Genomic DNA, 115,343 nt, shown 5'->3' with positions numbered 1-115,343 from the left:
AGCGAGAGCGGGTGTTGTGAATACGATCAAGTGTGGGAGCTGGCTTGCCTGCGATGCGGGCACCTCGGTGTATCCGTCATACCGAGGCGACGCAATCGCAGGCAAGCCAGCTCCCACAGGGGTTCTGCAGCATTCGTGAACTCGCGATCAGCCCTTGAGGCAGGTGCTCATGAATGTCTTGCGCGCATCACCGGTCAACGCCTTGGTTTTCGCCGACGCATTGCAGTCTTTCATCTTCTGCTGCTGCGGGGTCAGGGTCTTGGCGTCGTTGGCGGCAGGTGCCGACAGGCAGGTCTTCATGAAGGCCTTACGGTCATCGCCCTTGAGCGTCTTGGTGGTGGCCTCGGCATTGCAGGTGGTCATTTTGTTTTGCTGGGCAGTGGCGGCAAAACCCTGGGCACACATCAGCAGGCCCATCATCAACAACGGAATACGCAGCATCTTCATGGAGTTTTCTCCCTGTTACCGTGCCGACGGGCACGGCCTACAGCGCAGTGTAGTCAAAACCTGTTACAACTTCACCGGCCACGAATGTTCGCCCGCCGATATTGCTCCGGCGTGCAGCCGGCGTGGCGTTGGAACATGGCGATAAACGCCGAGGCGGTGCTGTAGCCCAGATCAAACGCCACGTGTTGCACGCTGCGGTCGCTGTCCAGCGCTTCGATGGCCGCCAGGTAGCGCAAGCGCTGGCGCCATTCGCCGAAGCTCATGCCCAGCTCGCGCACAAACTGGCGCGCCAGGGTGCGCTCGCTCACATGCACCTGCTCGGCCCATTGCGCCAGAGGGCGGTTGTCTCCCGGTTCTGCCTGCATGCCCTCCAAGACCCCAAGCAATCCCGGGTGGCGGGCGTAGGGCAGGAAGCAGTCGTGGACCGGCGCCTGCCTGAGCTGGTCCACCAGCACCTGGGCCAGGCGGATGTCGGCATCGGTGCGCGGTGCATTGACATCGCGCAGGGCGAAATCCTTGAGGATCGCCTTGAGAATGTCGCTGATCGCCAGGGTGCAAGGCTGCTGCGGCAACTGCTCGCACAGCTGCGGCGCCAGCCCTACGGAGTGGTAGACAATCGCCTCGGCATTGTAGGAGCTGTGCTCGGTAAGCGGCGGCACCCACACGGCGTATTGCGGTGGCGACATGAAGCGATTGCCCGCCACTTCCATGCGCATCACGCCGCTGGCCGAGTAATCCAGCGAGCCCCATGTGTGCTGGTGGGGGGTGCATTCGGTGTCCGGGGCAAAATCGGAATACCGAAAGTACACCGGGCTGGGCAGGCGGGCGAAATCGGGCAGGCGTACGGTGTGTCGGGACATATTGTCTGGATTCAACGCTCAGTTGTCTGGATCGCAGTATAGGCTTCGATCCAGACAGAGGATAATCCTGCCTCGTCAACACACTGGGTTTCTTTTCAATGCAATACGCGTATCCGCTGCTGGCTATCTTTATCTGGGCCGGCAACACCGTGGTCAACAAATTGGCCGTGGGCTCGATCTTCCCGGCTGAAATCGGCTTTTACCGCTGGCTGTTCGCTGCGTTGCTGTTCACGCCGTTCATGCTCAAACCGGTGGTCGCCCACTGGCCGCAGATCCGTCCCAACCTGGGCAAGATCTTTATCCTCGGCGTGCTCGGCATGGCGGTGTATCAAAGCCTGGCCTATTACGCCGCGACGCTGACCAGCGCCACCAATATGGGCATCATCCTGTCTCTGATGCCGTTGATGGCGCTGACCGCCGCGATCATCAGCCTTGGCCAACGCCTGACCTTCGGTGCGCTGACCGGCGCGGTGCTGTCGTTCGCAGGCGTGATCGTGGTGGTGTCGGCCGGCAGCCTGGGCGCGTTGCTGCAACATGGGGTCAACCTGGGCGACGGCATGATGCTGGTGGCAACATTGGCTTATGCGGTCTACAGCACCCTGCTGAAAAAATGGCAGCTGCGCCTGCCGCCGTTGGTGCTGCTGTATTTGCAGGTGCTGGTCGCGGTGATGGTGCTGCTGCCGCTGTATCTGTTCTCGGCCAAGGCCGGTTTGGGCTGGGCGAATATTCCGCTGGTGCTATATGCCTGCCTGCTGGCTTCGATGCTGGCACCGCTGGCGTGGATGCACTCGGTCAAGACCCTGGGGCCCAGCCGTACCACGTTGTTCTTCAACCTGCTGCCGCTGATTACCGCGCTGATTGCGGCGGTGGTGCTGAAGGAAGAGTTGGCGCGGTATCACCTAGTGGGTGGCTTGCTGACCCTGGGTGGAGTGATCCTGTCGGAGCGCTGGACCACACCGGTCAGACGCCCTCAGGACACATCCTGTTAAATCCGATAAAACTTTTCGCCTGGCCCGGGACTCACAACCAATAGCGATCACGCCGGCAGAGCGTGGCGTACAACCGGATTAGCCCCAGGAGATTGAAATGACTCAAGCACAACTGACTGACGTTGCGACCCTGCGCAGCCGCGCCCGCCAGAACGTCGAAAACGGTGCCGTGACCGAAGGCTACGACGCCGACCGTCAGGAAATCATCCGACTGCTCAACGAGTCGCTGGCCACTGAACTGGTCTGCGTGTTGCGCTACAAGCGTCACTACTTCATGGCCAACGGCCTCAAGGCCAGCGTGGCTGCCGATGAGTTCCTGGAACATGCGACCCAGGAAGCCGAGCACGCTGACAAACTGGCCGAGCGTATCGTGCAACTGGGCGGCGAGCCGGAGTTCAACCCCGACCTGCTGTCGAAAAATTCCCATGCGCAATACGTGGCGGGTAACACCTTGAAGGAAATGGTCTACGAAGACCTGGTGGCCGAGCGGATTGCAGTAGACAGCTACCGAGAGATCATCCAGTACATCGGTGACAAAGACCCGACTACCCGCCGCATCTTCGAAGACATCCTGGCTCAGGAAGAAGAACACGCGGACGATATGGCGGATATTCTGCAGGATCTGTAATAACTAACACCGCAACATCCCCCTGTGGGAGCGGGCTTGCTCGCGATAGCGTTGGATCAGTTGATAAATCATTGACTGATACCCCGCTATCGCGGGCAAGCCCGCTCCCACAATTACTTCACGGTCTTGGGCGCCTTGCCTTCCTTCATCTGTTGCAGCAACGGTGCGCACTCATTGGGCTCGCCACCGCTTGGGGCAACCAAGGCGAGCAAGCCGGCGGCCGGCCCGGCGATCACGCCCAGGGCGACCATGCCTGCACCACGTAGCGCCAACGGAATGGCTTTCACGCCAGCATTGGGCTTGATGAAAGGTCCATTGACGTAAAGCGGTGAACGCAGGGAGAACAGGCGAAAACCCTTGGATTCCGGCGTGATGGTCAGGTCCAGTTGCTCGGTGGCCATATTCGCGGTGCCGTCGATGTAGATGATCGCGTTCTCGGTATCGAACACAAACAACCGTGTGGTCGCCAGGCCCGTCTTGATGCCGAAGTCCGCCGCCGCGCAGTTGATCTTTACCTCTTCGTCGCCGAACAGGCGGCCGACCACGTAGTTGCCCACGTTGAGCCCGGCGATTTCCATCAGGCTTCGGCTGATGGCACCATCGTTGATGAGCATCTTCAGGTCACCGTTGGATGTGCCCAACAGTGCCGCCACCGAGTTACCGCGCCCGGTAATATCAGCATCGCCGTTGAGTTCACCGAAGCTGGTTTTCATCGGTTCGAAAGTCGGGAACAACTGCTTGAGCTTGAAGTTGCGCGCCGTCAGCTTGGCGCGGCCCTCCATCGGCGTAGTGCGGCCGTTCAAGCGAATCTGCGCATCGAGCTTCCCACCGGCCACGCCAAAGCGCAGGGGTTCGAGGCTCAGTTGGCCGTCGTTGAGCACCAGGTGCGTATAAAGATCGGTAAAGGGCAAATCGGCGCTGTGCACGATGCGCTTGCCGGTGAACTCGACGTCGGCATCCATATCGCGCCAACGCTCGGTGCGGAACTCCTCAACCGGCAGCACTTTGGTGGCCGGCTGTTTGCTTTCACCGCCACGGGCTTTTTGTTTGGCGTTGGAGTCCGCGCCAATCAAAGGCGCCAGGTCATCCATCAGCAGTTGGTTGGACACCAGCGCGCCACTGAGCTTGGGGCGTGGCTGGCTGGCGACATAGGCCAGGTCGCCGTGGATGTCGCTGTTGCCGATCTTGCCGTTGAAGTTCTCGTAGCGGAAGGAGGCGCCGCTGGGCTCATGCAGTTTGGCGATCAGGTGGCCGTCGGTGGAATAGGCCGGCGAATCCGGCAGGGTCACGCCGGTCAGCGGATACAGGTTGCCCAGACTGCTGCCTGAAAGCTTCAGGCGCAGGTCCAGGGCGCCGAGGTTCAGCGGGTCGGTCAGGGTGCCGGCCAGGGCGATGCTGGTGTCCGCGATCTTGACCTGGGCTTGCAGCGGGAACGGCTTGGCCGCGTCCTGCAAGGCCAGCAAGCCACCGATCTTGCCCGTGCCCGCGAGCTTCTGACCATGATATTGACCTTTGACCTTGAGGCCGAACGCGTAGTCCTGGGGCGCCGAGCCTTTTTCCAGGGCCTTCTTGGCATCGGCGTCGCCGACGATTTCACCGAAGGGGATCGGCTTGCCCAGCGGGTCGATGATCACATCCAGCTGGGTCTTGAGGCTTTGATCGTCAAGGGTCACATGGCCTTTGTCGAAGCCGATGGCGCCAATATCCACCACCCAGTTGGACGGTTCGGCGTTGGGGTCCTTGGGGTCGAACTTGAACGTCCAGTTGGCGCGGCCATCCGCCAGGCGCTGCAACTGGGCACTGGGTTCGGTGAGGTCGATGCGGGGGATCACCACACGCTGCACCAGCAAGGCCAGGGGCGAAATGCGCAGCTCAACCTTCTTGAGCGTGACCATCTGCGGTTGTTTCGACCAATCGGGGTTACCCAGGGTCAGGTCTTCGGCAATCACATGGGGCCACGGCACCCAGGCGCGCCAGCCGCCTTCATCGGGCTCACGCTGCCACACCACCGCGAGGTTGCCGTTAATGGCGAATGGACGATGCAGTTCTTCGGAGACTTTGGCATTGAGGGGCGGCTTGATGCGGTTCCAGTCGAAGAACACCAACACCAGTACCACGATGGCAATCAACAGAACGAAGCTGGCGCAGCTCCAAGCGAGAATTTTACGAGTGCGCGTCATTGCACAGGACTCCTGAATACGACTGGCTGGGCAACAGCCTTTTAAACAGCTTATAGGACTACGACTGGCAAAGTGCCTGGGGGTTTAACGCAACGGCGGATTTAGCCGAAAAAAGCGATTTTCCTGATCAACCAGACAATTTTCCCCATCGACGACGCACCATTGTTACCCAGGTTCGTGTCGAAAATACCCACATCGGTGCAAAGCCGCGGGCTTGAGAGGCTCGATCTAGAGCCTCCCGCGAGAACAATCAATTCTGTTGATTATTACCATTGTGTTTATGAACTTTTATATCGACTTATCAAGGGTAACATTAGCCCTGTACCCACTTTATCGCCCTCCCTAGGAGCAACCATCATGAAACGCCAATTACTCGCTACCGTTCTGTTATCTGTCCTGGCTTCCAGCGCCTTTGCCCTGCCAGCTGCCGAACAGGCCACCCCACAGAACAAAGCCCAAGCAGTGCAAACCAGCCAAACCGTGGCTCGCAGCGGTTCGCAAGAAGACGAAAACCGTGATTACGCCAAAGGCGCCGTAGCTGAAAATGGCTACAACCGTCTGCAAGAGAAAGGTTTGGTCGAAGGCGGTGCTGAACAAGCCAACAAACGTGCCTACACCGAAGGCGTTGCTGAAGGCGGTGCCGACCGTCTGCAAGAACTGCATCAAGCACAGAGCTAAGCCTGTGGTGGCCCAGAAAAAAGCCCGATCTGCCGATCGGGCTTTTGCTTTTATATAGACCGCGTCACGCCCCGCCCCTGCCAAGTTCGACGCCGGCAAAGCGCTTTTGCTAGAGTGCGTCGCTGTACTTGCCGACAAAGCTCATCCGCTCATGCTGCCCCGCGCCGAACAGAAGCAACAGACCCGCCTCGCCCTGATGGACGCAGCCCGCCATCTGATGGAGTGTGGCCGTGGGTTTGGCAGCCTGAGCCTGCGTGAAGTGGCCAAGACGGCGGGTATCGTGCCCACCGGTTTCTATCGCCATTTCGCCGATATGGACCAGTTGGGGCTGGTACTGGTCAGCGAGGTCGGCCAGACCTTTCGCGCCACGATCCGCCTGGTGCGCCACAACGAATTCGTGATGGGCGGCATCATTGATGCCTCGGTGCGCATCTTTCTCGATGTGGTTTCGGCTAACCGCTCTCAGTTCCTGTTCCTGGCTCGCGAACAGTACGGCGGCTGCCTGGCCGTGCGCCAAGCCATCGCCGCCCTGCGCGAAGACATCACCCGCGACCTGGCCGCCGACCTGACGCTGATGCCCAAACTCCAGCACTTGGATGCCGAAGGTTTGCATGTGATGGCCGACCTGATCGTCAAGAGCGTGTTCGCCACCCTGCCCGATATCATCGACCCACCGGCCCACGCCCTGCCGGCCCACCTTACGCCCCAAGCGAAAATCACCCAGCAACTGCGCTTTATCTTTATCGGCCTCAAGCATTGGCAAGGGCTGGGCAGCACCGAATAAAGCAATCAACCCGCCGTGTGGAACCGTTTGGCGGTGGTGTAGTGCTTGTTCCAGTAGCTATTGCTCAATGAATCGATACGAATGGTTTTGCCGGTGCGCGGCGAATGAATGAATTTGCCGTGGCCAATGTAAAGCCCGACATGGCTGACCTGGCCGCGCCCGTTGCCTTTGAAAAACACCGCATCCCCAGGCTTCAACGCATTGCGCTTGATGGTCGCCGCCGATGAACGGTGCATGGCCGTGGTGGTGCGCGGTATCTGGATATTGGCCTGGGTCTTGAACAGGTACACCAGGAAGCTGCTGCAATCGAAGCCCTGCTCCGCCGAGGTGCCGCCCCACTTGTAGGGCGTACCGAGCAACTCATGGGCGCGGTCGATCACGTCGTCGATGGAAGCCGGCTTGAGGCTTTGCAGCGACGAGCCGAAGCTGGCGCGGGGCTGAAAATTGGCCGATGCCGATGAAATAAAGAAGGTCAGGCTGACCAGGCATATACAGAAAATTGATCGAAGCATGATGAACGTCGCGGTGGTATTAAACAGGGCGCATAGCCTAAAGAACCCTCAGGTAATCTCATGAACTCCAAATCCTCATGATTCGTAGGACAAATCCTAAAAACTGCCTACAGAGAAAAAGATGAAAGAAATTTCATCAAGACAAGCGCCTCCATCAACGCAAAACGCCCTTCGCCGGTGCTATAAACCTCGCCACGCACCAAATTGATTCACGCACTGAATTATCTGACGCCCTATTGAGCAGCATGCCTGCCTGACTACAGGGAATTCCGACTCAATTCCGTGATTGGCAAGCCCCTTGCTCTAGGTCTTTCATCGCTCACAGCTGGAAGCTCTCTGATGCTGGTGATACATCGCCGAATCGCCCCCCAAGCCCTCTGGGCCGCCGAGTTGCTGCTCAATTACGAAGCCCGCAGCAAAAGCCGCCTGCGCTGTTTCAGTGCCGACGGTGAAGACGTCGGCCTGTTTTTGGAGCGGGGCCAGCCGCCCTTGCACGATGGCGAATTCCTACAGGCAGAAGACGGACGCGTCGTACGGGTGTACGCCCGCCCTGAACAACTGCTGCATGTCACCTGCCGCAACGCGTTCGAGTTGACTCGCGCCGCCTATCACCTAGGCAACCGCCATGTAGCCCTGCAAGTCGGTGACGGTTGGCTGCGCCTGCTCGATGACTACGTGCTCAAGGCCATGCTTGAACAGCTGGGTGCCGATGCACAGACCATCGAAGCGCCGTTTCAACCCGAGCACGGCGCCTATGGCGGCGGCCATCATCATTCGCGCCATGGGGATGAAGACTTCAACTACGCCCCCAAGCTGCATCAGTTCGGCGTACGTCTATGAACCCAGCCTGGGCGCTTCTACGCCTGGCCAGTCCGCAATTGCCGATTGGCGGCTACAGCTATTCCCAGGGCCTGGAAATGGCGGTGGACAACGGCCGCGTACAGGATGCCGCGAGCGCCCGACGCTGGATCAGTGACCAGTTGCTGCTCAACCTGGCGCGTTTCGAAGCACCGCTGTTGCTCGCCCATTGCCGCGCAGCCATCGAGCAGGACTGGGCACAACTGGCGCAGTGGTGCGACGAGCATCGCGCCAGCCGTGAGAGCTGGGAGCTGTATCAGGAAAGCCGCCAGATGGGCTACTCCCTGCAACAGTTGCTCAACGGCTTGCCGGAACTGGACGACAGCGCCCGTGACTTTCTCGCTCAACGCGACGAACCGCACCTGGCCCTTGGCTGGGCCTTGGCCGCGCGCGCCTGGCACATCAACGCCGACGACGCCCTCGCCGCCTGGCTGTGGAGCTGGCTGGAAAACCAATTGGCCGTGCTGATGAAAACCCTTCCACTGGGCCAGCAAGCCGCCCAGCGTCTAACCAGTGAACTGCTGCCGCTGCTGCAACAAGCCCAGCAGGATGCCGAGCGCATTAACCCTAACCATTTGGGCAGCGCTGCTTTTGGCCTGTCCCTGGCGTGCATGGCCCACGAGCGCCAGTACAGCCGCCTGTTCCGTTCCTGATTCTGGAGAAGCACATGAACACACAACCCCTGCGCGTCGGTATCGGCGGCCCGGTAGGCTCGGGCAAGACCGCCCTGACCCTGGCCCTGTGCCTGGCGCTGCGCGATCGCTACAACCTGGCGGTGGTGACCAACGACATCTATACCCGTGAAGATGCCGACTTCCTGGTGCGCAACCAGGCCCTGGCGCCGGAGCGCATCATCGGCGTGGAAACCGGCGGCTGCCCACACACGGCGATTCGCGAAGATGCCTCGATCAACCTGGAGGCCGTGGACCAACTCAACCGTCGTTTTCCGGGCCTGGACCTGATTCTGGTGGAGTCCGGCGGCGACAACCTGTCGGCCACCTTCAGCCCGGAACTGTCGGACCTGACCATCTATGTGATCGATGTGTCTGCGGGCGACAAGCTGCCGCGCAAGGGCGGGCCTGGCATTTGCAAATCCGACCTGCTGGTGATCAACAAAATCGACCTGGCCCCGCTGGTCGGCGCGTCGCTGGACCTGATGAACAGCGACACTCAACGCATGCGCAACGGCAAACCCTTTGTGTTCAGCAACCAGAAAACCGGGGTCGGCCTGGATGACATCGTCGCCTTCATCGAACGCCAGGGCCTGCTGACCGCCGCCTGATCAACCCATAAGGAACCTGTCCATGAGACTCAACAGACTTTTCGCCGCCGCCGCGCTGCTGCTCGCGCCTGCCCTGGCCTTCGCCCATCCGGGCCATGGCGACAATGGCCTGATGGCCGGTATCAGCCATCCCCTGGGCGGCCTCGATCACTTGCTGGCCATGCTTGCGGTAGGCCTCTGGGCGGCCCAACAAAAAGGCGCCGCGCGCTGGGCGCTGCCATGCACCTTTGTCGGCACCATGCTGATCGGCGGCGTGCTGGGTTTTGAAGGGCTGCAACTGCCGGCGCTGGAAAGCGGGATTGCTGCTTCGGTGCTGGCCTTGGGCCTGGCGGTAGCATTGGCGGTGCGGCCGCCGCTGTTCGTGGCCGTGGGCGCCACGGCGTTGTTTGCGCTGTTTCATGGCGTGGCCCATGGCCTGGAACTGCCGGATATGACCAGCCCTTGGGCGTATGCCGCTGGGTTTGTGGGGGCGACCGCGGCGTTGCATGCAGCCGGTTATGCAGTCGTGCGCTTTTTGCCAGCTGCTGCTGCACCCTTGGTGCGAGTGGCCGGGGCGGCTTCGGCGGCGACTGGGGTGTGGTTGCTGGCGGGCTGATTTGCGGCACTGCTGAGGGCCTCTCGTTCCCACGCTCCGCGTGGGAACGCAGCCGAGGACGCTCTGCGTCCCAAAGCATGACGCAGAGCGTCATAAAATGCATTCCCACGCAGAGCGTGGGAACGATCAGCCTGCTACCATGCGCGCCTACACCCCTGCCGTGACGACGCCAGCCAATGCCCATCGCTTCCCCCTCTTCCCTGACGCCTGTGCTCACGCACTTCCATGACCTGATCGTGCCTCTCTGGCAAGGCCCGGGCTGGAATGCCGACCTGGCACTGCCCTTTGAGGCCCTGGACGCCGACCACCAGCCACTGCCCCCCCAGCGCTATCGCGCCATGGCCTGCGCCCGGCAGCTGTACCTGTTCGCCAGCCTGATCGGCGAACCCGGCGCGGCTTTCGCCGAAGAACGTGCGGCAGCGCTGTTTCGCTCCCTGCAACGGCACTTTCATGATGCCGAACACGGTGGCTGGTTCTACAGCATCGACCCTGCCGGCCAACCGCTGGACAAGCGCAAAGACCTCTACACCCACGCCTTCATTATTTTTGCCTGCGCCCATTACTGGGCCAAGATGCGTGAGCCGTTGGTGGAATCGGTGCTCAACGCTGCCCTGGAAGTCGTCGCCCAACGTTTTGCCACCGGTGACGGCTTGTACGAGGCCGTACTGGAACGCAATTGGGCCTCCCTCAACTCAGGCCCGTTGCAAAACCCGCTGATGCACCTGGCCGAAGGTTTCCTGGCCACCCTCGCAGTGCGTGAGGACGCCGAGGTACAAGCGGCCCTGCTGGCACTGGCGACGGCCATGCAGCAACGTTTCATCGACCGCGAGCACGGCGTGATGATGGAAAAACCTGTGGGCGCTGTGGATAACTGGTTTGAGCCGGGGCATCAGTTCGAATGGTTCTTTTTGCTCGAGTCTTCAGCTGCGCTACGCGGCACCGCGCTGCATGGCTCGCTGACACGGGCATTTGCCTATGCCGAGCAAAAGGGTGTGGATAAGTTAAGCGGGGCGGTCAGCGGCATGCTCGCGCTGGATGGCACGGTGCGCGACGGTACCCAACGGATCTGGGCACAGGCGGAGTACCTGCGGGCGCTGACATTGCGACCAGGTAGCGAAGCGGTGCTGCAGCGTCAGTTGCAGGCGTTGCAACAGCGCTTTTTGCATGCCAAGGGTTGGCATGAATGCCTGGATGCCGAGGGTAAGGTGAGCCGACGGGATATGCCTTCGACTACGCCCTATCATTTGGCGACTTGCTATCAGGGCTTGGTCCAGCATCTGGGCTGACCTGCAGGGCCCATCGCAGGCAAGCCAGCTCCCACAGTTGATAGTGTTCGCACATTTAAATGTGGGAGCTGGCTTGCCTGCGATAGCCTCACCTCGCTCTAACAGACTTTAGGCAATCCACTTGCGATCCCCGGTAAAACTGATCGTCAACCACCGCGCCGCATCCGCCGCCCCCAGCCCTGTGGATATCTCTTCCCGCAGCCCATCGAGAGTCGCGACGTTATCCACCGGGTAATTCGCTGGCAGCACCACATGAATTTCGATAAACCGCGCACGCCCGTGCTTCTGCACATAGGACACATAGTCGTCGAAACCATGCTTGGCCTGCGCCGCGTCCATCACTTCGCGGACCTTGTCGTCCAAGTGATCCGGCGCGATGCCCAACACTTCGCGCAGCGCCGGGCGCAGGATCTTGAATGCTGGCGCCAGCATGCTCAGGGCCAGCAGGATCAGAATCAACGGGTCCACGTAGACCGCCCACTCGCCATAGCCCTGGGACTTGAGCAACAGTGCGGCCAGGAAGCTGATCAGCAAGCCCACCGACAGCATCGCGTCCACCAGCCAACTGATGTTGTCGAACTGGATCAATGACGATTTGAGTGTGCGATTGCGGTAGCGCACATAGAAGAAGTAGGCGAACTCCACGACGGTAAACACCGCCGCATAAATGATCACCAGCCCTAACTCGATTTCGCGCCCGCCATTGATAATGCCAAACACGCCATTGAGGAACGCGTAGATGGCGATCAGCAGCAGGAAACTGCCTTCGATCAACAGCACCATTGGCTCCAGGTGCCAATAGCCGAACTGGAAACGCTCGTTGCTTTTCTTGGCGATCAGCTTGGCCGTGATCAGCATCAGCACCTTGATGGCGGTGGCGATCAGCGAGAAAAAGCCGTCGAACAGAATGGATTGGGCGCCGGATATCACACCCGTGACAATCCCGGCGATCGCGACTGCGAACATCAGGATAGTCGATTGTTTGAGCAGTGCCTGCTCACCTCGGTTACTCACATTGCCTCCTGTCAAAACCTTTAAACCGCTGGGTGCGGTGGGGTTTTCAGGCGGGCAGTGTACCTTATGCCGCATTTTGGCCGATTTGCCGCCATCGCAGGCAAGCCCCCTCCCACATTTGGATGTGTGAATACCGTCAAATGTGGGAGCTGGCTTGCCTGCGATGGCAGCGACGCGGTCTTAGCCTTTGGCCCCACGCTCAATCGCAAACCCAGCCCAGGTCTGGCTCACCGGCATCAACTCCAGGCGGTTGATGTTCACGTGCGCCGGGGTGTTCATCACCCAGAAAATCGTATCGGCAATGTCCTGCGGCTGGATCGGCTCGGCACCTGCGTAGGTGGCGTCATAACGCGCCTGGTCACCGCCGAAGCGCACCAGGGAGAACTCGCTTTCACACAAGCCCGGCTCGATATTGGTCACGCGCACGCCGGTGCCTTGCAGGTCGCAGCGCAGGTTCAACGAAAACTGCTTCACGAACGCCTTGGAACCGCCATACACATGGCTGCCCGGGTACGGGTAGTTACCGGCGATGGAGCCCAGGTTGATGATCCCGGCCCCGCGGCCATGGGCAATCAGGCGCGGCAACAGCAGGTTGGTGGTGGTCAGCAGGCCCTTGATGTTGGTATCGACCATGGTTTCCCAATCGTCGAGGTCGCACTTGGGCGCAGGGTCGGTGCCCACGGCCAGGCCGGCGTTGTTGATCAGGCCGCGCAGCGTGGCGAACGACGGCGGCAGGTTGGCGATGGCCTCCTCCATGCCTTTGCGGTCGCGCACATCCACCACCAGGCCATGCACTTCGGTCTGCTTGGAAAGCTCTTGGACCAAGGCATTCAAGCGCTCGGCACGACGACCGGTGAGCACCAGTTTCCAGCCGGCCTCGGCAAAACGACGGGCACAGGCTTCGCCGAAACCTGAAGTAGCGCCAGTGATAAACAGCGTGTCGGACATGGTGTTCTCCTTGCGGGCATCGGGAAAAAAACAGCCAGCAGAATGCCCTTACGCCGCGTTTGCGGCAACCGCTGTGCATACACGCGCATGCTTGACTGATCACTTTTTAATCAAGCGACGCAAAGCCTTATAAACCGTAGCTTGCAGCCATATGCGCGCAGGTTATCCACAACTGCGCCCACAGTCTTTGGGGGCAAGTGCAAACGGCTCAAAGCCACTGTGTACAAGGGTTGCAGGCGGTTTTATAAAGTTTTTTGCTTGACCTGGGCGCGCGCCTATGTAGCCGCTGACAAATGCAGAAAAACACAACGATGGCTCCAGGCCAGTCATTGCGGCCCCTGCGCGCGTCTTTCCAGAGTTTAATCACAGACTTATCCACAGGCCGGAACGTCTTATTTCGTTCATATACCTGTGTCTTTAAACAGGTTGACAAACCCTTGATACGGTCGCGAAAAACACGCTGATCGAAAAACAACCAACACGCTACAAGCCACGTGGTTAAAGGCTTTCAGCCAGCTACTCCCACGTTACCCACAGCCGGTTCCACAGTGGATGGGGACAAGTCAAAACTGTGACAAAACAGGGATTTGCGGCGGCTATATGTCGCGCTTTTGAGGTGGGCTGGATTTGTTTTCCACAATTTGGTGGAGCGCTTGTGGACATCGCAAAAACAAATGTGGGAACCGGCTTTGGGTGGGAGCTGGCTTGCCTGCGATGCGGCCACCTCGGTATGTCAGCTAAACCGAGGTGATGCTGTCGCGGGCAAGCCCGGCTCCCACATAAGGCCCGGTTCCCACAGGGTTGATGCGCCTGGATCTTAGGTCAGTGGCCGCCCAGGTAGGCGTTGCGCACGTCCTCGTTCACCAGCAACTCCTTGCCGGTGCCGGTCAGACGAATCTCACCATTGACCATCACATACGCTCGGTCCGACAGGCGCAGCGCATGGTTGGCGTTCTGCTCCACCAGGAAGATGGTCATACCGGTGGACGCCAGCTCGCGCAGGGTGGAAAAGATCTGCTTCACCACAATCGGCGCCAACCCCAGGCTTGGCTCATCGAGCAGCAACAGCTTGGGCCGGCTCATCAGCGCACGGGCGATGGCGAGCATTTGTTGCTCACCACCGGACATGGTCATCGCCCGCTGGTTGCGCCGCTCCTTGAGCCTGGGGAACAGCTCGAACATGCGTTGCATGTCCTCGCTGGCGAACTTGTCGCCAATGGGGATAGTGCCCATCAGCAGGTTTTCCTCGACGGTCATGTCGGGGAACACCCGCCGCCCTTCCGGCGACTGCGCAATGCCGTTGGAAGCGATGTAGTGGGACGATTTGTGGGTAATGTCGACGCCGTTGTAGAGGATCTGCCCCGACTCGGCCCGAGGCTGACCGAAGATCGACATCAGTAACGTGGACTTACCCGCGCCATTGGAGCCGATCAGGCTGACGGTTTCGCCTTCGTTGATGTGCAGCGAGACTTTTTTCAGGGCCTGGATCGGGCCGTAGAACACGTCCAGGTCCTTCATTTCGAGGATAGGTGCACTCATACCAGCTCCTCTTCATCCGCGCCCAGGTAGGCGGCGATCACTTTCGGGTCGTTGCGGATCGCATCCGGGCCGCCTTCGGCGATCACGTTGCCGTGGTCCAGCACCACAATGTGGTCGGAAATACTCATCACCATGCCCATGTCGTGTTCGATCAGCACCACCGTAAGGTCGTGTTCGTCGCGCAGCAGGCGAATCATCGCGCTGAGGGCTTCGGTTTCCTGTGGATTGAGGCCCGCTGCCGGTTCGTCCAGGCAGATGATCTGCGGCCGCGTGCACATGGCGCGGGCGATTTCCAGGCGGCGCTGCTGGCCGTAGGAGAGCTCGCCGGCCAGACGGTTGGCGCAGTCCACCAGGTCGACTACTTCCAGCCAGTAGAATGCGCAGTCCAGCGCATCGCTTTCGGCCTTGCGGTAGCCTTTGGTATTGAGGATGCCGGCAAGCATGTTGCGGTTGACCCACATGTGCTGGGCCACCAGCAGGTTTTCCAGCACCGACATTTCCTTGAACAGGCGAATGTTCTGGAAAGTGCGCGCCAGGCCGGCACGGTTCACCAGATGGGTGCCGCCGAACATCTTGTAGTACACGCGGCTGAGGAAGCTTTTGGGCGAGACAAAGTCGGTGGCCTCAAAGCGCTCACCCAGCAACTGAATGACGTTGGTTTGCTTGCCCCGCACGTTGAGCTCGATCTTGCCGCCACTGGCTTTGTAAAAGCCGGTGAGGCAGTTGAACACCGTGGTCTTGCCGGCGCCGTTGGGGCCGATCAGGGCGAAGATCGAGTTGCGTTTGACCTGTAGGCTCACATCACTGAGGGCCTTGATGCCCCCGAAGTGCATCATCAGGTGTTCGACAGACAGCACGACTTCCTTGCTCATGGCGCTACCCCCTTGCGTGGCGTCACACCGGTACGACTAATCCGAATCAAGCCACGCGGTCGCCAGATCATCATCACCACCATCAACACCCCAAACAGCAGCACACGGTACTCGGAAAAACTACGCAGCAGTTCCGGCGCCACGGTCAACACGAACGCTGCGATCACCACGCCGACCGTCGAGCCCATGCCGCCCAACACCACGATGGCGAGGATCAACGCCGACTCGAAGAAGGTAAACGACGATGGGTTGACGAAGCCCTGGTAGCTGGCAAAGAACACCCCGGCCAAACCGGCGGTGGACGCGCCGATGGTGAAGGCCGAGAGTTTGACCAGCACATGGTTCAGGCCCATGGAACGGCAGGCGATTTCATCTTCGCGCAGGGCTTCCCAGGCGCGACCGACCGGCATGCGCGTCAGGCGATGCTTGATGTACAGCACGGCCAGCACCACCAGAAACAGCACGATGTAGATGAACATGAACTTGATGTTGGGGTTGTAATCGATGCCGAAAAACTCGTGAAACGGAATGCCGCCATCCTTCGCACGCTTGCCGAACTCCAGGCCCAGGAAGGTCGGTGACGGCACGGGCATCCCGTTCGGGCCGCCGGTGAACGACAGCCAGTTGTTGAGCACCAGGCGTATGATTTCACCAAAACCCAGGGTCACGATGGCCAGGTAGTCACCGTGCATTCGCAGCACCGGGAAGCCGAGTATGCACCCCGCCAACGCCGCCGCGATGGCCGCCAGTGGCAGCACCGTCCAGAAGCCCAGGCCCAGGTATTGATAACCCAGCGCCAGGCCGTAGGCACCGATGGCATAGAACGCCACGTAACCCAGGTCGAGCAGGCCCGCCAGGCCCACCACGATGTTCAGCCCCAGGCCGAGCAATACGTAGATCAGCCCCAGGATCACCACGGTGAGCAGGTACTTGTTGGCAAAGATCGGGAACACGATGGCGATCACGATCAACGCCGGGATGATCCAGCGCAGCCGCGACTTGTAGTCCGGTGGCAGCACGTGCACGCCGGAGCCGCTGCTCTCGAACCCCTGCAGGATCTTCACGCCCTTGGAAGTTTGCAGGAACAGGCTCAAGGCAAAGCGCCCGGCCATCACGATAGCGACCAGCACGGCAACCCGCGCAGGTTCCAGGTTGAAGCTGTAGCCGTCGAGCACCACGCCGACAATCGGGCCGAATACGATCAGCGAAATCAGCCCCGCGAGGACCGTATCGACCACACTTTTCTTGATATCAATGGATTTGGCAGCAGACATGTTTACACCTTCGCCACAAGTGGGCGACCAAGCAGGCCCTGAGGACGGAAAATCAGAATCACCACCAGCAGGGAGAAACTGAACACGTCTTTGTAGTCAGAGTTGATCAACCCCGAGAACAGCGACTCGGAGATACCGAGGATGATCCCGCCCAGCATCGCCCCAGGCAGGGAGCCGATGCCGCCGAGGACCGCCGCGGTAAACGCCTTGATGCCGATGATGAAGCCGGCATAGAAGTCGAAGGTGCCGTAGTTGAGGGTGATCAGCACGCCGGCCAGGGCAGCCATGGCTGCGCCGATGACGAACACGTAGGAGATCACGCGGTCGGTGTTGATGCCCAGGATCGAGGCCATCTTGCGGTCTTGCTGGGTGGCGCGGCACATGCGGCCGAGCTTGGTGTATTTGATGATGTAGGTGAGCAAGGCCATGCCGGCGAACGCCGCCACGAGGATGAACACTTTGGTGTAGGTCAGTTGCACGAACCCGGTGCCGATATCGACGCGCCAGGCGCCGGCCAGCAGGGTGGGAATGCCTTGTTGCTTGGCGCCCTGGGCGATCTGCGCGTAGTTCTGCAGGATCAGCGAGATACCGATGGCGCTGATCAGCGGTGCCAGGCGGGTGGAGTTACGCAGGGGTTTGTAGGCGACACGCTCAATCACCCAACCGTACACGCCGGTGACGACTACGGTGAAGATCAAAGTACCGAGAATGAGCAGCGGGAAGGATTCGATGCCGAAGTAAGCCAGCAGTGCCAGACTGATCGCCGCGAGGTAAGCGGAAATCATATAAACCTCGCCGTGGGCGAAGTTGATCATGCCAATGATGCCATAGACCATTGTGTAGCCGATGGCGATCAGGCCATAGACCGACCCGAGGGTCAGGCCGTTGACCAGTTGCTGCAGGAAAATACCATCCATAACGCAATCTCACGCGGTGAGCACCTGCACACCGGTGGGTGTGCGGCGCTTCTGGAGGAAAAGACAGGTTTGTTGCAATAGAGCAGGCAACCAGGCCCTCTGTGGGAGCTGGCTTGCCTGCGATAGCGGTTTCACATTCAACACAGGGTTGGCATTGAGTCCGTCATCGCGGGCAAGCCCGGCTCCCACAGGGATCAAGGTGTTCAGGCCGTCGCGTTATTACTTCTGCTTTTCCAACTGATGGTATTTGCCGTCTTTGTCCCACTGGTAAACCACGTAGTCAGAGACTTTCAGGTCGCCCTTGGCATCCCAGGCTTTTTCGCCCATGACGGTTTTAACCGGGTTGGCCTTGAGCCACTTGGCAGCGTCTTCGCCCTTGTTGGACTTGGCACCGTTGAAGCCGGCGGCCAGGGCCTGGATCGAGGCGTAAGCGTACAGGGTGTAGCCTTCAGGCTCGGTGCCGTTCTTGCGGAACTCTTCCACGACCGTCTTGCTGTCCGGCAGCAGGCGTGGGTCGGCGCCGAAGGTCATGTACACGCCATCGACGTACTGCGCGCCGCCGGCGGTGGCTACCAGTTCGTCGGTGACCACGCCGTCATCGGACATGAACTTGACGTCTTTGAGGCCCGCTTCGCGGATCTGGCGCACCAGTGGGCCGGCTTCCGGATGCAAGCCGCCGAAGTACACGACGTCAGCGCCCAGGGAACGGATCTTGGTAACCAGGGCGCTGAAGTCTTTCTCACCTCGGGTCAGGCCCTCTTCCAGCACCGGCTTGACGCCGCGCTTGGTCAACTGGGCGGCGGTGGCGTCGGCCAGGCCTTTGCCGTAGGTGTCCTTGTCGTTGATCACCGCGACTTTCTTGCCCTTGAGCACGTCGACGATGTAGTCGCCGGCGACGATGCCTTGCTGGTCGTCACGCCCGCACATACGGAACATGGCGCCCAGGCCGCGTTCGGTCACTTGTGGGTTGGTGGAGCCTGGGGTGATGGCGATGATGCCCGCTTCGTCGTAAACCTCAGACGCCGGGATGGTGTTGGAGGAGCAGAAGTGCCCGACCACGCCGATCACCTTGTCCTGGTCGGCCAGGCGGTTGGCCACGGCCACGGCCTGCTTGGGTTCACAGGCGTCATCGCCCGCTACCAGCTTGATCTGCTCGCCGTTGATGCCGCCGGCCTTGTTGATAACGTCGGCTGCCGCCTGGGCACCCTTCATGTACTGCTCACCGAAAGCGGCGTTGGCACCCGTCATCGGGCCTGCCACACCAATTTTCACATCAGCTTGAACAAACGTAGAAACACCCAGCGCCGCAGCAACGGCGAGGGCCAGAAAACCTTTCTTGTAAAACGTCTGGGACATGAGTGGTGCTCCGATATTTTTGATTTTTGGCACGACAACTTGCATTCAAACTTTTCACTGAAAGCTCAGAGCAAGCCGCGTGCCATTACTTTTTTATTCTTCAAAAAGACACGGTGTCATTGTTATTACAGGCGTTTCGACGCCTTTTGCCAGGACGTGCAACCGTCTAGCGTCTACGGGTGCAACCAGCACTGCAAAAAAGTACAACCCTGGTAGGTCGCACCTGCAACCACAGGCATAAACGACAGTTCCTACAGCTGTAACAACGTGCGTAACGGAACTGCACATTTACAGTGCGTGATTGCTACGACTTGCACCAATACAGATGGGTAGCCTGCTAAGAAAACGCAGGCTTCTGAGGGGTATTTCGCTGATCAGATCACGATCCTCAGGCATTGCCCGGCGTGATAGAGCGAGAAGCCGGCTTCATACAGGCAACTGCGCAGGCCCACAGCGGCCAGAGGTTGCATAGGGGCAAAAGGGATCGGTAAGGCTTGGGGGTCCTGGTGACACAGGTAGTCGGCAAACGCCTTGCCCACTACGCTGCCGGTGGTCACCCCGCGCCCGTTATAACCGGTAACCGCCACAAGGCCGGGGGCCGGTTCGAACAGGCGCATCAAGTGGTCGGGGGTGAACGCGATGCAGCCGGTCCAGGTGAATTCCCATTGCACCGGTTTGAGGTACGGGAAGTAGTGTTGCTGCACCCGATCGGCCCACGCTTTGAGAAACCATGCCGGTTTCTGGTTGCCGTTACCCAGGCTGCCCAGCAACAGGCGCCCGTCGGCATCGCGGCGAATACTGCTCAGGACCTGGCGCGTGTCCCACGAACCCTGGCCGCCGGGGAGGATCTGCTTGGCCGCGTCATCGGTCAGCGGCGCCGAGGCCACCTGATAGTAATAGCCGGGGAAGAAGTTACGCCGCAGTTCGGTCCATTCGCCTTCGGTGTAGGCGTTGGAGGCGATCACCACCTGCGCGGCCTGCACCGCGCCCTCGGCGGTCTGCACCGACCAATCGGCGCCTTGGCGTTCAAGCTGGGTGACCGGGGAATGATCGAACAACTGCCCGCCCAACGCTGCGGCGGCATTCGCCAACCCAGTGGTGTAGGCCATGGGGTTCAAGGTGCCGGCGCGCCGATCCAGCAATGCGGCGGCGATTTTCCGGGTACCGGTGGCGTGCTCGCAGGCCTGGCCGGTGAGTAACTCAACCGGTGCGCCACGGCGCTTCCACTGCTGCTCACGGCTGCGCAAGTCCGCCTCGCCACGGGCGTTGTGCGCCATGTGCAAGGTGCCTTCACGGCGCAATTGGCAGTCGATGTTGTACTTGTCGATCAGGCTGAACACCAGGGACGGCGCCGCACCCAACATGCGGTTGAGCTGGCTGCCCACCGCTGTGCCGAAACCGGCCTCGATCTCGTCGGGTGGAATCCACAGGCCGGCGTTGACCAGCCCTACGTTGCGCCCCGAGCCGCCGTGACCGGTGCGATGGGCCTCCAGTACGACGACGCTTTTACCTTGTTCCAGCAAATGAATGGCCGCCGACAAACCGGTGATGCCGGCGCCGATCACGCACACATCCACCTTGACCGCGCCCTTGAGCGCGGCTCGGTCGGGACGGCCTGGGGTGAGGTGTTCCCATAAACATGTTTCGCGCAGTGCCATTGCCAGACTCCGGGATGAATTCACCACCGCTCGTTCCCACGCTCTGCGTGGGAATGTAGCCTTGGACGCTCCGCGTCCGCATTGTCGTGACGCGGAGCGTCACAGAATGCGTTCCCACGCAGAGCGTGGGAACGATCAGTCTGGTCAGTCGAACGTGATGCCTTGTGCCAACGGCAGTTCCAGCGAGTAGTTCACAGTATTGGTTTGCCGGCGCATATACCCGCGCCACGCATCCGAGCCCGATTCACGCCCGCCGCCGGTTTCTTTTTCACCCCCGAACGCGCCACCGATCTCCGCGCCGCTCGGGCCGATGTTGACGTTGGCAATGCCACAGTCACTGCCCACCGCCGACATGAACTGCTCGGCTTCACGCACGTCGGTAGTGAAGATGCAGGACGACAAACCTTGTGGCACGGCATTGTTCAGGCGCAGGGCTTCGGCGAAGTCGGTGTAGCCGACCACGTAAAGAATCGGCGCGAAGGTTTCGCTGCACACCACGTCGCTTTGCTCGGGCATTTCCACGATGGCCGGCGATACGTAGTAGGCGTTGGGGAATGTGTCTTGCAGTTGGCGCTTGCCGCCGAACACCTTGCCGCCTTCGCTCAAGGCTTGCTCAAGGGCGTCCTGCATGTTGTCGAAACTGTGCTTGTCGATCAGCGGGCCGATCAGGTTGCCTTCCAGTGGGTGGCCGATGCGCACTTTGGAATAGGCGGCCTTGAGGCGGGTGACAATTTCTTCCTTGACCGACTCATGGGCGATCAGCCGGCGCAGGGTGGTGCAGCGTTGGCCGGCGGTGCCCACCGCGCTGAAGAGGATGGCGCGCACGGCCATGTCCAGGTCGGCGCTTGGGCCGAGAATCATCGCGTTGTTGCCGCCCAGTTCAAGGATGCTGCGGGCGAAACGTGCGGCGACTTTGGGTGCCACTTCACGGCCCATACGCGTGCTGCCGGTGGCGCTGATCAGGGCGACGCGCGGGTCATCCACCAGCGCAGCGCCGGCGTCACGGCCGCCGATGATCACTTGGCTGAGGTACTCGGGGGCACCGTCGAATTTTTTCAGTACGCGCTCGAACAAGGCCTGGCAGGCCAGTGCAGTGAGCGGGGTCTTTTCCGACGGTTTCCAGATCACCGCGTTGCCGCACACCAAGGCCAGCGCAGTGTTCCACGCCCACACAGCCACCGGGAAGTTGAAGGCGCTGATCACGCCGACCACGCCCAGCGGGTGCCAGGTTTCACGCATATGGTGGCCTGGGCGCTCGGAGGCGATGGTCAAGCCGTACAACTGGCGCGACAGGCCGACGGCGAAGTCGCAGATGTCGATCATTTCCTGCACTTCACCCAAGCCTTCCTGGGTAATCTTGCCCGCTTCCCAGGAAACGAGTTCGCCCAGGTCGGCCTTGTACTCGCGCAATACGTCGCCGAACTGGCGCACCAGCTCGCCACGTCGCGGCGCCGGCACCTTGCGCCAGGCCTCGAATGCATGCTCGGCGCGACTGACCTGTTGCTCCACCTCGGCGGCGCCTTCCCAGTGCACACTGCCGATACGGCTGCCATCAATCGGTGAATGCACGGGTTGTTTTCCAGCCTGGTACAGCGCCGGGTTTACCCCGAGACGATCAAGCAATGCGGCAACCATGGGTCACTCCTTCAATCTGCAGACAAAAATTCGCGCCGCAATACGCACGGCGATCCTGGCCCTATTTTTAGCTGGCCCAAGACTTGCCAACAAACGACGATTAGGCGAGATATCATTCCCTTTATTCATGCAAAGAATAAAAAGAGGCATGCCGTGCTGAACAAAAGACATTTGCCCTCGATCACCGCCCTGCAGTGTTTCGAAGCGGCCACCCGCCACCTGAGCTTCACCCGCGCCGCCGAGGAACTGAACCTCACCCAAAGCGCGGTGAGCAAACAAGTAGCGCAGTTGGAAGAACTGTTGCAACACCTGCTGTTTCGCCGCGTGCGCCGCCGCTTGCAGATGACCCCGGCGGGCGACCTGTACCTGGTGGAGGTGCGCAAGATCCTCACCCAGGTGGAAATGTCCACCCACTACCTGCGCTCCTACGGGGGCGAAACCGAAGTGCTGCGCGTGTCCACGCCCTACACCTTCGGAGCACGCTGGCTGGTGCCGCGCCTCAAAGGCTGGCGTTTGCGCCACCCGCAGATCCACCTGGACCTGTGCAACGAACAGGACCCGGACGAGTTACTGCAAGGCAAGGCCGACATGGCGTTCTATTTCGGCCAGGGCGCACGTCCCGGCACCGAGAGCCTGAAACTGTTCAGTGAAGAGCTGGTACCGGTGTGTTCGCCCGACAGCCTGCCCGCCCAGCCTTTCACCGACCCCACGCAACTGAGCGACCTGGTGCTACTGCAAAACGCCTCGCGGCCCCAGGGCTGGCATGACTGGTTCGCCAGCCAGGGCTTCCATACCGAGCACAGCTACCATGGCCCGCGGTTCGACACGTTTTATATGTGTATCCGTGCGGCGCAGGTGGGATGCGGCGTGGCGTTATTGCCGCGCTTTCTGGTGGAGGAGGAATTGGCCGAGGGCAAGTTGGTGATCCCCTGGCAACATGCGATGCCGAGCCAGGATGCTTACTACCTGGCGTATCCTGAGCATTCGGCAGAGGTGCCCAAGGTGCGCGAGTTTGTGAAGTGGATGATGGAGCAGGTGCTTTAGCGCCTGGAGAATCGCCATCGCAGGCAAGCCAGCTCCCACCGTTTGGAATGCACTTCAAATGTGGGAGCTGGCTTGCCTGCGATGGCGCCAGTGGCCTTACTGAAAAAATCACTGGCAAAACCCCACAAGTCTATGCGCCACTAACCCCCTTCCTCAATTGTGCGTAAAGGCCGGCCTCCATCGCCGACCCGTCTGGAGATTCCCGTTATGAGCGAGAGTGTGTTTGCCGATCGCATCGTGCAGAACCTGCTCGACACCGACTTCTACAAGCTGACCATGATGCAGGCGGTGCTGCACAACTACCCGAACGTGGAAGTTGAATGGGAGTTTCGTTGCCGTAACAGCGAAGACCTGCGCCCTTACCTGGCGGAGATTCGTTACCAGATCGAGCGCCTCGCCGAGCTGAGCCTGAGCCCCGATCAACTGGGGTTCCTGGAACGCATCAGCTTTATGAAGCCGGATTTTCTGCGTTTCCTCGGGCTGTTTCGCTTCAACCTGCGGTATGTGCAAACCGGCATCGAGAACGGCGAGTTGTTTATCCGCCTGCGCGGACCGTGGCTGCATGTGATCCTGTTTGAAGTGCCAATGCTGGCCATCGTCAGCGAGGTGCGTAACCGCTACCGCTACCAGACCGTGATCCTTGAACAGGCCCGCGAGCAGCTGTATCGCAAGTTCGACTGGTTGACCGCCAACGCCAGCAGCGATGAGCTGTCGGAGCTGCAAGTGGCGGACTTCGGCACGCGCCGGCGCTTTTCCTACCGGGTGCAAGAGGAAGTGGTCAGCGTGCTCAAGCACGATTTCCCTGGCCGTTTTGTCGGCACCAGCAACGTGCACCTGGCGCGCGAATTCGATATGAAGCCGCTGGGCACCATGGCCCACGAGTGGATCATGGCCCACCAGCAACTCGGCCCACGCCTGATCGACAGCCAGATCGCCGCCCTTGATTGCTGGGTGCGCGAGTACCGTGGCCTGTTGGGTATCGCCCTCACCGATTGCATCACCACCGACGCGTTTCTGGGCGACTTCGACTTGTACTTCGCCAAGCTGTTCGACGGCCTGCGCCATGACTCCGGTGATCCGATCCAGTGGGCAGAAAAAGCCATCGCTCACTACCACAAGCTGGGCATCGAACCGATGAGCAAGACCCTGGTGTTCTCCGACAGTCTGACATTGCCCAAAGCCTTGGAAATATTCCGGGCGTTGCGCGGTCGCATTAATGTGAGCTTTGGCATCGGCACCAACCTGACCTGTGATATTCCAGGGGTGGAACCGATGAGCATCGTGCTTAAAATGACCGCCTGCAATGGCCAGCCCGTCGCAAAAATTTCCGATGAAGCGGGCAAGACCCATTGCACCGACCCGAATTTTGTCGCCTATTTGCGTCACGTTTTCAAAGTACCTGCCCTATCCAGCAAGGAGTGAATCATGCAAGCCGTACAGCGTGAGATTGCACAACAGCTCAAGGTGCAAGCCCCGTTCAAGGACCAGGCCGCACTCGAAGCCGAGGTTGCCCGGCGCGTGGCCTTTATCCAGGACTGCCTGCGCAATTCCGGGCTCAAGACCCTGGTGCTCGGCATCAGTGGTGGTGTCGACTCCCTGACCGCAGGCCTGTTGGCCCAACGTGCGGTGCAGGAACTGCGCGCCAGCACCGGCGATGAGGCGTACCGCTTTATCGCCGTGCGCCTGCCCTACGAAACCCAGTTCGACGAGCACGACGCCCAGGCCTCGGTGGACTTTATCGAGCCGGATGAACGTCACACCGTGAACATCGGCCCGGCGGTTAAAGCCCTGGCCAAAGTGGCCGCCTTTGAAGGCAAGGCCGCGGCGTCCCGTGACTTCGTGCTGGGCAACACCAAGGCGCGCATGCGTATGGTGGCGCAGTACACCATCGCCGGCGCGGCCGGTGGGCTGGTGATCGGCACCGACCATGCGGCGGAAGCGGTGATGGGCTTCTACACCAAGTTCGGTGATGGCGCGTGCGATCTGGCACCGTTGAGCGGGCTGGTGAAGCATCAGGTGCGGGCCATTGCCCGTCACTTTGGCGCGCCGGAATCGCTGGTGGAGAAGGTACCGACCGCCGACCTGGAAGACCTTTCGCCGGGCAAGCCGGACGAGGCGTCACATGGCGTGACCTATGCCGAGATTGATGCGTTCCTGCAGGGAGAGCCGGTGCGTGAGGAGGCGTTCAGGATTATCTGCGAGACCTATCGCAAGACTGAGCACAAGCGGGTGATGCCGTTTGCGCCTTGAGGTGAACCTGATCGTTTTGCATTGATTGTCACATCGCCATCGCAGGCAAGCCAGCTCCCACACTTGACCGGATTCCAACATGGGAATGCGGTCGAATGTGGGAGCTGGCTTGCCTGCGATGAACGATAACGCGGTCTTACTTCAGAACCACAGCACCTTTCATCATCGAGATGTGGCCTGGGAACGAGCAGAAGAAGCTGTATTTCTCATCGGCCTTCAGCTTGGAGACGTCGAAGGTCACCGAATCTTTCTCGCCGGCACCGATGATCTTGGTGTGGGCGATGATGCGCTCATCACCGGCTTTCAGGTAATCCTTGTCGATCCCCGCAGCCATGCCGTCGGTTGCCACCGGTTGCATATTGGCTTCGGTAGTCAGCACCCAGTTATGGCCCATCACGTTCTTGGGCAGGTTACCCGAGTGAGTCAGCTCAACGGTGAACTGCTTGCAGCTCTTGTCGATTTCAATCGCTTTGGTGTTGAACGACATTTGGTCGGTGGAGTCGACAGTGACCTTGCACTCTGCAGCAAGCAACTGGCCGCTCGCCAGAGTCAGCAGGGAAACAGCAACGAGTTTGGCAAACATGTGAATCTCCAAGGCAGGGTTTTAAAAACGCGGATTGCGGTAAGGGTGCCTCAATCAGGCTTGAGTTCTTATGATCTGAATCAACAGATTGTATACAACTTTAGGCTATCAGCTTCATCAACACAATCAACCAGCCAAACTGCCGCACCCTGATTATGATCGGCCCATCACTCACGGGAGTTCATGCCATGCACCTCAATCACCTGTTCAACGGCCTTCTGGCTGCCTACGCCTGCGGTAAGTGAAAGCAAAGGGCCCCCTGAAGCTGCTACCATGACGACCCGAGGCAGCTGCGCGCCGCCCACCCTCACCTTCGACCCTAGAGGATCGCCCATGGCCAAACCTAATTACTCCTTCGCCAAACGTCAGAGAGACTTGGCCAAGGAACAGAAGAAAGAGGAAAAGCTGCAACGCAAGAAAGCCGCTGCAGAGGAAGAAGCCGGCGCGCTGAACCCGGATGCCGAAGGTGAAGCGGCAACTGACGAGACCGAAACCCCGAAAGACCCAGCTGAATGATCGTTCCCACGCTCCGCGTGGGAATGCAGCCCCGGACGCTCCGCGTCCCGCACCAGGCTTGAAGCCAGCGCAAGGGTGACACAGAGCGTCACAGCAGGCATTCCCACGCAGAGCGTGGGAATGATCGTTTTTCATTCCAGCGGCATCACCGTCACCCGCACCTCCGGGTCGTGGCTGCCTCCCCCCAGAATCACCCCCCGCAATGGCGACACATCAGAAAAGTCCCGGCCCCAGGCCAGGGTGATGTGCTCCAGCGCCGGCTGCACATTGTTGGTCGGGTCAAAATCCACCCAGCCTGATACCGGGCAAAACACCGAAACCCACGCATGGGAAGCATCCGCGCCAATCAGCCGTGGCTGGCCGGGCGGTGGCTGGGTGAGCAGGTAGCCGCTGATATAGCGCGCCGCCAGGCCACGGGAACGCAGGCAGGCAAGCATCAGGTGAGCGAAGTCCTGGCACACGCCGCGACGGCGCTCCAGCACTTCAACCAGTGGCGTGGCGACCTGGGTGGCTTCGGCATCGAAGGTAAATTCGCTGAAGATCTTCTCCATCAATGCCTGCGTGCCCAGCAGTAAAGGCTCGCCGGGCGGGAAGCAGCTTTCGGAGAACTCGACGAAGGTTTTCTTCAGATGGACATAGGGCGACTCGAAGCGATAGCGGCAGGCTTCGATCAGCTCGGCGCTCAAGGCCTGGCTGCTGTAGGTCAGGCTGTCGCGGGTGTGGTCCCAGGGCGGCGACCGCTGGAAGTCCAGAGCGGGTCGCGCCAGCACTTCCACGGTGAGCCCGGCGTTCACCAGCAATTCATCATGGGGCCGTTCGAACGCCAGGCGAGTGATCGGGTTGCCGAATACGTCCAGTTCGTCGCGGCGCGAGGTGGGTTCCGGGCTAATATCCAACTGCTGCCAGGTGCACTTCTGCCAGGCGCACGGCCTTGGCCACAGGTGCGCCAGTTGCTGGGCCAGGGACACCGGGCTGTCATAGTGGTAATGGGTATCGTGGAAAATCTGGTAGCGCGCGCTCATTACACCGACACCGTTTGCTGGCTGACATCATCCACGTGGGCAAAATGGCGCAGCGCCAAGCGATCCGACACCTGCCCGCTTTCATCGGCCACCGCTTGCAGCAAGTCGGCCAGGCCGTCCAGCGCGGCACGCACGCTGGTTTCGCCAAACAGGCCGTCCTCCAGGCAGCCCAGGTCAAAACGCGCCAGGCGCTCGACCAACGGCGCCAGCCCGGTTTCACGGGGCACGCCAAAATCATCATTGAGACGGCGCAGGGTGCGGCTCACCAACTTGAGCTGGAACAGCACCGCATGGGGGTTCTGCTCGTCGAGCAGCAGCAAGTCGAGCACCGGGATCAACTGCGGCACCGCCAGGTAGCGCGAGCGGTAGGTGATGCTGCTGTTGCCCAGCTCCAGCAACCATTCCAGCCCGGCCTGATCGAACACGGCCACGCCACGCAGGAACGCCGCTAGGCTGCTGCTCAGAAACTGCAGACGCTCGATACGCCGGCCCATCATCAAGAAGCGCCAGCCCTCATCGCGGGTCATGTCGTCCAGGGCAAACCCGGACAGTGCCGCCAGGGACATCACCAGGCGGTTGAGAAAGTCGAGCAGCTCGCCAAAGTCTGCAGTGTCGCTTTCCAGTTCCATGGCTTCGCGTTGCAGCTCCACCAGGGCCTGCCAGTTTTCCCGGGACAACTTGCCGCGCACCTGGGACGCCGCCCACTGCAAGCGCTGCAAATTGGCGCGCAGGCTTGAAGGCCAGTCATCACCCAGCAAGGCGGCGAGCAGGCGCTCCGGCAGCTCGCCCTCCTCCGGCAACAGGCGCAGGCTTTCGCCGAGTTCGACGGCGGCCTGCAACGCCAGCGGATCGTCGCCATCGACATACCGCGCCAGTACGATACGCAGCCAGCGCGCACTGTCGTCGCAGCGCTCGCAGTAACGACCGAACCAGAACAGGTTTTCCACCACGCGCGAGGGCAAATAGGGATCGCGGCGCACCAGGTCATAGGCGCCAATGGTGCGTTGGGCGCGCCATTGCTCGCCACCCGGCACGCGTTCACCGAGTACCCAGGTGTCCTTGCTCGCCCCGCCGCGCTGCATCGACACCACCTCGGCATCGGCGTCGGCCGCCACGCGAGTCAGGCCGCCAGGCAGTACCCGATAACCGTCTTCACTGGCCACGGCGTAGACACGCATACCAATGGCACGGTGTTGCAGGTGGTCATCCACGGTGTGCCATACGGGCGCCTGAGACAGTTGCGCCAGCTCTTGGGCGACATAGGCATAGGGGCGCGCACGCATGCGTTCGGCAAGGGCCTGGCGCTGTTCGTCGTCAAGGTCGCGACCAAACACCGGGGCGAAACTTTGTGAGGGAAATGCCGGCTTGATCAGCAGTTCCGGGAGTTTTTCCAGGGCTTCGGCAAGCACCGGCGCTTCGCCGCACCACCAGGTGGCAATCGACGGCAGGATCAAGGTTTCACCGAACAAAAATTCGTTGATCTTGGGCAAAAAGCCCAGCAACCCCGGGGACTCCAGCACGCCACTGCCCAAGGCATTGGCCACCAGCACGTTGCCTTGACGCACGGCGTCGAGCAGGCCCGGCACGCCGAGCGCCGAGTCAGTGCGCAGTTCCAGCGGGTCGCAGAAATCATCGTCGAGGCGACGCATGATCGCGTGCACCCGGCGCAGGCCGCTGAGCGTTTTCAGGAACACAGTGCTGTCACGCACGGTGAGGTCGCCGCCCTCTACCAAGGGGTAGCCGAGCTGACGCGCCAGGTACAGGTGTTCGAAATAGCTTTCGTTGAAACGCCCCGGCGTGAGCAGCACGATCAGTGGCGGCTGGTCATCGCCAGGGGCCTGGCGCGCCAGGGTTTCCTGCAGCGTGCGAAAGAAACCGGTGAGGTGCTGCACCTGCATATCCCGGTACAGGTCCGGGAAGGCGCGGGACACAATGGTGCGGTTTTCCAGGGCGTAGCCGGCGCCCGACGGGGCTTGGGTGCGGTCGGCGGTGACCCACCAGCGGCCATCCGGCGTGCGCGCCAGGTCGACCGCGTACAGATGCAGGAACGCCCCGTCAGGCGGCTGAATGCCCTGGCACGGCCACAGAAAATTGTTGTGCCCGAACACCAGTTCGGCCGGCAGCAAGCCTTCCTTGATCAAGCGCTGCGGGCCATACAGGTCGGCCAGTACCGCATTGAGCAGACGCGCACGCTGGGCGATGCCGGCCGACAGTTGCTGCCACTCCTCGGCCGCCAGCACATGGGGCAACAGGTCCAGCTCCCAGGGGCGGTCGGCCCCCTTGGGGTCGGCGTAGACGTTGTAGGTCACGCCGTTTTCCTGGATCTGGCGCGTCAACAACGCCTGGCGCTGGGCCAGTTGTGCGGGCGTGCTGCGTTGCAGGTGATCGAACAAGCGCCGCCAATGGGCACGCAACGCGCCGCTGGCGTCCAGCAGTTCGTGATAGGTGCCCGCGGTGAGCGGGTAACGGTCGAGCAAGTCGGACATGGAACGCTCGGCAGAGGCAAGGGAAGTCAGGTTAACTCAAATTCACTACGATCCAATGTGGGAGCTGGCTTGCCTGCGATAGCGGTGTGTCAGTCACCAGAACTATCGACTGAACCACCGCTATCGCAGGCAAGCCAGCTCCCACACTTGGATCATGTTCATTCCTTATTTTTTGTGAAACGCCGCAAATCCAGGGTCATTGGCAACTCATCGTTTACCGTTACAGTCGGCACCACAAGCTTGCCCGGGCTATGCCCCAAGCGGAAAAACCGCGCCATGCGCCGGCTCTCCGCCTCATTGGCATTCACCGGCAGGCTGTCGTAATTGCGCCCGCCCGGGTGCGCCACATGGTATTGGCAGCCGCCCAACGAACGCTGCATCCAGGTGTCGAGCAGGTCAAATACCAGCGGCGCATGCACGGGGATGGTCGGTTGCAGGCAGTTGGCCGGTTGCCAGGCGCGGTAACGCACGCCCGCCACGAACTCACCGACGCGGCCGGTCGGTTGCAGCGGCACCGGCACGCCATTGCAGGTCAGCAGGTAACGTTGCGGCGGCAACCCGCTCAACTTCACTTGCAGGCGCTCCAGGGACGAATCCACATAGCGCACCGTGCCACCCACTGCGCCCTCCTCGCCCAGCACATGCCAAGGCTCCAAGGCCTGGCGCAGTTCCAGTTCGATACCGCTGACGGCGTAGTCGCCCACCTTGGGGAAACGAAACTCCAGATGCGCCGCGAACCATTCGGCACGCAGCGGGTAACCAGCCGCGTTCAGCTCGACGATCACTTCGGCAAAGTCCTGCTCGATAAAGTGCGGCAACAGGAAACGGTCATGCAGTTCTGTGCCCCAGCGCGCCAGCTTCGACGGCGCATAGGGCTCGCGCCAGAACCGCGCGACCAGCGCCCGCAGCAACAACTGCTGGGTCAGGCTCATGCGCGCATGGGGCGGCATTTCAAAGGCGCGCAGTTCCAGCAGGCCCAGTCGGCCCGTGGCGCCGTCGGGTGAGTAGAGTTTGTCGATACAGAATTCGGCGCGATGGGTATTGCCCGTCACGTCGATCAGCAGGTTGCGCAACAGGCGATCCACTAACCACGGCGGGCACTCCTCGCCCGGTGCCGGCATCTGCGCGAAGGCGATTTCCAGTTCATACAGCGCATCGTTGCGCGCCTCGTCTACCCTGGGCGCCTGGGAGGTGGGGCCGATAAACAGGCCGGAGAACAAATAGGACAACGACGGGTGGTTATGCCAGTAGCTGATCAGGCTGCGTAGCAGGTCCGGGCGGCGAAGGAAGGGCGAGTCCTTGGGCGTCGCGCCGCCGAGCACGAAGTGGTTACCGCCACCGGTGCCGGTATGGCGCCCGTCGATCATGAACTTCTCGGTGGTCAGGCGGGTTTGCCGTGCCTCTTCGTAGAGGAATTCGGTGCGTTCCACCAACTCGTCCCAGGTGGCGGATGGCTGTACGTTGACCTCAATGACACCGGGATCTGGCGTGACGCGGAAATTGCTCAGGCGCATATCCGCTGGCGGCTCGTAGCCCTCCAGCAGTACCGGGCAATGCAGCTCTTCGGCGGTGGCCTCAATGGCAGTCACCAGCTCCAGGTAATCCTCGATGCGCTCCAGCGGCGGCATAAACAGGTAGAGGCGCCCTCCCCGTGCTTCGGCGCACAGCGCGGTACGGGTCAGCCAGTCGGCGGACTCGTCGACCTTGGGCACACGCTCATCACCCGGCGCGGGCTCGCCATGGTTTTGCAACTGGGCGCTGGTCGGCAGCTCCGGCTGATCCTGGTTAGGGTCGGTCGGATGCACAAACGGATACTCCGCCGCCGTCACCCAGGGCTGCGAAGCGAGCGGCAGACGATAGCCCAGCGGCGAATCCCCCGGCACCAGGCGGCAATGGTTGTCGCGCAGGTACCAACGACCACTCTGCCAGCGGTCATTGGCCGCAGTCCGTGCCAGCGGCAGCACTTGGCCGATGATTTTATCCAGGCCCTGGCTGAAGACTTTGCGCAGGCGCTCACGCTCCAGGTCGTCGCTCAGACGCGGGTCCTGGGCGGTGACGTTCTGGGGCAGCGCCCCTTCGCGCCACAGGTAGTAGAAATTGTCCTCGAACGCCGGGAACACAAAGCGCGCCGGCAGTTTCAGGCGTTCGGCGACGCTGGCCAGGAAACGCCCGGCCATCACCCCATCAGCACCGTAGTCCTGCTGTTCATCGGCGATCAGCGCGCTGTTGTGCCAGATCGGCACGCCATCGCGGCGCCAATAGCAGTTGAGCGACCAACGTGGCAATTGCTCCCCGGGGTACCACTTGCCTTGGCCGAAATGCACCAGGCCCTTGGGCGCATAGTGCTGGCGCAGGCGCTGGAACAGCTCGGCGGACAGGCGACGCTTGTCCGGGCCCAGGGCTGCGGTGTTCCATTCGGCGCCGTCTGGGTCGTCGATAGAGACGAAGGTCGGCTCGCCGCCCATGGTCAGGCGTACGTCGTCCTTGAGCAGGTCGCCGTCGATCTGCCGGCCCAGGGTCTGGATCGCCAACCATTGTTCTTCGGTGTAGGGCTTGGTCACCCGTGGCGCTTCCCAGATGCGCTCCACCGACATCTCATGGGTGAACTCGCATTCGCACGGCTCCACCAACCCGCTGATGGGCGCGGCGGACGATGGATCGGGGCTACAGGCCAACGGGATATGCCCTTCACCGGCGAACAACCCGGACGTGGCATCCAGGCCAATCCAGCCAGCGCCGGGCAAATACACTTCGCACCAGGCGTGCAGGTCGGTGAAGTCCACCTCGGTACCGGACGGGCCGTCGAGGGCTTTGACGTCGGCGGTCAGTTGAATCAGATAACCAGAGACAAATCGCGCCGCCAATCCGAGGTTGCGCAGCAATTGCACCAACAACCAGGCCGAGTCGCGGCAAGAGCCGGATGCGTTTTCCAGGGTAAATTCCGGAGTTTGCACGCCCGGTTCCATGCGAATCAGGTAACCGATATCGGCGGCCAGGCGCTGGTTGAGGCCGACCAGGAAATCCACAGCAGGCAGCGGCGTGCGGTCGATACCGGCCAGGTACGCAGCCAACCTTGGCGTCAGCGGCAAGGTTTCCAGATACGGCGCCAGCTCGCGCTGCTCATCGGCGGCGTAGCTGAACGGGATATTTTCGGCGTAGGGCTCGAGGAAAAAATCGAACGGATTGAACACCGCCATCTCGGCGACCAGGTCGACTTCAATGCGCAACTCGTCAGTCTTTTCCGGGAACACCAGGCGCGCCAGGTAATTGCCCTGGGGGTCTTGCTGCCAGTTGATGAAATGCTGCTCGGGCAACACCTTCAACGCGTAGGACAGTATCCGCGTACGGCTATGGGCCGCCGGGCGTAGCCGCACGATCTGCGGGCCGAGTTCAACTGCACGGTCGTAGCGGTAATGCGTAACGTGGTGCAACGCGACATGAATCGACACGGCGGCCTCCTGCGAGCCAGGGCATAAGCACAACGCGCGCAAGACTTATGCCACAGCAGCAGTCATTGCACTAAAACGTCAGGCCCGGTGCAGTACAGCACCAAAACAGCGCCAACGTTGCGGCTATGGTGCAGGCGCTGCACACATTTGTAGCGCCGGGCTGAGTGCAGGTGGTGAATCTACCCAGTTAAGGCGTAGTACGCCTGGTATTCAGGGCTTGGCGCAGTTGACGGATTTGCACAAGTTTTGCCCGCATCTCTCGCTGCCCGCTGCTGTTGAGCACCAGCAGGCCGAACAGCGGGAAAATCAGCGACAGGCTATAGAGAACCCTGTGTGGGTTGTACTGAATCATGGGGAGCACAAACAACAGACAGGCAGCGTAGATGGCGACCATCACCCATGCCCATGAAGGTTTGCCCCGCAGGATCATAAAGTTGCTATGGACCGTCAACAAGATAAGCAATGCACCTGCGACCAGGATCTTGAGCCCGACTTGAGCAAGGGACGCATCACGAAAATAGGTAACGAAAGCCAGCGCCACTGCAAGTGCCAGCGAAAAGTACGCAGCAAATACGCCGCCCAGAAACGTCAAGAAGTGACGCCTGAAGAAGTCGCGCAGCGTCATCAGCTCACTCATTCGTTTATTTCCTCGTACAAGCCTATCGCAATGGTATTGACGTTCCCAGAGTAGGCGCTGCCTCCGAACCCGACGGTCGCTCCCAGGATATCTTTGATCTGAGTACTGGTGCTTTGCTTGAGTTGCGTCGGGGTGAAACGCTTGGAGAGCTCACCCGATGCCTGCCTGAGCTTGAGCATCTTCGAGGTCAGGCTGGGATCATTGATGCTCAGTAGTTCCTTGGTCAGCTTGGCCCTCTCCTGACGGTTCAAGCCGCGTAGCACTTCCCGCAGGCTCTTGCCCGTCGATGCCTTAGCGACCTTGACCAGCTTGACCGTCGTCAGGGCTGAAGCGCCCACACCGGCCAACGATGCCGCGTCCAGCACAATGGATGCATTCTGGTACCAGCCTTCACTGTCGAGCCAATCGTTTACCTCAGGCTTGGCCACCTCAAGGGTCGTTCGGGCAATGCCATTGAAGCACTGGAGCGAACTCGCGCCTGCGGCCGCGTACCCCACCACCACAATGACTGAGCTCGCGCCGGCACTGAAAGGAACCAGAATAGTACCGCTGGCAATCGCAGCCCAACTGATGACAGCACCCAGGCAAGAGATTCCGGTATTTACGGCCTCGCCGATCAGCCTGGATTCCCGTGGATTGTTTACTACGTGATCAGCGAATTGTGTCGGCGCGATGTATTTCTGCGCCTCGCGCAGGATGACACGCTTTGGCTTGATGCTGCAGATGGGCTTGAATTCGCGCAGAGTGACGATATTAAAATCGGCATCGATATACACCACGCCAGCACCGACAACGCCGGGGTCAGCATCGATGGCCGCAAACAGCCGTGGCAGATTGATCAGGCTCTCGATGCGCTGGCGCGCCATAAATTGAGAGCGGTTGGAATCCATGCCGATGTTGAACAAGGAGTTGCCCATAAGTGTTCTTCCTTGACATTGAAAGTGCCCAGACCGGCCTCATCGCAGGCAAGCCAGCTCCCACACTTGAAATGCATTCCCCTGTGGGAGCTGGCTTGCCTGCGATAGCAATCTGATGGGCGCCACCCTAACAAACAGGCCACCTACCGCCAATAAACCTACCTAATCAACGGGCCTTGCGTTGCGCAATCACCGCCCGACGCAGGTGACGTATTTCGAGTAACCGCTGGCGCATTTCACGATGGCGCTTACTGTTGAGCAGCAGCAAGCCCAGCAGCGGAAACAGCACCGCCGAGCCGTACACCAGGGTATTGAGGCCGTATTGAATCATCGGCAACACGAACAGCAGGCAACACACCAGGTAGCCCGCCACCAGCCGGGTCGCCCAGGGATACCCGCGTGCAATCATCACATTGCCAAACACCAACACTGCCACCAGCACCAGGATTGCAGCCCCGGAGTAGTTGGCCTTGAGCGCCGGCTCAACACCGCGCAAATAGGTCACGCCCGCCGTGGAGACAGCCACCGAACCAGAGAAAATCGCCATGAAGATGGTGCCCATGAACACCGGAAAATAACGCGCAAGGAAACTGCGCCTATCGGGAAACCCCTTCATTCCGTCAGTTCCTCATACAGGCCAATGGCAAGCGTCGATGCCGAGCCAACGTGACCGGTTCGATAGCTGCCCCAGATACCCAACATGCCGCCCAAGGCGTCCTTGAGCTGGGTGAGCGTGGCATGACGAATTTCCGTGGAGCTGTAGCGCTTGGGCAACGTGCCGGCGCGCTGCTGCAACTTGAGCAACTTGGGGGTCAGGCTTGGGTCTTTGAGACTAAGCAATTCCTGGGTCAACTTCTTGCGCTCCTGGCGATTCAAGCCCTTGAGCAATTCATACCAGCTCTTGCCCAACGCAGCGGCTTTTTTGGCCTTGAGTAGCCTTAATGTGGTGAAGGCTCCCGTTCCGATCCCGACCAACGACGCGGCATCGAGAATCGGTGACACCGCGCCATACCACTGGGCGTCGTCCATGCGGTCGTTGGCTTGCGGGTCAAGGATCTCGTTATAGGTACGGGCCACGCCAAACCCGCACTGAGCACTGCTGGCCAGCGCCGCTGTGACACCAATACCCACCACAAAAGCACTGGCGCCGGCGGTGAAGGGTACGGCGACGCTGCCACTGAACACCACGATCCAACCGATCACCGCCGCCCCACAGGAAAGCCCCATATCAAAGGCCTCCTTCTGGAGTCGCCCTTCACGGGGGTCGGTCTTCACCTGCTCGACGAACTGCGCCGGCGAGATGTACTTCTGCGCCTCGCGCAAAATGACGCGCTTGGGTTTGATGCTGCAGATGGGCTTGAATTCGCGCAGGGTGATCACGTTGAAGTCGGCGTCGATGTACACCACGCCAGCGCCGACGATGCTGGGGTCGGCGTCAATGACGGCGAACAGCCGCGGCAGGTTGATCTGGCTCTCAATGCGTTGGCGCGCCATGAATTGAGAGCGGTTGGAGTCCATGCCGATGTTGAGCAAGGGGTTGCCCATAGTGTTCTTCCTTGAAATTGAGAGTGCCCAGACCGGCCTCATCGCAGGCAAGCCAGCTCCCACAGGGGAATGCATTCCAAGTGTGGGAGCTGGCTTGCCTGCGATAGCAATCTAATGGGCGCCACCTTACCAAACAGACTCACCACCGACCAGAAAGCAAAACGCCAGCACGAGGCTGGCGTTTTGCATTTCAGGCGTCGATCAACGCGGCACAACCGGCTTGCGCGTAGGCTTGCCGCCCTTGCCCTTGGCCGCATCGCTGCGCTCTTTGGCCGCCTGCTTATTGCGCGCCTGGGCCGCAGCCTTGGCTTGCTCGCGCTTGTCCCACGGGTTGCTGCCGTCGCTGCCACGGGGTGGCAGGCCGGTGTGCTGGGTGAGGATCTTGGTGGTGGTTTCCTTAGCGACCTTATGGCTGCCGGCCGGCGTCGAGTTCTTGCGCCGGGCGCTCTGGTAGCTGTCGGTGGACGGCTGGTGCAGCGGGATCAGTTGGTCCTTGCCCGACCCGATCAGGTCGGCACGGCCCATGCGGGTCAATGCTTCACGCAGCATTGGCCAGCCCTTCGGGTCGTGGTAACGCAGGAACGCCTTGTGCAGGCGGCGCTGCTCCTCGCTCTTGACGATGGTCACCGCGTCGCTCTTGTAGGTGACCTTGCGCAGCGGGTTTTTGCCCGAGTGGTACATCGCGGTGGCGGTGGCCATCGGCGACGGGTAGAACGCCTGCACCTGGTCGGCACGGAAGCCATTGCCCTTGAGCCACAGGGCCAGGTTCATCATGTCTTCATCGGTGGTGCCGGGGTGGGCGGCGATGAAGTACGGGATCAGGTACTGCTCCTTGCCCGCTTCCTTGGTGTACTTCTCGAACATGCGCTTGAACTTGTCATAGCTGCCAATGCCCGGCTTCATCATCTGGTTGAGCGGACCTTCCTCGGTATGTTCCGGGGCGATCTTGAGGTAGCCACCGACGTGGTGGGTGACCAGCTCTTTGACGTATTCCGGCGACTCGACGGCCAGGTCGTAGCGCAGGCCGGAAGCGATCAGGATCTTCTTCACACCCGGCAACGCACGGGCACTGCGGTACAGCTGGATCAACGACGAGTGGTCGGTGTTCAGGTTCGGGCAGATGCCAGGGAACACGCACGATGGCTTGCGGCACGCGGATTCGATTTCCGGGCTTTTGCAGGCGATGCGGTACATGTTCGCCGTCGGGCCGCCGAGGTCGGAGATCACGCCGGTGAAGCCCGGCACTTTGTCGCGGATCTCTTCGATTTCGCGAATGATCGACTCTTCGGAACGGTTCTGGATGATGCGGCCTTCGTGCTCGGTGATCGAGCAGAAGGTGCAGCCGCCGAAGCAGCCACGCATGATGTTCACCGAGAAACGGATCATGTCGTAGGCCGGAATCTTTTCCTTGCCGTATGCCGGGTGCGGCACGCGGGCGTAAGGCATACCGAACACGTAGTCCATTTCTTCGGTAGTCATGGGAATGGGCGGCGGGTTGAACCACACGTCCACTTCTCCGTGTTTCTGCACCAAGGCACGGGCGTTGCCTGGGTTGGTTTCCAGGTGCAACACGCGGTTGGCGTGGGCATAGAGCACCGCGTCGCCGCGGACCTTTTCCACCGATGGCAGGCGGATCACGGTCTTGTCACGGGTCATACGCGGGCTGGCGAGGATCTGCACAACCTTGGCTTCTTCCGGATCGTCGACTGGACCTTTTTCCTGCTCGATGGCGCAGGCCTGGGTGTCCTGGGTATTCACATACGGGTTGATGATCTTGTCGATCTTGCCCGGACGGTCGATGCGCGTGGAGTCCACTTCGTACCAGCCCGCCGGCGTGTCACGGCGAATGAACGCAGTACCGCGCACATCGGTGATGTCTTCGATCTTGTGGCCCCACGACAAGCGCTGGGCAACTTCGACGATGGCCCGCTCGGCGTTGCCGTACAGCAGGATATCGGCGGTGGCGTCGATCAGGATCGAGTTGCGCACGCGGTCTTGCCAGTAGTCGTAGTGGGCGATGCGGCGCAGGGAAGCTTCGATGCCGCCGAGTACGATCGGCACGTTCTTGTAGGCTTCCTTGCAACGCTGGCTGTACACCAGGCTTGCACGGTCGGGGCGTTTGCCAGCCATGCCGCCGGGGGTGTAGGCGTCGTCGGAGCGGATTTTCTTGTCGGCGGTGTAGCGGTTGATCATCGAGTCCATGTTGCCGGCCGCGACGCCGAAGAACAGGTTCGGCTCGCCGAGCTTCATGAAGTCGTCTTTGGACTGCCAGTTCGGCTGCGCAATGATCCCGACGCGAAAGCCCTGGGACTCCAGCAGCCGGCCGATGATCGCCATGCCGAACGATGGGTGGTCAACATAGGCATCACCGGTGACGATGATGATGTCGCACGAATCCCAGCCAAGCTGATCCATCTCCTCCCTGCTCATCGGCAGGAATGGCGCAGGACCGAAACATTCGGCCCAGTACTTGGGATAGTCAAATAACGGCTTGGCTGTTTGCATGACGGTGACCGGTGTGAAGATGAAAAATCGCGGGCGCGGAATATAGCACAAATTTTGACCAATTCCGACGGTAGTAGTCGGAATTGTGGTGACCCCATCGCAGGCAAGCCAGCTCCCACAGGAGAGCGCATTCCACATGTGGGAGCTGGCTTGCCTGCGATGAGGCCCTTACAGGTGCTTGAAACTACTCGTCGTCGTCGAAGTTGTAGCTACCCGGCGCCAGGTTCTCGAAACGCGTGTACTTGCCGATGAACGCCAACCGGATAAACCCGATCGGGCCGTTCCGCTGTTTGCCGATGATGATTTCGGCAATGCCCTTGTGTTCCGTCTCGGGGTGGTACACCTCGTCGCGGTACACGAACATGATCACGTCGGCGTCCTGCTCGATCGCTCCGGATTCCCGCAAGTCGGAGTTCACCGGACGCTTGTTGGGACGTTGTTCCAGGGAACGGTTGAGCTGGGACAACGCCACCACCGGGCAGTTGAATTCCTTGGCCAGCGCCTTCAAGGAACGAGAGATTTCAGAAATCTCGTTGGTACGGTTGTCACCACTGGAACCGGGGATCTGCATCAACTGCAGGTAGTCGATCATGATCAGGGCGATGTCGCCATGCTCACGCACCAGGCGCCGGGTACGCGCGCGCATTTCGGACGGGCTGATACCGGCGGTGTCATCGATAAACAGCTTGCGGTCGTTGAGCAGGTTGACCGCCGAGGTCAGGCGCGGCCAGTCGTCATCCTCAAGTTGACCGGAACGCACCTTGGTCTGGTCGATACGGCCAAGAGACGAGAGCATACGCATGATCAGCGATTCACCTGGCATCTCGAGGGAGTACACCAGCACCGCCTTGTCGCTGCGCAGAACGGCGTTTTCCACCAGGTTCATCGCAAAGGTGGTCTTACCCATCGACGGACGGCCGGCGACGATGATCAAGTCGGACGGCTGCAGGCCGCTGGTCTTTTCGTCGAGGTCGGTGTAGCCGGTGGAAATACCGGTAATAGCCGCGTCGGTGTTGAACAGGGTGTCGATGCGGTCGATGGCTTTGGTCAACAGGTCGTTGACGCTGACCGGGCCGCCGGTCTTGGGCCGTGCTTCTGCAATCTGGAAGATCTGCCGCTCGGCTTCGTCAAGGATCTCGGCAGCAGTGCGGCCTTCGGGGTTGAAGGCGCTGTCGGCGATTTCGGTGCTGATGCCGATCAACTGGCGCAGCGTGGCCCGCTCGCGGACGATCTGGGCATAGGCCTTGATGTTGGCGACGGACGGCGTGTTTTTTGCCAGCTCACCGAGGTAGCCCAGGCCACCCACTTGGGAGGTCTGGCCTTCCTTGTCCAACTGCTCGGCCAGGGTGACTACGTCGATCGGTGAGTTCTGGTCGGCCAGCTTGGCGATGGCGCGGAAGATCAGGCGGTGGTCATGGCGATAGAAGTCACCGTCCGAGACTTGATCCAGCACGCGTTCCCAGGCGTTGTTGTCCAGCATCAAGCCACCGAGCACGGCCTGTTCGGCCTCGATGGAATGCGGCGGCACCTTCAGGGCAGCGGTTTGCAGATCGTATTGCTCAGGAGCGGAGATTTCGTTCATGGCCACTTGGAATTTGGGGTGTGTAGAAAAACAAAAGGCACGACCTGTAAACAGGATCGTGCCCGATGTTAACCGGCTGGCACGCGAGGTGCCAGTCAGTTAGGTGCGACTTAAGCTGCTACCACGACAACGCGTACGGTGGCTTCAACTTCGGCGTGCAGGTGCACGGCTACGTCGAATTCGCCTACGTTGCGGATGGTGCCGTTCGGCAGACGAACTTCGCTCTTCTGCACTTCAACGCCGGAGGCGGTCAGTGCATCAGCGATGTCGTGGGTGCCGATCGAACCGAACAGCTTGCCTTCGTCACCAGCGGTGGCAGTGATAGTCACTTCCAGCTCAGCCAGTTGGGCAGCGCGAGTTTCGGCCGACGCTTTTTTGTCTGCTGCGGCTTTTTCCAGCTCAGCACGACGCTCTTCAAACGCAGCCAGGTTGGCAGCGGTTGCAGCGGTGGCTTTGCCGTATGGCAGCAGGTAGTTACGACCGTAGCCGGCCTTAACGTTCACTTTGTCGCCCAGGTTGCCCAGGTTGGCGACTTTTTCCAGAAGGATCAGTTGCATGTGAAAATCCTCTAACTTTTAACCTTCACCGTTCGCGTTATCGGCGTCTTTCGACGCCAGACGACCGCGAAAATCAATCAGGCTGTCAACAATGGCCAAGACCACGAGTAACGGATAGATCAACTGCATGAACAGCAACAGCGTGACGTACAACCCCACCAGCCAGAACCTGGCCAGGCGCTTTCGCGCAACCAGCCCATGAATCAGGGCCAGCCCGGCAAACACCAGCGGTACGCTGCAAATCGGCGCCAGCAAGGCCATCTGTGGGCCGAAGTTCGGCCCGACAACCATGCACGCCAGCAGCAACATCGCCGGCCCCGCTGGGATTCTGATACTGCGAAACTCGCGACCAAAACCACCCGGGTTGTACAACAACGCCTGCCAATAACGCCCAAGAATCAGGCTCAGCACGCTGACGACCTGCAACAAAGCCGCAATCAGGCCAGTCAGGACCGGGGCAATCAGTGACGCAAACCGCGCTCGCTCATCTACCGACAAATGCTGGTAGAGATCCCCGAGGGCCAACGGCAGGATCTTGACGATCTCCTGCGCCAGCGCCTCGATTTGCGGGCGGAAAGCCGCGCCAAGCATCACTGAGTACACCAACCCCAATGCCACGCTGACCAGCAGCGTACGGACCCAGGACTCACTTGCGCGCAAAACCAACGCAAGGCTCGATGACCCCAGCAGTACCAGAAGTACCCGTGGATCACCCATTTGCAGCCACCAGATCAAGGCCGGCAACAAACCCAGGGCAAGAACGCCAAGGGCGTCCTTCAAACCGCGCCGCAGCAGCACAAGGCAACCTGCGGCAGCACCCAACCAATAAAGCAACGGCAATGCCGCACATCCAGCCACTACCAGAGTGGCCTGCACGCGACCGCGCATGATGAACTCAGCTAAGGCGCGCATGCATTCAATCCCTTACTACTTGTCGACTGCCCGGTCTCAGCGGCCGTGGCTGTCGGTGTAGGCCAGCAGGGCCAGGAAGCGGGCGCGCTTGATAGCGGTGGCCAGCTGACGCTGATAACGTGCTTTGGTACCGGTGATACGGCTTGGAACGATTTTGCCGGTCTCGGATACGTAGGCTTTCAGAGTGTTGAGATCTTTGTAATCGATCTCTTTCACGTCTTCAGCGGTGAAGCGGCAGAATTTACGACGACGGAAGAAACGTGCCATTTGATAGGCTCCTTAATAAGGTCCGTGGATTACTCGTCAGCGTTATCGCTGTCGTTCTCTTCGCCTTCAGCGCTTTCAGCGCCTTCGTGCTCAGGACGATCGCGACGCTCACGGCGCTCACTGCGGTTTTCTTCAGCCTTGAGCATCTCGGATTGGCCGGTAACGGCTTCTTCGCGACGGATGACCAGGTTACGGATCACTGCATCGTTGTAGCGGAAGTTGTCTTCCAGCTCGGCCAGGGCCTTGCCAGTGCACTCAACGTTCAGCATCACGTAGTGAGCCTTGTGAACATTGTTGATTGCGTAGGCCAGTTGACGACGGCCCCAATCTTCCAGACGGTGGATTTTGCCGCCGTCTTCTTCGATCAGCTTGGTGTAACGCTCAACCATGCCGCCGACTTGCTCGCTTTGATCCGGGTGGACCAAAAAGATGATTTCGTAATGACGCATGAATGCTCCTTACGGGTTGTAGCCTGCCGCTCAAAAACGGTCAGACAAGGAGTGAATGACACTTATGGATCTTGCCGCAGGGGAGGCACATCGGTGCCTGCCAGGAAGGCAAGGGGCGCAATTGTAGAGAAGGGGGAGAAGCGGCGCAAGGCAATTGGTGATTATTTGAACAATCCTGAATAAACACCACAAAACCAATGTGGGAGCGGGCTTGCCTGCGATGACCATGGCACCGGCAACATCTCTGCTGACTGACACTCCGTCATCGCGGGCAAGCCCGCTCCCACATTTTGATCACTTCTTGGGCTTGGCCTTGGCTTTCGCACCACGCTGACGCTGGGCTTCAAACAGGCAAACACCCGTCGCAACCGACACATTGAGGCTGCTGACGCTACCAGCCATCGGCAGGTGCACCAGGTAATCGCAATGCTCACGGGTCAACCGGCGCATGCCTTTGCCTTCGGCGCCCATGATCAGGATGGTAGGGCCGGTGAGGTCCTGATCATAGATGCTGACCTCAGCCTCTCCCGCCGTACCCACGACCCACAGGCCGCGCTGCTGGAGCTTCTCCAGGGTACGCGCAAGGTTGGTCACGGCCACCAGCGGAATCACTTCCGCCGCACCGCAGGCGACCTTGCGCACCACCGGCGTCAGGGTCGCGGACTTGTCCTTGGGCACGATCACCGCCAGCGCACCGGCAGCATCCGCCGAACGTAGGCAGGCGCCGAGGTTGTGCGGGTCGGTCACGCCGTCCAGCACCAAGAGCAACGGCGCACCTTCGGTACGGTCGAGCAGCTCGTCGAGCATCGCCTCGCCCCACACCTGGCTCGGACTGACGTCAGCCACCACACCTTGGTGAACGCCTTCGACCCACACGTCCATTTCACGACGCTCGGCCTGGCCGATGGCAACCTTATTCTGCGTAGCCAACTCGACCAGCGCCTGTACGCGCGGCTCGCTGCGACCTTCGGCCAACCACACCTGCTTGACGCGCTTGGGATGGTGACGCAGCAGTGCTTCTACGGCGTGCACGCCGTAGATTTTTTCCAGACTCATGACTTGGCCTTAGGTTTGCGCGACCCGCCGCTTTTTGCGGGAGCCGAACCCGCTTTTGGCGGGCCTTTACGGTGTTTACTTGGCTTGCTCGACGGCTTTTCCGCCCCGTGAGACTTTCCCCCAGACGCCGCTTTACCACCGCTTTTGGCTTCGTTGAGCAACTGCTGCTTCAACTCGCGGCTCTTGCGCAGCTCGGCGTTTTTCGCCGCAGCGTCGCTTGGGCGGTAGGCTTCAGGGGCCTTGTCCTTGGCGGAAGAACGACGACCGGCCTTGGCAGCTGCAGGCTCGGCCGTGGTTTTTGCAGTGGTCGCTTTGCCTTTGGACGCAGGCGCTGTGGTTTCACCACGTTTTTTACGACCCGCAGGCTCTGCCGGCTTGTCAGGCATGCCGAAGTCGATCTTGCGCTCGTCGAGGTCGACACGCATGACCTGCACTTCAACGGTATCGCCCAGACGGAAGCTGCGACCGGTGCGCTCGCCCGCCAGGCGGTGATGCACAGGATCGAAGTGGTAGTAATCACCCGGCAAGGCGGTGACGTGCACCAGGCCCTCGACGTAGATGTCGGTCAGCTCGACGAACAGGCCAAAGCCGGTCACGGCGGTGATGACACCAGGGAACGACTCGCCCACGCGATCCTTCATAAACTCGCATTTGAGCCAGTTCACCACGTCGCGGGTGGCTTCGTCGGCGCGGCGTTCGCTCATGGAGCACTGCTCGCCCAGTTGTTCCAGGGCCGCTTCGTCGTACGGGTAGATCCGTGCTTTCGGAATGGTCATGGCACCGGCGCGCTTGACGTGCGGGGTGTTCTGCTTGGAATGGATCACGCTGCGGATCGCCCGGTGCGTGAGCAAGTCCGGGTAGCGGCGAATCGGCGAAGTGAAGTGGGTGTACGCCTCGTAATTCAGGCCGAAGTGGCCCTGGTTATCGGCGCTGTACACCGCCTGGCTCAGGGATCGCAGCATCACGGTCTGGATCACGTGGTAATCCGGACGGTCCTTGATGCTGGCCAGCAGGGCCTGGTAATCCTTAGGCGTAGGACCATCCTTGCCTTTGTGCAGGGACAGGCCGAGTTCGCCGAGGAAGGCGCGAAGTTTTTCCAGGCGCTCCGGCGGCGGGCCGTCGTGCACACGGTACAACGCAGGAATTTCGTGCTTCTTGAGGAACTCGGCAGTGGCCACGTTGGCCGCCAGCATGCACTCCTCGATCAGCTTGTGCGCGTCGTTACGGGTGGTCGGGGTGATCGCCGCAATCTTGCGCTCGGAGCCGAAGACAATCCGGGTTTCCTGGGTTTCGAAATCGATCGCGCCACGGGTATGACGGGCACCCAGCAACACCTTGTACAGCGAGTACAGCTGCTTGAGGTGCGGCACCACGCCAGCGTACTCGGTACGCAGAGCCTTGGCTTCGCTGGTCTTCGGCGTTTCCAGGATGGTGCTGACCTTGTTGTAGGTCAGACGCGCCTGGGAGTGGATCACCGCTTCGTAGAACTGGTAGTCGGTCATTTCGCCGGTTTTGGAGATGGTCATCTCGCACACCATGGCCAAACGGTCGACTTTCGGGTTCAGGGAGCACAGGCCGTTGGACAGCTGCTCAGGCAGCATCGGAATCACGCGCTCTGGGAAGTACACGGAGTTGCCGCGCACCTGAGCCTCGTTATCCAGGGCCGAACCGATCTTCACGTAACTGGAGACGTCGGCAATCGCGACGTACAACTTCCAACCGCCGGAGAACAGGCGCAGCTTGCCAGGCTTGGCTTCGCAGTAGACCGCATCGTCGAAGTCGCGGGCATCTTCGCCGTCAATAGTGACGAACGGCAGATGGCGCAGGTCGATACGTTTTTCTTTGTCTTTCTCTTCGACTTCCGGCTTGAGCTTGGCGGCTTCCTTGAGCACGGCATCAGGCCAGACGTGAGGAATATCGTAGGTGCGCAAGGCAACGTCGATTTCCATGCCCGGCGCCATATAGTTGCCGACCACCTCCACGATATCGCCCTGGGGCTGGAAGCGCGCAGTAGGCCAGTGGGTGATTTTCACCTCGACGAACTGGCCGACCTTGGCGGCGCCATTGCGGCCCGGGGTGATCAGCACTTCCTGCTGGACCTTGGGGTTATCCGGCACAACGAAGCCGATGCCGCCTTCTTCAAAGTAACGGCCGACGATAGATTCGTGGGCACGGGACACCACTTCGACGATCACGCCTTCACGACGACCACGGCGGTCGAGGCCAGAAACCCGCGCCAGGGCACGGTCGCCATCGAACACCAGACGCATTTGCGCCGGGCTCATGAACAGGTCGTCGCTGCCATCGTCCGGTATCAGGAAGCCGAAGCCGTCGCGGTGGCCGGCAATGCGGCCCAGGATCAGGTCGAGCTTGTCTACCGGCGCGTAAGTGCCACGACGGGTGTAGATCAATTGAGCATCGCGCTCCATCGCACGCAAACGGCGGCGCAGGGCTTCGAGCTGGTCTTCGGTGGTCAGACCGAATTCTTCGACCAACTGCTCGCGGCTAGCAGGCGAACCACGATCGGCGAGGTGCGCCAGGATCAGTTCGCGGCTAGGAATAGGGTTTTCATATTTTTCCGCTTCACGAGCGGCCTCGGGATCGAGGGACTGCCAATCGGCCATTAGAGAGTTTTCACCTTGTCTATATGTGGGTTAGTTTGGCATACGCGTATTGAAACGGGAAATTTCAGGTATCAACAAGCGTTTAAAAGACCTTTACGACCCCCGCCACGCACCTTGCACGACCGCTGGTGAAATTTTCCAGGCTTTTTTCATGGCAGGGGTTTACAGCTCAAATATCGCTCCGTATAGTGCGCGCCATCGACGACGGCAACGTTGTTGATGCTGCCCAGGTGGTGAAATTGGTAGACACGCCAGCTTCAGGTGCTGGTGATCGCAAGGTCGTGGAAGTTCGAGTCTTCTCCTGGGCACCAAATTCAGATCAAACCCGCGAAAGCGGGTTTTTTCGTTTCAGGCCTTTGATTTTTAACGGAAAAATTGATTTATATTTTTCGAATCAGGGGTTTACAGATTAAAAACCCCGCCGTATAGTTCGCCCCATCAACAGCGGCAACGTTGTTAGATAATGCCCAGGTGGTGAAATTGGTAGACACGCCAGCTTCAGGTGCTGGTGATCGCAAGGTCGTGGAAGTTCGAGTCTTCTCCTGGGCACCAAATTCAGATCAAACCCGCGAAAGCGGGTTTTTTCGTTTCCGGGGTTTGAAAACTTCCCCAGTGATTTCCCCCTCATCCGCACTTGAGAAGATTTATCGTTTATCCTTGCAATGATTTGTTGCATATAAGCGAGGAACACTTCGGATGATGATCCGTGACAACCGACTCAAGACATCCCTTCTGCGCGGCCTGACCCTCACCCTACTCAGCCTGACCCTGCTCTCGCCCGCCGCCCATTCTGCCGACAAGGTCTCCCTGACCTTATACAACGGCCAACACAAAGAAGTCGGCGATGAACTCGCCAAGGCCTTCGAAGCCAAGACCGGCATCCACGTCAACGTGCGCAAAGGCAGCAGCAACCAGTTGGCCAGCCAAGTCGTCGAAGAAGGTGAGCGCTCCCCTGCCGACGTCATCTACACCGAAGAATCACCGCCCCTGAACAAACTCGGCGAGCAAGGCCTGTTGGCAAAAATCGATGCCAGCACCCTCAATGTGCTGCCCAAGGATTACGTGGGTAAAAACGGCGACTGGATGGGCGTGACCGCACGCACCCGCGTCGTAGCCTTCAACCCCAAATTGATTGCGGAAAAAGACTTGCCCAAGTCGGTACTGGATTTCGCCGGCCCCGAATGGCAAGGCAAGGTCGGTTTCGTGCCCACCAGCGGCGCGTTCCAGGAACAAGCCGTGGCAATCATCAAGCTGCACGGTCGCGAAGCCGCGGAAGAATGGCTGACCGGCCTGCGCGCCTTCGGCAAGGTGTACAGCAACAATATGGTCGCCCTCAAGGCCGTGGAAAACGGCGAAGTGGCTACCGTGCTGGTAAACAACTACTACTGGTTCGCCCTGAAAAAGGAAAAAACCAACCTGGACTCCCAGCTGCATTACTTCACCGATGGTGATGCTGGCGGCCTGATCACCGTGTCCTCCGCTGCCGCACTCAAATCCAGCAAGCATCCCAAAGAAGCTCAGCAATTGCTGGCATTCATGGCCAGCGAAGAGGGCCAGCGCGTGATCACCAACACGTCGGCCGAGTACCCGCTGCGCAAGGGCATGGAATCGAACCGCGGCCTCAAGCCATTTAGCGAGCTGCAGCCACCAAAGGTCACCCCCGCAGACCTGGGTAACGCCGAAGAAGCCCTGGAGCTGGAACGTGACGTTGGCCTGAACTGATGAACCCATCGCTTTCCGTCACGGGGTTCACCCCCCGTCGCAAACGCCCGTCAATCTGGCTGCTGCTGCCTGTGCTATTGCTGGTTGGCCTGAGCCTGTTGCCGCTCGCCTATGTCGGGCTCAAAGCCTGGCAGGCGGGCTGGACGGAGGCGGTGCATCTACTGTGGCGACCTTATGTGTTCGGGCTGCTGCGCAACACGCTGGCATTGATGGTCGGCGTGACCCTGACCTGCGGCGTGATCGGCCTGTCCCTGGCCTGGCTACTGGAACGCAGCAACCTGCCAGGACGGCGCATCTGGGGCGTGATCCTGTGCCTGCCGTTTGCGGTGCCGGCGTTTGTCAGCAGCTTTACCTGGGTGTCGCTGAGCGCTCAGTTCGAGGGGCTCGGTGGCGCGATCCTGGTGATGAGCCTGTCCAAATACCCGCTGGTGTTTTTGCCGGTGGCGGCAACACTGCGCAATCTAGACCCCTCCCTGGAAGAATCGGCCCGCACGCTGGGGCTCAACCGCTGGGGCGTGTTCTTTCGCATCACACTCCCGCTGCTGTGGCCATCGCTGCTGGCCGGCTCACTATTGATCGCACTGCACATGCTGGTGGAATTCGGCGCGCTGTCGATTATCGGGTTGCAGACCTTCACCACCGCGATCTACCAGCAGTTCGAACTGGAATTCAGCAATGCCAATGCGGCAATGCTCTCGGCAGTGCTGCTGGTGATGTGCCTGACCCTGCTGTGGCTGGAGCTGCGCGTACGCGGCAAAGGCCGGCATGTGCGCATCGGCCAGGGCGCGGCGCGGCACGCCGAGCAGGTTCGACTCGGCAAGTGGGCGCCATTGGGCCAGGTGTATTGCCTGGCATTGGCGATCATCGGCAGCGGCATCCCGCTGGGCATGCTCGGCTATTGGTTGGCCGTCGGTTCGTCAGCGGCGTTTCCGATGGCCGAGATCAGCGAGGCGCTGCTGTCATCCCTGGCGCTCTCCCTGGGCGGCGCCGCACTGTGCCTGGTACTGGCAGTGCCGGTTGGGCTGCTGGTGGTGCGCTACAAAGGACAGTTGGCAATCTGGGCCGAACGCTTGCCGTATCTACTGCATGCCCTGCCCGGCCTGGTGATTGCGCTGACCCTGGTGTATTTCGCCCTGCATTACATCCCCGCGCTGTACCAGACCTCTGCGTTATTGCTGATTGCTTATGCGCTGCTGTTTTTGCCGTTGGCACAGGCGCCGATTCGTACAGCACTGAACAAGGCGGCGCCACAGCTGGAAGAGGCTGCGCGCACGTTAGGCGCATCGTCCTTCAGTGCGTTTTGCCGGGTGACGTTGCCAATCATCTTTCCGGCGCTGGGGGCGGCGTTTGCCTTGGTGTTCCTGGATGCGATGAAGGAATTGACGGCGACGTTGCTGCTCAGCCCGACCGGGTTGAATACCTTGGCGACGGCCGTCTGGGCACATACCTCGAATGTGGAATTTGCGGCGGCGGCGCCGTATGCGGCGTTGTTGATAGTGGTGTCGGGGTTGCCGGTGTATCTGCTCACGACTCGGATGTATCTGAGTCGCTGAAACAGTTATCGCAGGCAAGCCAGCTCCCACAGTGACCGAGTTCCAACTTTGGAATGCAGTTGAATGTGGGAGCTGGCTTGCCTGCGATGAGGCCCGTCCAGACAACCTCAAGCCCTGAACTGCCCCAAGCTCGCCTTCAACTGCGCCGCCAACCCATCCAGCACCTTGCCACTGGCCGTCGTCTCCACCACCGCTTGCGCCGCACGCTCGGCCTGGGCATGGATCACCTCGACGCGCCCACGCACCGCATGCGCGCCCTGGGCTTGATGCTCGGCCGCGCGCGTCGCCAGGCCAATCGCCGCATGCACCTGCTCCACAGAAGCCTGCACCGTCTGCTGCAAGCGCACGCTATCGCGCAGCACCAGCAGGCCCTCACTGGCCTGGCGCCCCGCCTTGCCGATGGTTTCTACGGCCTCACGCGCGCCCTGCTGCAACGCAACAATATGCGCCTGGATATCGCCAGTGGAGCTTTGAGTCTTGCTGGCCAGCGCACGCACTTCATCGGCCACCACCGCAAAGCCGCGCCCAGTCTCGCCAGCCCGTGCCGCTTCGATGGCCGCGTTGAGAGCGAGCAGGTTGGTTTGCTCGGCGATACCGTGAATCACGGTCAACACCACTTCAATTTGTTCGCTTTGCTGCGCCAGCCGTTCGATCACCTGGGAACCGGCCTGCACCTGCCCCGCCAACGCCTCGATCAAGCTGCCAACTTCGGCCGAGGTCCGTGAGTTTTCATCCGTGGCCTGGCGAATATCCACCACCTGCTGCAGGGCCGCCTGCATGGCGTGGCTTTCGGCCTGGGCCTCATCGGCCATTTGCGACAAAGCGCGCAAACTCTCGGCCACTTCATCACGCTGCAAGCCCGCCGCCGCATCGGCGCCAGCATTGCGCAACGTCATGGCGCCGATTTCCACGCCAGTACGCTGGGCCACGTCGCCTGCCTCCCGCACGATGGGCTGCAACTTATCCACAAAGCGATTGACCGCCGAGGCCATATCACCGATTTCATCCTTGCTGTTGATCTGCACGCGCTTGGTGAGGTCGCCTTCGCCGGCCGCCAGGTCATCCATCGCGGCAATCAGCAGCTTCAGACGATTGACCACGCGCCGGCCCAGCACAATAGCGATCAGCAGCAAGACCCCAAGCCCCACCAGCGCCAGACCCATGCCGATACGCCAGCGCAGGGTGCCCGCCGCGTCTTGCACAGCGGCGGCCGTGTTGGCCGTCATTTGCGTGGCAGTGGCTTGCGCCGATTGCAGCCGGGCGCCCATGGCGTTGGCGCTGTCAGCGGCGGCTCCCTTGAGGCTGTCACCCACCAGCTGATCACCGCTGGCGATCAGCGCGGCAAAGCGCTTATCCAAGGCTTGCAGGTCGGCTTCAACCGTCGCGGTCGACACGCCCATGCGCACCTTGCCGATTTCCACACCGTTGGGGCTGATGGAGGCTTCGACGTAATACACGGAGGGGTCTGTCTTGGCCGCGTCCAGCACCTTGTCCAGGGCACGTTCCCCTGCGCCCTTTGCCAGCAGGGCCTGGTTGATCGGGTTTTCGCGGTTCAGGTATCGGGTCAGGTGCTCGCCTGCGGCGTCGTCATACACCACAAACAGCACATTGGGGTTGCGCTGGGCCCGGCGGGCAAACTCAGAAAGGGTCGGCACGTCACTGTCCCACATGGCACGGGGCGCGACCGAGGCCAGCAGTTGCGCCATGTCATTGGCGGAGTCCTGCAGGTCTTTTTCCAGCGTCGCACGCAACTGCTCTTGCTCTTCCTGCAAGCGCGTGGAAAGCCCGGCTGTGAGGCGCTGGCGCGTGCTGGCGGAGAGGCTGTCCAGGCTGGACGTGACTTCCTTGCCAGCCTGGGCCAGTTCACCAGACAACTTCTGGCTATCTATGCCCAGGCGATTGCCCAAATCGGCTTCCAGCGCCGTCACCGTGCTCCGCGTCAGCGCGACGGCCACCAGCACTTGCACCAAAAGAGCGATACCAAGGGTAACGAACACCGGCCGCAACAGACGGCTTTGTAACAACGAGAGAACGGCAGACACTGGAAATCCCTCCACCACGGGTGCCATTAATTTGATAGCACCTCGAAAGAGGGAAACACAGCAAGGGTCGTGCCGCTTGCCATGCAGAAACGACAAAGGGCTCCCGAAGGAGCCCTTTGCTTTTTACATCAACAGCTTATTACGCGAACGGGTGACGCAGAACGATGGTCTCGTTGCGGTCCGGGCCGGTCGAAATAATGTCGATCGGTGCGCCGATCAGCTCTTCCACACGCTTGATGTAGGCGCGGGCGTTGGCTGGCAGTTCTTCCAGGGTCTTGGCGCCCACGGTCGATTCGGTCCAGCCTGGTACTTCTTCGTACACAGGCTGCAGGCCCACGTAGCTGTCAGCGTCAGTCGGGGCAACATCGTTGCCTTGGGCGTCTTTGTAGCCGACGCAAATGTTGATGGCTTCCAGGCCGTCGAGTACATCCAGCTTGGTCAGGCAGATGCCCGAGATGCTGTTCACATCGATAGCGCGACGCAGGATAACGGCGTCGAACCAGCCGCAACGACGAGCACGGCCAGTGGTGGCGCCGAATTCGTGACCTTGCTTGGCCAGGTGTGCGCCAACGTCGTCGAACAGCTCAGTCGGGAACGGACCGGAACCTACACGGGTGGTGTAAGCCTTGGTGATGCCCAGGATGTAGTCCAGGAACATCGGGCCAACGCCCGAGCCGGTGGCAACGCCGCCAGCAGTAGTGTTGGAGCTGGTCACGTACGGGTAGGTACCGTGGTCGATGTCCAGCAACGAACCCTGGGCACCTTCGAACATGATGTCCTTGCCAGCGCGACGCAGCTCGTGCAGCTCGGCCGTCACGTCCAGCATCAGCGGCTTTAGCAGCTCAGCGTATTCCTTGCACTCGGCCAGGGTCTTTTCAAACTCGATGGCTGGCTCTTTGTAGTAACCGACCAGCATGAAGTTGTGGTAATCCACCAGTTCACGCAGCTTGTCTTCAAAGCGCGGCATGTTGAGCAGGTCGCCCACACGCAGGCCACGACGTGCAACCTTGTCTTCGTAGGCCGGGCCGATGCCGCGACCGGTGGTGCCGATCTTCAGCTCGCCACGCGCCTTTTCACGGGCCTGGTCCAGCGCAACGTGGAAGGACAGGATCAGCGGGCAGGACGGGCTGATACGCAGGCGCTCGCGCACCGGTACGCCTTTTTCTTCCAGCTTGGTGATCTCGCGCAGCAGGGCGTCAGGTGCAACCACCACGCCGTTGCCGATCAGGCACTGCACGCCTTCGCGCAGAACACCCGACGGGATCAGGTGCAAGACGGTTTTTTCGCCATCGATGACCAGGGTGTGGCCAGCGTTGTGGCCACCTTGGTAGCGCACTACGGCGGCAGCATGTTCGGTCAGCAGATCAACGATCTTGCCTTTGCCCTCATCACCCCATTGGGTGCCCAGGACTACGACATTCTTACCCATAACACTTGTCCTCATTCGCGCAAACTTGGTGCCGGCGATGGCCGGCAGGAAAACTCAAGAAGCCAGTGGCGATACTTGCCAAAGCCCGTTCTGCTGAATCAATTGCCGGTCGCAGTCCGCTTCACGGGCGGCGGCCAATGGCTGCCCAGGCAAGGCCTGGACTACACGCTGACCCTCACGGCGTAACTGGCAAACCTGCTGCCAGAGCGCTGCGTCCGTACTGTCGGGCATCCAGATGCCACCAGACGGCAGCTCGACCTCAGCACGCCCCAGGGTCACCAGGGTTTTCAAATCGGTGGAAAAACCAGTGGCCGGACGCGCACGACCGAAGTCGGCGCCGATATCGTCATAGCGACCACCTTGGGCGATGGCCTGGCCAACACCCGGGACGAATACCGCGAACACCACACCGGTGTGGTAGTGGTAACCGCGCAATTCACCCAGATCAAAATACAGCGGCAGCTCCGGGAACCGTGCCGACAGGCGCTCGGCAATTGCCAGCACATCGTCCAGTGCTGCCAATACCGGTGCCGGCGCATTCGCCAGGCGCTCACGCGCAGCCACCAGCACTTCACGGCCGCCGCACAGGTCTACCAGCGCCCGCAGCATGCCAGCCAGCTCAGCAGGCACACCCTCGGTGAGAGCGATCACTTCATCGATCGCCTTGCGCTGCAGGGCATCGAACAACTGCTGCTCCACTTCACCGGACAACCCGGCAGCGCGCGCCAAGCCACGGTAGATACCGACATGGCCCAGGTCCATGTGCACATCCGGCACATCCGCCAGTTGCAGCATGGCCAGCATCAGGCTGATCACTTCAACATCGCTGCTCGGGCTGGCATCGCCGTACAACTCGGCGCCCAACTGGATCGGGCTACGGGAAGACGACAACGCACGCGGCTGGGCATGCAGTACGCTACCGGCGTAGCACAGGCGACTCGGGCCTTCGCGCCGCAGGGTGTGCGCATCGATGCGCGCCACTTGCGGCGTGATGTCGGCACGGAACCCCATTTGCCGGCCCGATTGCGGGTCGATGACCTTGAAGGTGCGCAGATCCAGGTCCTGGCCCGCGCCGGTCAGCAGGGATTCCAGGTACTCGATATGGGGAGTCACGACAAACTCGTAACCCCAGCTCTGGAACAGATCCAACACCTGGCGACGCGCTACTTCAATGCGCGCAGCTTCTGGTGGCAGTACTTCTTCGATGCCATCTGGCAGCAGCCAGCGGTCTACCGTTGCCATTACGCCATTCCCCTTTGATCCGGGCGGCCAGCCCTCGGCCGAGCCTTGAGTGAAGCAGAAAATACCCGCCCCTTGCATAAACCACGCGCAAGAGCGACGTGACGAATGGCCTGCAAACGGCCTCGTCGGGCACTTTCCTCGAAAAACCTGTCACGCCTGCCGAATCAAACATGCAGACGCAAAAAAGCCGGGAATTTCCCGGCTGCCGCATCATACACCCGTTTTCTGAAAGGATCACCCCGCCAGGCATTTTAGCCGCCCGACGGAGTGCGCCTTACAGAATCACGGGCTGGTTACTTAGACTTTTCCAGGTAGCGGAAGAAGTCGCTGCTTGGGTCCAGCACCAGTACGTCGGTTTTGTTCGCGAAGCTTTCACGGTAGGCTCGCAGGCTACGGTAGAACGCGTAGAACTCCTGGTCCTGGCCATAGGCCTTGGCGTAGATCGCCGCGGCTTGAGCATCACCGTCACCACGAGCCTCTTCAGACTCACGATAGGCTTCTGCCAGCAGTACACGACGCTGACGGTCGGCATCGGCACGGATACCTTCAGCCAACTCGTTACCCTTGGCGCGGTGCTCACGCGCTTCACGCTCACGCTCGGTGCTCATACGCTCGAACACGCTGCGGTTCACTTCCTTGGGCAGGTCAATGGCCTTGACGCGAACGTCGACCACTTCAATACCCAGCTCTTTTTCCGCCATGGTGTTCAGCGAACGGGTGATGTCAGCCATCAGCGCATCACGTTCACCGGATACCACCTCGTGCAGGGTGCGCTTACCAAACTGGTCACGCAGGCCCGATTCCAGACGACGGGACAAACGCTCGTCGGCAATCTGCTTGAGGCCGGAAGTCGCGGTGTAGAAGCGCTCGGCATCCTTGACGCGCCACTTGGCGTAGGCGTCAACCATCACGGCTTTCTTTTCCAGGGTCAGGAAGCGCTGTGTCGGTGCATCCAGGGTCATCAGGCGGGCGTCGAACTTGCGCACCTGGTTGACGTAGGGGACTTTTACATGCAGGCCCGGCTGGACATCCGCCTGGACCACGCGACCGAATTGCAGCAGCACCGCACGCTCGGTCTGAGCGACGATGTAGAAGCAGTTCCAGGCAGCGATGACCACGACGACGCCCACAATCAGGGCGGTCAGCGATTTATTGCTCATCAACGGCTCTCCCTGGTACGTGTTTGCTGTTGCAGCAAGTCAGCGGCCGCACGGGCACTCGCTTCGTTGGCAGCGGCATTCGAACCGGTGGACGGTGCACTGGCGCCGCTACGACCACCTTCGATCATCTTGTCCAGCGGCAGGTACAGCAGGTTGTTCTGCCCACCTTTGCTGCCGGTCACGAGAACCTTGCTGGTGTTGCTGAAGACTTCCTGCATGGTGTCCAGGTACAGACGCTCGCGGGTCACTTCAGGAGCCTTGCGGTACTCGGCAACCAGCTTGGTGAAACGATCTGCCTCACCCTTGGCGCGGGAGACCACTTCATCGCGGTAACCGTTGGCATCTTCAAGGATGCGCTGGGCCTGACCACGGGCTTCCGGCACAACGCCGTTGGCATAGGTTTCAGCCTGGTTGCGCGAACGCTGCTCGTCTTCACGGGCACGGATCACGTCGTCAAAGGCTTCCTGCACTTCACGCGGTGCCGCTGCGCTCTGTACGTTCACCTGAGTGACGGTAATACCAGTGCGATAGGTATCGAGGAACCGTTGCAGACGCTCCTTGATTTCGCTGGCCATCAACTCACGACCTTCGGTCAGCACCTGATCCATGGCGGTGGAACCCACCACGTGGCGCAGGGCACTTTCGGTTGCGTGTTGCAGGCTGATTTCCGGCTGATCAACGTTCAGCACGAAGTCTTGCAGGTTGCTGATCTTGTACTGCACGGTCAGCGGCACTTCGACGATGTTCTCGTCTTCGGTCAGCATCTGGCCCTGCTTGGTGTACGCACGCTCACGCGTCACGTTCTCCATGTACTTCTTGTCGATCGGCGGGAAATAGATGTTCAGGCCTGGCCCGACAGTCTCGTAGTACTTGCCGAAGCGCAGCACCACGGCTTGCTCCTGCTCGTCCACCACGTAGACCGCGCTGTACAGCCATACGGCCGCGAGCACGACAAGACCCAGGCCCAGCAGGCCATAGCCACCGCCCTTGCTTGTGCGACCGCCGTCGTCACCACCACGTTTTTTTCCACCACCGAACAACCCATTCAGGCTTTCCTGCAGCTTTCGGAAGGCCTCGTCGAGATCCGGTGGCCCCTTGCGGTCGCCGTTATTGCGGCGCTTACCACCCCAAGGATCCTGATTATTCGAGTTGCCACCCGGCTCATTCCAAGCCATAGCGCTCTCCATCTGATAAAGCAAAGACGCACCCACGGCGCGCCGACCAATGCTACAGAATGCCTGCTACTGCGGCACAACCGCTTTCTCAGGCTTTTATTGCAAAGTGTGTTGTTCGATAAACTCTGCCGGTACAACACCCTCTCGGCTGACCAGCCGATTGAGTTCCGAGCGTGGCAATCGAACGGCCAGCAAGCTGACACCTTCTTCGTCGTGTTCTTCTTTCTGTACAGCGCCCAACTCGAAAAACTGTGCACGCAGTCGAGCAAAACGCTGCGGCAAGCGCAAGGTGCCGACGAACAAATCGCTGCCGAGCAATTCGGCAATGGCTTGTTCCAGCAACTCCAAGCCACTGCCATCTCGCGCCGACAACCAGACCCGCTGGGGCTTGCCGTTCTCGTCGCGCTGGATCTGTGGCTCAACGCCTTCAAGCAAATCGAGTTTGTTATAGACCTCGAGGATCGGCAAGTCCTGGGCACCAATCTCGCCCAGCACCACCATGACCTGTTCAATCTGCAACATGCGATCCGGTTCGGCCGCATCGATCACGTGCAACAGCAAGTCGGAATTGCTCGACTCTTCGAGCGTAGACCGAAATGCCTCGACGAGCTTGTGGGGCAGGTGACGAATGAAACCCACGGTATCGGCCAGCACAATCGGCCCCAGGTCGTCGATGTCCAGACGCCGCAGGGTCGGGTCGAGGGTGGCGAACAGTTGGTCGGCCGCGTACACATCCGACTTGGTCACGTTATTGAACAGCGTGGATTTGCCGGCGTTGGTGTAGCCCACCAACGACACCGTAGGGATATCCGCACGGGAACGGCCACGTCGCGACTGCTCGCGCTGGCTGCGCACTTTTTCCAGGCGGCCCTTGATCTGGCGCAGGCGAACCCGCAGCAGACGCCGGTCGGTTTCCAACTGGGTTTCACCCGGGCCACGCATGCCGATACCGCCACCCTGACGCTCAAGGTGAGTCCAGCCGCGAACCAGGCGGGTGCTCATGTGATCAAGCTGGGCCAGTTCGACCTGGAGCTTGCCTTCATGGGTACGGGCGCGCTGGGCGAAAATGTCGAGAATCAGGCCGGTACGGTCGATCACGCGACACTCGAAAACACGTTCGAGGTTACGTTCCTGACTGGGCGTGAGGGTGTGATTGAAGATCACCAGATCGGCTTCTTCGGCATGAACCAGGTCGCGCAGTTCCTCGACCTTGCCGCTGCCAATCAGGTATTTGGCGGTTGGCCGATGACGCGGTACGTTAAAAAACGCAACGGTCTCGGCGCCGGCCGAATTTGCCAACTCCTGAAACTCCTGCGGATCTTCGCGCGCCTCAGGGTCCTGTCCATCCAAGTGAACGAGGATTACTCGCTCACCACCACCGTGGCGCTCAAAGAACAAAGGAGACTCCTATCAGGCGTTACCTGGCTCAGCGTCACCCTGTTCATCACCTGCTGCGCTAGGCAGACGGATTGGACGAACTGGAACGACTGTCGAGATAGCGTGCTTGTAAACCATCTGGCTGACGGTGTTTTTCAGCAGGATAACGAATTGGTCGAACGACTCGATCGTACCTTGCAGCTTGATGCCGTTGACCAGATAGATGGAAACCCCAACTTTCTCTTTACGTAAAGTATTCAAGTAAGGGTCTTGTAGCGAATGCCCTTTTGACATGTGCCGCACTCCTTTAAGGATCAATAATAAAAAATCGGAAAATAGATAGCTTATGGCCGTCACACCCCCAAGGATAGACGGCAATTGCAAGGACTCAGCTCAATATGGAGACCGTTCCCAAGTATTTCAAGGCGCGTGACAGATTGTCGCTGTCCAGGCTGTCCAACCAGTGCAAATCGCTCCAGCTGCGCAGCCAGGTGAACTGGCGCTTCGCCAACTGGCGCGTGGCGATGATGCCGCGCTCCTGCATTTCGGCTGACGTCAGCTTGCCATCCAGATGATCCCAGACTTGGCGGTAGCCTACAGCACGTATCGAAGGCAGCCCTGCATGCAGGTCACCTCTTGAACGCAGTGCTACGACCTCGTCCACAAACCCCTGTTCCAACATAATTGTGAATCTTTGTGCAATTCGTTCATGCAGCACCTGACGATCTGCCGGAGCGATGGCCAGATTCGCCACAGTATAGGGCAATTGTGACTGTCCAGATGCGCCTGCATCAGTACTTTGCGCACTTTGTTTCAGCCGATGTTCAGTCATGGTCTGGCCACTGACGCGCCAGACTTCCAGGGCGCGTGTGAGCCGCTGGGGGTCATTGGGGTGAATACGTGCCGCAGACACCGGATCTACCGCCGCCAACTGATCATGAAGGGCCTGCCAGCCAAGGCGCGCAGCCTCTTCTTCAAGTTCGGCGCGCACCTGGGTATCGGCAGGCGGCATATCGGCCAGGCCTTCCTGCAACGCCTTGTAGTAGAGCATGGTGCCGCCCACCAGCAGCGGGATATTGCCGCGCGCGGTGATCTCGGCCATGGCCGCCAGGGCGTCGGTGCGAAAATCCGCCGCCGAATAGCTCTGCGCCGGATCGATGATGTCGATCAACTTGTGCGGATACTGGGCCAACAGCGCCTTCGACGGCTTGGCCGTACCGATATCCATGTCCCGGTAAACCAGGGCAGAGTCGACGCTGATCAATTCGCAGGGCAGCACCTTGGTCAGCTCGATGGCCAGGTCGGTCTTGCCGGCGGCCGTGGGGCCCATCAGGAAAATGGCGGGAGGCAAGGCACTCATCAGCGGCCGCGCAAAAATAGTTTGTCCAGATCATCCAGGCCCATCTGGGTCCAGGTCGGTCGGCCATGGTTGCATTGGCCGCTGCGCTCGGTGTTTTCCATGTCGCGCAGCAGGCCGTTCATTTCCGGCAGGGCCAGGCGGCGGTTGGCGCGGATGGCGCCGTGGCAGGCCATGGTGCCGAGCAATTCGTTGATATGCGCCTGGATACGATCACTGGTGCCGTACTCCATCAGGTCTGCCAGCACGTCGGCCACCAGGCGGTTGGCCTCGGCCTGCTTGAGCAGCGCGGGAATCTGGCGGATCGCCAGGGTTTCCGGACCCAGGCGTTGCAGCTCGAAGCCCAGCTTCTGGAACACACTGTGATGTTCTTCTGCGCAATCGGCTTCACGCTGGCTCACCGCCAGGGATTCGGGCACCAGCAGCGGCTGGCCGCTGAGGCCTTCGCTGGCCATGGCGATCTTCAGGCGCTCGTACATGATCCGCTCATGGGCAGCGTGCATGTCCACCAGCACTAGGCCATGGGCGTTTTCGGCAAGGATATAAATGCCTTTGAGCTGCGCCAGGGCATAACCCAGCGGCGGAATATCACCACCGCCTTCGGGCAACGCCACAGCAGCACCCGGCTCGGCACCCGGCAACGGCGCGAAAAACTCACGGTACGCCGCCTGGGCTTCGGCCACCGGCGCCGTCGATTGCGGGCGCGGTGTGTATTGGTACTGATAACCCGCACCGGCACCCGAATTCGGCGCCGTGTAGGCTGGCTGCGCCTGCGGCGATTGCAGCAGGTTGGCCGCCAGGCTCATCTCACCCTGGGGGCCGAACTCGCCGGCTTCCGGACCGCTCGGGCGTACCACCGCCGTGACAATCGGCGCCGACAACTGATCATCCGGGCGAACGTCACCCAAGGCGCGGTGCAGCGTGCCGTAGAGGAAGTCATGCACCATGCGCCCGTCACGGAAGCGCACCTCGTGTTTGGTCGGGTGCACGTTGACGTCGACCACCGAAGGGTCAACCTCAAAGAACAGCACAAAAGTCGGGTGTCGCCCGTTGAACAGCACATCGCGATAAGCCTGGCGCACCGCATGGGCCACCAGTTTGTCGCGGACCGCCCGGCCGTTCACAAAGAAATACTGCAAATCGGCCTGGCTGCGGGAGAACGTCGGCAACCCGACCCAGCCCCACAACCTCAAGCCATTGCGCTCGATCTCAATCGGCAGCGCCTGCTCCAGGAACCCGCTGCCACACACCGCCGCCACCCGCCGAGCACGGGCGGCGTCGTCGTTGGCTTCGTGCAGGCTGAGGATGGTCTTGCCATTGTGGCGCAGGTGAAAGGCCACGTCGAAACGGGCCAGGGCCAGGCGCTTGATGACTTCTTGCAGGTGATCGAATTCGGTTTTCTCGGCTTTGAGGAATTTGCGCCGCGCCGGGGTATTGAAAAACAGGTCGCGCACTTCCACTGAGGTACCCACCGGGTGCGCCGCCGGCTGGACCCGAGGCGCCATGTCGCGGCCTTCGGTTTCCACCTGCCAGGCTTGCTCGGCGCTGCGGGTGCGGGAGGTCAGGGTCAGGCGGGCCACGGAGCTGATGGAGGCGAGGGCCTCACCACGAAAGCCCAGGCTCATGACCCGCTCCAGGTCCTCCAAGTCGCGGATCTTGCTGGTGGCGTGGCGGGCCAGGGCCAGGGGCAGGTCATCCGAAGAGATGCCACTGCCATCGTCACGTACCCGCAGCAGCTTGACGCCGCCCTGCTCCACATCGACATCAATGCGTTTGGCGCCGGAGTCGATGCTGTTTTCCAACAACTCCTTGATTACCGACGCCGGGCGTTCAACCACCTCACCCGCGGCGATCTGGTTGGCAAGGCGCGGGCTGAGCAATTCAATGCGTGAGCCGCTGTTCAAGGTGGATTCGCTCATCACTGCGCCGCCAATGAAGTACCGGGGATGGTCAACACCTGGCCGATCTTCAACTCATCGGTTTTCAGGTTATTGGCGCTGCGCAAGGCTGCAGGCGTGACCTGGAAACGCACGGCCAGCATGGCAACGGTATCACCGGGCTGCACACGATGGTCACGCGGGCCCTGGGCGATTTTGCCGGAGTCGCGCAGCCAGGCGATATAGGTGCCCGGCGGCGGGTTCTGCTGGAAGAACTGGCGCACACCGGCGCTGATGGAGCGCGCCAGCGCTTGCTGGTGGCTGGCGCTGGCCAGTTTCGACGCTTCGTTGGCGTTGGAGATAAACCCGGTTTCCACCAGGATCGACGGGATATCCGGCGATTTCAACACCATGAACCCGGCTTGTTCTACGCGCTGCTTGTGCAGCGAGGTCACGCGGCCGATATTGCTCAGGACTTTCTGGCCCACGTTGAGGCTGGAGGTCAGCGAGGCGGTCATCGACAGGTCGAGCAGTACGCCTGCGAGCATCTTGTCCTTGTCATCAAGGGAGACGTTGCCGGCCCCGCCGATCAAGTCGGAACGGTTTTCACTGTCGGCCAGCCAGCGCGCAGTCTCGGAGGTAGCGCCGCGATCCGACAGGGCAAATACCGAGGCGCCAAAGGCAGCGGTTGAAGGCGCGGCGTCGGCGTGAATGGACACGAACAGGTCAGCGCCCTTCTTACGGGCAATTTCGGTACGGCCACGCAACGGAATGAAGTAGTCACCGGTACGGGTCAGCTCAGCGCGGTAGCCTTTCATGCCGTTGACCTGGCGCTGCAGTTCACGGGCGATGGCGAGCACCACGTCTTTCTCATGCTGGCCGCGGGAGCCGGAAGCCCCAGGGTCTTCGCCACCGTGGCCGGCGTCGATCACCACGATAATGTCGCGCTTGCCTGCCGGGGCAGGCGGCGGTGGTGGCAGCTTGACCTGGGGTTGCGAAGGGTTGACCGGCACCGCAGGCACCGTCGCCACGCTCGGCGTTGGCGCAGGCGGCGGTGCGGCGTCGGCGGGGTTGTCGAACAGGTCGACCACCAGGCGGTTGCCGTACTGGGCGTTGGGGGCCAGGGAGAAGCTTTTGGGGGTTACGGCCTTTTTCAGGTCGATGACCACACGCAGGTCGGTCGGCGTACGCTGGGCCGAGCGCATGGCGGTAATGGGCGTGTTGGCGGTGGAGACTTTCAGCGGCGCGGCCAGGCTGGCACCGTTGATATCGATCACCAGGCGATCAGGCGCCGTCAAGGTAAAGACGCTGTGCTGGACCGGGCCAGACAGGTCGAACACCAGTCGCGTGTTATCCGGCGCTCGCCACAGGCGAACACTTTTCACCTGTGAAGCAGCCAGAGCATTGACAGTCATTGCCGCAAGCAACACCCCCACGACAGCAACCAACGCGCGAAAGCGCATACCTAACCCCACCAATTATTTGAATTCCAATGCCAGAGCAGCACACCACGACTCAGCGCGTGGGCTCTGGGGCAACAACTTCAGCTGACGTCCGTGCTCATGCGGCGTAATGGTAATGGTCAGGTCCGGCTTTGGCAAAAAGCCTGTGCCTTTATTTGGCCACTCGATCAGGCACAGCGCATCATCGTCGAAGTAATCACGGATGCCCATGAACTCCAACTCTTCCGGATCGACCAGGCGATAGAGGTCGAAGTGGAAAGCACGCACGTCGCCGATCTCGTAAGGCTCGACCAACGTGAAGGTCGGGCTTTTTACCGCGCCGGTATGGCCAAGGCCGCGAATAATCCCCCGGGACAATGTGGTTTTGCCTGCGCCCAGATCGCCCTCGAGAAAGATCAACCCGGCCCCTTGCGTGACCTGCGAAATACGCTGACCCAACGCGACCATGGCCTCTTCATTTGCCAGGAAAAGAATTACTTCAGGCACGGCGACTGCTCCTCCAGCAATTGACGAATGGCGGGGATCAGGTCGCTGGCAGCCAAGCCGCGACCAAAACTACCCTGGCGGTCTCCGGCGGTCGCGTGCAACCACACGGCCAGGCAGCTCGCTTCGTACGCGGGCATACCCTGAGCCAATAGTGCGCCGACCAGGCCGGCCAGCACATCGCCGAGCCCCGCTGTTGCCATCGCCGGATGGCCTTGATCACACCGCGACACGCGCCCATCCGGGCTGGCAATCAAACTGCCAGCACCCTTGAGGATAGCCACAGCATTGAATTTCTGGCTCAACGCGCGCGCCACCTTAAGGCGATCAGCCTGAACCTCGGCTGTCGATAGCCCCAACAAACGCGCAGCTTCGCCCGGATGAGGGGTAATCACACAGTTGGCCGGCAGCTCGACGCTGCCAGTGGCCAGTTGATTGAGCGCGTCGGCATCCCACACCTGCGGCACGCTGGCATTGGCCGCGACCGACAACAGGCTCTTGCCCCAGGCGGCATCGCCCAGGCCTGGGCCAATGACGATCACCGAGATTTTTTCCAGCAGGCCCATCAACTGGTTGGCCGAGCTCACGCCGACGGCCATGACCTCCGGCAGCCGAGCCAGAGCGGCCGGTACGTGTTCCGGCCGCGTCGCCAGCGAGACCATGCCGGCGCCGCTGCGCAAGGCGCTTTCGCTGCTCAGCAACGCCGCGCCGCCAACGCCACGGTCACCACCGATGACCAGCAGGTGGCCGAATTGGCCCTTATGGGCGTCCGGGGAACGCGCAGCCAGTTGCGGCAAATGGCCGGGCAACAACAGCTGAACGTCGGTAATTGGGTGTTTTGTCTGAGGCATGCGTCTTCAAGCTCCGATGTCTGGCAGAATTATACGCATCTAACCTGTGGTTTCCCGTGTCTCATGCCTGCTATTACCTCCGATCTGCCCGCCCTCGCCCAATCGATCAAAGACTGGGGTCGCGAGCTGGGCTTTCAGCAAGTCGGCATCAGCGGCCTCGACCTGGCTGAGCATGAACAGCACCTGCAACGCTGGCTCGACGCGGGTTACCACGGCGAGATGGAATACATGGGCGCCCACGGCAGCAAACGCTCCCACCCCGACGAGCTGGTGCCCGGCACCTTGCGCGTGGTGTCACTGCGCATGGACTACCTGCCCGGCGACACCCAGATGGCGCAACTACTGGCCCAGCCGGAAAAAGCCTATATATCGCGCTACGCCCTGGGCCGCGACTACCACAAGCTGATCCGCAAGCGCGTGCAGCAACTGGCCGACCGCATCCAGGCGCAGATCGGGCCGTTCGGCTTTCGCGCCTTTGTCGACAGCGCGCCCGTCCTGGAAAAAGCCATTGCCGAGCAAGCGGGCCTGGGCTGGATAGGTAAAAACACCCTTGTGCTCAACCGCAAGGCCGGCAGTTATTTCTTCCTGAGCGAGCTGTTTGTCGATTTGCCCTTGCCGGTAGACCCACCCCACACCACCGAACACTGTGGCCGCTGCACCGCCTGCCTGGACATCTGCCCCACTAACGCCTTCGTCGGCCCCTATGTACTGGACGCCCGGCGCTGCATTTCCTACCTGACCATCGAACTCAAGAGCGCCATCCCCGAAGACCTGCGCCCACTGATCGGCAACCGGGTATTTGGCTGCGATGACTGTCAGATCGTTTGCCCGTGGAATCGTTTCGCCCGACCCACCGCCGAAAGCGATTTCAAGCCACGGCACAATCTGAATAACGCAGAACTGGCCGAATTGTTTATGTGGGACGAGGATAAATTCCTCAGCAGCACCGAGGGCTCGCCCCTGCGCCGCGCCGGTTACGAGCGCTGGTTACGCAACCTGGCGGTGGGCCTGGGTAATGCGCCCTCCAGCATTCCAGTGCTGGAAGCCTTGAAGGCGCGGCGGGACTACCCGTCGGAGTTGGTACGCGAACACGTGGAATGGGCGCTGGAGCAACACGCTGCGCGCTAGTGCACATCGTCGTTGTAGACGAACTTGGGCATTTCCCAGTGAAACCGGATCGCCAGCAGGCGTAACAGGAAGCCACTGAACAGCGTCAGCAGAATCGCTTGCTCGCTGGGCAGCTCCAGGTACAGGCACAGCAAGTAGAACCAGGCAGCCAGGAACGACACGCTGGCATACAGCTCGCGGCGGAAGATCAGCGGGATGTCGTTACAGAAGATATCCCGCAGGATGCCGCCGAATACCCCGGTGATGACCCCGCTGACCGACGCCACCAACATACCGTGGCCCATTTCCAGGGCGGTCATGCAGCCGATCAGGGTGAAGGCCACCAACCCCACCGCATCCAGCGCCAGGAACAGCGAGCGCAGGTGGCGCATCAACGGCGCGATAAAGATCGTCACCAATGCCGCAACGGAGGTCAGCACCAGGTACTCCGGGTGTTTGACCCAGGTCAGCGGGTAGTGGCCGAGCAACACATCGCGCACCGAACCGCCGCCCAGGGCTGTCACGCAAGCGATCAGCACCACGCCAAACCAGTCCATGCCACGCCGCCCCGCGGACAGGGCGCCAGTCATGGCTTCGGCGGTGATGGCGACGAGGTAGAGCATCAGCAACATGATGGCGATCCTGACAGAGAGGCCGGCAGTCTAATCATTTGCCGAGGGCACCAAAAGGGGGCACTTGGCGATAAACCGCGTCGCCTGTATCGCAGGCAAGCCAGCTCCCACACTTTGAATTTACGAATGCAGCCAAATGTGGGAGCTGGCTTGCCTGCGATGGCGCATTCACTGGCGCCGCAGAATCAAGCCTTGATGAAATGCTTGCGGTAATGCTGCAACTCGGCAATTGACTCGCGAATATCATCCAACGCCAGGTGCGTGCTGCCTTTATGGAAGCTGTCTTTGACTTCCGGCGCCCAGCGCGCAGCCAGTTCCTTCAAGGTCGACACGTCCAGGTTGCGGTAGTGGAAGTAACTTTCCAGCCCCTTCATGTGCGTATAAAGGAAGCGACGGTCCTGGCAGATGCTATTGCCGCAGATCGGCGACTTGCCCTTGGGCACCCATTTTTCCAGGAAGGCGATGGTTTCGGCCTCGGCTTCGGCCATGCTGATGCGGCTGTCGCGCACGCGCTGGGTCAGCCCGGAGTTACCGTGGGTGCGGGTGTTCCACTCGTCCATGGTGGCGAGTACGGCGTCGCTGTGGTGGATGGCGATCACCGGGCCTTCGGCCAAGGTGTTGAGGTTGCTGTCGGTGACAATGGTCGCCATCTCGATGATGACGTCGGTGTCGGGGTTCAGACCGGTCATTTCCAGATCGATCCAAATCAGGTTCTGTGGGTTTTGCATGGCTTGATTCTCTTGGCACCTTGGCGTAGCCGGGCAGTTTAGCAGGCGGGGGCGTGCTAGACTCGCGACCGTTTTACCCAACTTTTGCATTATCGACACGGAACACCAATGGCCAAACGCCAGCTCAACCGTCGCCAAAACTGGCGCATCGAAAAGATTCAAGGTGAACGCGCCGCCCGCGCCGCCAAACGTGAATCCTCCGCCGTGGAAGCGCTCGAGGGCGGCGACCTGGGGCCCGAACAAACCGGCTTGGTGATCGCGCACTTTGGTGTGCAGGTCGAAGTCGAGGCGCTCGCAGGCGAACTCGCGGGCCAGGTGTTCCGTTGCCACTTGCGCGCCAACCTGCCCGCGCTGGTCACCGGCGACAAGGTGGTGTGGCGTGCCGGCAACCAGGGCATCGGCGTCATCGTCGCCCAGTTGCCGCGCAGTACCGAGCTGCGCCGCCCCGACAGCCGTGGGCAGCTCAAGCCGGTGGCGGCCAACGTCGACATGATCGTGATCGTGTTCGCGCCACTGCCCGAGCCCCATGCCAACCTGATCGACCGCTACCTGGTCGCGGCTGAGCATGCTGGTATCCGTCCGTTGCTGCTGCTGAACAAATTCGACCTGATCGACGAGCAGAACGCCCCGGCGCTCAATGCGCTGCTGGCGGTCTATCGCACCCTGGGCTACCCGGTGCTGGAAGTGTCGGCTCACCACGGCAACGGCATGGAACAGCTGCAACAGCAGTTGGACGGGCGGATCAGCGTGTTCGTCGGCCAGTCAGGCGTGGGCAAGTCGTCGCTGGTCAACAGCCTGTTGCCGGAAGTCGAAACCCGCGTGGGCCCGCTGTCGGAACTGTCCGGCCAGGGCACCCACACCACCACCACCGCGCGGTTGTTCCACTTCCCGGGCGGCGGCGAGTTGATCGACTCACCGGGTATCCGTGAATTCGGCTTGGGCCACGTCAGCCGCAGCGATGTGGAAGCGGGCTTCATCGAGTTCAACGACCTGATCGGCACCTGCCGCTTCCGCGACTGCAAACACGACCGCGAGCCGGGTTGTGCGTTGCTCAAGGCACTGGAAGATGGGCGCGTGCAGCAGCAGCGGATGAACAGCTATCGGTCGATTATTGCGAGCTTGCCTGAGAGCAGCTATTGACGGTCAATTTCTTGATACACATAAACCAGGGTGCTGAACACCCTAGCCCATTGATTTAACAGGAGCGGGCATCAAGAATCCGGATCAACTGGGTGGTTCATACACACAAGCCAGCTTGTATTCGGATTTCCTGATGTCCATAATTGCTCCGTCACCAGCGAAAGCTGGCAGGAGTCTGGATCCTTTTCGGAGTTGATCCAGCGGCGCAGAAGGGGCGAAGCAAGCTCCGCTGCGTGTCGAATGAAGCCGCCTTCGGGCGGCTTTGCTTTTTGTGGGGAATTAACATTTGGCTCTCTACTATCACCCCAAACAAGGCGACGTTTTGCTGTGTGACTTCACCCGAGGCTTTGTCGCTCCGGAAATGCTGAAGATCCGCAAAGTCCTAGTGATATCTCCTACCGCGACCCACAGTCGCAAGCTCTGCACCGTGGTGCCAATCTCCTCTACTGCACCAGCGACCCAATACGACTGGCACCATTTGCTACGCACCAATCCACTTCAGTCCGATGGCTATAAAGAGCTATGGGTGAAGTGCGACATGATTTATACCGTCAGCTTTGAGCGCCTCGACAAGTTGCATAGAAAGACTCGCTCCAAAGGTCGAGAGTACTTCGTCCCACGCCTGTGCGCCGACGACATGCGAGGCGTAGTCAGTGGTGTCAAAGCGTACCTCCCACTTTGAACACACATGAAAACGCCCCGAATGATCGGGGCGTTTACGTTTCCAACGCTTAGATCAACTATGACCCCGGTGCAGGCGCCGTAGGATCCTTGACGCCCCCGTCATCAAACAGGTTCAGCTTCTGGCGCAGCTCATGAGCCGGCAGCGGCTCCTGCTCCGGAGGCAGCGCGTTCGGGTCGGCCGGCACTTCGCCTGGCGCACCGTCGCCCTGGGTCGGTGCCGGTAGCGGTGGTTGATCGCCTTCAATCGCACGCTGGGCTTTTTTGGTCAGCACCACGATGTCGATACGGCGGTTGACCGGGTTGTACGGGTCTTTGGGATCAAACAGCTGCGAGGAGGCAAAGCCCACCACCCGCGCCACTTGCGGGTCCGGGTAGCTGCCGGCCACTAGCGCACGCCGGGCAGCATTGGCGCGGTTGGCCGAGAGCTCCCAGTTGCCGAAATCACCCTGGCCCGCGTAGGGTTTGGCGTCGGTGTGCCCGCTGATGCTGATCTTGTTGGGCACCGCCTTGATGGTGTCAGCCATGGCCAGCAGGATGTCTTCAAAGTACGGCTTCAAGCGCGCACTGCCCGAGTCGAACATCGGCCGGTTGGCGGCATCGGTAATCTGGATGCGCAGCCCCTCGGGGGTGATCTCGAAGGAAATCTGGTCCTTGAACTTCAGCAACTGTGGGTTTTCTTCAACCTTGTTCTGCAATTCCTGCAGCAACAGTTCCAGTCGCTCCTGTTCGACCTGCTCGGCCATGGATTCGACAGTGTCGCGCTCGATCGGGATTTTTTCCTGAGGCGATTCAGTTTGCACTTCCGGGTTGATGGTGCGCTCGGGCGCCAGTTCCGGCGAGCCGCCCAGGTCAATGACAAACGGCGTACCGCTTTCCGAAAAGCCAATCGGGTCTTTGAAGTAGCCGGCGATGGCGATTTTCTGTTCTGGCGTAGCGGTGGACATCAGCCACAACACCAGGAAGAACGCCATCATCGCCGTGGCAAAGTCGGCGAAGGCGATTTTCCAGGCGCCGCCATGGTGGCCCGCAGCGAAGCGCTTGACGCGCTTGATGATGATCGGCTGGTTGTTTTCCATGGCTTAGCGACCGCGAACCGCTTGTTCCAGCTCGGAGAAGCTTGGGCGATGTTTCGGGTACAGCACCTTGCGCCCGAACTCCACAGCCAGCGACGGCGGCATGCCCGAGGCCGATGCCACCAGGCACGCCTTGATCGCTTCGTAGAGGTTGATTTCTTCCTTGGCATCGTGGGCCAGGGAGGTGGCGAGCGGGCCGAAGAAACCATAGGCGGCGAGAATACCGAAGAAGGTCCCCACCAGCGCCGCACCTACGTGCATGCCGATGGCCGCCTGATCGCCTTCGCCCAGGGACGCCATGGTCACCACGATACCCAGTACCGCTGCGACAATACCGAAACCGGGCATGCCGTCGGCGATGCCGGTCACGGCGTGGGAAGGATGCTCCAGCTCTTCCTTGAGGCTGAACAACTCCATGTCGAACAGGCCTTCCAGCTCGTGGGGCGCCATGTTGCCGGAGGACATGATGCGCAGGTAATCACAGATATACGCGGTCATGCGCTCGTCTTTGAGCACGGCCGGGTACTTGGCAAAAATCGGGCTGGCCGCGGCGTCTTCGATATCGCCTTCGATCGCCATCATGCCTTCGCGGCGGCTTTTGTTGAGGATCTCGTAGATCAGCCCCAGCACTTCCAGATAAAACGTGTGGGAGAAGCGCGAGCTGAACATGCCCAGGGACTTCTTGACCACGTGCATGGTCATATAGCCTGGGTTGGCCTGCAAAAATGCGCCGAACGCTGCACCGCCGATAATCAGCACTTCGAAAGGCTGGATCAGTGCGGCGATTTTACCGTGGGAGAGGACGTACCCTCCGAGCACACTTGCGATGACGACAATGATGCCGATAATTTTAGCCATAGGAGAGGGGTACTTGCGCCGTCGGGTTCATGGACATATTGGGTGCAGCAGAAAACTCTTGTTCTACTTATCGGCAAAACTGCGCCAGACTATAGCCCGTTAAGGCGAAAAGCCAATTCGGCCCGTTCCGGGCGTGTTGAACGCAAGTGATGATCGCGCCCCAATCATGGCAATTGAAACGACAACCCCAACAAACCGCCCCACTACCCTCGCCGCTTGGATCAAGTGCCTGGACGACGTGCTGCTGCCCGTGCCCCAGGCCAGCCACGAACGCGTGTGCAAAGCTATTCGCGATAGCCGCAGTTCATTGCGAGATATTGCTGAGTTGATGCAAAACAGTCCGGCCCTGGTGCTGAGTGTGATGCGCGAAGCCAACAGCCAAGCCCACGGCAGCCTGGCCGAACCTGCGGAAAACCTTGAAGTCGCACTTAACCGTCTTGGCCTCAAACGTGCCGAAGAGCTGTTGGCGCGCCTGCCTTCGGTACCCGCCCGGGAAATCCCCGTGGCCTTGCGTCAACTGTTGCTAATCAGCCAGCACGCATCCCAGCAAGCTAACGGTTTGTTCGGCAGTCGCCTGGCGCGGTTGTGGCAGGACATCCACTGGGGCAGCCTGCTGTTTTTGTCGCCACTGTGGCCGATGGCCGTCGCCTACCCCAAGCTTTTGGAAGAGTGGGAGTTGCGGGTGATCCATAAAGGCCAATCGGCACGCCAGGTCGAGCAACAGCTGTTCGGCGTGCGCTTGCTCGACCTGTGCCTGGGCCTGACCGAAGCCTGGCACCTGCCGATCTGGGTTTCACAGGGCTACAAGTTGCTGTTGGCCGAGCAACGCCTGCTGGTCAAGGCGCTGCACATTGCCCGTCAAGACGATGCCCTGCGTCACCAGCAATTGCTCGATGCCGAGCCCAACCTGCGACGCTGGCTGAACCAGCCGGCCAATACCGTATTGCTGGCCAATGGCCTGGCGATGTCGGCCCAGGAATCCTGGACCTGCCCGCACACAGAGCGCTGGCAATACCTGACGGCGCTGTACCTGCAAACGCCATTGAGCGATGTGCAACAGCAAGCCCACCAGCAAGCGGTGACCAGCGCGCGTACCACCTTGATGCCCGACCTCTGGCACCCGGCGCTGTCGCTGATCTGGCCGTGGCATGTGCAGAAAGTCCATCGCGGCTTGCTGCCTGCACCACCGCCCACGGCCGAAGCCTTGGCCGTGTGGCGCACGCGCTGCACCGAGTTGCTGGTGGAGCCGAGCCGCTTTGCCAACGCCATGCACCTGACCACTTGCGCCAAGGAAGCCCTGGTCGCCAGTGGCATGCAGCGGGTACTGATATTCATGGCAGATCGCGCCTTGAGTACCTTGCGTGTACACCAGGCCGACGGCCTGCCCAAGGACGCGGCTCACCTGAGCCTGGATGTGGTGAACAGCACACTGCTGCAACGCCTGCTGGAAAAGTCCGCCCAGGTACGCCTGAACCCCGACAACCATGCGCAGTTTTCCGCATTGCTGCCACCGATCCTGCGTCGTCTGTTTATTGGCGAGCATCTGCTGCTGCGCTCACTGAGCTGCAACGGCCGTGTGGTCATGCTGATCGTGGCGGACCAGGGCGGCGGGCCGTTCTCGGAAACCACCGTGCAGGCGTTCGGCAAAACCGCCCAATGCATCGAGAAAGCCCTGCACAGCTTTACCAACCGCAGCGCCTGATGCTTGCGCTACAATCACCGGCCTTTATCGCCAACATTTGTGCCCAGGAGACCTCACATGCCTGACTTCTCTGGCTTGCCGCTGGTGATCGAATCCGCCGACCTGTTGGGTCGCCTCGATTCCAAGCACTTGATACTGGTAGACCTCACCAGTGTCGCCCGCTACGCCGAAGGGCATATCCCCGGCGCGCATTTCGTTGACCCCAAGCGCACCCAACTGGGACAGCCACCGGCACCCGGCCTGCTACCAAGCAAGGCCGACCTGGAAAAACTGTTCGGCGAACTGGGCCACACCCCGGACGCCACCTATGTGGTCTACGACGACGAAGGCGGCGGTTGGGCCGGGCGTTTTATCTGGATGCTCGACGTGATCGGCCACCAGAAATATCACTACCTCGACGGCGGCCTGCTGGCTTGGCTGGAGGAAGGGCACCCGCTTTCCACCGATGTGCCCCCAGCAGCCGGCGGCCCGGTCAGCCTTACGCTGCACGACGGCCCTACCGCCACCCGTGAATACCTGCAAAGCCGTCTCGGCGCGGCCGACCTGAGGATCTGGGACGCTCGTGGCCCGCTGGAGTATTCCGGCGAGAAAGTGCTCGCAGCCAAGGGCGGCCACATTCCCGGCGCGGTGAACTTCGAATGGACTGCCGGCATGGACAAGGCGCGCAACCTGCGTATCCGTCGTGACATGCCGCAAATTCTCGAAGACCTCGGGCTGACCAAAGACAAAGAAATCATCACCCACTGCCAGACTCACCACCGCTCTGGCTTCACCTACCTGGTGGCCAAGGCGCTCGGTTATCCGCGAGTCAAAGGTTATGCCGGTTCCTGGGGCGAATGGGGCAATCACCCCGACACCCCCGTTGAGATTTAAGGTTTAAGGACAGTTATGAAAAAGCAGTTGTTTATCCTCAGCCAGTACTTGCTGCCGCACCACTTGCTGTCGCGCCTGGCTGGTTGCATCGCCGAGTGCCGCGTGCGCTGGTTCAAGAACGCCTTCACTGCCTGGTTCGCCAAGCGCTACCAGGTGGACATGTCCCAGGCCCTGGTGGAAGACCTGAGCGCCTATGAGCACTTCAACGCCTTCTTCACCCGCGCGCTGAAAGACGGCGCCCGCCCGTTGGATCCAACCCCAGGTGCAGTGTTGAGTCCTGCCGATGGCGCGGTCAGCCAGCTAGGCCCGATCGAACATGGCCGTATCTTCCAGGCCAAGGGCCACAGCTTCAGCGTGCTGGAACTGCTCGGTGGCGATGCCGCAATGGCTGCGCCGTTCATGGGCGGCGAGTTCGCGACAATTTACCTGTCGCCCAAGGACTACCACCGGGTGCACATGCCACTGGCCGGTACCCTGCGCGAGATGGTGTATGTGCCAGGGCGGATTTTCTCGGTCAACCAGACCACCGCCGAAAACGTGCCGGAACTGTTCGCCCGTAACGAGCGCGTTGTCTGCCTGTTCGACACCGAACGCGGCCCGATGGCCGTGGTGTTGGTAGGTGCGATGATCGTTGCGTCGATTGAAACCGTGTGGGCCGGTTTGGTAACGCCGCCGAAACGCGAGCTGAAAACCTTCCGCTACGACGAAGCGGCCCGCGCGCCGATTCATCTGGACAAGGGTGCGGAACTGGGTCGTTTCAAACTGGGCTCCACTGCCATCGTGCTGTTCGGGCCGGACCAGGTGAAGTGGGCTGAAGAACTGGCAGCGGGTACGCCGGTGCAGATGGGCCAGGGTATCGCCGCAGCTAAAGCCTGATATTGCAGTTGATCGTTCCCACGCTCCGCGTGGGAATGCAGCCCGAGGCGCTCTGCGCCCAAAGCGTGACGCAGAGCGTCACTGGAGGCGTTCCCACGCGGAGCGTGGGAACGATCAGCTGTGGGGTTATAGCTGACCGTCGCGGTCACGCAAGCCCAGCAGATACAACACGCCATCCAACCCCAAGGTCGAAATCGCCTGCTTGGCTGACTGCTTGACCAACGGTTTGGCGCGAAAGGCCACGCCCAACCCGGCAATCGCCAGCATCGGCAAGTCATTGGCGCCGTCGCCGACCGCAATGGTCTGCTCCAGGCGCAAGCCTTCCTTATGGGCCAATTCCTTGAGCAGGTCGGCCTTGCGCTGGGCGTCGACAATCGGCTCCACCGCGACGCCAGTCACTTTGCCATCCACCACTTCCAGCTCGTTGGCGAATACATAGTCAATGCCCAGCTTGGCCTGCAACTGCTTGGCGAAGTACGTGAAGCCGCCGGACAGGATGGCGGTCTTGTAGCCCAGTCGCTTGAGTTCGGCGAACAGGGTTTCGGCGCCTTCAGTCAGGCGCAGCGACGCGCCGATCGAGTCCAACACGCCCACGTCCAGGCCCTTGAGCAGCGCAAGACGCTCCTTGAAGCTGGCACGAAAATCCAGCTCGCCGGCCATCGCGCGCTCGGTAATCTCAGAAACTTGCTCGCCCACACCGGCCGCCTTGGCCAGCTCATCGATGACTTCGGCTTCGATCAAGGTGGAGTCCATGTCGAACACCGCCAAGCGGCGGTTGCGACGGAACAGGGAGTCTTCCTGGAAGGCGATATCGACATTCAGTTCCTGGGCCACGCTCAGGAAGTCGGCGCGCAGCGCTTGCGCGTCAGCCGGTTCACCGCGCACGGAGAACTCGATGCAGCCCTTGCCTTTGTCAGCCGGGGTGTCCAATGGCATGCGACCCGACAGACGGTCAATATGGTCGATATTCAATCCGTATTGCGCGGTGATCGAACTGACGCGCTGCAGCTGCTCAGCCGTTACCTTGCGGGTCAACAGGGTGACGATATGGCGCTTTTTACCCTGGCCTTCGACCCAGTGCTGGTAGTCAGCTTCGGACACCGGGGTGAAACGTACCTGTTGATCGAGCTTATACGCCGTAAACAGGATGTCCTTGAGTACCGAGGAGGCCTGCTCGGTGCTGGGTATCTCCACCAGGATGCCGAACGACAAGGTGTCGTGGATCACTGCCTGGCCGATGTCGAGAATGTTCACACCACCCTGGGCCAGGACGCCGGTAATGGCTGCGGTGAGACCCGGTCGGTCTTCACCCGTGATGTTGATCAGGACAATTTCGCGCAAAGCGCACCCCCAGGCTGGAAAAAAACCGCATTCTACCCACTTTCAGTGACCATCGGGCACAGGCAGCGCTTTGCCGGCCAGGGGCCTGTCGCTATACTGCGCGTCAACTTCACGGACCAAGAGCCGAGCGCAAGTGAACCGGCCCACGCCAGTAAAAACCGATAACTTCTTCCTGCTGATCTTCCGGGCACTGCGCCATCGCCGTGTACCGATTGCATTGCGCATCGCCAGCCATAACGTGATCCTGGTCGCTCTGGCCCTGGTGATCTACGCCTGCGTGATGGGTTTGCAGTTCAAGCAGGCCATGCACGAGCAAGCTGACGCCCTGGGCGCGAGCCTGACAACCCAGACTGCCACTTCGGCGACTGAGTTGCTGGTGTCCAACGACATCCTCAGCCTCAACGTATTGCTCAACAACCTGACCAAGAACCCGCTGGTGGCCCACGCCGCCATCTATAGCGTGGACAACCGGATCATGGCCGAGGCCGGGCAGCGCCCGAAAAACGGCCTGCTCGGTGAGGCCGAAGGCCTGTATCAGAGCAATATCACGTTCCAGGACGTGAAGGCCGGCCAACTGCGTATCAGCCTTGATATGCAACAGTTCCAGCAGCCGATGACCATCAGCCTGCAAAGCATGGGCATCCTGAGCGCGATCCTGCTGGCCTTGGCCCTGGCCTTGAGCCTGCGCCTTGGTCGGCATATCTCCACGCCGTTGATGCAACTGCGCATCTGGCTGCGGGATATCGACGAACACACCCCGGCCACCGATCGCCAGGACGAAATCGGCGACCTCGCGCGCCAGCTCCACACCAGCTTTGCCCCGGAGCCGAAAGCGCCTGAAGCCGAGCCCGAGCCTGAGTACGACGACACCGAGGACTACAACGACGAGCCTGAGTTTGAAGTGCGCGACCTGCGCGACCCAGGCTTCGACGAAAGCGCCCCGGTGGCCGGCCTCAAGCCTGCGCCGCGCCATGTGATCAAGGCCGAGGAAGACGAGCTGGACGACGAAGACCCGTTCGCCGACCTGCGCGACACCTCGGCAGCCGCCCCAGTCGCTGCGCCCAAACCGGTTGCGGTCAAGAACGCCGAGCCACAGCACAGTGCTGTACTCGCCGTGCAACTGGGTGCCCAGGAGCAACTGCGCCGCCTGCCCCGCGCCCGCCTGACCGAACTGCTCGAACGCTACCGTGACTGCCTCGACCAGGCCGCTTCGCTCTACCAGAGCGAACTGCACACCCTGAACGATGGCAGCACGCTGATGCTGTTCCACAGCGAAGACAGCGGCGAGGACTACCTGACCAATGCCATCTGCTGCGGCGAGCTGTTGCGCGCCCTGGGCCATGCCCTGCAGATCGAAGTAGCCGACAGCGGCATTACCCTGCAACTGCAGCTGGGTCTAACCGTGGGTGACGACCTGTTTGGCATCAGCCAGATCGACCTGCTGCTGACCGAAATCGCCCAGGATGCCCTGGCCTTGTCCCAGCACAGCCGTAACCTGCTGCTGGTGGAGCGCAAGATCAGTGAGGACACGCTGATCCGCCAACGCGCACGTATCCGCCCGATTGCCAGCCCTGAAGGGGCCAGTTGTGTGGAGCGGTTGATGGAGCCGTATCCGTCGATGCTGGAGCGTCAGTTGGCGCGGATGCATGAGACCCGTAAGCCCTGAGGCATAGCGTTATACCTACTGTGGAGCTGGGCTTATGTGGGAGCGGGCTTGCTCGCGAAGGCGGCGTGTCAGTCAGCTGATGCGCCCCTGACACACCTGATTCGCGGCAAGCCCGCTCACACACAAGCCCACCCCCCATTTGGGTTGTGGTGCAGCTTAAATCGCAGCCCAACAAAAAGGCCCGCTTATTCAGCGGGCCTTTTGTTTGTGAGCCATTCAGATCAGAATCTGAACACTTCCAAGTCCGTACGAATCGGCGTGGCCATCGGCATCTTCGGTTTTTCCGGGGCCGCAGGCTTGGCCTGGGCGGGGGCCTGCTTACGCGGTTGCGCTTCGGCAATCGGCGGCTGGTTGGCCAATGGTTTGAGCGCCACCGACAACTGCTGTGCCAAGTGCTGCAACAGCACACCCTGGGCCTGGACCTGGGACGCAGTGGTGCCGGCGTGCTCTTCCTGCAGATGCACAATGCGGTTGTCCCGCACCTGCCCGCGACGGTCGATCAGGCGCCACTGTGCATCCAGGATCGCCGGTTGCGACTTGCCGGAATCCAGCCGCGTAATGGTCAGCAACACCTGTACATCCGGGGTAAACCCGGAGGGTCCCGGTGCCAGGACCACACGCTGGCTGTCCAGCTGGCCGGCGACCTGACGCAACATCAACTGGTTGATATCCGACGACAGGCTACCGGCCCAACGACCATCTGTGGAACCTTGCAGGCTGCCGTCGTTCTGACGTTGAAGCAGGGTTTCGCGTTGCAGGTAATCGGCAACCACTACCGGCCCCAGCAATACGGCCATGCCAGCGGTTTGGGCAGGCTGAGCCGGACTTCCGCTGTCCAGCTGGTACAGCGACACCGGTTGATGTGTGCTGCAACCCGCCAACCCCAAAAGGCCAGCGAGCATCAAAAATAGAGGAAGGCGTGGAGCAGTCATCATCCCATCCAAGTGGCTGCCACAAGGCGAACCACAATGTAATACTAAAAATAACCTGAACACGCTCGGCCACGCCGGCGCTGGAAAGGCCATATCATCCGTGAATATGCGCCATGACTCCAGCGCGAAAGCATCGATCTACGCGTTAAATCGTAGATCGAGGCCTCTAGTACCGCTTAAACCGGCGTTTCGACCAGCAAGGCATCCACTCGCTGGAAGCCTCGTGGCAGTTTGTTACCTCGCCGGCCACGCTCACCCTTGTAGTGTTCAAGGTCGTCAGGGCGCAATGACAACGTGCGCTTGCCGGCCTGGAGCACCAGGGTAGAACCTTCCGGGACCACGGCGATGTCAGTCACATACTCCTCGCGACTGGCCACCCGGTCACCGGGAATCCCGATGATCTTGTTGCCTTTACCCTTGCCCAGCTGCGGCAAGTCGCTGATCTTGAACACCAGCAAGCGCCCTTCGGTGGTCACCGACGCCAGCCAGTTACTCTCCCGATCCTCCACCGGCCTTGGCAGGATCACCTTGGCATTGTTCGGCAGGCTCAACAGCGCCTTACCCGCCTTGTTCTTGGCCTGCAGGTCTTCACCCTTGACCACGAAACCGTAACCGGCGTCGGAGGCGATGACATACAGCGAATCATCGTCCGGCAACAGCACGCACTCGAAATTCGCCCCCGGTGGCGGCGTGAGGCGCCCGGTCAACGGCTCGCCCTGCCCCCGTGCAGACGGCAGGGTGTGGGCCGGCACCGAATAACTGCGCCCGGTCGAGTCGATAAACACCGCGAATTGATTGGAACGCCCGGCGGCAGCGGTCTTGAAGCCATCACCGGCTTTGTACGAAAGGCCGGTGGCGTCAATATCATGCCCTTTGGCGGAGCGAACCCAACCCTTTTCCGACAGAACGACGGTAATTTTCTCGTTGGGCAACAGCTCGGTTTCGGTCAGCGCCTTGGCTTCAGCGCGCTCGACGATAGGCGAGCGACGGTCATCGCCATAGGTTTCGGCGTCTTTGATCAGTTCGCTGCGCACCAGCTTCTTGAGCTTGGCTTCGCTGCCCAGCAGGGCTTGCAGCTTGGCTTGTTCCTTGAGCAGGGCATCCTGCTCGTCGCGCAGCTTCATTTCTTCCAGGCGAGCCAACTGGCGCAAGCGGGTGTCGAGGATGTAGTCCGCCTGGATTTCGCTCAGCTCGAAACGCGCGATCAGCTCGGCCTTCGGATGCTCGGCGGTACGGATGATATGGATCACTTCATCCAGGTTGAGGTAGGCGATCAGCAAGCCGTCCAACAGGTGCAAGCGGCGCTCGACCTTGTCGAGGCGAAATTGCAGGCGGCGACGCACGGTCTGCACGCGGAATTCCAGCCATTCCACCAGCAGATTGCGCAGGTTCTTCAACTGGGGCTTGCCGTCCAGGCCGATGATATTGACGTTGACCCGGTAGCTGGACTCCAGGTCGGTGCTGGCAAACAAGTGCTGCATCAGCACTTCATGATCCACCCGGCTGTTGGTCGGGATGATCACGATGCGGCATGGGTTCTCATGGTCGGACTCGTCACGCAGGTCGGCCACTTGTGGCAATTTCGACGGCTTGGCCTGCATCAACGCGGCGATCTGCTCCAGCACCTTGGCACCCGATACCTGGTGCGGCAGCGCGGTCACAATAATGTCGCCGTCCTCGATGTGGTACACCGCGCGCATACGCACCGAGCCCTTGCCCGTTTCGTACATCTTCAGCAGGTCCGCGCGCGGCGTGATGATTTCTGCTTCGGTCGGGTAATCCGGGCCCTGGATATGCTCGCAGAGCTGCTCGACCGTAGCTTTGGGCTCATCCAGCAAGCGCACGCAGGCAGTGGCGACTTCGCGCAGGTTGTGCGGCGGCACGTCGGTGGCCATGCCGACCGCAATACCGGTGGTGCCGTTGAGCAGGATATTCGGCAAACGCGCCGGCAACACCAGGGGTTCGTCGAGGGTGCCGTCAAAGTTCGGCCCCCAGTCGGCAGTGCCCTGGCCCAGCTCGCTGAGCAGCACTTCGGAATAACGCGACAGCCGCGCCTCGGTGTAACGCATGGCGGCGAAGGATTTGGGGTCATCCGGTGCACCCCAGTTACCCTGGCCGTCCACCAGGGTATAGCGGTAGCTGAACGGCTGGGCCATCAGCACCATGGCTTCATAGCACGCCGAATCACCGTGGGGGTGGAATTTACCCAGCACGTCACCGACGGTACGCGCCGATTTCTTGTGCTTGGAATCGGCGTCCAGGCCCAACTCACTCATGGCGTAGATGATGCGCCGTTGCACGGGCTTCAGGCCGTCGCCGATATGCGGCAAGGCACGGTCCATGATCACGTACATGGAGTAGTTGAGGTAGGCATTTTCGGTGAATTCAGCCAGCGACCGGCGTTCTACGCCATCTAAGCTGTCTGCGAGGATGTCACTCATGCGGGCCTCATCATGGGGTAAGGCGCAGCGGAACTGCCACTGCGCTGATTCAATTCAAAAAAATCTCGACTCATGGCTGGGCACTCCAGCCACCATCCGGAGCGGCAAAACGATAGACCATCGGACGCTTTTCACCATCGGCACGCGGGCCGAAATTGTTGTCGATCCCGACCCAGGCACCGTCGGCATCCACCAACAGGGCTTCAGCCAGGCCATACGACTGTGGGTAACGTCGCTGCGGCGTCAGGGCTTCGTCGGCAAACGACCAGCACAGCTCAACCTTGGCCGTGAGCGGGTCGCGCCGGCAGATCTGGAACGCATTGCGCTCCAGGGTAAACAGCTTGCCGTTGAACAGCGACAGGTCAGCAAAGTCCTTGGACACGGCCTTGGCGTTGGGGAACTGCGCCGGTTGCACTTCCTGGCCGGCCTCGCTCAACAATACACAACGGCCATCGCAATCCCATACGCTCTGCCCACGCTTGATCGAGACCAGGCCACGGCGTTCGCGCTCGGCAGCCAGCCAGATCTGATTGCCTTCAGGGTTTACCGCCAGGCCTTCGAACAAGGCATTAAAGTGCAGCAACATGCCACTGGCCCTGGCTTCACGCACCATGCCCGGCGCGATTTTCAACCACTCGGGTGCGCCCGTTGCGGGTACCTGCAACACCGCGGCATGGGCTTCGCTGACAATGTAGCGGTTGCCTGCGGCATCACAACTGATGCCTTCAAAGTCCAGGTCACCACCACGTATGAACGAAGCGGCCTTGGTGCGCGAACGCAAGCCCCAAGGCAGGCCGGACTCGGGCACGGGCGGCACGTCGATCGTCAGCGCTTGCGCGCTCCAGGTCGGCGCACGGGTATCCAGGCGGTAGATCTGGTCGTCATCGCGGTCCGAAACCGTCCACAGCTCGTTGCCACACAACGCCAGGCCCGACAGGTTCCCACCGCGCATGCCGTCAACCGGGTGTTCCGAGACCAGTTTGAGCTCTGCCACGCTGGCTGCGGCCACCTGGGTGACCGCCAGCCCGCTCAACATCAGGATCGCCAGGGCGACGCCTGTGCGCATCAGCCCAGTACCTCGGCCAGGTTGCCTTTGGATTCAAGCCAGGTCTTGCGGTCGCCGGCGCGTTTCTTCGCCAGCAGCATGTCCATCATTTCCGAGGTGGCGGCGAAGTCTTCCAGGGTCAACTGCACCAGGCGCCGGGTGTTCGGGTCCATGGTGGTTTCGCGCAGTTGCGGCGGGTTCATTTCACCCAGGCCCTTGAATCGCGTGACCTGTGGCTTGCCGCGTTTCTTCTCGGCCACCAGGCGGTCAAGGATGCCATCGCGCTCGGCTTCGTCCAGGGCGTAGAAAATTTCCTTGCCCAGGTCGATGCGGTACAGCGGCGGCATGGCGACGTAGACGTGACCGGCATCCACCAACGGGCGGAAATGCTGGACGAACAACGCGCACAGCAAGGTAGCAATGTGCAGGCCGTCAGAGTCGGCGTCGGCGAGGATACAGATCTTGCCGTAGCGCAACTGGCTCATGTCTGCCGCGCCCGGATCGACGCCGATGGCGACCGCGATGTTATGCACTTCCTGGCTGGCCAGCACTTCGCTGCCATCGACTTCCCAGGTGTTGAGGATCTTGCCGCGCAACGGCAGGATCGCCTGGAACTCCTTGTCCCGCGCTTGCTTGGCGGAACCGCCGGCGGAGTCACCTTCCACCAGGAACAGCTCGGAACGCATCGGGTCTTGCCCGGCGCAATCGGCCAGTTTGCCCGGCAGTGCCGGGCCCTGGGTGATGCGCTTGCGCTCGACCTTTTTGCTCGCCTTCAAGCGCCGGCCGGCGTTGTTGATCGCCAGCTCCGCCAGGGCCAGGCCCAGTTCCGGATGCTCGTTGAGCCACAGGCTGAAGGCGTCCTTGACCACGCCAGAGACAAACGCCGCTGCCTCGCGGGACGACAGGCGCTCCTTGGTCTGCCCGGAGAATTGCGGTTCCTGCATCTTCATCGACAGCACGAACGCGATGCGCTCCCACACGTCTTCCGGCGCCAGTTTGACGCCGCGCGGCAACAGGCTGCGGTATTCGCAGAACTCACGCATGGCATCCAGCAAGCCTTGGCGCAAACCGTTGACGTGGGTGCCGCCCTGGGCCGTGGGGATCAGGTTGACGTAGCTTTCCTGCACGCTGTCGCCACCTTCGGGCAACCACAGCAGCGCCCAGTCCACCGCTTCTTTATTACCCGACAGGCTGCCGCAGAACGGCTCGTTGGGCAGGCGCTCGAAGTCGCTGACCGAGTCTTCCAGGTAAGAGCGCAGGCCGTCTTCGTAGTGCCATTCGACCTTCTCGCCGGTGCCTTTGTCTTCAAAGCTGACCAGCAGCCCCGGGCACAGCACGGCCTTGGCCTTGAGCACGTGCTTGAGGCGGCTGATGGAGAATTTGGGCGAATCGAAATACTTGGGGTCCGGCGCAAAGTACACGCTGGTGCCGGTGTTGCGCTTGCCCACGGTGCCGATCACTTCCAGGTCGGTGGCTTTGTAGCCATCGGCGAAAGTCATCTGGTACTCGTTGCCATCGCGCTTGACCTTGACCCGCACCAGGGTCGACAGCGCGTTGACCACGGAAATACCCACGCCGTGCAAACCGCCAGAGAACTGGTAGTTCTTGTTGGAGAACTTGCCGCCGGCATGCAGTTTGGTGAGGATCAGCTCGACGCCCGGCACACCCTCTTCGGGGTGAATGTCCACCGGCATGCCACGACCGTCGTCGGACACTTCCAGGGAATGGTCGGCGTGAAGGATGACTTGCACCGACTTGGCGTGCCCGGCCAAGGCTTCGTCGACGCTGTTGTCGATGACTTCCTGGGCAAGGTGGTTCGGCCGACTGGTGTCGGTGTACATGCCGGGGCGTTTGCGCACCGGGTCGAGGCCCGAGAGGACTTCGATGGCGTCGGCGTTATAAGAGCTAGCGCTGGGAGTGGCCATGGGGTCTCGTCGTGAGTCGTTCGATTAAAAAGTGACCTGCGATTTTCTACAGTGACGAAAAATCGAAGGATTGAAACTGATCTGCGCCAATGCCGGCAAAGCACAACAGTGCCGGCAATTGCTGGGCGAACCCCTGGTAACCATGGTCGCCACCGGCCTGGATGCGCAAGGCGCAGGCCCGGTAATACTGTTGGGCCAGGCGATAATCCAGGGTTTCGTCCCCGGTCTGCAACCACACCTGATAACGCGCGGCATCCTGGGGCGCCGGTACTTCCAGCTCGGCCAAGGCCGTGACGTGGTCCTGTGTCAACTCCCAGGTCTCATCGGTGTAGAGGTTCTTCTGGGTGCCCAGGTAACCGTCGAACATCCGATGGGGACTGACCGCCGGGTTGACCAGCAGCGCCTTGAGGCCATGGCGTTCGGCAAGATGGGTTGCATAGTAGCCGCCGAGTGAGCTGCCGACCAGCAGTGGCCGGCCCAGTTGCGCAATCGCTTGCTCCAATTGAAGAATTGCCTGACGAGGGTGGTGATGCAGCGCCGGTACGCGTAACTGGTCGGACAGGCCAAGGGTGCCCATCACGGTGGTCAACTGGCTGGCCTTGTTGGAAGCCGGCGCACTGTTGAAGCCGTGGATATACAGGATCGAAGCGGACATGCCGGGCTCTCCGTGCTGGGGCCAAAGAGGCGCAGTTTACAGGGAATGCAGGCATAAGCGGACCCAATGTGGGAGCTGGCTTGCCTGCGATGGCGGCGATTGAGTCAACGAGTCAGCGCCAGGTACACCGTCATGGCAGGTAAGCCAGCTCCCACCTTTTGATCAGTGTTTGCAGGCCTTAATAGCCATTGCTGCCGTAATCGACCGTAAAAGCGAAGCCTTTGACCCGCTCCACCCCCGTTTCCAACCGTCCGTCGCCATGCAAGCGCAACCAGCGATACCCCGGCGCTTGCTCGCTGACCTGGAAATCCTCACTTCCCGGCGCGAACTGGATACAGGTGGACGGCGAAGCCAGCAGTCGCACACCGTTGCGCTCGCCGTCGATTTCCTGATGCACATGACCCCAAAGCAATGCCTTTGTCTGCGGGAAGCGCTCAAGCACGGCAAACAGAGCCTCGGGGTTGCGCAGGCCAATCGGCTCCATCCATGCACAGCCGATGGGCACCGGATGATGGTGGAAAGACACCAGGTGATGGCGGTCCGGCGCTTCGCTCAAGGCCTGCGCCAGCCGTTGCAGTTGCTCGTCTTGCAAGTAACCCGGCACCGACCCGGGTACCGCCGAATCCAGCAGGGTGATACGCCAGTTGCCGATATCCACCACCGGTTCGAGCAAATCACTGTGCATGGCAGCCTGGGCCATGACCTGCGGTTCGTCGTGGTTGCCGGGAATCCAGCGCGCCGGGGCGCCAAGGGGAGCGGTCAAATCGCGAAACTGTTGATAGGACGCCAGCGTGCCGTCCTGGGACAAGTCGCCGGTCGCCAGTATCAGGTCGATGGCCGGCTGTTGCGCACGCACCAGCTCGACCACCCGCTGCAGGCTTTCACGGGTGTTCATGCCCAGCAGCGTGGCGTCAGCGTCGGCAAACAGATGGCTGTCGGACAACTGCACCAGCAACACGGCATCAGGATTCACGGCGGATACGCTCGGCAAGGCGCTCTCCCTGGCAACTACAGGAATGGACATTTGGCGCGATTATGCTGGGGCAGGACACAAAGAGGAAACCCAAGGAAGCAGACGCAGTTCACCTCTACCGCACCACTTCAAACTCATGGCCCAAGGCCAGGCAGTGGCTGAGCCATTCACCGAGGAACACATTGAGCTGTGCTTTCTCATCGGGCTGGTGCATGAACACATTCGGGTAAGGATAGATGCTGCGAAAGCGTCGCGCATGCTCGGCGCTGATCACTTCGGCCATACGCGCGTCGTGGTAGACCTGTACTTCCAGTTGCGGCACCGGCAACCACGGCAGGCTGTGCTCCTGGCGCACCCGCAGGGTGGTGGTGTACGGGCAGGTGAGAATGACTTCCAGGGTCAGCACGCCGAGCATCTGGTCGCCATGGGTGACAGCAATGCGCCGCGCCTGGGGGGCGTGGCGCATGTCCGGGAGCAGGCGCATCAGCCGCGCATAGTTGGCCTCGCAGGCCGCTTGCAGCCCGATCAGGTCTACTCGATAACGTTCCCGTGCCTTTACTGCCATAACCCCCTCACTTCCGCGCGATTAAGCGCAAGCCATTGCAGGGCGATAATGCTGGCTGCGTTGGAAATCTTGCCATCGCGCACCGCCTGCAAGGCATCTTCGAATGCCCAGGCGGTGACGCGGATATCTTCTGCTTCTTCTTCCAATCCATGGACGCCACCCGCGCCCGAGCTGTCGCAACGGCCCAGGTACAGGTGGACAAATTCGGTACTGCCGCCCGGCGATGGGAAATACTTGGTGATCGGCCACAGCGCGGAGAATGTCAGCCCAGCTTCCTCCTCGGCCTCGCGGTGTGCAACCTCCTCGGGTTGCTCATCCTTGTCAATCAGGCCGGCGACCATCTCCACCAGCCAGGGGTTATCGGCGCGGCCCATGGCGCCGACGCGGAACTGTTCGATCAGCACCACCTCATCGCGCAGCGGGTCGTAGGGCAGCACGCATACGGCGTCGTGACGCACGAACACTTCGCGGTTGATCACCCGGCTCATGCCGCCGTCGAATTTTTCGTGGCGCAGTTGCAGGCGATCGAGCTTGTAGAAGCCTTTATAGGCATTGTCACGCTGAACAATCTCGATTTTGTTCGGCGTCGACTTCGCGATGTCCGTCATGGTGTCCCTCGTTAAGCTCATGCAATGGGCGCCATCCTAACGCGCCGACGCCCGTTGATGCAGCCCCTTTGCGGTTGCCGGGAGAGGCGGCGAGCGTCAAACTCACTGCAATCAGTTTAGTGGCGAACTGGCGGCCACGTTGGCAGTCCAAGCGCTACTCTTTTCGCTTTCCATCGATTTACGAAGGACACACATGTCGCTTTTAAAAATCGCCTCCGTGGCCTGTATTGCCTTGACCCTGGGTGCTTGCCAGAGCCTGTTCCAACCTGCCTATCTCAAGCCGCTGGACGTTACCACCGACAAATCGGAGCAGATCAAGCCCGGCTGTGATAGCCCGGCCTGCCCGCTGGTAAACATCGACACCGTGCATTTCCCCACCGAGCCACAACTCGACAGCCTGGTGGAACAGCGTTTGCTGCAAATGACCCGCACCACGCCTGGCGCCAGCGTACCGGCGAGCCTGAACGCCTACCGGAACACCTTCCTGCGTGAGTCGCCTGACCGCCACGGCATGTACTTGCAAGCCAAGGTACGTGACCAGCATGACGGACTGGTGATCGTTGAAGTGTCCAGCTACCTGGACACCGGCGTCGCCCACGGCGAGCCAGGCCGCGGGTTTATCAACTATTCACGGATTCTGCATAAGGAACTGACCCTGGCCGACATGCTGCTGCCCGGCCAGGAGCAGGCGTTCTGGAATACCGCTAAAGTCGCCCACAACAGCTGGTTGATCAGCACCAAGATGGACCGCGATCCGGAGTTCGTGAAGAGCTGGCCGTTTCAGAAAACCCCGAACGTGGCCCTGACCAGCGGCGGCGTGGTGCTCAAGTACAACGTCAGCACCATCGCCCCTTACGCACAGGGGCTGATCGAAATCACCCTGCCCTATACGCGCCTCACCGGCGTGATCAAGCCTGAGCTGATGCCGGCACGCCGCTGATCGGTTGTTATTGCAGGGGAGAGTGGGTGTTTGTCGGATCGCTATCGCGGGCAAGCCCGACTCCCACAGGGGACCGGCTGTGAACACAAAATCTGAGTCCACTTAGGCCAACTGTGGGAGCCGGGCTTGCCCGCGATGACGGCGGTGCAGGCACCGCCGCCTATGGATCAGACCTTCTTGTAGAGCTGGCTACCTTCCTGCTTGAACCGCTCAGCCTGCTCGGCCAAGCCCTTGGCCACATCCACATCCACCGCATCGATGCGCTGGTTGGCCGCGTACTCACGCACTTCCTGGGTGATTTTCATCGAACAGAACTTAGGCCCGCACATCGAACAGAAATGCGCGACCTTGGCCGAATCCTTCGGCAAGGTTTCATCGTGATATGAACGTGCGGTATCCGGGTCCAGGCCGAGGTTGAACTGGTCTTCCCAGCGGAACTCGAAGCGCGCCTTGCTCAAGGCGTTATCGCGAATCTGCGCGCCGGGGTGGCCTTTGGCGAGGTCGGCCGCGTGGGCCGCGATCTTGTAGGTAATGATCCCGGTCTTCACGTCATCCTTGTTCGGCAAGCCCAGGTGCTCCTTGGGCGTGACGTAGCAGAGCATGGCACAACCGAACCAGCCGATCATTGCCGCGCCGATACCCGAAGTGATGTGATCATAGCCGGGCGCAATGTCGGTGGTCAGCGGGCCTAGGGTGTAGAACGGCGCCTCGTCGCAGCACTCCAGTTGCTTGTCCATGTTCTCCTTGATCAACTGCATCGGCACATGGCCGGGGCCTTCGATCATGGTTTGCACGTCGTGCTTCCAGGCGGTCTTGGTCAGTTCGCCCAGGGTTTCCAGTTCGCCGAATTGCGCGGCGTCGTTGGCATCGGCAATCGAACCCGGGCGCAAGCCATCGCCAAGGGAGAAGCTGACGTCATAGGCCTTCATGATTTCGCAGATTTCGTCGAAATGCGTGTAGGTGAAGTTCTCTTTGTGGTGGGCCAGGCACCACTTGGCCATGATCGAACCACCACGGGAGACGATGCCGGTCACGCGCTTGGCAGTCAGCGGCACATACCGCAGCAATACCCCAGCGTGGATGGTGAAGTAGTCGACGCCCTGCTCGGCCTGTTCGATCAAGGTGTCGCGGAACAGCTCCCAGGTCAGGTCTTCGGCGGCGCCCCCGACTTTTTCCAGGGCCTGGTAGATCGGCACGGTACCGATTGGCACTGGCGAGTTGCGGATGATCCACTCGCGGGTTTCGTGGATGTGTTTACCGGTGGACAGGTCCATCACCGTGTCCGAGCCCCAGCGAATGCCCCAGGTGAGCTTCGCCACTTCCTCTTCGATGGACGAACCCAGGGCGCTGTTGCCAATGTTGCCGTTGATCTTCACCAGGAAGTTACGGCCGATGATCATCGGTTCCAGCTCGGTGTGGTTGATGTTGGCCGGGATGATCGCGCGGCCCCGGGCGATTTCTTCGCGTACGAATTCAGGCGTGATGATTTTCGGCACGCTGGCGCCGAAGCTGTGGCCGGCGTGCTGCTGATCCAGCAAGCCACTGGCACGGGCTTCTTCAAGCTTCATGTTTTCGCGGATGGCGACGTATTCCATCTCGGCCGTGATGATGCCTTTGCGCGCGTAATGCATTTGCGTGACGTTGGCACCGGCCTTGGCGCGGCGCGGGTTCTTTACATGGGCAAAACGCAGGGCAGTCAGTTCGGCGTCGCTCAAGCGCTGCTGGCCGAAGTGCGATGTGAGACCGGGCAGGCGCTCGGTGTCGTCGCGTACTTCGATCCACGGCGAGCGCACGTCGGCCAGGCCTTTGCGCACGTCGATAATCACATTCGGGTCGGTGTAGGGGCCTGAGGTGTCGTAGACGGTAACCGGCGCGTTGATTTCGCCGCCGAAATCGGTAGGCGTGACGTCCAGGCTGATCTCGCGCATCGGCACGCGAATATCCGGGCGGGAGCCCTGCACGTAGATTTTCTGCGAGCGGGTAAACGGCTGCACGGAGCCGGAGTCGACCTTGGCCGATTCACTCAGGTGCACGGTATTTTTTAGTTTTGTACTCATCACGGGCTCTCCAACTTATCCAGGCGGTGGATTTTTGTCGGAGCGAACCTGTGACGGACGGACGCACTGTAACCAGTGCTGTGCTTGGCGCACGAGGGCTGTTCGATTGTCGAACAACATCCCGGACGAAGCACAAGAGGACTCGCCGGGTGACGAGAAATCTTGTTCCCTACGCAGGCGCTAACCTGATCAGGTTCAACGGGATCCGGTATTTACCGATCTCAGCCTTCCAACAAGGCACCCCGACAAGAACGCGGCCAGTCTAGACCATGGCGTGGGCAAATTGCCAATAGCGGTGCATTCAGCGTGATGAATGGCGCGATCGTGGGATTGTTGTGCGCAGGTCCGGCCACTACACTCGGGCACTGCTTCAAGGCTTGACGCCAGGAATGGCCAGCCTTAGCCTTGAGCGCTAAATTATAGTCGTAATATTAAAATTAGGGATCGCCTCATGCTGCGCAAACTCTCACTGGCTGTTGCCGTGTCTTGTGCGACCAACGGACTGGTCTGGGCAGCTGAAGCGCCCTTGTCCGCCAATACCGACCTGGTCAGCGTCTATCAGGAAGCGGCGCACAACAACGCCGACCTGGCCGCGGCCCGTGCGCAGTACGGCGCGCAAAAAGAAGTGGTGCCCCAGGCCCGCGCAGGTTTGCTGCCGAATCTGTCGGCCGGTGCCGACAGCAATAACGTGCGCACCCAGATCGATCAACCGGCCGCCACGGCCAACCGTGACGCCCACTCCTGGCGCGCCACCCTGAGCCAGCCGCTGTTTCGCGCCGACCGCTGGTTCCAGCTGCAAGCCGCCCAAGCGGTCAACGAGCAAGCCTCGCTGCAACTGTCGGCCTCCGAGCAGAACCTGATTTTGCAAAGTGCCGAGAGCTACTTCGCCGTGCTGCGCGCCCAGGACAACCTGGCGTCGACCAAAGCCGAAGAAAATGCCTTCAAGCGCCAGCTCGACCAGTCCAACGAACGCTTCGATGTGGGCCTGTCGGACAAGACCGATGTGCTGCAATCCCAGGCCAGCTACGACACTGCCCGGGCCAACCGCATCCTGGCCCAGCGCCAGGTGGACGACGCTTTCGAAGCGCTGATCACCCTGACCAACCGCCAATACAATTCGATCCAGGGCATCGTTCATACGCTGCCGGTGCTGCCGCCGGCGCCGAACGACGCCAAGGCCTGGGTCGAAACCGCCGGGCGCCAGAATCTCAACCTGCTCGCCAGCAATTACGCGGTAACCGCCGCCGAAGAAACCCTTCGGCAGCGCAAGGCCGGCCACTTGCCGACCCTCGATGCGGTTGCGCAATACGAAAAAGGCGACAACGACGCCCTGGGTTTCAGCAACCCGAATCAGTTGCCCATCCCGTACGGTGGCGATGTGTCGCAACGCACCGTCGGCCTGCGCTTGAACATCCCGATCTATAGCGGCGGCCTTACCAGCTCGCAAGTGCGCGAATCCTATTCGCGCCTCGACCAGACCGAGCAACAACGTGAAGGCCTGCGCCGCCAAGTGGTGGAAAACACCCGCAATCTGCACCGTGCAGTCAACACCGATGTGGAGCAGGTGCAAGCGCGCCGCCAGTCGATCATCTCCAACCAGAGCGCAGTGGAAGCCACGGAAATCGGCTATCAGGTGGGCACGCGCAACATCGTCGACGTGCTGGACTCACAGCGCCAGCTGTACGCGTCGGTGCGCAACTACAACAACAGCCGCTACGATTACATCCTCGACAACCTGCGCTTGAAGCAGGCGGCCGGCACGCTCAACCCGGGGGATTTGCAGGATCTGGCGCGCTATCTCAAGGCTGACTACAACCCGGACAAAGACTTCCTGCCGCCGGACCTGGCCAAAGCCGCTGCCGAACAGCTCAAGGCCCGCCCCGGCTATTAAAATGTGGGAGCTGGCTTGCCTGCGATGCAGACACCTCGGTACATCAGGTACACCGAGGTGATGCTATCGCAGGCAAGCCAGCTCCCACATTGGGTTGGTGTTGTCAGTGTTTGATCAGTTTGTCCAAACCGTCCAGTAAACGCTTGAGCGCGCCCTGATTGGCCTGCATCACCTTGAGCCCCGCCTGCGCCATCTTGCGTGCGTCCTGGGGCAACTCAAACAACTGTCGCACCGCTTCGGCCAGCCCATCGGCATCGTCCACCTCTCGCAACGCCCCGGCGTCGCGCATCATCGCGGTGATGTCGAGGAAGTTGAAGACATGCGGGCCCATGATCACCGGTTTACCCAGCGCCGCCGGTTCCAGCGGGTTGTGCCCGCCGGTCGGCACCAGGCTGCCGCCGACGAATGCGCTGTCGGCCAGGGCGTAAAGAAACAGCAATTCGCCCATGGTGTCGCCGAGCAGCACCGAGGTGTGCTCGGTAACCGGCTCGCCGCTGGAGCGACGCACGGTGGCAAACCCTTGCTGCACGCAGCGCTCAAACGTAGGGCCAAAGCGCTCCTGATGACGGGGCACCAGAATCAGCAGTGCATTGGGATAGTTCGCCAGCAACTGGCGATGAGCGGCCAGCACCACGTCGTCTTCACCTTCGTGGGTACTGGCGGCGATCCAGACCGGACGCTCGCTGGCGCCCCATTGTTCACGCAGGGCAGCGGCGCGGGCCGTCAACTGGGGGTCGATGCTCAGGTCGAACTTGATCGAGCCGGTCACTTCCACGGTTTCAGGACGTGCACCCAGGCTGCGCAAGCGTTCGGCCTCGGTCTCGGTCTGTACGGCGAACAGGCTCATTTCTGCCAGCATCGGCGCCGTCAGCTTGGCAAATCGCGCGTACCCCTTGGCCGAGCGCGCCGACAACCGCGCATTGGCCAGCGCCACCGGGATACCGCGCTGGGCACAGGCGTGGATATGGTTGGGCCACAGCTCGGTTTCCATGATCACCGCCAGCGTAGGCTGCACGCGGTCGAGAAAACGCTTGGCGGCGCACGGTAAGTCGTACGGCAAATAGCAGTGCTGGATGCGGGGTTCGTTGGCGAACAACGCCTGGATCCGCTCGGAACCGGTGGGCGTCATGCAGGTGACGGTAATCGGCAGCTGTGGATAACGCTCCAACAAGCCGCGAACCATCGGGGCGGCGGCAATGCTTTCGCCGACCGACACCGCGTGCACCCAGATCCCGCCGGGCCGCATCATCGGCAAGCCATAGGAAAACCGCTCGCCCACCCGCTTGGCATAGGCCGGCGCTTTGCGCGCACGCAACCACAAGCGTAAAGCCACCAACGGCAGCGCCAGGTAAAACAGACAGCTGTAGAGAGTTCTATTCATGGCGGCGGAGTTTATCGGCTTTTTCAGTCGATCGCCTGCAAGCACTCGGCAAAACGTTTGGCCAAGAAGCGCGCGGCGGGCCCAAGGTGCTCGTCGCGGCGCCACACCAGTTCCACCACCAGGGCGGGCGGGGTCCATTCGCTGGCCAATTCGACCATCTGTTGCTGGTAGGTCGGGTATTGCACGATATGCCGAGGCAGCCAGGCCCAGCCCAGGCCACTCATCAGCCATTCGGCCAATACGTAGAAGCTGTCGGCGCGCCACACCAGGGGACTGGCCGCCTCGCTGCCGGGGTAGACGCTGGTCTGGGTCGACATCAGCAACTGCCGAAACTGGGCCAGGTGTTGGCACGTCACGTACTGCTCCTTGGCCAACGGGTGATTGACTCCGCACACCGTGACCATTTCCACGCTGCCCACCACCCTTCGCTCCAGGGCTTCGGGAATCTGGTCGTGATAGAACAACAGCCCCAGGTCCGCCTTGCGCTCCACCAGCTTGCGCGCCACATCGCCCTGGGCCGCGCTGGACAACTGCACCTCCAGCAGCGGGTAGTGCACGGCCAGCGCCTCCAGGCTGTCGAGCACAGGCTGGAACAACATCGCCTCATCCTGAGCCAGGCGCAGGCAGGCTTCCTCGCCGCGGGTCAACGACAACGCCCGGCCCGTGAGGCGCTCACACTGGCGCAGCACCTCACGCGCTTCCTCCAACAACACACTGCCGGCCTCGGTCAGGCGCGGTTGCCGGCCGCTGCTACGTTCGAACAGGACAACGCCCAAGTCAGCCTCCAGCAGGGCAATGCCACTGCTGACCGCCGATTGCGCCTTGCGCTGCCCACGCGCCACGGCAGAAAACGAGCGCTGCTCGGCGACGCTGACAAACAGGCGCATCTGCTCCAGATCCCATTGCACGCTCATGGCTCAACCCATCTCAATTCCAGATAGGTAATGACTTTACCCCATCTGGCGAACCTCTAGAATGCCGACCTTATCAAATGCGCATCACCTCGAGGATTGCCCCATGAATGCCGCCTACTACTACTTGGCCATCGCCATCTGCTCGGAAGTGATCGCCACCGTTTCCATGAAAGCCATCAAAGGCTGGAGCACCCCTATTCCGTTGTTGCTGGTGATCGTCGGTTACGGCGTGGCGTTCTGGATGCTGACTCTGGTGGTGCGCACCGTGCCGGTCGGCGTGGCATACGCGGTATGGGCAGGGATGGGCATCGTCATGGTCAGCATCGCGGCGCTGTTCATCTACGGGCAGAAGTTGGATGTGCCGGCGATGCTGGGGATGGGCCTGATTGTGCTGGGCGTGGTGGTGATTCAGCTGTTCTCGAAAACCGCCGGACACTGACCGCCACTCAACAGCCTGTATACTGCGCCTCTTGTCTTGAACACTGAGGTCGCCGATGCCATCCGTTATTTCCACCGACGTTCTGATTGTCGGCGCCGGGGTTGCCGGCCTCTGGCTCAATGCGCGCCTGCGCGGCCAGGGGTTTTCCACGGTACTGGTGGAAAGCGCCACCCTGGGCGGCGGGCAAAGCCTGAAGTCCCAGGGCATCATCCACGGCGGTGCGAAATACGCCCTGCATGGCGCCCTCACCGGCGCCTCCGAAGCCATTGCCGATATGCCGCGCCGCTGGCGTGAAGCCCTGGCCGGCAACGGCGAGCTGGACCTGTCCGGTGTGCGCGTGCTGTCCCAGGCACATTACTTGTGGTCGCCCGGGACGATTGCCGGCAACCTCACCAGCTTTTTCGCCAGCAAGGCCGTGCGTGGCCGCGTCGATCAGGTCAAGGGCGACGAACTGCCCCTGGCGCTGCAAGACCGTCGCTTCAAAGGCAAGGTCTACCGCCTGGCCGAGCTGGTGGTGGACGTGCCCAGCCTGATCAATCGCTTGGCGCAACTGGCTGGTGACAGCCTGCTCGCAGGTGTGCACATCGAACCGTTGCTGGAGGGTGACACCCTGGTGGGCTTGAAGGTCGATGGCCGTGAGATCCGCGCCCAGCGCATAGTCCTGAGCGCTGGCGGCGGCACGGCAGACTTGCTCGCCGCCCTGGGCCATAGCCAGCCGGCCATGCAAAAACGCCCGCTGCACATGATCATCGCCAAAGGCCCCGGCCTCAAGCCGCTGTACGCCCACTGCCTGGGCGGCGGCACCAAGCCGCGCCTCACCGTGACCACCCACCCGGCCGCGGATGGCAACTGGGTGTGGTACATGGGCGGTGATATCGCCGAGGCTGACGGCGTGGCGCGTACGCCGCAAGAACAGATCGCCACCGCGCAGAAAGAGCTGGCGCAACTGCTGCCCTGGATCGACATGAGCCAGACCCAGTGGGCCACCCTGCGGGTGGATCGCGCCGAGCCGCTGCAATCGGGGCTGAGCCGTCCCGATAACGCGTTCCTTGCCGAAGACGGCCGCCTGCTGGTCGGCTGGCCCACCAAACTGGCCCTGGCGCCGGACTTCGCCGACCGCGTACTCCACGCTCTGGAGCGCGACGGCATCCGCCCAGGCGCCAATACCCCGCTGCCCGAGCTGCCAGCACCGGCAATCGGCCAACCCGTCTGGGAGCAACTGTTGCCATGAGCCTGCCAACCCTGCACGACCTGCATCGCCCCCTGGGCAGCACCGGCCTGCTGGTGTCGCCCCTGGGCCTGGGCACCGTCAAGTTGGGCCGCGACCAAGGGGTGAAATACCCCAACGGCTTTCAGATCCCTGGCGACGACGAGGCCCGCATGCTGTTGCGCCAGGCCCGCGAACTGGGCATCAACCTGATCGACACCGCACCGGCCTATGGCATGAGCGAAGAGCGCCTGGGGCCGCTGCTGCGTGACCAGCGCAAGGACTGGGTCATCGTCAGCAAGGTTGGCGAAGAGTTTGCCAATGGCGTGTCCCATCACGATTTCAGCGCGGCCCATACGCGGATGTCGATCGAACGCAGTCTGAAACGACTTGAAACGGATTTTATCGACCTGGTGCTGGTGCACTCCGACGGCAACGACTTGCATATCCTCAACGATTGCGAGGTTTACCAGACCCTGGCGCAGTTGAAGAAAGACGGCAAGATTCGCGGTTTCGGCTTCTCCGGCAAAACCGTCGAGGGCGGCGTGAAAGCGCTGGAACAGAGCGACTGCGCGATGGTCACCTACAACCTCAACGAACAGGCTGAGAAGGCCGTGATCGACTATGCGGCCGCCCACGGCAAGGGCATCCTGGTGAAAAAGGCGCTGGCCAGCGGCCACGTATGCCTGGAACCGGGAATGGATCCAATTCAGGCCAGTTTCACCTTGTTGTTCGCGCAAACGGGCGTCGCCAGTGCTATTGTCGGGACCATTAATCCGCTGCACCTGGCCCATAACGTAGCAACTGCTGCCCGGGTCATTCGTCAACTCTGATGCCGCCCACGCGGCCGACCCCGTCGCAAGAAGGAGCCGACATGCCGCGTACGCTCATAAGAAAGAACCCCAGCAACTTCAAGACACTGCCGCTGCACGTCGAAGCCACCCCCGAAGGCCTGAGCTACCAGAGCGTCGGCATGCCGCTCAACTTCGCCCAGACCCTGCAACGGCGCAAGCCGGTCGAGGTACCAGATGCCGAACGCTTCGCCCTGGAACTGGCGAACCTCGGCGTCTCGGTACGCCTGACCCTGCACTGGCAAAACAAGGACTACTGGGTGCTGGTGCGCCAACGCCGCCAGGACCGTGGCGACGTGGTGCTCAAGCTGATCTCCGGCTACGTCCCGGCCCATGAACTGAACCTGCCGCTGCACACCGCCATCCAGGAAATTGCCGAAGAGTGCCTGCTCGAAACACCCGAAGGCTGGCTCGGCGGGCGCTTCAACGACACCTGGCTGCCGGCGCCCTACTCCGCCGCCCTGCATTACCGCGAAGCCCTACCGTTTCGGCTCAGCCCCTTGTCCGGCGCCGCACGCCCGGTACGCTGCGCCACCATGCAACTGATCGAGCGCCCACGGGCCTACGTGCACCTGCCGACCGCCTCGCTGCAATTGATTTATGACCTGCGCCTGGAAGTGCCGAAGGAGGCCAAGTCCCTCAGTTTGTTTCATGTGGATGAGCGTTTGGAGGGCGACCAACTGGTGGCACGCCTGGATCGTCAGCGTCCGGACCTGTACTTGATGCCGCTCAAAGACGGCGAGCCGCTTGCAGAGTTGTATACCGTCAAGAAGGATCAGCTGTACCCGGCCAGCACGCGCGGCCTGTATCTGGCGGAAAGTTTTGCCCAGCAAGAAGGCTGGCTGGTGCGCGATGAGCGCATTCGCTGGAAGGACTGGCTCAGGCAGCAGGGCCTGGCAGAGCCGGAAAAAGACTCCAAGCTCAAGCGCTTGACCGGCAAGGCGCGGCAGATGCTGCGCAAGATCGTGCCGAAGAAAAGCTAGGGGCGAGCAGGCTCGCCCCACGGGGTATCACTCGTTGTTGCGGATCTTCTCGACAATCGCGGTGGTGGAGCTGTTTTCAACCAACCCCAGCACTTTGACCGTGCCACCGTAGGCACTGACGATGTCCGCACCGACCACTTGGTCGACGCTGTAGTCACCGCCCTTGACCAGCACGTCGGGCTTGACCTGGGCCAACAGATTTTCCGGCGTGCCTTCAGAGAAGCTGATCACCCAGTCCACCGCACCCAGGCCCGCGAGTACCGCCATGCGCCGGTCAACACTGTTGATCGGGCGGCCAGGGCCTTTCAAGCGGCTGACCGACGCGTCATCGTTGACCGCGACGATCAAACGGTCGCCTTGGGCACTCGCCTGCTCCAGGTACGTCACATGCCCGGCGTGCAGGATGTCAAAGCAACCGTTGGTGAACACAATGCTTTCGTTGTGAGCCCGGGCATCGTCAATCGCCAGCAGCAATTGCTCCAGGCCTAGCACACCGCGCTCCGAGCCTTCCGAGCGCTGAATCGCACGGCGCAACTCCGGTGCGCTGATGGCGGCGGTACCCAGCTTGCCCACCACAATGCCCGCCGCCAGGTTGGCCAGGGCCACGGCGTGGGGCAATTCTTCACCGGCAGCAATGGAGGCTGCCAGGGTAGAAATCACGGTATCACCGGCGCCGGTGACGTCGAACACTTCACGGGCACGCGCTGGCAGGTGCATCGCCGGATGGCCCGGACGCAGCAGGGTCATGCCGTGCTCGCCACGGGTCACCAGCAAGGCGCCCAAGTCGAGATCGGCCATCAGCGCCGCGCCCTTGCTCACCAGTTCGTGCTCATCAGCGCAACCGCCGACGATGGTCTCGAACTCACTGAGGTTGGGCGTGAGCAGGCTGGCGCCTCGGTAAACCGAAAAGTCCTTGCCCTTGGGATCGGCCAGCACCGGAATGTTGCGGGCCTTGGCGGCCTGGATCAACACCTGGTGATTCTGCAAGGCGCCTTTGCCGTAGTCGGACAACACCAGCACCTTGATACCTTCGAGCAGTGCCTCGACCTGGTCGCCAAGGGCCAGGGCGTCGGTGGCGAAGGGTTCTTCAAAATCGATACGCAGCAACTGCTGATGACGGCTCATGACCCGCAGCTTGACGATGGTCGGCTGATGGGCGATGCGCTGAAACAACGCACGCACGCCGGCGCCCTGCAGGCTGTTGGCCAGGCTTTCGGCCGCTTCGTCGTCGCCGGTCACCCCCACCAGGGAGGCCGGGGCGCCGAGGGCGGCAATATTGAGCGCGACGTTGGCAGCGCCACCTGGGCGGTCTTCGATTTGCTCGACCTTGACGACCGGTACCGGAGCCTCAGGGGAAATCCGTGAGGTACCACCATGCCAGTAACGGTCGAGCATGACATCGCCGACCACCAAGACAGCGGCTTGATTGAATCGCGGCATGGACAACTTCATGGAGCAACCCACATACAAAATGAACAGGGGCGCGATATTAGCACAGGGTTTGCGATGGCTTGCGACCGCCGCAGGGCAAATGTGGGAGGGGATTTGCTCTCTGTAGGAGCGAGCAAGCTCGCTCCTACATTTCATTTACCCCGTGATGCCGGGTGGATCAGGTGATATCAGCCTGCACCGGTGCATCCAGGCCCATGGCATGCAGGCGGGCGTAATAGCCGTTCTGCGCCAACAACTCGCCGTGGGTACCACGCTCGACAATCCGCCCGTCGTCCATCACCAGAATCAGGTCAGCCTTCTCGATGGTGGACAGCCGGTGTGCGATCACCAGAGTCGTGCGGCCTTGCATGACCTTATCGAGTGCCGCCTGAATATGCCGCTCGGACTCGGTGTCGAGAGCGGAGGTGGCCTCGTCGAGAATCAGCAGCGGCGCATTCTTGAGCAAGGCGCGCGCAATCGCCAGGCGCTGGCGCTGGCCGCCCGACAACAGCACACCGTTCTCACCCACCTGAGTATCAAAGCCCTTGGGCAACTGATCGATGAAGTCCTTGGCATTGGCATCCGCCGCCGCCGCTTCAACGTCGGCACGAGGCGCACCGGCCAGGTCGCCATAGGCAATGTTGTTGGTCACGGTGTCGCTGAACAGGGTCACATGCTGGGTGACCTGGGCAATATGCTTGCGCAGGTTGAGCAGCTTGTAGTCTTCGATCTCGATGCCATCGAGCAGAATTTCACCGCTTTCATGGTGGTAGAAGCGCGGGATCAGGCTGGCCAGGGTCGACTTGCCACTGCCCGAGCGCCCCACCAGCGCAATCATCTGCCCAGGCTCGGCGGTGAAGCTGATGTCCTTGAGCACATGGCGATCGGTGCCAGGGTAGGTGAAGTTCAGGTGACGCACTTCCAGACGACCGCTGACCTTGTCGCGTTCGAGAGTGCCGTGGTCGACCTCAACGTCCTCGTCCAGTTGTTCGAAGATGCTTTCGGCGCCCGCCACGCCTTTCTGGATGGTCGAGCTGACTTCCGAAAGTTGGCGGATCGGCTTGGGCAGCAAGCCCGCCAGGGTGATGTAGGCCACCATGTCACCCGCCGAGGCGTCGCCACGCAGGTACAGCACCAGGAACATCAGCACGGCCATGGCGGAGTAGATCACCAATTGCAGCGCCGGGGTGTAGATCGCCCCGGTGCGGGTCATGCGCAGTTGCTTGTTGGTGTTGCTCTGGCTGGCCTTGAAAAAGCGCTTCTGTTCGTAGACTTCGCCGCCGAAGCTGCGCACCACGCGGTAGCCCTGGATGGTCTCCGAGGCCACGTGGGTCACGTCGCCCATGGCCACCTGGATCTTCTTGCTCTGCTTGCGAAATTTCTTGCTGGCGGTACTGACCATCACGGCAATCAACGGCAGGATCGCGATCATTACCAAGGTGAGGCGCCAGTTCATGTACAGCAAGGAAGCGAACAGGAAGATCACCGTCATGCCTTCGCGAATCACCACCTTGATGGCATCGGTCGCGGCACCCGTGACCATGGTCACGTTGAAGGTAATGCGGGAAATAAGGTGCCCGGAGTTGTGGTTATCGAAGTAACGGTTGGGCAGCGTCAGCAGGTTGTTGAACAGTTGCACCCGCAGGTCGTGGACCAAACCCAGGGAGACCTTGGCCAACAGGTAGTTGCCCAGGAATGAACCCAGGCCCTGCCAGGCCGCGATCAGGATGATCAGCAGCGGCACCGCCTGCAGCAATTGCAGATCGCGCAAAAAGGGCACGGTCGGGAACAGCACAGCTTCCGGATTGGAAAGACCGTCGACAAAGTACTTGAGGATGTAACCCAGCATCGGTTGGGTCGACGCGAAAATCAGAAATCCAAGGATACTCAACGCGAACAAGCCCATATAGGGCTTAACGTAACTGAGCAGGCGGAAGTATATTTTCAAGCTCGAAGGGCTTGCGCTCGGACTGGAGTCGGTCATATCACGCGGCGTTTTGAAAAAGGAGGCTGACTTTAGCACAGCTTCTCTGTTGTACTTGCACCCGGCGTAAGCCGCGGCCCGGTTGGATCCTACCGGCGACATTACTTAGCCACTAGCTTAAGATGGTCGGCTTTCTCTTTCTGGAATGGCTTTACTGTATGCACTCCAAGCGCCTTACCTATGGCTCAAATCGCGTTTTCGACTTCCTGGTCCTATGGATTTTGCCTGTTGGCTTGTTGCTGCTCCTGAGTGCACTGTTCTTTGTCGGCAATCGCAATGTACTGCACCGAATTGTCTACATCCTGTTCAGCGTACCGACCTTGTTTCTGTTGTGCATGCGTCCTCGGGAGTTCAAGGACCTGCTGCGCGAACCCCTGGCGATCGCGTTCCTGGCGTTCTCCGCCTGGGCGTTGACCAGTCTGCTCTGGAGCCCCGCGCCCAGTTCCGATACCGACCTGTTCAAGCGACCGCTGAATACCTTCATGCTGTTTGGTGGCTGCGGGCTGTTGCTGCATTACCGCAACGAATTGTTCAAACCGATCTTCTTCAGCGCTGCGGTGATTGCGCTGGTGGTGAGCCTGGGTAATCTGGTGGCGTTCGCCAAGGGCTATCAACCTGGCATGCGCATGATCGGTGGTCTGGGCGCCCTCGACAACCCGCTGCTCAGCTCGCACCTGTTTGGCTTTTTCACGGTGTACTGGCTATACGTCTGCATGACCACCCAGCGTCTCAACGTGCTGTGGTTCAGCGTACCGTCCCTGGCGATCATGACCGCTGCGGTGCTGGCGACCGGCTCACGCACGCCGCTGGTGGCGCTGACGCTGGCCATACTTTGGATGAGCTTTGTCAGCCGTAACCGCCGTGCGGCATTGCTACTCAGTGGGATGTTCCTAGGAGCTATCGCGCTACTACTGTTTTACCCTGAATTGATCACCGAGCGGGGCACCTCATTTCGGCTCGAGCTGTGGAGTATTTCATTGCAGCTTATCGCCGAGCACCCCTGGATCGGACATAGCTACGACTCCGAGCTGTACCTGACCCTGGCAGAAGGCTATCAACTGCGCGAACCCCACAGCTTCGCACTCGGCGTGCTCTATTACGTCGGCATCATCGGTTTCATCCCGTGGGCCTTCATGCTCGGCTGGGGCTTGTATAAAGGCCTGCAGCAACGTGCACAGCCGCTGTTCATCCTGGCATCGTCCCTGCTGGCCTATGGCATCGGCGCAGGCCTGACCGAAGGCGGCGGCATATTGTCGCGCCCCAAGGAACACTGGTTCCTGCTGTGGATTCCCCTGGCAATTATCACCGGCCTGAGCCTCGCCCAGCGCCACCGCAGCCTGCTGCGCATGAAGGTGCAGAACCTCAAGCCCGCGGCGTTTGAACAGCTGTGCAGCAACGCCCACGTGATTGAAGCCGATGGCCTTGGGCCCAAAGTCCTGCGCCTGGAGGACGGCAGTTTCCTCAAACTGTTCCGCCCACGCCGCTGGTACACCTCCGGCAGTTTCAACCCGTACTCCGAGCGCTTTGCCAGCAACAGCGAGCAACTGCGCACCCTGGGCATTCCCACGCCGCACATCCTTGGGCTCTATCGCCTCAGCGATGCCAGCAGCGCCGTGGCCTACACACCACTGCCCGGCCTGACGTTGCGCCAAGCGCTGCAAAGCCTGGACAGCAGTCTGCGCGAGTCACTGGTGGAGCGCTTTGGCCGGTTCATGGCGCAACTGCACGAGCGCGGCGTGTACTTCCGCTCGCTACACCTGGGTAACGTGTTGTTGATGGACGACGGTGAGTTTGCCCTGATCGACGTGGCTGACCTGCGCATCTACCCGTCTTCACTGCGTCACGCCTTGCGCCAACGTAACCTGCGCCACATGCAGCGTTATCCGCAGGACCGCAGCTGGCTGTTCGAAACGCACTTCGAACAACTGCTCAAAGGTTACGCCTCGGTGGCAAGCCCAACCGCCACTGCGAAAATCCGCGAGCAGGTCCAAAGCCTGTAAACACCTGTAGGAGCGAGCTTGCTCGCTCCTACAGGGTGCGGTGCCTGTTCAGCTCTTCTTGAGCGGCGCCAGATACAACCGCACCAGCCCCCGCAAGGTCTTGCGCCCCCAGAACTTCATAGGGATCTGCTTGAGAATCTCCCGCGCCAACGGGCGGTCGCGGTCGGCGGTCTTGAGGAACATCGAGTTCAGGAAGTTGTAGCGAACCGCGTCATAGGCCGGGTGCTCGCTGAACTTCGCGTAGGTCTTGAGGATGTTCTGGATCATGTAGCGGTGGTTCTTGTACGTGTTGTTAGCGTGCTGGCGATACTTGGCCATCACCACGTCAAGGGCGTCGATGGTATAGCCCGCCGCCGTGATCTTCAGTTGGATCAGCAAGTCTTCCAGGGGAATCTGTGGGTCGAAACCACCGACCTCCTCCAGCACTTCGCGACGTATCAGCATGGTCGGCGCCGGTGGAAACGGTTTGCGGTCCAGGAACAGGTCGTCGAAATCCAGACAGCGAAACGGCACGTCGCGACGCTGTTTCTTCTCCGGGTGCAGGTTGCCATCCCCGTCGATCAGCTCGATATTGCCAGCACACATGCCCACCTTCGGCTTGCCGTCCATATACGTCACCTGGGTGGCAATACGGTCCGGCAACATGATGTCATCCGAGCCGAACGGTGCGATCAGGCTGCCCTTGGCGCGAGCAATCGCACCGTTCAAGGTGGCGCTGAGCCCTTGATTCTGCTGCACCTGGAAATCAAAGCCGTGCTCGGCCTGCAAGCGCTGGATGCGTTCGACGCTGTCATCCTTGGAGCCGTCGTCGACCACCAACAGCTCGATATTGGGGTAGGTCTGCCCCAGCACACTAAGAATACTTTGCTCGATGTACTGGCCATGGTTGTAGGAAGCGATGATCACCGAGACCAGGGGTTGTGGCTGATTCATGCTCTACCTACTTCACGCAAACCGGTTTCAATCAGGGTCAGGTACTTGTGCTTGAACTCGTCGAGGGTGTGGTTGGCCTCCAGATAGCGGAACACCTCCTCCCCCTTGGCGCGCAATTGTTCATCGCTCAAGGCCAGGTAAGTATCCAGGGCCGCAGCCAGTTGTTCGACATTGCCCGGGTCGTGGGACAAGCCGCCCGCGCCCTGCACCAGCGGCAGCATCGCCGGGCCGTTGGAGGCAATCACCGGCAGATGGCCGCTCATGCCTTCCAGCAAGGCCAGGCCCAGACCTTCGAACAGCGACGGCATGGTCCAGATATCGAAGCCACGCACGTACTTCATGCCGTCTTCGCGAAAACCCAGCAAGTGCGCACGGCCGGTCAGGCCCAGGCGCTCGATGTCGGCGCGCAGGTCGGCTTCGGCACGGCCGGAACCAATGATGCCCACCTGCGCCTCAGGGTATTTGTCCTTGAGCGTGGCGAAGGCTTGCAGCAGATGGGTATGACCCTTGATCGGCACGAGGCGGCCCAGGGCACCAATCATCCGTGCATCCATGGGCAGGCCCAAGGCCTTGCGTGCGTCTTCACGGGACAACTGCAAAGCCTCTGCCTGGGGAATGTCGATCGCGTTGGTGACGTAGGTGGTGTTCTCACGGGTGAAGCCGCAGTTGAGGTCTACCAGGTAGTCCTTGACCGCTTCGGACACACCGACAAAGCGCCACGCCGGGCTGACCCAGCGCTGGGTCTGACGTCGACGGTAACCACGGGCGTACTCGCCAAAGCCGTGGGAGATGCCGATGCACAGCGGGATCTTCAACCAGCGGTTGAGCGACAGCATCATGTTCACCGACTTGAACCGGTTACAGATGACCACGTCGAACTTCTGCTCACGGCAGTATTTGTAGATCTGCCACATGGCGCCAAAGCGAATACCCTTGAGAGACTTCTCCGGCAGCTCGAAATAGTGGGAGTGCTCGGCCACGCTCAGGGGCTGGCCGGGCAGCGGGCGCCCACTGAGAAATCCGGAGGTCACCTCGAAACGCTCAGCCGGCAGGGATTTGACGATTTGCTCACCCAAGTCCGCGAAGTCATGGGTCTTGACGTTGTAGTCCGGCTGTAACTGCAAAACCTTGAAACGAGGCTTCATAACTCTCCATGCAGCGATCTGGCTACGGGCACGCAGCCCGGTAAAAAGGGCGGCAGGCGCATAACGGCCCGCCTTCAATCGGCTCTCAGTCCTGCTTCAGGACCCACAACAGCTCGTGGCGGCGCACGGCCTTGCGAAAGAATTCGTTCTCGCCATAGGGCGATGGACTACGGCCCGCCAGCAGTTGCTGCAACCACCTACGCACTCGACGCTTGAACGGCGCTGGCGGCTGCAGGTCGTGCATCATGCCCAGGGCCATGGCCTTGTCCTGCTGCTGGCTCAAGGCGAGGGCGAAACTGCACGGCACCAGCTCCACAGCGCCATCGAAACGCGGCGGCAATGCTACGCCAGCGCCGGAATCGCCCATGGGCCAACGGTCGTTATCATGCAGGTGATTGGCGTAGCCGAGCAATGTGTCGGGCTGCCACGCCAGGCCCTGCAAGGCTTCCAGCACTGCCGCATGGGCGCAGATATGGTCGGCGTGGGGGTCCAGCAACGGCGTGGGCAACACGATGACCTGGGGCCGCGCCTTGAGCAGCAGCGCCCGCAGATCGGCGATCAGGTTGTGCCAAGTCGGCGCGCCATCAGCATCGCCAGGCAGGGCAAAACCATTGAACTGGCGAAACAGCCGCGTATCGGCCAAATCGGCTTCGCGCGAGGCTTGAGGCTGATCCGGCGCGACCTGCATGGCTTGCAACTGCATGCAAAAGTAGCCCAATTGCACGCACTGCGCCTCGGGCACGCCCGCCCAGCGGGGCACGGCGACGCTGTCCCAGGCGCGCAAACGGCCCTTGAGGCGCGCAGCTTCAGCCTTGGGCAGGCCCATGTGCTGATAATGCTCGGCTTCGATTTCACCGGCGGTCAGCGTGACGATCCAGCTTTCAGTCGCCTGGCTGTAAAGGCTGAACGCAGCCAGCTCGGCATCGTCGGCATGGGGCGCGATCACCATCACACGTTGCTGGCGATAGTCGGGCTGGCGAAAGCGCCACAGCGTCGGCTGCCCCTTGATCCGGCAAAAACGCCCGCGCAAGTGGAGCTTGCCCGCCGCCAAGTCTTCGGCGGCGCCGGTCAGGTTCAGATAACGCCGCCCAGCGACGCCGCGTTCGAAGGTTTGCCGGTCCGGGCTTGCCAGGCCCAACAGGTCTACCGCAGGGTCGAAGAAACGCCCCAGCCAGGTACTTTTCAACTCAATGCCGACGATCAGGGTTTCCTCCGCCGCCAACGGCGCATCCAGCAACAGTCGGCCCGCCTCCAGGCGCAAGCCGGGTTGTTCGCTGCCGGCCGGGAACGCGTACTCATAGCTGTCTTTGGGCGAGTAAAACAGGTGATCGGCAAACCAGGCCTCATGGGCGGCCCACAACAGCACCGCAAGGATCACCGGCAACCACCAGGCAACCAGTACGCCGGTCGCGACCAACACCAGCACGCCGATCAGCAGCGCAATACGTTTGTTACGCCGATGGCGCTTGAGCAGTTGCTGTTTGCGGCTCATACGCTGAACACCGGCACCGGGTTGCACCAGCGTTCCTTGTATTCACGGTCGGAACGCCCGAAGGAGAAGCGCAGTGACTTGTTCGCCGCCCGCGCCTGTTCCCAGGCACTTTGGGTATTGAGGAAACTCAGCACACTGCCAGGGCTGAATGCACGGGTTTCAGGGTCGACGCCGCCGTTGACATACTCGGCGCTGAACCACTCGTTGGACTGCACCTGATACACCAATTGCACTGCAATCGGCGCGTCGTTCAGAAACAGCACCGAGCCGAACAGGAATTCCTTGAGCAACTCCAGCACCTCGGCCAGACGCGCCGCGCCCGCCGCCGGGAAGCCCCAACGACGCTGGAACAGGTCGCAATAAATCGCCGCCAGTTCTACGCTGGAAAACTCACTGACCGCCCGTACCACGCCGCCCGCCTCTTCCAACAGGCGCAGTTCACGCCGCTGGTTATAGCGAAACTTCTTCGACAGGTCTTCGGGCGTACGCGCCATGGCCAATTGCTCGGCCTGAGGCTTGAGGGTGCTCACGCGCCCCTCGTTCAGCGCCGAGAGGTAGCGCGCACGGTGCCGTAACGGTACCTGCGCATCGGCGGCAATCGGCAGGATGATCTCGGCGTTGCCCAGGTCAAACAGGCCTTTCTTGCCGCTGCGCTTGAGCACGTCCTTGGACAGCGCCAGGTCGCGCCCCCAGGTGGCGATCGCCCCCTTGAACTCACCACCTTGCTCCCAGCCCAGGTAGCGCACGGGTATCTGCGCCAGGCCGGCCAGCCGCTCGATCACCTGGGGATGGGTCGCCACGCTGCCGCCGTAACGCTGCCAGGCCTGGGCGTAAACCTCGGCCTCGACAGGCGACCAGCCACGTTCACGCCAGCCCTGGAAGCGGTTCAGCATTTAAACCACGGCGTCATAAGGGTCCACGCCGTCCTTGACCACCAGGATGTCTTCCATGATCAGGTACTGCAGGTCCGAGCCGAAGAACATGTTCAGCGCGTCGGTCGGCGAGCAGATCATCGCTTCGCCACGACGGTTGAGCGAGGTGTTCAGGGACACGCCGTTACCGGTCAGCACTTCCAGCTCTTTCATCATGTCGTAGTAGCGCGGGTTGTATTCGCGCTTGAGCACCTGGGCACGGGAAGTACCGTCTTCGTGCACCACTTCCGGTACACGGGTCTTCCACTCTTCGGCGACTTCAAAGGTGAAGGTCATGAACGGCGCCGGGTGATCGACCTTGATCATCTGTGGGGCCACGGTGTCGAGCATCGACGGGCAGAAAGGCCTCCAGCGCTCGCGGAACTTGATCTGGTGGTTGATGCGATCCGCCACGCCGGTTGCACTTGGGCAACCGATGATCGAACGACCGCCCAAGGCACGCGGGCCAAACTCCATGCGGCCCTGGAACCAGGCTACCGGATTGCCGTCGACCATGATCTTGGCAATGCGCTTAGGCATGTTCTCGATCTTGCGCCAGTTCGGCTTGCTCTCGTGCTTGGCGCACGCGGCAATCACGTCTTCGTTGCTGTAGGACGGGCCGAGGTAGACGTGTTCCATCTTCTCGACCGGTACACCACGAGCATGGGACACGTAGGCCGCCGCACCGACGGCGGTGCCGGCATCGCCGGAAGCCGGCTGTACGAACAGCTCTTTGACGTCGTCACGGGCAATGATCTTCTGGTTCAGCTTGACGTTCAGCGCACAGCCGCCGGCGAAGGCCAGCTTGCCGGTGTCCTTGAGGATGTCGCCCAGGTAGTGGTCGATCATCTGCAAGGCCAGTTTCTCGAACAGCGCCTGCATGCTGGCCGCGTAGTGGATGTACGGCTCGTCGGCGATGTCGCCTTCGCGTTTCGGCCCCAGCCACTCGATCAGTTTCGGCGAGAAGTAGAAACCCTTGCCCTTCTCTTTGTAGCGGCGCAGGCCGATGACATTGGCGTAGTCGGTGTTGATCACCAGCTCGCCGTTTTCAAAGGAGGCCAGGCGCGAGAAATCGTACTTGCTGGCATCGCCGTACGGCGCCATGCCCATGACCTTGAACTCACCGTCGAGCATCTCGAAACCGAGGAACTCGGTGATTGCGCCGTACAGGCCGCCGAGGGAGTCCGGATCGTAGAATTCCTTGATCTTGTGGATCTTGCCGTTTTCGCCGTAGCCGAAGAAGGTGGTGGCGTACTCGCCCTTGCCATCGATGCCCAGGATCGCGGTTTTTTCCTGGAAGCCCGAGCAGTGGTAGGCGCTGGAGGCGTGAGCCAGGTGGTGTTCAACCGGTTCGATCTTGATTTTCTTAGGATCGAAGCCCAGTTGCTCCAGGCACCAGACGATCTTGTTGCGATAGCGCTTGTAGCGACGGTTGCCCATCAGGATCGCGTCGAGGGCGCGGTCGGGGGCGTACCAGTAACGCTTGGCGTAGTGCCAGCGCGCCTCGCCGAACAGGCTGATCGGGGCAAACGGGATCGCCACCACGTCAACGTCCGAAGGCTTGATGCCAGCCTGCTCCAGGCAGAACTTCGCCGACTCGTAGGGCATGCGGTTCTTTGCATGTTTGTCGCGTACGAAGCGCTCTTCTTCGGCGGCCGCAATCAGCTTGCCGTCGATATACAGGGCTGCGGAAGGATCATGGCTAAGGGCGCCGGACAGGCCAAGAATCGTCAATGCCACTGGGGTCTAGCCTCTTTTAGTCTGCATGCAGGCGCATCGCGCCTGAAAAAAGTGTGCCTCTCGCCTGGGCGAGAAACAGCTAAAGGGCGGGATTATAGCTTAAAAGCAGAGGGAAGCTGTTAGCGGCAAGCGCCGAGAGGGGCTAGCGGAAGATCTCGATGCTGCCGTCCTTGTTCTGGCGGTAGATCGTGTAAGGCAGCATCAGGGTGTCCATGACACCAGAGGCGACAAATTCAATCGCAATGATCGGGAAGGCATTGCCTTGGTGATCCAGCAGGCTTTGGTCCTTCAGGCTTTTGTCCGGTGCGGGCTCGCCATTGAGGGTACAAAAGCCGTAGATCACCCCACTGTAGATACGCGGCACGTTTTCGCAGTGACTGCGCGACTCCTTGAGATTCTGGCTGGCCACGGCATCCGGACGCAAGACGGTATTGATCGTTCCGCAACCGGAGGCCATTAACAAGGTTGAAACCAGCAGTACTTTGAAACCACGACTCACGGACTACTCCTTTCGCCCAGTAAATGGGCTGGGCAGGTGCTTTTATACCCATAGGCTTATGAACGGCCTGGACGCCAATAGATGCTGATATTACCGTCGGCCGATTGTCGATAAATCGTATAGGGCAAAACCACCGTATCGGCAACCGCGGACACCGCAATATCTACGAGCACGAAGGGTATGAGGAACCCGGTGGGGTCCGGGGCCGCGTGCAGCATGCAGAAATCAAACGCCACGCCGCTGTAAGCGCGGGGAATGGATTGGCAATAGGTTTTTACGAGCCTGAGCTCACGCGCCGTGTCGCCCTCTTTGCGCATGACGCTATTAACGGTTCCACAACCGCTTAATAACAGCGCAACGACACTTATACCCAGCGCAGCCATTCTTTTTCTTTTCATATCCGAGCCTCGCAAACGGTCAGCCACGCTAGCACCGAGAGATTGGCTCATTCATCCGAGAAGCACCGCCACATTGCGTGGGAAAAATCCGAAATGGTAAAACTTACCTGACTGTTTAAACTTGCGCACTTTTTGCGCGCCTTCACTATGCGTGCCCGAGACTCTGGCTGCCTCATGAAAAAAACGCACGCTCGCTTTTCCCTCTTGCTGCCTGGCCTGCTGGCCTTGAGCACCACAGCGCAAGGCGAGGACTCGCCACTGATACTTGACCCCAGCGTGGTCACCGGTTCGCGCAGCGCCAGCCCAACGTTTGATTTGCCCTACTCCGTGGACGGCATCAGCCGCGAACAGATCAGTGACGGCCAACTCGGCATCAACGCCTCCGAAGCCCTGTCCCGCGTGCCCGGCCTGGTGGTGCAGAACCGCCAGAACTATGCGCAGGACCTGCAAATTTCTTCCCGAGGCTTCGGCGCCCGTTCAACATTCGGCGTGCGCGGCATCAAGCTGATCGCCGACGGCATTCCCGCCAGTACCCCGGACGGTCAGGGTCAAGCCGCCACCTTCAACCTCGACACCGCCGAGCGCATCGAAGTGCTGCGCGGCCCGGCGGCGACGCTGTATGGCAGTAACGCCGGCGGTGTTATCCAGATGTTCTCCCGCGACGGCGAAGGCCCGCCGCGCATCGGCGCCGAAACCCTGGTGGGCAGCGACGGGCTGAACAAGAACCACCTGAGCGCCGAGGGCGCGGCGAATGGCGCCGGGTTTGTGCTCGACGCCTCGCGCATGGACACCAACGGCTACCGCGATCACAGCAGCGCGCGCCGCGACCAGACCTTCGCCAAGCTCAATGTCGAGCCCGATGACGACAGCAAGCTGGCGCTGATCTACAGCAGCCTGGAGCAGAATGGTACGCAGGATCCGCTGGGACAAACCTGGGCAGCGTACAAGGCCGACCCGCGTTCGGTGAGCGCCAATGCGCTGAACTACAACACGCGCAAAAGTATCGATCATCAGCAATTGGGGATGAATTACGAGCGGTATTTCGGTGGCGCCACCTTGCAGGTCAATGCCTACACTGGGCGCCGTAGTGTGATTCAGTACCTGTCGATCCCCAAGGGCACGCCCGCCAACGAACGCGGCGGAGGCGTGGTGCAATTTGATCGAAAGTTCTACGGCGGCAGCGTGCGCTGGATGCAGCCCATCGAAAGCGCGCCTGGCGAGCTGATGATCATTACCGGCCTGGACTTCGACCAAAGCGAGGACAGCCGCCATGGCTATCAGAACTACAGCGGCAATGCCCTGGGCGTGAAAGGCCAACTACGCCGCGACGAAATCGACACGGCTCGCAGCCTCGACCCGTATATCCAAGCCAACTGGGCCCTCGACCGCTGGGCCCTGCAAGCCGGCGTACGCCACAGCACGATGCAGATGGACGTTGACGACCAGTTCCTCAGCAATGGCGACGCCAGCGGCAACAAGACCTACCAGAAAAACACACCGTCGATGAGCGTGATGTATGCGTTCACCCCCGACCTGCATGGCTACATCAGCGCAGGCAAAGGCTTTGAAACCCCGACCCAGGCCGAGCAGGCCTATGCACCGGGCAACGCCGAGGGCTTCAACTTCGGCTTGAAGCCGTCTGAAAGTACGCAATATGAAATGGGTGTGAAAGCGCAACTGAACAACACGCGGATCAACGCCGCCGTTTTCCAGATCACCACCGAGGACGAACTGGTGGTGCAGCAATCCATCGGCGGCCGTACCAGCTACCAGAACGCCGGTCGCACATTGCGCCGCGGCTTCGAACTGGGCGTTGAAAGCCAACTGAGCGAGCACTGGAGCACCAGCCTCGCCTACACCCGCCTGCACGCCACCTACGACAGCGACTTTGCCAGCGGCGCCAACACCATCGACAAAGGCAACTACCTCCCCGGCGTGCCACAAACTACCCTGTTCGCCGAACTGAACTGGAAACCACGGGACTGGGTCAGCACCGCCATCGAGGGCCTGTACCGCAGCAAAGTCTACGTAGAAGACACCAACCAGCAACACGCCGCACCGGCCTACAGCGTCTTCAACTGGCGCGCACGGTTTGAGCAGAAGGTAGAGCACTGGACCTTTCACCAGACCTTGCGCCTGGATAACCTGCTGGATCGCCAGTATGTGGGGTCGGTAATTGTGGGCGACGGCAATGGTCGCTATTACGAAGCCGCGCCGGGGCGGTCGTGGTATGCGGGGGCTGGGGCGCAGTACCAGTTCTGAATGCAGCGCCTGGACGGGCGCCATCGCGGGCAAGCCCGCTCCCATATTTTGACCGCGTTCACAGATCAACTGTGGGAGCGGGCTTGCCCGCGATAGATTAACTGCCGACACCCGCCTCTTTGGGCAAGCGCTGGTCAATCACCTGGTACAGCGCACTGCCCTGCGGCCAGTTACGCATAAATCGCGCACGGTCTTTGGCATACGCAGGGGCGAAGCTGGACAGCGAACCGTGCTGGCACATCGCATCCAGGTCAATCATCGCCCAGCGCCCGTCGCTCCAGAACAGGTTATGGCCCTTGAAATCCCCATGGCTGATGCGCTCGCGGATCAGCTCGGCAAACAACTGGTCCAGCGCCTGCAATTCGCTCTCGGGCGCATCGCCGCTTTCAACATACGGCGCAAAGCGCTCGATGATGTCTGGCCCAGGCAGGTATTCGGTGACCAGGTAGGCACGGCTGCGCAACCACAGGAACCGTTTCTCCAGCACCGCCAGCGGCTTGGGCGTGGCGAAGCCCAGGAAGGCCAGGCGGTTGCCTTCGCGCCAGGAGTGCCAGGCGCGGCTCGGGCGCCAGAAGCGCTTGAGCCAATGGGCAAAGCCCTTGATGTTGTAGCGTTTGATCACCAGCGGCCGGCCAGCCACGTCGACCTTGGCCACGCTCGCCGCGCCACCGGTCTTGTACAGGTGACCCTGGTCGAGCAACGCATCGGCCTGCTCCAGCACCGGCACCATGGCGGCTTCTTCTTCGCGGCGGATCGCACGCAAGCCAAAAGCGCCGCGCACCACGCTGAACAGCGTGCATTCGCGGCCGGTCTTGTCCAGGTAGTCCCTCAAACGCCAGGCGCTGACTTTACGCACCTGCTTTTCCAAGGCTTGCATTGGCAAGGCGTGTTCGCCGTTGGCCAGCAAGTAATACACCAGCAACTCTTCGGTAAAGGGCTCGAGGTTCTTGGGCAGTTGGGCGAAGAACACACCGAGGTTCTCCAGCACTCGATTGCGCGACAACGGCTTGCCCGCCTCTTCGACACGAATACCGGCGCCATCGATCAAATACAGCTTGCCATCCTTGCGCAGCAGGTTGTCCAGGTGCAGGTCTTCTTGCCACAGGCCCTTGGCATGCATCTGGGCAATCGCGCCCAGCGCTTCGGCGAGCACAGCGGTTTGTTCGTCCGCCAACGGCGGCAGGTTTTCGACGGCGAGCCAAGCGTCGGACAGGCTTTGGGCCCCCTCGATAAATTCAAACAGCAGCCAACCGCCCTCGCCGTCCTGCAAGCCATCGGCCAGCAGCAACGGCGTGGTCAGGCCCTGCTCAGCCAACAGGCGCACCCCCGTAAGCTCACGCTGAAAATGCCGCGCCGCCTTGTTGCCCACCAACAACTTGGCCAACACCGGGCGACCCCGCCACACGGCGGCGCCCACATAGCGCTGCCCCGGCAACACCCGCAAAAGGCTCAGCAATTGCAATTGCCCAGGGCCGGCGGCATCCGCCAGGTCGAGGGTCAGTGGCAGGCCGGGGGTACGCCCAGCCGTTTTCAGCTCGGATAAACGCATCAGCGGTTCTCCTTATGGCTGCGGCGCGAGGTCAGGCGCTGGTGCCAAGTGGACACCAGGGCACTGTCCTCGGACTGCTCAAGGTACGCCGCCAGCAATTGGCGCACCTGCGCGTCCGACCATTGCGGCGCGCGGCGCAGCAGCGGTTCCAGGTCCTTGACCCGGTCACGCCAGCCAAACAGCAGCGGGCGGGTTTTCTCCAGGTCGATCAACTGCGCGGCATAACCCTCACCGGCAGGCTGCAGGAAAATATGCTTGGGGTAAAAACAGCCATGCACTTGCCCGACGCTGTGCAGATGACGCGCCAGCTTGCCGCACGCCAACAGGATCGCACTGTGCTGGGCTGCGCTCAATTGCGACCACTGCTCCAGCAACGAGTCCAGGTCATTCCAGCCATCCAGCGCACGGGTGAGCAGCATCGCCCGGCGCTCGCCCTTGACCTTGCGTTCACCGAAGAACGCCGCTTGCAGGGCCGGTATACCGAGCTTTCGATACAGGCTGATGTTGCGAAACTCGCGGGCAAAACTCGGCTCGCCGAACGGGCGGTGCAAGGTGCGCGTGAGGTAGTTGCTCTGGCGCTTGAGGTAGTAACCCTGCCCCTCAAGCTCCAGGCGATACACACTGCTCCAACCGTCGCCGCTGGTGTTCGGCTCGTCCACTGCATCCAGTTGCTTGGCCCACAGCGCGTCGAAGGTCGCCAGGCCGTTGCGCTCAAGCAGAGCGCGGTCTTCGGCCGCCAGGAAGTCACTCATTCGCGTCCCTCGAAAAACTTCACCACATGGCGAATTCGCTGTTTGTCCGACGCGGTCAGGTGCGCGCGCTGACGATATTGCAGGTAGAAGCGCAGGCGCTGGGTGGCCGACAAGTGATACTTGGCGACTTTGTCCAGGCAGGCCAGGTCTTTGGTGATGCGGTACTTGAGCCAGAAACCGCGCCAGAAATCACCGTTGGGGCAGTCGATCAGGTACAGGGTGCGTTGGTCGTCCACCAGCAGATTGCGCCACTTCAAGTCGTTATGGGTGAAGCGGTGATCGTGCATGGTGCGCGTGTATTCGGCGAGCTGGCGGCTGATGCCATCGACCCACCGGGGGTCTTTGAGGCGCTCATCGTGACGCTCGGCCAGCACCGACAGATCTTCGGTCTTGGGCAGTTCGCGGGTGATCATGGCGCCACGGTTATAGGCCAGGCCCTTACGGTCCAGGCCCCAGGCCACCACGTCGGCGGTAGGGATGCCCCACTTGGCGAAGCGCTTGAGGTTCTGCCATTCGGACTTCACCCGCGGCCTGCCCAGGTAACGACGCAGGCCCTTGCCGGCACCTACGTAGCGCTTGACGTAATAATTGACCCCGCCACGCTCCACCCGGATCACTTCCGACAACGGGTCGCGGGTCAGCCGCTCGCCTTGCAGGGCGAACACCGCGTCCAGGCTTCCAAAGTCATCCGCCAGGGCGGCGTAGGCAGGTTCCAGATTCCAACCCGCCATCAGATCGCATCCCCATATCGCTGTTTACGCGCATACAGCTTTGCTGCCATGCGTTCCAGCGCAGACAACAGCGCGGTTTGCTCTGCCAGGATCTGGCGCAGCGGCTGCTGGAAGTAGGCCTTGAGAAAACGCAGCTTGTCGCGCTGGGTCAAGCCGATCTCCAACGCGGAGTAATACAGGCCGGCCAGGTCTTTGTTGCGCCAACGCACGGGGATCGTCGCACGTACCTGGGCACGGTGCAGGTCGATCACCGACAGCTTGAGGTTGTCGACGCTGATAGGCCGGTCGGTGTGCAGCAGGAAATGGCACAGGTAGCAGTCACGGTGGTTGACGCCGCCGCGGTGCATCGCGCCCACGGTACGCGCCAGCTCAAGGGTCAAGGCATGCTTGATGGCGGGCACGGGCGGTTGCTTGACCCAGTCCAGGGTCAGGTCTTCCAGGCTGATGATGGGGGTCAGTTCCTGGGTGATGATGAACGAATGCTGGTCGGCCGGGTTGCTGCCTTTTTCACCGAACGCCACGGCGGTCATGGTCGGTACGCCAAGCGCCTGCAAGCGCTGGATCGCCACCCACTCCTGGCCCGCG

At 61.0% G+C, this 115,343-nt stretch carries 100 protein-coding genes, 2 tRNA genes and 1 riboswitch (1 of these 103 only partly in view); of the genes, 32 read left to right on the top strand and 70 right to left on the bottom strand.

Annotated elements, in window-relative coordinates:
- Positions 1-147: 147 nt before the first annotated feature.
- Positions 148-447, bottom strand: coding sequence for a PsiF family protein (locus RHM69_RS24035; protein WP_014716700.1), 300 nt, complete (start codon positions 445-447; stop codon positions 148-150).
- 71 nt (positions 448-518) lie between these two features.
- On the bottom strand, positions 519-1,307 hold the full coding sequence (locus tag RHM69_RS24030; RefSeq protein ID WP_003188122.1) for an AraC family transcriptional regulator: 789 nt from the start codon (positions 1,305-1,307) through the stop codon (positions 519-521).
- A gap of 98 nt (positions 1,308-1,405) precedes the next feature.
- On the opposite strand from RHM69_RS24030, the gene RHM69_RS24025 reads away from it, so the two are divergent.
- Both RHM69_RS24025 and RHM69_RS24020 read left to right on the top strand, forming a co-directional pair.
- Positions 1,406-2,296: a DMT family transporter gene (locus RHM69_RS24025; RefSeq protein WP_200599531.1), complete on the top strand. Its 891-nt coding sequence runs from the start codon at positions 1,406-1,408 to the stop codon at positions 2,294-2,296.
- Positions 2,297-2,393: 97 nt separating this feature from the next.
- Positions 2,394-2,924, top strand: a complete 531-nt coding sequence (locus tag RHM69_RS24020; RefSeq protein ID WP_014716698.1) for a ferritin-like domain-containing protein — start codon at positions 2,394-2,396, stop codon at positions 2,922-2,924.
- A 113-nt stretch (positions 2,925-3,037) separates the two neighbouring features.
- Here the strand turns inward: RHM69_RS24020 and RHM69_RS24015 are convergent, their stop codons facing one another.
- Complete coding sequence (locus RHM69_RS24015) at positions 3,038-5,104, bottom strand: AsmA family protein (RefSeq protein ID WP_073845632.1); 2,067 nt, start codon at positions 5,102-5,104, stop codon at positions 3,038-3,040.
- Positions 5,105-5,461: 357 nt separating this feature from the next.
- Between RHM69_RS24015 and RHM69_RS24010 the strand changes: the two genes are divergently transcribed.
- Both RHM69_RS24010 and RHM69_RS24005 read left to right on the top strand, forming a co-directional pair.
- The gene (locus RHM69_RS24010; protein ID WP_003188116.1) at positions 5,462-5,782 is read left to right on the top strand and encodes a hypothetical protein; all 321 of its coding nucleotides are present in this window, start codon (positions 5,462-5,464) and stop codon (positions 5,780-5,782) included.
- A 151-nt stretch (positions 5,783-5,933) separates the two neighbouring features.
- Positions 5,934-6,566, top strand: coding sequence for a TetR family transcriptional regulator (locus RHM69_RS24005; RefSeq protein WP_003188114.1), 633 nt, complete (start codon positions 5,934-5,936; stop codon positions 6,564-6,566).
- A 5-nt stretch (positions 6,567-6,571) separates the two neighbouring features.
- On the opposite strand, the gene RHM69_RS24000 is transcribed toward RHM69_RS24005, so the two are convergent.
- On the bottom strand, positions 6,572-7,078 hold the full coding sequence (locus tag RHM69_RS24000) for a C40 family peptidase (protein WP_014716696.1): 507 nt from the start codon (positions 7,076-7,078) through the stop codon (positions 6,572-6,574).
- Between the two features lie 339 nt (positions 7,079-7,417).
- On the opposite strand from RHM69_RS24000, the gene ureE reads away from it, so the two are divergent.
- From ureE to RHM69_RS23975, 5 genes are all read left to right on the top strand, one after another.
- Positions 7,418-7,918, top strand: coding sequence for an urease accessory protein UreE (gene ureE / locus RHM69_RS23995; RefSeq protein ID WP_060767962.1), 501 nt, complete (start codon positions 7,418-7,420; stop codon positions 7,916-7,918).
- A complete protein-coding gene (locus RHM69_RS23990) occupies positions 7,915-8,589 on the top strand; it encodes an urease accessory protein UreF (protein WP_060767961.1) in 675 nt (224 codons plus the stop codon). Before ureE ends, RHM69_RS23990 begins: the two co-directional genes overlap by 4 nt.
- A 14-nt stretch (positions 8,590-8,603) precedes the next feature.
- Complete coding sequence (ureG, locus tag RHM69_RS23985; protein WP_014716693.1) at positions 8,604-9,218, top strand: urease accessory protein UreG; 615 nt, start codon at positions 8,604-8,606, stop codon at positions 9,216-9,218.
- Between the two features lie 22 nt (positions 9,219-9,240).
- Positions 9,241-9,813: a HupE/UreJ family protein gene (locus RHM69_RS23980; protein ID WP_014716692.1), complete on the top strand. Its 573-nt coding sequence runs from the start codon at positions 9,241-9,243 to the stop codon at positions 9,811-9,813.
- A gap of 176 nt (positions 9,814-9,989) precedes the next feature.
- Entirely contained in the window at positions 9,990-11,099 is a 1,110-nt protein-coding gene (locus tag RHM69_RS23975; RefSeq protein WP_058410312.1) for an AGE family epimerase/isomerase, read from the top strand.
- Between the two features lie 108 nt (positions 11,100-11,207).
- On the opposite strand, the gene RHM69_RS23970 is transcribed toward RHM69_RS23975, so the two are convergent.
- The 9 genes from RHM69_RS23970 to RHM69_RS23930 all read right to left on the bottom strand — a co-directional run bounded on the left by RHM69_RS23970 (position 11,208) and on the right by RHM69_RS23930 (position 22,312).
- The gene (locus tag RHM69_RS23970; RefSeq protein WP_014716690.1) at positions 11,208-12,113 is read right to left on the bottom strand and encodes a cation diffusion facilitator family transporter; all 906 of its coding nucleotides are present in this window, start codon (positions 12,111-12,113) and stop codon (positions 11,208-11,210) included.
- A gap of 180 nt (positions 12,114-12,293) precedes the next feature.
- On the bottom strand, positions 12,294-13,061 hold the full coding sequence (locus RHM69_RS23965; RefSeq protein WP_014716689.1) for an SDR family oxidoreductase: 768 nt from the start codon (positions 13,059-13,061) through the stop codon (positions 12,294-12,296).
- A gap of 822 nt (positions 13,062-13,883) precedes the next feature.
- Positions 13,884-14,600: an ABC transporter ATP-binding protein gene (locus RHM69_RS23960; protein ID WP_003188103.1), complete on the bottom strand. Its 717-nt coding sequence runs from the start codon at positions 14,598-14,600 to the stop codon at positions 13,884-13,886.
- Positions 14,597-15,472 carry an ABC transporter ATP-binding protein gene (locus tag RHM69_RS23955; protein ID WP_003188102.1) on the bottom strand — a complete coding sequence of 292 codons (876 nt, stop codon included), beginning with the start codon at positions 15,470-15,472 and terminating at the stop codon, positions 14,597-14,599. The genes RHM69_RS23960 and RHM69_RS23955 overlap by 4 nt, the downstream gene beginning before the upstream one ends.
- Complete coding sequence (livM, locus tag RHM69_RS23950; RefSeq protein WP_014716688.1) at positions 15,469-16,746, bottom strand: high-affinity branched-chain amino acid ABC transporter permease LivM; 1,278 nt, start codon at positions 16,744-16,746, stop codon at positions 15,469-15,471. Before livM ends, RHM69_RS23955 begins: the two co-directional genes overlap by 4 nt.
- A 2-nt stretch (positions 16,747-16,748) precedes the next feature.
- On the bottom strand, positions 16,749-17,663 hold the full coding sequence (locus RHM69_RS23945; protein WP_003188099.1) for an ABC transporter permease subunit: 915 nt from the start codon (positions 17,661-17,663) through the stop codon (positions 16,749-16,751).
- 219 nt (positions 17,664-17,882) lie between these two features.
- Positions 17,883-19,019: a branched-chain amino acid ABC transporter substrate-binding protein gene (locus RHM69_RS23940; protein ID WP_005784282.1), complete on the bottom strand. Its 1,137-nt coding sequence runs from the start codon at positions 19,017-19,019 to the stop codon at positions 17,883-17,885.
- Between the two features lie 374 nt (positions 19,020-19,393).
- Positions 19,394-20,677, bottom strand: coding sequence for an NAD(P)/FAD-dependent oxidoreductase (locus tag RHM69_RS23935; RefSeq protein WP_020301621.1), 1,284 nt, complete (start codon positions 20,675-20,677; stop codon positions 19,394-19,396).
- A gap of 144 nt (positions 20,678-20,821) precedes the next feature.
- The gene (locus RHM69_RS23930) at positions 20,822-22,312 is read right to left on the bottom strand and encodes an aldehyde dehydrogenase family protein (protein WP_003188096.1); all 1,491 of its coding nucleotides are present in this window, start codon (positions 22,310-22,312) and stop codon (positions 20,822-20,824) included.
- Between the two features lie 153 nt (positions 22,313-22,465).
- Here RHM69_RS23930 and RHM69_RS23925 point away from each other — a divergent pair, with 153 nt between their 5' ends.
- From RHM69_RS23925 to nadE, 3 genes are all read left to right on the top strand, one after another.
- On the top strand, positions 22,466-23,356 hold the full coding sequence (locus tag RHM69_RS23925; RefSeq protein WP_014716686.1) for a LysR family transcriptional regulator: 891 nt from the start codon (positions 22,466-22,468) through the stop codon (positions 23,354-23,356).
- A 207-nt stretch (positions 23,357-23,563) separates the two neighbouring features.
- Positions 23,564-24,778, top strand: a complete 1,215-nt coding sequence (gene pncB, locus RHM69_RS23920; protein ID WP_003188094.1) for a nicotinate phosphoribosyltransferase — start codon at positions 23,564-23,566, stop codon at positions 24,776-24,778.
- Positions 24,779-24,781: 3 nt separating this feature from the next.
- On the top strand, positions 24,782-25,606 hold the full coding sequence (gene nadE, locus RHM69_RS23915) for an ammonia-dependent NAD(+) synthetase (protein ID WP_200599525.1): 825 nt from the start codon (positions 24,782-24,784) through the stop codon (positions 25,604-25,606).
- A 136-nt stretch (positions 25,607-25,742) separates the two neighbouring features.
- Here the strand turns inward: nadE and azu are convergent, their stop codons facing one another.
- Complete coding sequence (gene azu / locus RHM69_RS23910; protein WP_014716684.1) at positions 25,743-26,189, bottom strand: azurin; 447 nt, start codon at positions 26,187-26,189, stop codon at positions 25,743-25,745.
- 333 nt (positions 26,190-26,522) lie between these two features.
- On the opposite strand from azu, the gene RHM69_RS23905 reads away from it, so the two are divergent.
- Positions 26,523-26,705 carry a hypothetical protein gene (locus RHM69_RS23905; RefSeq protein WP_014716683.1) on the top strand — a complete coding sequence of 61 codons (183 nt, stop codon included), beginning with the start codon at positions 26,523-26,525 and terminating at the stop codon, positions 26,703-26,705.
- Positions 26,706-26,836: 131 nt separating this feature from the next.
- Here RHM69_RS23905 and RHM69_RS23900 read toward each other — a convergent pair whose 3' ends face one another.
- From RHM69_RS23900 to rnr, 15 genes are all read right to left on the bottom strand, one after another.
- Positions 26,837-27,727: a transglutaminase family protein gene (locus RHM69_RS23900; RefSeq protein ID WP_020301622.1), complete on the bottom strand. Its 891-nt coding sequence runs from the start codon at positions 27,725-27,727 to the stop codon at positions 26,837-26,839.
- Positions 27,727-30,213 carry a circularly permuted type 2 ATP-grasp protein gene (locus RHM69_RS23895; RefSeq protein ID WP_200599518.1) on the bottom strand — a complete coding sequence of 829 codons (2,487 nt, stop codon included), beginning with the start codon at positions 30,211-30,213 and terminating at the stop codon, positions 27,727-27,729. The genes RHM69_RS23900 and RHM69_RS23895 overlap by 1 nt, the downstream gene beginning before the upstream one ends.
- A 158-nt stretch (positions 30,214-30,371) precedes the next feature.
- Complete coding sequence (locus RHM69_RS23890) at positions 30,372-33,662, bottom strand: DUF2126 domain-containing protein (RefSeq protein ID WP_200599516.1); 3,291 nt, start codon at positions 33,660-33,662, stop codon at positions 30,372-30,374.
- 187 nt (positions 33,663-33,849) lie between these two features.
- Positions 33,850-34,299, bottom strand: coding sequence for a hypothetical protein (locus tag RHM69_RS23885; protein ID WP_014716679.1), 450 nt, complete (start codon positions 34,297-34,299; stop codon positions 33,850-33,852).
- Complete coding sequence (locus RHM69_RS23880) at positions 34,296-35,216, bottom strand: hypothetical protein (protein ID WP_014716678.1); 921 nt, start codon at positions 35,214-35,216, stop codon at positions 34,296-34,298. The genes RHM69_RS23885 and RHM69_RS23880 overlap by 4 nt, the downstream gene beginning before the upstream one ends.
- 166 nt (positions 35,217-35,382) lie before the next feature.
- Positions 35,383-35,832 carry a hypothetical protein gene (locus tag RHM69_RS23875; RefSeq protein WP_014716677.1) on the bottom strand — a complete coding sequence of 150 codons (450 nt, stop codon included), beginning with the start codon at positions 35,830-35,832 and terminating at the stop codon, positions 35,383-35,385.
- Positions 35,829-36,761, bottom strand: a complete 933-nt coding sequence (locus RHM69_RS23870) for a hypothetical protein (RefSeq protein ID WP_019818300.1) — start codon at positions 36,759-36,761, stop codon at positions 35,829-35,831. Before RHM69_RS23870 ends, RHM69_RS23875 begins: the two co-directional genes overlap by 4 nt.
- A gap of 201 nt (positions 36,762-36,962) precedes the next feature.
- Positions 36,963-39,266, bottom strand: coding sequence for a YgiQ family radical SAM protein (locus tag RHM69_RS23865; RefSeq protein ID WP_003188080.1), 2,304 nt, complete (start codon positions 39,264-39,266; stop codon positions 36,963-36,965).
- A 184-nt stretch (positions 39,267-39,450) separates the two neighbouring features.
- Entirely contained in the window at positions 39,451-40,848 is a 1,398-nt protein-coding gene (dnaB, locus tag RHM69_RS23860) for a replicative DNA helicase (protein ID WP_003188079.1), read from the bottom strand.
- Positions 40,849-40,958: 110 nt separating this feature from the next.
- Positions 40,959-41,405: a 50S ribosomal protein L9 gene (gene rplI, locus RHM69_RS23855; protein WP_003171376.1), complete on the bottom strand. Its 447-nt coding sequence runs from the start codon at positions 41,403-41,405 to the stop codon at positions 40,959-40,961.
- Between the two features lie 18 nt (positions 41,406-41,423).
- Positions 41,424-42,317, bottom strand: coding sequence for a hypothetical protein (locus RHM69_RS23850; protein ID WP_014716675.1), 894 nt, complete (start codon positions 42,315-42,317; stop codon positions 41,424-41,426).
- Positions 42,318-42,353: 36 nt separating this feature from the next.
- Positions 42,354-42,584 carry a 30S ribosomal protein S18 gene (gene rpsR, locus RHM69_RS23845; protein WP_002551829.1) on the bottom strand — a complete coding sequence of 77 codons (231 nt, stop codon included), beginning with the start codon at positions 42,582-42,584 and terminating at the stop codon, positions 42,354-42,356.
- 29 nt (positions 42,585-42,613) lie between these two features.
- On the bottom strand, positions 42,614-43,033 hold the full coding sequence (gene rpsF / locus RHM69_RS23840; protein ID WP_003188075.1) for a 30S ribosomal protein S6: 420 nt from the start codon (positions 43,031-43,033) through the stop codon (positions 42,614-42,616).
- A gap of 294 nt (positions 43,034-43,327) precedes the next feature.
- Positions 43,328-44,089 carry a 23S rRNA (guanosine(2251)-2'-O)-methyltransferase RlmB gene (rlmB, locus tag RHM69_RS23835; protein WP_003188074.1) on the bottom strand — a complete coding sequence of 254 codons (762 nt, stop codon included), beginning with the start codon at positions 44,087-44,089 and terminating at the stop codon, positions 43,328-43,330.
- A complete protein-coding gene (gene rnr / locus RHM69_RS23830) occupies positions 44,086-46,713 on the bottom strand; it encodes a ribonuclease R (RefSeq protein WP_200599514.1) in 2,628 nt (875 codons plus the stop codon). Before rnr ends, rlmB begins: the two co-directional genes overlap by 4 nt.
- A gap of 224 nt (positions 46,714-46,937) precedes the next feature.
- Here rnr and RHM69_RS23825 point away from each other — a divergent pair.
- The 4 genes from RHM69_RS23825 to RHM69_RS23810 all read left to right on the top strand — a co-directional run bounded on the left by RHM69_RS23825 (position 46,938) and on the right by RHM69_RS23810 (position 49,988).
- A tRNA-Leu gene (locus RHM69_RS23825) sits at positions 46,938-47,024 on the top strand.
- A gap of 154 nt (positions 47,025-47,178) precedes the next feature.
- Positions 47,179-47,265: transfer RNA gene (locus RHM69_RS23820), tRNA-Leu, on the top strand.
- 144 nt (positions 47,266-47,409) lie between these two features.
- Positions 47,410-48,435 carry an extracellular solute-binding protein gene (locus RHM69_RS23815; protein WP_014716672.1) on the top strand — a complete coding sequence of 342 codons (1,026 nt, stop codon included), beginning with the start codon at positions 47,410-47,412 and terminating at the stop codon, positions 48,433-48,435.
- Entirely contained in the window at positions 48,435-49,988 is a 1,554-nt protein-coding gene (locus RHM69_RS23810) for an ABC transporter permease (protein WP_073451883.1), read from the top strand. The genes RHM69_RS23815 and RHM69_RS23810 overlap by 1 nt, the downstream gene beginning before the upstream one ends.
- A gap of 107 nt (positions 49,989-50,095) precedes the next feature.
- Here the strand turns inward: RHM69_RS23810 and RHM69_RS23805 are convergent, their stop codons facing one another.
- The 12 genes from RHM69_RS23805 to RHM69_RS23750 form a co-directional block, all read right to left on the bottom strand.
- Positions 50,096-52,030, bottom strand: a complete 1,935-nt coding sequence (locus tag RHM69_RS23805; RefSeq protein WP_200599124.1) for a methyl-accepting chemotaxis protein — start codon at positions 52,028-52,030, stop codon at positions 50,096-50,098.
- Between the two features lie 139 nt (positions 52,031-52,169).
- Positions 52,170-53,459: an adenylosuccinate synthase gene (locus RHM69_RS23800; RefSeq protein WP_020301628.1), complete on the bottom strand. Its 1,290-nt coding sequence runs from the start codon at positions 53,457-53,459 to the stop codon at positions 52,170-52,172.
- 54 nt (positions 53,460-53,513) lie between these two features.
- Positions 53,514-54,701 carry an ATP phosphoribosyltransferase regulatory subunit gene (locus RHM69_RS23795; RefSeq protein ID WP_003188066.1) on the bottom strand — a complete coding sequence of 396 codons (1,188 nt, stop codon included), beginning with the start codon at positions 54,699-54,701 and terminating at the stop codon, positions 53,514-53,516.
- 293 nt (positions 54,702-54,994) lie between these two features.
- Positions 54,995-55,861 (bottom strand): protease modulator HflC, encoded by an 867-nt coding sequence (hflC, locus tag RHM69_RS23790; RefSeq protein ID WP_003188064.1) that lies wholly within the window; start codon positions 55,859-55,861, stop codon positions 54,995-54,997.
- Entirely contained in the window at positions 55,861-57,036 is a 1,176-nt protein-coding gene (hflK, locus tag RHM69_RS23785) for an FtsH protease activity modulator HflK (protein WP_003188062.1), read from the bottom strand. Before hflK ends, hflC begins: the two co-directional genes overlap by 1 nt.
- 96 nt (positions 57,037-57,132) lie before the next feature.
- A complete protein-coding gene (gene hflX, locus RHM69_RS23780) occupies positions 57,133-58,434 on the bottom strand; it encodes a ribosome rescue GTPase HflX (protein WP_003188061.1) in 1,302 nt (433 codons plus the stop codon).
- A gap of 12 nt (positions 58,435-58,446) precedes the next feature.
- Entirely contained in the window at positions 58,447-58,707 is a 261-nt protein-coding gene (gene hfq / locus RHM69_RS23775) for an RNA chaperone Hfq (protein ID WP_003188059.1), read from the bottom strand.
- Positions 58,708-58,801: 94 nt separating this feature from the next.
- A complete protein-coding gene (miaA, locus tag RHM69_RS23770) occupies positions 58,802-59,773 on the bottom strand; it encodes a tRNA (adenosine(37)-N6)-dimethylallyltransferase MiaA (protein ID WP_032904044.1) in 972 nt (323 codons plus the stop codon).
- Positions 59,773-61,689, bottom strand: a complete 1,917-nt coding sequence (mutL, locus tag RHM69_RS23765; RefSeq protein ID WP_069868915.1) for a DNA mismatch repair endonuclease MutL — start codon at positions 61,687-61,689, stop codon at positions 59,773-59,775. The genes miaA and mutL overlap by 1 nt, the downstream gene beginning before the upstream one ends.
- Entirely contained in the window at positions 61,689-63,110 is a 1,422-nt protein-coding gene (locus RHM69_RS23760; protein WP_003188054.1) for an N-acetylmuramoyl-L-alanine amidase, read from the bottom strand. Before RHM69_RS23760 ends, mutL begins: the two co-directional genes overlap by 1 nt.
- A gap of 15 nt (positions 63,111-63,125) precedes the next feature.
- Complete coding sequence (tsaE, locus tag RHM69_RS23755) at positions 63,126-63,596, bottom strand: tRNA (adenosine(37)-N6)-threonylcarbamoyltransferase complex ATPase subunit type 1 TsaE (RefSeq protein ID WP_200599123.1); 471 nt, start codon at positions 63,594-63,596, stop codon at positions 63,126-63,128.
- Entirely contained in the window at positions 63,584-64,444 is an 861-nt protein-coding gene (locus RHM69_RS23750) for an NAD(P)H-hydrate dehydratase (RefSeq protein WP_200599122.1), read from the bottom strand. Before RHM69_RS23750 ends, tsaE begins: the two co-directional genes overlap by 13 nt.
- A 63-nt stretch (positions 64,445-64,507) precedes the next feature.
- Between RHM69_RS23750 and queG the strand changes: the two genes are divergently transcribed.
- The gene (gene queG / locus RHM69_RS23745; protein WP_191948834.1) at positions 64,508-65,572 is read left to right on the top strand and encodes a tRNA epoxyqueuosine(34) reductase QueG; all 1,065 of its coding nucleotides are present in this window, start codon (positions 64,508-64,510) and stop codon (positions 65,570-65,572) included.
- Here queG and RHM69_RS23740 read toward each other — a convergent pair.
- Both RHM69_RS23740 and orn read right to left on the bottom strand, forming a co-directional pair.
- Positions 65,569-66,186, bottom strand: coding sequence for a trimeric intracellular cation channel family protein (locus RHM69_RS23740; RefSeq protein WP_169913170.1), 618 nt, complete (start codon positions 66,184-66,186; stop codon positions 65,569-65,571). The two genes, queG and RHM69_RS23740, sit on opposite strands and share 4 nt — an antisense overlap.
- Positions 66,187-66,368: 182 nt before the next feature.
- Positions 66,369-66,911, bottom strand: coding sequence for an oligoribonuclease (gene orn, locus RHM69_RS23735; protein WP_003171343.1), 543 nt, complete (start codon positions 66,909-66,911; stop codon positions 66,369-66,371).
- A 108-nt stretch (positions 66,912-67,019) separates the two neighbouring features.
- Here orn and rsgA point away from each other — a divergent pair, with 108 nt between their 5' ends.
- Both rsgA and RHM69_RS23725 read left to right on the top strand, forming a co-directional pair.
- Positions 67,020-68,051, top strand: a complete 1,032-nt coding sequence (gene rsgA, locus RHM69_RS23730) for a small ribosomal subunit biogenesis GTPase RsgA (RefSeq protein ID WP_200599121.1) — start codon at positions 67,020-67,022, stop codon at positions 68,049-68,051.
- A gap of 286 nt (positions 68,052-68,337) precedes the next feature.
- The gene (locus RHM69_RS23725; protein WP_200599120.1) at positions 68,338-68,733 is read left to right on the top strand and encodes a type II toxin-antitoxin system PemK/MazF family toxin; all 396 of its coding nucleotides are present in this window, start codon (positions 68,338-68,340) and stop codon (positions 68,731-68,733) included.
- 58 nt (positions 68,734-68,791) lie between these two features.
- Here the strand turns inward: RHM69_RS23725 and motB are convergent, their stop codons facing one another.
- The gene (gene motB, locus RHM69_RS23720; protein ID WP_014716660.1) at positions 68,792-69,811 is read right to left on the bottom strand and encodes a flagellar motor protein MotB; all 1,020 of its coding nucleotides are present in this window, start codon (positions 69,809-69,811) and stop codon (positions 68,792-68,794) included.
- A 3-nt stretch (positions 69,812-69,814) separates the two neighbouring features.
- Complete coding sequence (gene motA, locus RHM69_RS23715; protein WP_003188041.1) at positions 69,815-70,666, bottom strand: flagellar motor stator protein MotA; 852 nt, start codon at positions 70,664-70,666, stop codon at positions 69,815-69,817.
- A 166-nt stretch (positions 70,667-70,832) separates the two neighbouring features.
- On the opposite strand from motA, the gene RHM69_RS23710 reads away from it, so the two are divergent.
- The 3 genes from RHM69_RS23710 to asd are packed head-to-tail and all read left to right on the top strand — an operon-like array spanning position 70,833 to position 74,117.
- On the top strand, positions 70,833-72,368 hold the full coding sequence (locus RHM69_RS23710; protein ID WP_020301633.1) for an HDOD domain-containing protein: 1,536 nt from the start codon (positions 70,833-70,835) through the stop codon (positions 72,366-72,368).
- 57 nt (positions 72,369-72,425) lie between these two features.
- A complete protein-coding gene (locus tag RHM69_RS23705; protein WP_200599119.1) occupies positions 72,426-73,241 on the top strand; it encodes a rhodanese-like domain-containing protein in 816 nt (271 codons plus the stop codon).
- Between the two features lie 15 nt (positions 73,242-73,256).
- Positions 73,257-74,117: an archaetidylserine decarboxylase gene (asd, locus tag RHM69_RS23700; RefSeq protein ID WP_102666004.1), complete on the top strand. Its 861-nt coding sequence runs from the start codon at positions 73,257-73,259 to the stop codon at positions 74,115-74,117.
- 126 nt (positions 74,118-74,243) lie between these two features.
- Here the strand turns inward: asd and serB are convergent, their stop codons facing one another.
- The gene (gene serB, locus RHM69_RS23695; protein WP_003188034.1) at positions 74,244-75,458 is read right to left on the bottom strand and encodes a phosphoserine phosphatase SerB; all 1,215 of its coding nucleotides are present in this window, start codon (positions 75,456-75,458) and stop codon (positions 74,244-74,246) included.
- Between the two features lie 133 nt (positions 75,459-75,591).
- Between serB and RHM69_RS23690 the strand changes: the two genes are divergently transcribed.
- A complete protein-coding gene (locus tag RHM69_RS23690; RefSeq protein ID WP_060767946.1) occupies positions 75,592-77,124 on the top strand; it encodes a HAMP domain-containing protein in 1,533 nt (510 codons plus the stop codon).
- A gap of 221 nt (positions 77,125-77,345) precedes the next feature.
- On the opposite strand, the gene RHM69_RS23685 is transcribed toward RHM69_RS23690, so the two are convergent.
- The 8 genes from RHM69_RS23685 to RHM69_RS23650 all read right to left on the bottom strand — a co-directional run bounded on the left by RHM69_RS23685 (position 77,346) and on the right by RHM69_RS23650 (position 86,268).
- Positions 77,346-78,059 carry a PqiC family protein gene (locus tag RHM69_RS23685; protein WP_032873461.1) on the bottom strand — a complete coding sequence of 238 codons (714 nt, stop codon included), beginning with the start codon at positions 78,057-78,059 and terminating at the stop codon, positions 77,346-77,348.
- 173 nt (positions 78,060-78,232) lie between these two features.
- A complete protein-coding gene (gene parC, locus RHM69_RS23680; protein WP_020301636.1) occupies positions 78,233-80,497 on the bottom strand; it encodes a DNA topoisomerase IV subunit A in 2,265 nt (754 codons plus the stop codon).
- A 70-nt stretch (positions 80,498-80,567) separates the two neighbouring features.
- The gene (locus RHM69_RS23675; RefSeq protein WP_020301637.1) at positions 80,568-81,563 is read right to left on the bottom strand and encodes an esterase-like activity of phytase family protein; all 996 of its coding nucleotides are present in this window, start codon (positions 81,561-81,563) and stop codon (positions 80,568-80,570) included.
- Positions 81,563-83,467, bottom strand: a complete 1,905-nt coding sequence (gene parE, locus RHM69_RS23670) for a DNA topoisomerase IV subunit B (RefSeq protein WP_003188026.1) — start codon at positions 83,465-83,467, stop codon at positions 81,563-81,565. Before parE ends, RHM69_RS23675 begins: the two co-directional genes overlap by 1 nt.
- Positions 83,468-83,513: 46 nt before the next feature.
- Positions 83,514-84,122 (bottom strand): YqiA/YcfP family alpha/beta fold hydrolase, encoded by a 609-nt coding sequence (locus tag RHM69_RS23665; RefSeq protein WP_014716651.1) that lies wholly within the window; start codon positions 84,120-84,122, stop codon positions 83,514-83,516.
- 178 nt (positions 84,123-84,300) lie between these two features.
- The gene (gene cpdA / locus RHM69_RS23660) at positions 84,301-85,113 is read right to left on the bottom strand and encodes a 3',5'-cyclic-AMP phosphodiesterase (RefSeq protein ID WP_200599118.1); all 813 of its coding nucleotides are present in this window, start codon (positions 85,111-85,113) and stop codon (positions 84,301-84,303) included.
- A gap of 97 nt (positions 85,114-85,210) precedes the next feature.
- On the bottom strand, positions 85,211-85,660 hold the full coding sequence (locus RHM69_RS23655; protein ID WP_003188022.1) for a DUF1249 domain-containing protein: 450 nt from the start codon (positions 85,658-85,660) through the stop codon (positions 85,211-85,213).
- Positions 85,651-86,268 carry an NUDIX domain-containing protein gene (locus tag RHM69_RS23650; protein WP_014716649.1) on the bottom strand — a complete coding sequence of 206 codons (618 nt, stop codon included), beginning with the start codon at positions 86,266-86,268 and terminating at the stop codon, positions 85,651-85,653. The genes RHM69_RS23655 and RHM69_RS23650 overlap by 10 nt, the downstream gene beginning before the upstream one ends.
- 193 nt (positions 86,269-86,461) lie before the next feature.
- On the opposite strand from RHM69_RS23650, the gene RHM69_RS23645 reads away from it, so the two are divergent.
- On the top strand, positions 86,462-87,208 hold the full coding sequence (locus tag RHM69_RS23645; protein WP_014716648.1) for an RsiV family protein: 747 nt from the start codon (positions 86,462-86,464) through the stop codon (positions 87,206-87,208).
- A 167-nt stretch (positions 87,209-87,375) separates the two neighbouring features.
- Here the strand turns inward: RHM69_RS23645 and thiC are convergent, their stop codons facing one another.
- Positions 87,376-89,265, bottom strand: a complete 1,890-nt coding sequence (thiC, locus tag RHM69_RS23640; RefSeq protein WP_014716647.1) for a phosphomethylpyrimidine synthase ThiC — start codon at positions 89,263-89,265, stop codon at positions 87,376-87,378.
- A gap of 149 nt (positions 89,266-89,414) precedes the next feature.
- Positions 89,415-89,520: riboswitch (TPP riboswitch) on the bottom strand.
- 196 nt (positions 89,521-89,716) lie between these two features.
- Between thiC and RHM69_RS23635 the strand changes: the two genes are divergently transcribed.
- On the top strand, positions 89,717-91,156 hold the full coding sequence (locus tag RHM69_RS23635; RefSeq protein ID WP_014716646.1) for a TolC family outer membrane protein: 1,440 nt from the start codon (positions 89,717-89,719) through the stop codon (positions 91,154-91,156).
- A 103-nt stretch (positions 91,157-91,259) separates the two neighbouring features.
- Here RHM69_RS23635 and waaA read toward each other — a convergent pair whose 3' ends face one another.
- Entirely contained in the window at positions 91,260-92,537 is a 1,278-nt protein-coding gene (waaA, locus tag RHM69_RS23630) for a lipid IV(A) 3-deoxy-D-manno-octulosonic acid transferase (protein WP_122300604.1), read from the bottom strand.
- A gap of 23 nt (positions 92,538-92,560) precedes the next feature.
- Positions 92,561-93,451 carry a LysR family transcriptional regulator gene (locus RHM69_RS23625; protein ID WP_014716644.1) on the bottom strand — a complete coding sequence of 297 codons (891 nt, stop codon included), beginning with the start codon at positions 93,449-93,451 and terminating at the stop codon, positions 92,561-92,563.
- 103 nt (positions 93,452-93,554) lie between these two features.
- On the opposite strand from RHM69_RS23625, the gene RHM69_RS23620 reads away from it, so the two are divergent.
- Genes RHM69_RS23620 through RHM69_RS23605 form a run of 4 tightly spaced genes read left to right on the top strand, consistent with a single transcriptional unit; the run spans position 93,555 to position 96,931 of the window.
- Positions 93,555-93,890 (top strand): DMT family transporter, encoded by a 336-nt coding sequence (locus RHM69_RS23620; protein ID WP_003188013.1) that lies wholly within the window; start codon positions 93,555-93,557, stop codon positions 93,888-93,890.
- A gap of 55 nt (positions 93,891-93,945) precedes the next feature.
- On the top strand, positions 93,946-95,121 hold the full coding sequence (locus RHM69_RS23615; RefSeq protein WP_200599117.1) for an NAD(P)/FAD-dependent oxidoreductase: 1,176 nt from the start codon (positions 93,946-93,948) through the stop codon (positions 95,119-95,121).
- Positions 95,118-95,930, top strand: a complete 813-nt coding sequence (locus RHM69_RS23610; RefSeq protein WP_200599116.1) for an aldo/keto reductase — start codon at positions 95,118-95,120, stop codon at positions 95,928-95,930. The genes RHM69_RS23615 and RHM69_RS23610 overlap by 4 nt, the downstream gene beginning before the upstream one ends.
- Before the next feature lie 41 nt (positions 95,931-95,971).
- Positions 95,972-96,931: a hypothetical protein gene (locus RHM69_RS23605; RefSeq protein WP_003188010.1), complete on the top strand. Its 960-nt coding sequence runs from the start codon at positions 95,972-95,974 to the stop codon at positions 96,929-96,931.
- Between the two features lie 27 nt (positions 96,932-96,958).
- On the opposite strand, the gene hldE is transcribed toward RHM69_RS23605, so the two are convergent.
- Both hldE and msbA read right to left on the bottom strand, forming a co-directional pair.
- A complete protein-coding gene (gene hldE, locus RHM69_RS23600) occupies positions 96,959-98,383 on the bottom strand; it encodes a bifunctional D-glycero-beta-D-manno-heptose-7-phosphate kinase/D-glycero-beta-D-manno-heptose 1-phosphate adenylyltransferase HldE (RefSeq protein ID WP_038448616.1) in 1,425 nt (474 codons plus the stop codon).
- A gap of 157 nt (positions 98,384-98,540) precedes the next feature.
- Positions 98,541-100,346 carry a lipid A export permease/ATP-binding protein MsbA gene (msbA, locus tag RHM69_RS23595; RefSeq protein WP_014716640.1) on the bottom strand — a complete coding sequence of 602 codons (1,806 nt, stop codon included), beginning with the start codon at positions 100,344-100,346 and terminating at the stop codon, positions 98,541-98,543.
- Between the two features lie 158 nt (positions 100,347-100,504).
- Here msbA and RHM69_RS23590 point away from each other — a divergent pair, with 158 nt between their 5' ends.
- A complete protein-coding gene (locus RHM69_RS23590; protein ID WP_014716639.1) occupies positions 100,505-102,346 on the top strand; it encodes a bifunctional O-antigen ligase/aminoglycoside phosphotransferase family protein in 1,842 nt (613 codons plus the stop codon).
- Between the two features lie 48 nt (positions 102,347-102,394).
- Here the strand turns inward: RHM69_RS23590 and RHM69_RS23585 are convergent, their stop codons facing one another.
- The 7 genes from RHM69_RS23585 to RHM69_RS23555 all read right to left on the bottom strand — a co-directional run bounded on the left by RHM69_RS23585 (position 102,395) and on the right by RHM69_RS23555 (position 109,449).
- Entirely contained in the window at positions 102,395-103,279 is an 885-nt protein-coding gene (locus RHM69_RS23585; RefSeq protein ID WP_014716638.1) for a glycosyltransferase, read from the bottom strand.
- On the bottom strand, positions 103,276-104,424 hold the full coding sequence (locus RHM69_RS23580; protein ID WP_014716637.1) for a glycosyltransferase family 4 protein: 1,149 nt from the start codon (positions 104,422-104,424) through the stop codon (positions 103,276-103,278). The genes RHM69_RS23585 and RHM69_RS23580 overlap by 4 nt, the downstream gene beginning before the upstream one ends.
- A gap of 85 nt (positions 104,425-104,509) precedes the next feature.
- Complete coding sequence (locus tag RHM69_RS23575) at positions 104,510-105,916, bottom strand: PIG-L family deacetylase (protein WP_019818310.1); 1,407 nt, start codon at positions 105,914-105,916, stop codon at positions 104,510-104,512.
- Positions 105,913-106,809 carry a GNAT family N-acetyltransferase gene (locus RHM69_RS23570; RefSeq protein ID WP_200599115.1) on the bottom strand — a complete coding sequence of 299 codons (897 nt, stop codon included), beginning with the start codon at positions 106,807-106,809 and terminating at the stop codon, positions 105,913-105,915. Before RHM69_RS23570 ends, RHM69_RS23575 begins: the two co-directional genes overlap by 4 nt.
- Positions 106,810-108,567 carry a carbamoyltransferase gene (locus tag RHM69_RS23565; RefSeq protein ID WP_014716634.1) on the bottom strand — a complete coding sequence of 586 codons (1,758 nt, stop codon included), beginning with the start codon at positions 108,565-108,567 and terminating at the stop codon, positions 106,810-106,812.
- A gap of 142 nt (positions 108,568-108,709) precedes the next feature.
- Positions 108,710-109,066 (bottom strand): YceK/YidQ family lipoprotein, encoded by a 357-nt coding sequence (locus RHM69_RS23560; RefSeq protein WP_200599114.1) that lies wholly within the window; start codon positions 109,064-109,066, stop codon positions 108,710-108,712.
- A 56-nt stretch (positions 109,067-109,122) separates the two neighbouring features.
- The gene (locus tag RHM69_RS23555; RefSeq protein WP_019818311.1) at positions 109,123-109,449 is read right to left on the bottom strand and encodes a YceK/YidQ family lipoprotein; all 327 of its coding nucleotides are present in this window, start codon (positions 109,447-109,449) and stop codon (positions 109,123-109,125) included.
- Positions 109,450-109,638: 189 nt separating this feature from the next.
- On the opposite strand from RHM69_RS23555, the gene RHM69_RS23550 reads away from it, so the two are divergent.
- Positions 109,639-111,726 (top strand): TonB-dependent receptor family protein, encoded by a 2,088-nt coding sequence (locus RHM69_RS23550; RefSeq protein ID WP_200599113.1) that lies wholly within the window; start codon positions 109,639-109,641, stop codon positions 111,724-111,726.
- 97 nt (positions 111,727-111,823) lie between these two features.
- On the opposite strand, the gene RHM69_RS23545 is transcribed toward RHM69_RS23550, so the two are convergent.
- The 4 genes in view from RHM69_RS23545 to rfaP are tightly spaced (each overlapping or abutting the next) and all read right to left on the bottom strand, a layout consistent with a single transcriptional unit that may run on beyond the window.
- Entirely contained in the window at positions 111,824-113,275 is a 1,452-nt protein-coding gene (locus RHM69_RS23545; protein ID WP_014716630.1) for a lipopolysaccharide kinase InaA family protein, read from the bottom strand.
- Entirely contained in the window at positions 113,275-114,027 is a 753-nt protein-coding gene (locus RHM69_RS23540) for a lipopolysaccharide kinase InaA family protein (RefSeq protein WP_166406367.1), read from the bottom strand. Before RHM69_RS23540 ends, RHM69_RS23545 begins: the two co-directional genes overlap by 1 nt.
- Positions 114,024-114,758 carry a lipopolysaccharide kinase InaA family protein gene (locus RHM69_RS23535; RefSeq protein ID WP_003187993.1) on the bottom strand — a complete coding sequence of 245 codons (735 nt, stop codon included), beginning with the start codon at positions 114,756-114,758 and terminating at the stop codon, positions 114,024-114,026. The genes RHM69_RS23540 and RHM69_RS23535 overlap by 4 nt, the downstream gene beginning before the upstream one ends.
- Positions 114,758-115,343, bottom strand: partial view of a lipopolysaccharide core heptose(I) kinase RfaP gene (gene rfaP, locus RHM69_RS23530; RefSeq protein WP_014716628.1) — the 3' portion only. Its footprint extends 221 nt past the window's final position; 586 of the gene's 807 nt are visible here — the last part of the coding sequence; its start codon lies beyond the right edge, outside the window — the gene reads right to left on this strand; the stop codon is at positions 114,758-114,760. The genes RHM69_RS23535 and rfaP overlap by 1 nt, the downstream gene beginning before the upstream one ends.

The sequence above is a fragment of the Pseudomonas sp. CCI1.1 genome (assembly GCF_034348165.1).
Classification (GTDB): Bacteria; Pseudomonadota; Gammaproteobacteria; order Pseudomonadales; family Pseudomonadaceae; genus Aquipseudomonas; species Aquipseudomonas paracarnis.
The sequence above is the reverse complement of the archived record's forward strand: the minus strand, read 5'-3'. Positions and strand labels throughout refer to the sequence as shown.

Coding starts and splice junctions, on each gene's coding strand:
- RHM69_RS23585 (WP_014716638.1), bottom strand. CDS start 103,279: ATGAATCAGCCACAACCCCTGGTCTCGGTGATCATCGCTTCCTACAAC.
- hfq (WP_003188059.1), bottom strand. CDS start 58,707: ATGTCAAAAGGGCATTCGCTACAAGACCCTTACTTGAATACTTTACGT.
- RHM69_RS24000 (WP_014716696.1), bottom strand. CDS start 7,078: ATGCTTCGATCAATTTTCTGTATATGCCTGGTCAGCCTGACCTTCTTT.
- RHM69_RS23865 (WP_003188080.1), bottom strand. CDS start 39,266: ATGCAAACAGCCAAGCCGTTATTTGACTATCCCAAGTACTGGGCCGAA.
- dnaB (WP_003188079.1), bottom strand. CDS start 40,848: ATGAACGAAATCTCCGCTCCTGAGCAATACGATCTGCAAACCGCTGCC.
- RHM69_RS23635 (WP_014716646.1), top strand. CDS start 89,717: ATGCTGCGCAAACTCTCACTGGCTGTTGCCGTGTCTTGTGCGACCAAC.
- parC (WP_020301636.1), bottom strand. CDS start 80,497: ATGAGTGACATCCTCGCAGACAGCTTAGATGGCGTAGAACGCCGGTCG.
- motA (WP_003188041.1), bottom strand. CDS start 70,666: ATGGCTAAAATTATCGGCATCATTGTCGTCATCGCAAGTGTGCTCGGA.
- RHM69_RS23650 (WP_014716649.1), bottom strand. CDS start 86,268: ATGACGGACATCGCGAAGTCGACGCCGAACAAAATCGAGATTGTTCAG.
- RHM69_RS23895 (WP_200599518.1), bottom strand. CDS start 30,213: ATGTCCGACTTGCTCGACCGTTACCCGCTCACCGCGGGCACCTATCAC.
- RHM69_RS23870 (WP_019818300.1), bottom strand. CDS start 36,761: ATGGGCAACCCCTTGCTCAACATCGGCATGGACTCCAACCGCTCTCAA.
- RHM69_RS23580 (WP_014716637.1), bottom strand. CDS start 104,424: ATGAAGCCTCGTTTCAAGGTTTTGCAGTTACAGCCGGACTACAACGTC.
- RHM69_RS23795 (WP_003188066.1), bottom strand. CDS start 54,701: ATGGCAACGGTAGACCGCTGGCTGCTGCCAGATGGCATCGAAGAAGTA.
- RHM69_RS23875 (WP_014716677.1), bottom strand. CDS start 35,832: ATGAAGGGGTTTCCCGATAGGCGCAGTTTCCTTGCGCGTTATTTTCCG.
- RHM69_RS23810 (WP_073451883.1), top strand. CDS start 48,435: ATGAACCCATCGCTTTCCGTCACGGGGTTCACCCCCCGTCGCAAACGC.
- RHM69_RS23975 (WP_058410312.1), top strand. CDS start 9,990: ATGCCCATCGCTTCCCCCTCTTCCCTGACGCCTGTGCTCACGCACTTC.
- mutL (WP_069868915.1), bottom strand. CDS start 61,689: ATGAGCGAATCCACCTTGAACAGCGGCTCACGCATTGAATTGCTCAGC.
- RHM69_RS23940 (WP_005784282.1), bottom strand. CDS start 19,019: ATGTCCCAGACGTTTTACAAGAAAGGTTTTCTGGCCCTCGCCGTTGCT.
- RHM69_RS23665 (WP_014716651.1), bottom strand. CDS start 84,122: ATGTCCGCTTCGATCCTGTATATCCACGGCTTCAACAGTGCGCCGGCT.
- thiC (WP_014716647.1), bottom strand. CDS start 89,265: ATGAGTACAAAACTAAAAAATACCGTGCACCTGAGTGAATCGGCCAAG.
- azu (WP_014716684.1), bottom strand. CDS start 26,189: ATGTTTGCCAAACTCGTTGCTGTTTCCCTGCTGACTCTGGCGAGCGGC.
- RHM69_RS24030 (WP_003188122.1), bottom strand. CDS start 1,307: ATGTCCCGACACACCGTACGCCTGCCCGATTTCGCCCGCCTGCCCAGC.
- RHM69_RS24035 (WP_014716700.1), bottom strand. CDS start 447: ATGAAGATGCTGCGTATTCCGTTGTTGATGATGGGCCTGCTGATGTGT.
- RHM69_RS23620 (WP_003188013.1), top strand. CDS start 93,555: ATGAATGCCGCCTACTACTACTTGGCCATCGCCATCTGCTCGGAAGTG.
- rsgA (WP_200599121.1), top strand. CDS start 67,020: ATGGCCAAACGCCAGCTCAACCGTCGCCAAAACTGGCGCATCGAAAAG.
- ureE (WP_060767962.1), top strand. CDS start 7,418: ATGCTGGTGATACATCGCCGAATCGCCCCCCAAGCCCTCTGGGCCGCC.
- miaA (WP_032904044.1), bottom strand. CDS start 59,773: ATGAGTGCCTTGCCTCCCGCCATTTTCCTGATGGGCCCCACGGCCGCC.
- RHM69_RS23960 (WP_003188103.1), bottom strand. CDS start 14,600: ATGAGTGCACCTATCCTCGAAATGAAGGACCTGGACGTGTTCTACGGC.
- RHM69_RS23545 (WP_014716630.1), bottom strand. CDS start 113,275: ATGCGTTTATCCGAGCTGAAAACGGCTGGGCGTACCCCCGGCCTGCCA.
- RHM69_RS23965 (WP_014716689.1), bottom strand. CDS start 13,061: ATGTCCGACACGCTGTTTATCACTGGCGCTACTTCAGGTTTCGGCGAA.
- asd (WP_102666004.1), top strand. CDS start 73,257: ATGAAAAAGCAGTTGTTTATCCTCAGCCAGTACTTGCTGCCGCACCAC.
- RHM69_RS24005 (WP_003188114.1), top strand. CDS start 5,934: ATGCTGCCCCGCGCCGAACAGAAGCAACAGACCCGCCTCGCCCTGATG.
- pncB (WP_003188094.1), top strand. CDS start 23,564: ATGAGCGAGAGTGTGTTTGCCGATCGCATCGTGCAGAACCTGCTCGAC.
- RHM69_RS23815 (WP_014716672.1), top strand. CDS start 47,410: ATGATGATCCGTGACAACCGACTCAAGACATCCCTTCTGCGCGGCCTG.
- orn (WP_003171343.1), bottom strand. CDS start 66,911: ATGCAAAACCCACAGAACCTGATTTGGATCGATCTGGAAATGACCGGT.
- RHM69_RS24020 (WP_014716698.1), top strand. CDS start 2,394: ATGACTCAAGCACAACTGACTGACGTTGCGACCCTGCGCAGCCGCGCC.
- RHM69_RS23685 (WP_032873461.1), bottom strand. CDS start 78,059: ATGATGACTGCTCCACGCCTTCCTCTATTTTTGATGCTCGCTGGCCTT.
- RHM69_RS23605 (WP_003188010.1), top strand. CDS start 95,972: ATGCCGCGTACGCTCATAAGAAAGAACCCCAGCAACTTCAAGACACTG.
- hldE (WP_038448616.1), bottom strand. CDS start 98,383: ATGAAGTTGTCCATGCCGCGATTCAATCAAGCCGCTGTCTTGGTGGTC.
- RHM69_RS23990 (WP_060767961.1), top strand. CDS start 7,915: ATGAACCCAGCCTGGGCGCTTCTACGCCTGGCCAGTCCGCAATTGCCG.
- RHM69_RS23590 (WP_014716639.1), top strand. CDS start 100,505: ATGCACTCCAAGCGCCTTACCTATGGCTCAAATCGCGTTTTCGACTTC.
- RHM69_RS23625 (WP_014716644.1), bottom strand. CDS start 93,451: ATGAGCGTGCAATGGGATCTGGAGCAGATGCGCCTGTTTGTCAGCGTC.
- rplI (WP_003171376.1), bottom strand. CDS start 41,405: ATGCAACTGATCCTTCTGGAAAAAGTCGCCAACCTGGGCAACCTGGGC.
- RHM69_RS23705 (WP_200599119.1), top strand. CDS start 72,426: ATGCCTGACTTCTCTGGCTTGCCGCTGGTGATCGAATCCGCCGACCTG.
- RHM69_RS23850 (WP_014716675.1), bottom strand. CDS start 42,317: ATGCGCGCCTTAGCTGAGTTCATCATGCGCGGTCGCGTGCAGGCCACT.
- RHM69_RS23750 (WP_200599122.1), bottom strand. CDS start 64,444: ATGCCTCAGACAAAACACCCAATTACCGACGTTCAGCTGTTGTTGCCC.
- motB (WP_014716660.1), bottom strand. CDS start 69,811: ATGGAAAACAACCAGCCGATCATCATCAAGCGCGTCAAGCGCTTCGCT.
- rpsF (WP_003188075.1), bottom strand. CDS start 43,033: ATGCGTCATTACGAAATCATCTTTTTGGTCCACCCGGATCAAAGCGAG.
- RHM69_RS23575 (WP_019818310.1), bottom strand. CDS start 105,916: ATGAGCCGCAAACAGCAACTGCTCAAGCGCCATCGGCGTAACAAACGT.
- RHM69_RS23675 (WP_020301637.1), bottom strand. CDS start 81,563: ATGCGCACAGGCGTCGCCCTGGCGATCCTGATGTTGAGCGGGCTGGCG.
- RHM69_RS23655 (WP_003188022.1), bottom strand. CDS start 85,660: ATGGCAGTAAAGGCACGGGAACGTTATCGAGTAGACCTGATCGGGCTG.
- RHM69_RS24025 (WP_200599531.1), top strand. CDS start 1,406: ATGCAATACGCGTATCCGCTGCTGGCTATCTTTATCTGGGCCGGCAAC.
- RHM69_RS23760 (WP_003188054.1), bottom strand. CDS start 63,110: ATGCGCTTTCGCGCGTTGGTTGCTGTCGTGGGGGTGTTGCTTGCGGCA.
- RHM69_RS23880 (WP_014716678.1), bottom strand. CDS start 35,216: ATGGGCAACTCCTTGTTCAACATCGGCATGGATTCCAACCGCTCTCAA.
- RHM69_RS23980 (WP_014716692.1), top strand. CDS start 9,241: ATGAGACTCAACAGACTTTTCGCCGCCGCCGCGCTGCTGCTCGCGCCT.
- RHM69_RS23905 (WP_014716683.1), top strand. CDS start 26,523: ATGGCCAAACCTAATTACTCCTTCGCCAAACGTCAGAGAGACTTGGCC.
- RHM69_RS23535 (WP_003187993.1), bottom strand. CDS start 114,758: ATGGCGGGTTGGAATCTGGAACCTGCCTACGCCGCCCTGGCGGATGAC.
- RHM69_RS24010 (WP_003188116.1), top strand. CDS start 5,462: ATGAAACGCCAATTACTCGCTACCGTTCTGTTATCTGTCCTGGCTTCC.
- ureG (WP_014716693.1), top strand. CDS start 8,604: ATGAACACACAACCCCTGCGCGTCGGTATCGGCGGCCCGGTAGGCTCG.
- RHM69_RS23935 (WP_020301621.1), bottom strand. CDS start 20,677: ATGGCACTGCGCGAAACATGTTTATGGGAACACCTCACCCCAGGCCGT.
- rpsR (WP_002551829.1), bottom strand. CDS start 42,584: ATGGCACGTTTCTTCCGTCGTCGTAAATTCTGCCGCTTCACCGCTGAA.
- rnr (WP_200599514.1), bottom strand. CDS start 46,713: ATGGCCGATTGGCAGTCCCTCGATCCCGAGGCCGCTCGTGAAGCGGAA.
- RHM69_RS23555 (WP_019818311.1), bottom strand. CDS start 109,449: ATGGCTGCGCTGGGTATAAGTGTCGTTGCGCTGTTATTAAGCGGTTGT.
- RHM69_RS23615 (WP_200599117.1), top strand. CDS start 93,946: ATGCCATCCGTTATTTCCACCGACGTTCTGATTGTCGGCGCCGGGGTT.
- hflK (WP_003188062.1), bottom strand. CDS start 57,036: ATGGCTTGGAATGAGCCGGGTGGCAACTCGAATAATCAGGATCCTTGG.
- RHM69_RS23710 (WP_020301633.1), top strand. CDS start 70,833: ATGGCAATTGAAACGACAACCCCAACAAACCGCCCCACTACCCTCGCC.
- RHM69_RS23610 (WP_200599116.1), top strand. CDS start 95,118: ATGAGCCTGCCAACCCTGCACGACCTGCATCGCCCCCTGGGCAGCACC.
- waaA (WP_122300604.1), bottom strand. CDS start 92,537: ATGAATAGAACTCTCTACAGCTGTCTGTTTTACCTGGCGCTGCCGTTG.
- RHM69_RS23645 (WP_014716648.1), top strand. CDS start 86,462: ATGTCGCTTTTAAAAATCGCCTCCGTGGCCTGTATTGCCTTGACCCTG.
- queG (WP_191948834.1), top strand. CDS start 64,508: ATGCCTGCTATTACCTCCGATCTGCCCGCCCTCGCCCAATCGATCAAA.
- RHM69_RS23570 (WP_200599115.1), bottom strand. CDS start 106,809: ATGCTGAACCGCTTCCAGGGCTGGCGTGAACGTGGCTGGTCGCCTGTC.
- RHM69_RS23540 (WP_166406367.1), bottom strand. CDS start 114,027: ATGAGTGACTTCCTGGCGGCCGAAGACCGCGCTCTGCTTGAGCGCAAC.
- RHM69_RS23885 (WP_014716679.1), bottom strand. CDS start 34,299: ATGAGTGAGCTGATGACGCTGCGCGACTTCTTCAGGCGTCACTTCTTG.
- rlmB (WP_003188074.1), bottom strand. CDS start 44,089: ATGAGTCTGGAAAAAATCTACGGCGTGCACGCCGTAGAAGCACTGCTG.
- msbA (WP_014716640.1), bottom strand. CDS start 100,346: ATGACCGACTCCAGTCCGAGCGCAAGCCCTTCGAGCTTGAAAATATAC.
- livM (WP_014716688.1), bottom strand. CDS start 16,746: ATGTCTGCTGCCAAATCCATTGATATCAAGAAAAGTGTGGTCGATACG.
- RHM69_RS23550 (WP_200599113.1), top strand. CDS start 109,639: ATGAAAAAAACGCACGCTCGCTTTTCCCTCTTGCTGCCTGGCCTGCTG.
- RHM69_RS23945 (WP_003188099.1), bottom strand. CDS start 17,663: ATGGATGGTATTTTCCTGCAGCAACTGGTCAACGGCCTGACCCTCGGG.
- RHM69_RS23930 (WP_003188096.1), bottom strand. CDS start 22,312: ATGGTTGCCGCATTGCTTGATCGTCTCGGGGTAAACCCGGCGCTGTAC.
- nadE (WP_200599525.1), top strand. CDS start 24,782: ATGCAAGCCGTACAGCGTGAGATTGCACAACAGCTCAAGGTGCAAGCC.
- RHM69_RS23955 (WP_003188102.1), bottom strand. CDS start 15,472: ATGAGCAAGGAAGTCGTGCTGTCTGTCGAACACCTGATGATGCACTTC.
- hflC (WP_003188064.1), bottom strand. CDS start 55,861: ATGAGCAATAAATCGCTGACCGCCCTGATTGTGGGCGTCGTCGTGGTC.
- RHM69_RS23800 (WP_020301628.1), bottom strand. CDS start 53,459: ATGGGTAAGAATGTCGTAGTCCTGGGCACCCAATGGGGTGATGAGGGC.
- RHM69_RS24015 (WP_073845632.1), bottom strand. CDS start 5,104: ATGACGCGCACTCGTAAAATTCTCGCTTGGAGCTGCGCCAGCTTCGTT.
- parE (WP_003188026.1), bottom strand. CDS start 83,467: ATGGCCACTCCCAGCGCTAGCTCTTATAACGCCGACGCCATCGAAGTC.
- RHM69_RS23900 (WP_020301622.1), bottom strand. CDS start 27,727: ATGAGCGCGCGCTACCAGATTTTCCACGATACCCATTACCACTATGAC.